The following is a 115,343-nucleotide window of genomic DNA, read 5'->3' on the forward strand; positions in this document are numbered from 1 at the left end:
TAGCGGTTTTTGACCAGCGTGGCCCGCCTACTTGGTATCTTGGCAGTAGCCAAAGTTCAATTCCCTGTAAAAAATAACTTTATGGGTAAGGGCAGGTGTGCCCAATCCCGAAACTTCGGGAAAGAATATCAGGATAAAATTAGCCTGATTTAAACACCAAAAAAAAAGAGGCTCACTTGCCTCTTGAAATTCCCTCTATTTTTTTAACGATAAGTGCATAGTTCCTGCCAATGTCCGGTTCCGTTCAACCGCGGGTTCATTGTTCGGCTTGCAGCCGCAACGAAACCCTAGCTGTTATGTGTAGTGCCTTAATTATCTTTAAAAATCTGACCATTGCATTGCGTTTTCTTCGACAGGTTTCCATATTACACAATTTGTAAATTTCTGTTTTTCAAAATTTACATTTAAACTAGGTAACTTATCAAAATATTTTACTGTTCCGATTTCAAATTTAAGAATATAATATGAAGATTTGAAAGCAACTTCATTATCAGAAGACCAAACTAAGTTTAATGTTGAAAAATGAATTTCGGGAATTTTTTTTAAAGTTTTCTTTGGAATATTAACTTCAACACCTTTATATGATATTTTTATTGATGTCCAATTTTTACCATCATATTTTGCATTAATAGTTTCTCCAGTTTTATAATTTAGTTGGGCTTCAATAATTTTTATTTTTCCACTAACTATATCATCACAGTACATTTTCAAATTTGAATCTGTTGAATTAAAGTTTACAACTTCATTGTTCAATAAAGTGAATTTAAAAGATTGCGGTCTTTCAATTCGGTCTTTGTTTGCATAAATGTTTGCAAAAGTTAGAACTAAAATAATTGTCAAAATTGATTTTATATTTCTCATTTCTCTAGATTTTCTGGGGCATTACACATAACGTTCCCTTGCTACAAGAGGTTTGGGACTAAATTAAGCCTTATTTTCGGATTTGCCTAAACTTCCCAAATACAAGACCATTTTCAAATTAAGCCAATTGCCCAAATCTCTTGTAGCAAGTGTTACTGGAGGCTTGTTTTTTGTCGAAATTATGAATCTAACCATAAACTTTCACGTTTTTGTTGGCAGATTTCAATTTTCAGCGCAACGCTTTTCAAGTTTCTGTTTTCACATTCCAACATTCCAGAGTTTTGCGCATTTTTATAAATCACTTGTGTTAAATCGATTATGAGAAAGCCCCTCTTCGGAAGTCATCGATCCTAAAAGATTTTTGACAGTATCTCTTTTAATTATAACAATATCGTATGCTTTGAATTGTAAAGGATTTTTCAATAAATTTTTGATTTTTCTCGCTACCTTTTTTTGAATAGTGACTAAAGAATCATTGTTTTTAGGTAAAATTTCCACATTTATCAGCTGAACAGTTAGAAAGATGTCCAAAGTATCATTTACACGAGTTTTGTATCCTTCTATAAAAAGGCTTTTTGTTTTTATTAATTTTTGTATTTCTAGATTAACAAATTGATTATTAACTTTAAATATAGGCTCAAACTTTGGACTAGACTCTGTCTCAAACTTTGGATTATTGCAAGCCAAGAATAAAAATGGGAAAAAAATTAATATTTTCGATTTATAAGTGAATTTCATAATTTGGGTATTTTGCGAGTTTTTCGGTTTAAATTGCTGGTAACTTTTGAGTTCTACTTAATATTTTCTGCGCAAAAAAAATGCATATTTTCTAATAATTTTCTTCAGCGTAATTTCGGCACAAGTCTCCAGTAACTCATATATACACGCTACTTCATAGCTATTATCTACCCAAATTTGGGTGTATAGGCGCTACTGCGTAGCGCTTTATTGACAAATATATAAATAATAATTTTATTACAATTCGCCAACTACCATTTAATTTATTTAATGCGTTTTGAAAATAGGTCCTGTCTTTTATCCTACTCTCGCATGAGGGAATGCAGTGGAAATCCTCCCGTTTTTACGGGAGATTGAGAACGTAATGCCCGACCCAGCTGTAACGCTAGTGAAAGCTGGGGCATGCCCAAAAAAAATCCCTCTTGAAAATATCAAAAGGGTTTCTGTTGCTCCAGTACCGCTGTTTTCGACTGCGCTCGAACTGACAGCTGTATACTCTATAAATTGAAAATTATTCGATTTCGTCCTCGTCTTTGTCCTCTTTCTCCACCGCGTCCTTATAATCTGGATATAAGAATTTATTGTACGGGAAACGGGTGATGTGAATGTGTCGAACGGCTTCGTACACGCGTTCTCTGAATTCCTCGAAATTTTCTTTGTTGGTAGCCGAAATGAACAACGCATTTAGTTCGCCTACTCGGCTCATCCAAGTCGATTTCCATTCTTCTAGCGTGTAATGTCTTGGCGTTTTTTCGGTCATTAAATCATCTTCATCAATTGTCAAATGCTTGTAAGCATCGATTTTATTAAACACCATAATTACCGGCTTATCATTGGCTTTAATATCCAACAACGTCTGGTTTACGGATGCGATATGATCTTCAAATTCTGGATGTGAAATATCAACAACATGCAATAACAGGTCGGCTTCACGAACCTCATCCAGCGTACTTTTGAAAGAATCAACTAATTGTGTTGGCAATTTCCTGATAAATCCTACCGTATCCGAAAGTAAGAAAGGCAAGTTCTTGATGACTACTTTTCGGACAGTGGTATCCAAAGTTGCAAAAAGTTTGTTCTCTACAAAAACATCACTTTTTCCAACGGCATTCATCAAGGTTGATTTCCCAACATTGGTATATCCTACTAAAGCCACACGAACCATAGCGCCACGATTCCCACGTTGCACACCCATTTGCTTGTCGATAGTTTTTATTTTGTCTTTCAATAAAGCGATTCGGTCACGAACAATACGCCTGTCGGTTTCAATCTCCGTTTCCCCTGGTCCGCGCATTCCAATTCCTCCTTTTTGACGTTCTAGGTGAGTCCACATTCCCGAAAGTCTTGGCAATAAATATTGGCATTGTGCCAGTTCTACTTGCGTTCTGGCATACGAAGTTTCGGCACGTTGCGCAAAAATATCCAGAATAAGGTGCGTTCTATCCAGAATTTTACATTCTGTTATGATTTTAGATATATTTTTTTGTTGGGATGGCGATAATTCATCATCAAATACCAACGTCGAAATCTCGTTCTCTTTTACAAACAGATGAATCTCTTCAATTTTTCCTGTTCCTACAAAAGTCTTAGGATTGGGACGTTCCATTTTTTGTGAAAAACGTTTCACTACTTGGCCTCCTGCGGTAAAAGTCAGAAACTCTAATTCGTCAAGATATTCATTCAGTTTCTCTTCGCTTTGGTTTTGAGTTACAATACCAACAATAGCCGTTTTTTCGAAATTTATTACTTCTTTTTCTAACATGTCTTTGAATAAGCTACAAATTTAATGATTTGTAAGGGACTTTTTGAGTTCTGGGTTTATAAAAAACTAGAAGCCGTGAATAATGATAGTTTATCATGTTAGCTGAAAAGTTTTACGGCAATTTAATCCACATCAAAATGTAGCACAGAGTATAAAAATTTTACCTCAATTTCCACAAATCTCCACAAATTTTCAGAATCATCAACATTTCTAACGATCTGCGTCAATCCGTTAAATCTGCGTGCCATTTTTTTAAATATTCGCCACAGATGAGCACAGATTAAACGGATTCTTTACCATTTAATATATTGGTCAGATTTAAAAGAAAAATTTTACCGCAAATTCCACAAGTTTCCACAAATTTTTAGAATCATCAACATTTCTAACGATCTGCGTCAATCCGTTAAATCTGCGTGCCATTTTTTTAAATATTCGCCACAGATGAGCACAGATTAAACGGATTCTTTACCATTTAATATTGGTCAGATTTAAAAGAAAAATTTTACCGCAAATTCCACAAATTATAAGAATCATCAATATTTCTCACGATCTGCGTCAATCCGTTTAATCCGTTTTATCCGTGTGCCATTTCTTTAAATATTCGCCACAGATGAGCACAGATTAAACGGATTTTCCACCATTTGATGTACCTCGAAATTTAAAAGAAAATTTTACCGCTAATTCCACAGATTAGCATAGAGGATAAGAATCATCAATATTTCTAACAATCAGTGAAAATCCGTTTTATCCGTGTGCCATTTCTTTAAAAAAATTACCGAAATTTCAGCAAATTAATCTTTGGCAATCTGTGAGATCTGTGGCAAAAAAATAGTTGTGAATTGGCGGTAATTTAAAACCTCAAGCTTTTGAATGACCTGTTTTACTAGATTTTTAATTATTTTTACACCAATTAAATTCCATTTGAATGAATCGCTTTTTGAAAATACTTATTGCATTCTTGGTTCCTGCTTTTCTTTTTGCCCAAAATAATTCTGATGCGCTATTGAAGGAATTAGATCAAACGGTAGCTGATTATGCTGTTTATTCGAATAAAAAGGAGCTAGAAATCAACAAACTAAAGAAACAGCTATTCCAAACCACAACCGATCTTCAAAAATATACCATTTACGGAAAATTATATGCGGAGTACAAGTCATATCAGTCCGACTCGGCATTGATGTATGCCCGAAAGAGTTTTCAAATAGCAGAAAAACTGAATGACATCCAAAAGCTAAATGACGCCCAATTAAATTTGGCTTCCATAATGGGAACTTTAGGAATGTACAAGGAAGCAACCGATATTCTTAATCGAATCAACATCAAGACCTCACCCGAACTAAAAGGTTATTATTTCACCGTAAACAGCGTCGTTTATGGCTATATGTCAGATTATGCTGCTTCGCTTCAGGAGAAAAAAAAGTATATTTTATTGACTCAGAAGTACCGTGATTCCTCCTTACAGTATTACAAACCGCAGTCCAGCGCTTACATTATGGCGAAGTCTAGTACACTTCTTGATGATGGGAAACACGATGAAACATTGGTTTTATTACTGAACTATTTCCCGAAGATTAATAATAATAGTCCTGATCGAGCGGTAATTGCCTATATTATTTCGCAGGCGTACCGCCAACAAAAGAACCTCGATCTGGAGCAAAAATGGTTGACTATTTCAGCTATTTCCGATTTACAGTTGGCCAAAAAAGAATATATTTCGTTGCGGTCTCTGGCTTTTTTGCACTATGAAAACGGAGACATTGACCGCGCCGCTACCTATATCAAACGCTCGCTTGAAGATGCCCTTTTTTGTAATGCACGCCTACGAACCTATGAAATATCGAAGATGCTGCCCATCATCAATGGGGCATACCAAAAGCAAAATGAAACCAATCGATTTCAGTTACTTCTGTTTTTAATTAGTGTGAGTATATTGTCCTTATTCTTGTTGGCACTGCTTTTTTTACTTTTTAAACAAATGAAAAAACTATCGAAAGCCAAGCAGGAAATTAGTTTAGCGAACAATGCGCTCTCCGAATTGAATCAAGAACTAAACACCTTTAATGAGAAGTTGAACGATACGAATTATACGTTGACCGAAGCCAACCTTTTAAAGGAAATATATATTGGTCGTTACATGGATCAGTGTTCCCATTACATAGGAAAATTAGATGAATACCGCCGCAAGTTGAATGTAATGGCGACGTCAGGCAAAATGAATGACCTGATTAGTGCCGTAAAATCAAAAGAATTTGTAGAAAATGAGCTTAAGGAATTCTATACCAATTTCGACAAAACATTCTTGCAACTATTCCCTAATTTCATAACAGAATTCAGCGCTTTGTTGATTGACGACGAAGCCATACAATTGAAGGAAAGCGAACTGCTGAATACGGAACTACGAATCTTTGCGCTGATTCGTTTGGGCATCAAAGACAGCGCAAAAATTTCGACTTTTCTTCGGTATTCCGTATCCACGATTTACAATTACCGTTCCCAACTCAAAAACAAAGCAGCTGGTGCAAGAGAAGATTTTGAAGCAAAAGTGATGCGAATAGGAACTAATTTAAAATAGAAAAAATCTACTTTTTATGGAGGTATTTGGAATTAAAACAACTTCAAAGACCACTTTTTTATTATAAATACACTACTTTTTTTAAGTAATGTATTTACGCAATAATCAGATATTCAGTATATTGCATTTAAAAAACAAAAAGTCAATCTACTTTTTTAGAAAGACAAAAATATACAGTCTATAAAGCGGTTACTTTTACCTTTTCGAAATTTGGAAAACTAAGGGTTTTTAAATAAATCGATTTCGTGAAAATCGCATGCTATTACCAAACCTGAACAATTAATTATTTAAATTCTATTTTAAAAAATGAAGCAATTTCTTTTCACAGCCCTTGTTTGGCTCGCGTTTTTTAGCCCTGCACAATCGCAGCAGTTAAAATCACCAAATGGAAAATTTGTAATGGAGTTCTCCTTACAAAACGACGGAAGACCTAGTTACAGTTTAAATTACAAAAATAAAGCAGTTGTAAAACCAAGTACATTAGGTCTTGAATTAAAAGATGACAAAAAATCGTTGTTGAATGATTTCACTGTGGTTGACTCGAAAACAACAACTTTTGATGAAAACTGGAAACCCGTTTGGGGAGAAGTAGCCTCCATTCGAAATCATTATAACGAATTGGCAGTAACCTTAAATCAAAAAGAAACTGAAAGACAAATTGTGATTCGGTTCCGTTTGTTTGATGATGGTCTAGGATTTCGTTATGAATTTCCTTCGCAAAAAAACCTTACTTATTTTGTAATTAAAGAGGAAAGAACCCAGTTTGCTATGACAGGCGATCACACCGCGTTTTGGATTCCGGGGGATTACGATACCCAAGAATACGACTATACGACGTCCAAATTATCAGAGATTAGAGGATTATCAGAGAAAGCTACTACTGCAAATGTTTCTCAAAAATCATTTTCTACAACAGGAGTTCAAACTTCTTTAATGCTAAAAACAGCGGATGGATTATACATCAATTTGCACGAAGCAGCATTAATTGACTATTCCTGTATGCATTTGAACTTAGATGATGCAACCATGGTTTTTGAATCTTGGTTAACGCCAGATGCAAAAGGAGACAAAGGATACATGCAAGCGCCACATCATTCGCCTTGGCGTACGATAATTGTCAGTGATGATGCAAGAGCAATTCTGGCTTCAAAAATGACATTGAATTTAAATGATCCTAGTAAAATTGACGATACTTCCTGGATCAAACCAGTAAAATATGTAGGTGTTTGGTGGGAAATGATTACTGGAAAAAGCTCTTGGGCGTATACGGATGAATTTCCAACGGTACAACTTGGCGTAACTGATTTTTCAAAAGCAAAACCCAATGGAAAACACGGAGCAAACAATGCGAATGTAAAAAAATACATTGATTTTGCAGCCAAACATGGTTTTGATGCCGTTTTAGTCGAAGGTTGGAATGAAGGTTGGGAAGACTGGTTTGGTCACTCCAAAGATTATGTTTTTGATTTTTTAACTCCTTATCCAGATTTTGATGTCAAAGGATTGCATGAGTATGCTAAAGCGAAAGGCGTTAAAATGATGATGCACCATGAAACTTCGGGTTCGGTGCGTAATTACGAACGTCATTTGGATAAAGCGTATCAGTTTATGAAAGACAACGGATACGATGCTGTAAAAAGCGGATATGTTGGTTCTATTATTGAAAACGGCGGAAATCATTACAACCAATTTATGAATAACCATTATCAATATGCGATTGAAAAAGCAGCTGATTATAAAATTATGGTGAATGCTCATGAGGCGGTTCGTCCTACAGGAATTGCCAGAACGTATCCAAATTTAATAGGAAATGAAGCCGCAAGAGGAACAGAATACCAATCTTTTGGTGGGTCAAAACCAAATCACGTAACCGTATTGCCATTTACCCGTTTGGTGGGCGGACCGATGGATTACACGCCGGGAATTTTTGAAATGGATTTGAGTAAAATGAATAAAGACAACAACTCCCATGTAAATAGTACCCTTGCAAATCAACTGGCATTGTATGTAACGATGTACAGTCCACTGCAAATGGCAGCCGATACTCCAGAAAATTATGATCGTTTCCTAGATGCTTTTCAGTTTATAAAAGATGTAGCGATAGATTGGTCTGACAGCAAATACTTAGAAGCGGAACCAGGTCAATACGTTACCGTGGCACGTCAAGCAAAAGGGACGAACAATTGGTTCGTTGGTAATGTAAATGGAGATACTTCTCGTACCTCAACCATCAAATTTGATTTCTTAGAAAAAGGAAAAAAATATGAGGCTACGATTTATGCTGATGCAAAAGAGGCACATTATAAAACCAATCCGCAAGCGTATACAATTCGTAAAATGACGGTAACCAACAAATCAAAACTGGCACAACTCTCAGCGCCAGGTGGTGGATATGCCATAAGCATTGTTGAAATCAAGAAATAATTAATCACAAAAGGCTGTCCATAAAGACAGCCTTTTATCATTTTATAATGACCTCAGATTAATTTACTTTGATCAGTTTGACATCAAAAATAAGTACCGAACCACCAGGAATGGGTCCACTACCATTGCTTCCATAACCCAAATGAGATGGAATTAGCAAGACTCCGTTTCCACCTTCTTTAAAATACGGAATTCCCTCTGTCCATCCTTTTATCACTTGGTTCAAACCAAATGAAATTCCTTCTGCTTTACTTTCGTCAAATACATTTCCATTCGTAAAATATCCTTTGTACGCCACGGTTACATTTGATGAAGCTGTTGGTTGAGTTCCAGTTCCCGCTTCTTTAACCACATAATACAAACCGGAATCGGTTTTTGTAGCGGTCAAATTATTTTTGGCAATGTAATCCACGATTTCTTTTTCGTTTTGAATCGTGTAATCAATAGGTTTAGATGCTTCGTTATCCGATAAACAAGAAACAAATAATAAAGAAACAAGTGCTAATAAAGTAGATTTCATGTTATATTTTTTTAAGAAGGGCAAATATAGTGAATTCAAATCTTGTCTTTTATAAAAATTATTTATCCCCAAAAACCTGGACATCATCTATTTGGAAAGCACCATCCAAAGCCAAATTTTTCCCCGATCCAGTGTACCTAAAAGCGATATTGATCTTGCCTTTATACGAAGATAAATCTATGGCGCCACTTCCTATAAATTGATACCAAGGTGTGGCCTGATTGGGTAAATTAACCACCAATGGAGTCCAAGTTGCAGTTGCAATATTCAATCCATCAAAATTAGTTGAAACATAAACGTCTAACGCATTTAATGGGGAGTCCACGTCTAAATGATGCTGGGCCGTTCTAAAGGTTAATACTTCTTTCGTGTGAACATCCATGTCAATTTTTGGCGAAATCAACCAAGCTACATTCGAAACAACTTTAGTTCCTGTGATGTTAAATTCGGCATAACCATTACCAGAATATACTGTCCCTTTCCAGAAAAGTGTTCCTTTTTGAACCAAATTAGCCCAACCGGGTAAACTCAATTTCGATTTATCTATTGCTGTTTCAAAATCTTCGTAGAAAAAAGGAACTGCTTGCTTTCCAGTCATCACCACATCTTTTTCGGAACGCGGCAATAATTGGTAATCACTTCCGTATTTTGTCAAAATTCCTCTTACTTTTCCGCTTCCATTAGGAACTATTTTAGTCGCAAAATCGGAAAAACTACTGGTTCTAAAATAGACTTGATTCCCTAATTTATCCACTAAACCCCAGTTGGTCGCACCACCTACATTATTAGTTTCCTCAAAATAATGACGCCCAATTGCCAAAGCTGAAAACTGAACATCAGACAACTCAACCAACGTATTCAAATTAGAATCGTTCAACAGTTCCGACAGGGTTAACGACCGAACCAAAGCTTCCTCTTTTATATTCGTACATGATGCGTTCAGCACTTTTTTATACTCATTTTGCGAAACTCGACCCACACCACCTTCATTGTAGGAATTCACAAAAATACTTCCAATACGCATTCCGCCAAACGAAATATCCGTGTATTGGTCTTTCAACTTGATGTATACTTTATTGCCCAATCTATAGTCAATATACAAGTTGGTAGCATCCACAGGAACGCTAAATCCTATGGCGGGTGTTGTGGCTGTTGCCAAAGTCTGAAAGGAAATCGACTTGAAAAAATTTCCCGATTCATCGCTAGAAACTACATACGCCTCAATGATATCATTGTATCTGTATTGCGTTACAATGGCATTTGCAACTGCATGAACTTCGCTCACTGTTTTATTTATAACTAAATCTGGTTGGGTACATAGGAGTTTTGGCGCGGGAATATCATCTGTCACGCAATTACTGAATGTAAAAGGCATCAATAAAAATAAAAAGATGCTGGAAAATGTTGATTTCATATATTTTAATTTAAAGATTGATATATAGATTCACAAAGTACGTTCGACCGTATCCGTAGAAGTATTTGGGTCCAAAAGAAGGCGTACCGCTGGAAACATCTTGGTCTCTTTCCCTGAAATTGGCATTTCGGGCTTGTTCGTATCCGCCCGTTTTATAGGTAACATCGAGCACATTGTTGATGCTGGCAAAAATTCCAACATTCTTTCCATAGATTCGCCACGATTTTCCGCCCACAAGATTGAGCAACATGGTAGGATCAAACAGCTCTTGTTTTAGTAATACTGCGGCTCGTTCCTCAGTGGCTTCTGGAAAATTGAAACCACTTGCGGGATTTTTATAAAATATTTCGGTTCTGGAAATGGGCGAAATATCGATATAACTGTTGGTGAGGTAATTTACATTGGCGCTAATCCACCAATATTTTGGATCTCGATATTCAATTCCCAAAGAATAGGCGCGTTGTGGCATTCCTGCTTGCTTGTAATTTTTGAGGGAGGCCGTTCCAAAATCAAAAACCGGACTCGTGTTTTCTGGAGTTGCTTCGGCATCATTTGTCAACGTCACTTTTGGATTACTGTCATACGTATATTCACCAAAAGCTGCCGAAAAAGTGGTTTTAAATGTTTGTGTCAATTGGTATTCCAAACTGAATTCGGCACCGACATTCTTTTTATTTAATTGCGTTAAGGTTTGGCTCACAAAAGCATCTGTGTTTAAATACCCCGCGCCGTCATCAAAAATTCCTTCGGCATAAAAGAACGAAATTTGAGTCGCGTTTCTAATTAGGGAATAATAGGCCGTTAGTCTGGCTTTCAGTTTTGGGGAACGATAGACATAACTGGCATCCAAACTGCTGATATTCTCACTTTCGAGTCCGTCTACAATAGAATTATTCAATCGGGAATTCGCAAAAGTATTTTTTAAAGAAGGTGCTTTGGTCAAATGTGCCGCATTGAAAGTCACCAACTGTTTTCCAGAAATTTTCAAATTGAATCCGGCTTTGAAGCCAAAGTTTTCAAACATCGCTTTCTCGCTTTTCCCGAAAGAATTGGTTTCGTAAATTCCGTTTTTGTATAAACCTTCCCTTTGATAAGTAGCACTTGAAAAATTTTGTGCCAGATAAAAATCTACTTTATTGTACGTGAATTTGAATTGCGTAAATGCTTCTAAAGTAGTAGCAAAAAAATTATAACTGTATCCATAGGTATCGCCAACAACAACTTGTCGGTCTGGATTATTGAGATCAGACTGCGATTGATTTCCGCTATAAAAAGCATCGATATCTTCAAAATAAGAACCGCCAAGCAAGTCTAAAAGCTGTTGAGAATTATGCGATTTTAGTTTTTTGAATGATGCTCCAGCATTCATAAAAATATTTTCCGAGAGTTGTGTACTCAAATTTGTGGTGGCGACTGCCGTTTGATCTTCTACTTGGTCTTCATATAAAACATATTTACTTTTTGTAGGTTGGTATCCCGTAATGGTTCCATTAGCATCCAAAATTGGATTTTGATTCGCTTGGTATATTGCCATCCAATTAATTTGAGGATTGGCTAAAAATTCCGCTTTGCTTTTTTCCGCATTTTCATAATCCGGAGTGAATGCTCCCGAAAATTCTCCGTTATCCCGCGCATAGAGCGAGCTGTAATAGCTAGGCATTTTTCTGTAGTACGCAGGATCTGGACTATTCGCATTTTGAAAATCGATGTTGCTGTTGGCAATTGTTCCAAATTGATACATCACACTCGAATTCAGATTGGCTTTGTCGCTGATTTTGAAATAATGATTTAGCATAATCGTGGGTTCCTCTATCGTTTTTATGCGGGCATTTCTCTTTTCACCATCTTGAAAACCCCAATATGAATTGTATTTCACATTAGTCAATTGTGTTACTTCGGCGGTGTTTGGTGAATTTTTAGCTCTGGAATTGGGCGTGTACAGTGCGGTTAGATTCAACGAATGTTTCTCGCTTACTTTTTTTTCGAGGCTTATAAAAAAAGAATTTGCATCATAACTGGTCCCTTCAAAATAGCCTTCCTGTGCCCAGCGTTTTCCTGCTGAAACTACAAAAGCCCAACCACGAGAATTCATACCGGAAGCATGGGTTGCCATCGTGCGCCAACTGTAATTGGTATTGGTCCCTGAAAATGTAATTCGGGAACCCGGCCTGTAAATAGAAGCGCGGGTATTGATTTCCTGTGTTCCCAAAATACCGCCGAACGTATAATCCGATGGGGCAGTCCCGAGTGTAAATTCTTGGTTGCGAAGCGCGTCATTCAATCCGCCCCATTCGCCCCATTGTGGTCGTCCATCATAAATTTTATTCATAGCAACGCCATTAATCATCATTGTAGAATGTTCGCTGTCTAATCCGCGAACTCTAAAACGGGCTTGTCCCCAATTGAAGGCGGCGGCTTGCAAGAAAGCATCTCGGGATGATTGCAGGAGTCCGGAAGTACTTTCGGAACTGCTGTTGTTCTCGCCGAAATCACTTTCGATAAGTGTGATGATACTGCTTTGTTGTTCTATTGATTGATCTTCTTCGAGCGCAATCATTCCTAAATCCAGCATTTGTCCTTCGATAATTTCAATGGGATACAAGCCATCTTGGAATCCCTGACTGTGTACTAGCAACAAGATATTTCCTGTGGGAACAGCATCAAAACTAAAATTACCATCTTCTTTTGTGAGTTGCATTACTGTAGAATTTTGAATGCTGACGACGACAAATCCCAATGGGTTTTGGGTCTTTGAATCCACTACTTTTCCAAAAAAACCTGTTTTGTTTTGTGCCGTAATGCATCCCAGTTGAATGATAAAAAAGAAAGCAACGTAAAATTTATTCATAGATGCAACGGATGATGGTTTATATTTCTTTAAAAGTAAAAATTCAATAAGAAGTTCAACCGTTAGAATGAATGGCAACGGTTGAACTAAAAACATTGAAAACGTCATCCGAAATAGGATAACGTTAAATAATTAAAATTGAATTTTGGAAAAAGTGGTATAAACCTTAAATGCGATACTGCTGACTAGGTGGTATTTTACAGGCAGTATTGAATGAAAATAATCTATGAAAGAATTATAATGTTAAATGTATTAAAAAAATACTAACATATTGATTTTCAATGCAACTATTTTTATCGAATCTGTTTTTGGGGAAAGTTCTTAGATAATGGGAACGAATTCAGTAGCCCCGATGGCAGCAAGTATCCCACGCTTTTGGGCGTGGATACTGCGAACAGCGGGACAATTTGTTTTTATGGAAACGAAATATAGTGCTCCCAAAAATTTACAGTTACTCGATTGCTTTGATTCGGGATACCATTAACGCAATTAAAACTCCAAAAATACCGATGAATGCAAACGAAAATCTGAGGCTTGACAGCTCCGCGATGTAACCGATGATGGGCGGACCCATTAAAAAACCTAGAAAACTAACGCTCGAAACTGTGGTTAAAGCTACGCTGGGCGATACATTTGGGGTTTTTCCGGCTACACTATAAACCGTAGGAACGATGGTGGAAACTCCTAAACCAACAAACATAAACGCGATGGTGGCAGGAATGACAAATGGGAAAAATACAGCTGTAAAAAGTCCAGCTGATATCATGATGCCGCTGATTTGCAAGACGTTTTTTCGACCAAATTTACGAATCATACCGTCACCTAAGAAACGTCCGCCGGCCATCATAATCATAAAAGAAGTGTACCCTAGAATGACTAATGGTCCGGGCGCTTTGATGACATCTTTGAAATAAACGCCACTCCAGTCGAACATCACGCCTTCGCTGGCCATGCAACAAAACCCGATTATTCCCAACCAAATCAGCGCACTATCCGGTTTTGAAAATAATTTTTTCTTCTCGGTTTGGATCGTTTCTTTGGCTTTTATTAAAAATTTATAGTTGAACGCCATCATCAAAAATACGATTCCGGCCACAATGAGAAAGTGAGTATAAGGCGAGAGCTCAAAAGCTAACATTGCAAGTCCAACTAATGCACCCATGAATCCTGCAAAACTCCACATCCCGTGAAAAGAGGACATAATGGTTTTTTTGAACAGTACTTCGGTGTAAACGCCTTGTGTGTTTACGGCGATATTAGATAGATTTCCGAAGATTCCAAATACGAATAATCCTAATGACAATTGCCAAGCCGCTGTAGCCAAACCTAAATTGGTCATGCTAAAAACGTATAATAAAAGGGAGAATATCAAGATTCTGTGACTTCCAAAGCGGGTAACTAATTGTCCTGAAAAAGGCATAATTACTAATTGTCCTAATGGTAAAGCGAATAGAATACTTCCTAAATCTCCTTCGCTCAATTGCAATGCCGTTTTAATATCTGGAATGCGGCTGGCCCAGGTGGCAAAACACAAACCCATCCCAAAATAAAACATGGAAACTGCCCAACGGATTCGGTTTAGATAAGAAACCTTTGCGTCCTTGTAGGTTTTCTTGAATTTGGCTTTCGTTTTTGACCTTCCTAAAAAGTTTAAATTTATCAAAGTGATTTATTTTAGCATTTAATGGGTCAAAATTACAAAAAGCAATCATTGGATGTGTCAAAACAACACATTTGAGGAAAAATACAACGTTATTGTTTATAAAAAAAACAAAGTAATCCTATAAAAAATTAATCACCGCGAATTCGCAAATTTCAAAAAAAAAAATAAAATTTGCGAATTTGCGGTTGGTTTTACAAATCAATTACCTTTTTCTGAGCGCTGCTTTGAATTGCAGCTTCAATAATTTGCATCACATGCACGCCATCTTGTGACGATACCGGTTCTATAGCGTCATTTATAATCGAATAATAAACCCCGTCAAAAAAATCATAATGATTACCGCGAATTCGCTAATTTATAAAAAAGTATAGAAAATTTGCGAATTTGCGGTTGGTTTTACAAATCAATTACCTTTTTCTGAGCGCTGCTTTGAATTGCAGCTTCAATAATTTGCATCACATGCACGCCATCTTGTGACGATACCAGTTCTATAGCGTCATTTATAATCGAATGATAAACTCCGTCAAAAAAATCATAATAATTCCCTTGAAGTGTGGGTATAATTTCCTGAACAATTTCTCCATTAATTTCAGTGTGCAACAATCCTCGCTTTTCGATGGATTCTGTTCCCCACGTTTCTAAATTTGGTTTATTTCCTAGTTTTAATTCGTCTTCCTGAACATCACCACGCGGTTTCAGGAACGAACCCTTCTTGCCATGAATAATAAAAGCCGGAATTGCTTCGCGTACAAAAAAACCAGCTTTTAATCGGACGCGGAAATTGGAATAGTACAGTAAAATATCAATGTAATCATCTACCAACGAATGTTCCCTTGTAATCCGAATATCGGCAAAAACGGATTGCGGCAATCCAAACAAACACAGTGCCTGATCAATTAAATGTGGTCCTAAATCCTTCAGAATTCCGGCTCCAGAATTAGCAGTTTCCTTGTGTTGTTTTGGACTCAAAAGTGGATTGTAGCGATCAAAATGGAATTCGGCTTCCACGATATCACCTAATACTTTATCCGAAATAATTTTCTGTACGGTTTTGAAATCACTGTCCCATCTTCTGTTTTGGAACACGGCTAGTTTTACTCCTTTTTCTTTGGCGATAGCCGCTAATTCCTGCGCTTGGGCAACGGTTGTGGTAAATGCTTTTTCGACAATGGCGTGTTTTCCGGCCAAAAGAACTTGTTTTGCATAGTCATAATGGGTCTCGACTGGCGTATTTACAATGACTAAATCTACGTCATCTTCTAATAATTCTTCTATTGACACATAGCTTTTCACCTCTGGAAAATCGTGATGAATCAGCTTTTTATTGCGTTCCCAAGAACCAAGAAGTTCAAATCCAGGGTGAAAGGCGAGGAACGGAGCGTGAAATACTTTACCAGACATTCCGTAGGAGAGTAAAGCTGTTTTTATTTTATCCATGAAGTTCGTGTTATTGTACATTTTATTTTTTGAAACATATAAGTCATATAAGTTTTAACAAAAAGCTTGACTGAACCATAAAGCTAAACCTTAACTTTCTTAATGGTTTAAAAAGCGAAAAGATTTTTTTTGAACCATATAAGGCTTTTAAGTTCATATAAGAAAAGCTCAATGAAATTGAAAAGCCAAACCTTAACTTTCTTAATGCCTTAATGGTTTAATTTTTTTTTGGTATAAACATATAAGTCATTTAAGTTTTAACAAAAAGCTTGACAGAACCATAAAGCCAAATCTTAACTTTCTTAATTCCTTAATGGTTTAAAAAGCGAAAAGATTTTTTTTTTGAACCATATAAGGCTTTTAAGTTCATATAAGAAAAGCTCAATGAAATTGAAAAGCCAAACCTTAACTTTCTTAATGCCTTAATGGTTTAATTTTTTTTTGGGTATAAACATATAAGTCATTTAAGTTTTAACAAAAAGCTTGACAGAACCATAAAGCCAAATCTTAACTTTCTTAATTCCTTAATGGTTTAAAAACCGAAGAGATGTTTTTTCGAACCATATACGGCATTTAAGTTCATATAAGAACTGGATGTTTTTTTCCAGTTCTAAAAGTAAAACTTACATGACTTATATGTTTGAAAATTATAATCTTATTTTTTAGCTCTTTCGTATTGCTTTGGCCATTCGATTTCCGCTTCTAAATCATGGGCAAATGTCAATCCAAGATAAGGATTTCTAAGAGATTCTCTGGCAAATAATACTAAATCTGCTTTTCCAGAGGCAATGATTTCCTCGGCTTGAGCCGCCTCGGTGATTAAACCAACTGCGCCTGTTAGGATTCCGGTTTCTTTTTTTATGCTTTCGGCAAAAGGGACTTGGTAATTTGGTCCTAACGGAATTTGTTGGTGTGAAACCGCTCCACCCGAGGAAACATCGATTAAGTCGACTCCTTTTTCTTTTAGTATTTTCGAAAGCTGTACGGATTCTTCGATATTCCAACCACCTTCTGCCCAGTCTGTAGCCGAAATTCTAACGAATAAAGGCATGTTTTCCGGCCATTCTGACTTAACTGCTGCTACAACATCAAGTGTCAAACGGATTCGGTTTTCAAAACTTCCACCGTATTCGTCGGTTCTAAAATTAGATAGTGGCGACAAAAACTGATGAATCAAATACCCGTGCGCCGCATGAATTTCCATTACCTGAAAACCCGCTTGCACCGCTCTTTTTGTAGCCGATTTAAAATCAGCAACTACTTTTTGAATTCCGTTTTGATCTAAAGCAATAGGAGCGTTTTCAGTGTGATGATACGCCACAGCACTTGGCGCTACGGTATCCCAACCGCCTTGTTCAACGGCTACTTTCCTACCACCATTCCATGGTGATGCTGCACTGGCTTTTCGACCGGCATGCGCCAATTGGATTCCGGGAACCGAGTTTTGACTGACAATAAAACGATTAATTTGCTGCAACTTTTCGATTTGTTCGTCTTTCCAAAGCCCTAAATCTTCTGGTGAAATCCGGCCTTCGGGAGAAACTGAAGTCGCTTCCTGAATGATTAATCCTGCGCCACCACTAGCACGACTGCCTAAATGTACAAGATGCCAATCATTGGCAAAGCCATCAGTAGCTGAATATTGGCACATCGGAGAAATAGCAATTCTATTTTTAAGGGTAATACTTTTTATTTGAAGAGGAGAAAATAATTTTGAAGACATACAATTGATTTTAAAGTGAAGAAAACGAGAAATATTCGTTTCAAAAAAGTAAAGTTAAGAGACTCGTTCGAAAGTAAAAATTGAAATTCGATTAATTAACAAACATTTAAAATCTTCTGGAACAATTATTGTAAAATAAACAAATAGAAAACCTTACTTTTGTGAGTTATAAATTTAAATTAATAAGAGGATTAGATTTCTTCGTTCCTCGCAATGACAAATAAATGGACATAGTTATCAAGCTTTCTCAATTTTTATTGAGCTTATCATTACTTATAATACTTCACGAATTAGGACATTTCATTCCTGCTAAACTGTTTAAAACCAGAGTCGAAAAATTCTACTTATTTTTTGACGTTAAATATTCCCTTATCAAAAAGAAAATTGGCGAAACCGAATACGGAATTGGTTGGTTGCCTCTAGGTGGTTACGTAAAAATATCTGGAATGATTGACGAAAGTATGGACAAGGAACAAATGGCCTTGCCACCTCAACCATGGGAGTTTCGTTCAAAACCGGCTTGGCAACGTTTAATTATCATGTTGGGTGGTGTAACTGTCAATTTTATTTTGGCTTTCATAATTTATATCGGAATGGCTTTTGCTTATGGCGATACCTATATTGCAACTGAAGATTTGAAGGATGGCATCTGGGTGACCAATCCTGCGATCGAGAATGCTGGAATTCAAACTGGTGATAAAATTATTTCTGTAAATGGAAATAAAATCGAACGGTTTGATGACATTTCTAAAAACTTGTACATGGCTTCAGAAGTAACTTTAGAACGAAAAAATGAAATTAAAACTATAAAATTCCCAATAAATATTATCAATCAGATCAGTAATTCTGGTGTCAAACGTACTTTGGTAGAAATGAGAATTCCATTTATAGTTAGTGTAGTAGAAAAAAACTCACTTAATTATCAAAGTTTAAAATCTTCAGATATCATAACTCACTTTAATGGAGTTCCTGTAAAATATGCCGATGAAGCAATAGCTAAGTTTAAAAATTTTAGTGGTAAAACTGTTCCCATAACTCTAAAAAGAGGTGATAAAATTGTTCAAACCACTGTGAAAATCAATGACGAATCCAAATTACAAATAGCTTATGCTACACGATTACCGTATTCAAATATTGAAAAATTGAATCTTTACAAAATAAATCGAGAAGAATATAGTTTTACTGAATCTATTCCTATTGGACTTACTACTGGTGTTGATGGCTTAATTGATTACGGAAATCAACTTAAAAAAATATTTAATCCAAAAACAGAGGCTTATAAAGAAGTCGGTGGCTTTGCTGCAATTTTTAATATTTTTCCTAACACATGGAGTTGGGAGTCATTTTGGTCAATCACTGCTTTATTATCGATTATGCTTGGTGTAATGAACTTATTGCCTATTCCAGCACTTGATGGTGGTCACGTGATGTTTTTATTATATGAAATCATCAGCGGTAAAAAACCAAGCGATAAATTCCTAGAAAATGCGCAAATGGTTGGTTTCGTATTACTTATAACACTGTTACTATTTGCTAACGGAAATGACATTTACAAGGCAATTGTAGGGAAGTAAAAAAAATTAAAAAAAGTTTGATTTTTATTTGCACAAACCAAATGATAGCCTATCTTTGCACCGCTTTACAACTGAAACGAACATCACAATAAAGCAGCAAAAACGTTCATTCATTATTAGAATAAAAATATACAGTTTCCTTCTTAGCTCAGTTGGTTAGAGCATCTGACTGTTAATCAGAGGGTCCTTGGTTCGAGCCCAAGAGAGGGAGCTTTTTAAAACCTGATACGAAAGTATCGGGTTTTTTTGTGGATTATTGTGGCGAGAAGTTTATCCCGAATTTATTTCGGGAAGCCCAAGAGCCGGAGCTTTTTAAAACCTGATACGAAAGTATCGGGTTTTTTTGTGGATTATTGTCGCGAGAAGTTTATCCCGAATTTATTTCGGGAAGCCCGAGAGCCGGAGCTTTTTAAAACCTGATACGGAAGTATCGTGTTTTTTTTGTGGATTATTGTCGCGAGAAGTTTATCCCGAATTTATTTCGGGAAGCCCAAGAGCGGGAGCTTTTTAAAACCTGATACGAAAGTATCGGGTTTTTTTGTGGATTATTGTCGCGAGAAGTTTATCCCGAATTTATTTCGGGAAGCCCAAGAGCCGGAGCTTTTTAAAACCTGATACGAAAGTATCGGTTTTTTTTGTGGATTATTGTGGTGAGAAGTTTATCCCGAATTTATTTCGGGAAGCCCAAGAGCCGGAGCTTTTTAAAACCTGATACGAAAGTATCGGGTTTTTTTGTGGACTATTGTGGCGAGAAGTTTATCCCGAATTTATTTCGGGAAGCCCAAGAGAGGGAGCTTTTTAAAACCTGATACGAAAGTATCGGGTTTTTTTGTGGATTATTGTCGCGAGAAGTTTATCCCGAATTTATTTCGGGAAGCCCAAGAGCCGGAGCTTTTTAAAACCTGATACGAAAGTATCGGGTTTTTTTGTGGACTATTGTGGCGAGAAGTTTATCCCGAAATTATTTCGGGAAGCCCAAGAGCCGGAGCTTTTTTAAAAGACTTTACAGTGATGTAAGGTCTTTTTTGTTTTAAGGCGGTAGTGAAAGCAGGACTTCACGGTGGTTCAGTAGAGAAGAGAAAATTTTTGAGTTCTGCCAACTTGACAACTTATTTTGCAAAAAAAGGTTCCCATAGAGGTTCCCATTTAAAATCTCGAGGTTCCCATTTAAAATTCCGAATTGTTATGCCAATTGTTTAACTCAAAATCAATTGGAAACATGCACCAAGAAAAAACTACAATTCTATTTGTAATCAGTCCGACTAAAATCAATCAAAAGGGATTATGCCCTCTTAATTGTAGAATCACTCTCAACAAAGAACGCAAACAATTTACTACAGGGCTTTTTGTAAACCCAAACTATTGGGAAAATAAACTTCAAAAGGTCAACAGTCGAGATGCTAACTACAAATTTATTAATGCTCAAATTGAGCAAATTCAAATCAAGATAAATAACATTGCTTTGGTACTCCAACTTCAAGATGAAAATTGTACTCTTGATAATATCTACAATAAATACATCGGAGTAGAAATCAAAAAGAAGGAATTTGTACTTTCCTACTACAAACAGTATCTAGCCAGAATCAATAAATTGGTAGGACTAGAGTTAAAAGATAGTATCTAGGGGAATTGGGTAAGTTATTCGAAGAAGTAACTAAAATTTAATTCTTTAGTTTATTTGTATAACATACCCGTTAGTTAGAATTAGTTTTTGATGGTAATTCTTCGTCAGTTCGAATATTTTTCGATAGAAAAATGTATCGAGAACAAGAAAAATTTCATTAAAAACGGTTTTCGATACACGTTAATTCGAGTAGCGGAGCGTATCGAGAATTTTTGTTCCGTTTTACTTCACAAAAAACACTCGAACAGACGCTTTGAATAATTGCATCCAACAGGTTTCTTTAGTTTATTTGTTTAACCTATACTATTTTAAATAAGATTTTTAAAATAGTACTGTTTGATAAGGAAATAGATGCTTTTTTGCTGTCTTTCACGAACTAATTAAATAACCTATTTTGTACTATCAATTTCTTCAGTTTCTTTGATGAAAACAAGAATGTGAAAATGATTTTTCATTAAACACCAAGCGTAAGTTTCTGCCATCGGTTCAATGTATTTCTAGTATCACCTCAAAAAATGTTTACAGTTCTCATTGCCTCTATTATATATAGGATAGTATTTACCGTTCTCAAGAGGAATTGGATTTATATTGTTTAATAACGTATTTCCTTTTAATGCTTCTAGCCTTCAAAAGCCCGGAAGGTTTGTAGATGTACCGAATTTTCTAATTCTTCAAATCCTTAATTACTTTAAAGGCCACATCCACTTGTTCTTCACTCACTAAAATAGTAAACTCGTTTGAAGTCGAAATTACTTCATTGATAATAATTCCTTCCCAAGCAAGACGCTGGAAAATAAAATAGTAAATCCCAGGAACGACAATATTTTCTTTAGGTAATTTTACCGTAATCGAAGCAAGATTATCTAGTTTTTGAATCAATTTTTCAGTGGCAAAATGCTTGTCCACTAAGTGATTGATACTGTTACTAACTACAATATTAGTTTCATTTACACCTCTGGATGAAGTGTAAAAAATATCAGGTAACGTATTGATATCTGTAATTAAATCCGCTTGTTTATTCAAAACGGTGTCGGATGCAGCAAAAGTATAATCCGTCAAGGCAGAACGAACGGTGATTTCCCCGATGTTTTTGATGACTTTATTGATCTTGTGGTTTAATCTGAAATCCAGTTCTTCTGTTAGTCTTTTTAAAGCCATAACAACAGCTCCTTGTTTTACTTCCTTACCAAATTCACTTTCTAATTCGGTCATTATATTTCTGGATAATGAGGTCAAGTTAATGATGCCTAATGATAATGCATTCAGCAAAAAAGGTTTTGTTTTGATGTAGTTTTCAACAATAGAAGAAACAGTTTTCATAATTTAATTTTTTATTGGTTGTTATTGTACGCGTAGTTAGTGTGTAAATAGGACGCAAATATAAATAAAAAACAATTTGTTACAAATATAACATCAATAAAAAACAATTAAAAGTGATAAAACGCATCGATAAGATGCTCAATTACAAAAGATTTCTCTTCTTTATGGATCGCAATAATGTCAAAACGGACTTCAATATCTAAATCTCTTTCGTTGACAAACGCATCAACGGCCTTCACAAGAAGCTGGATTTTTTTTGGTTTTACAAAATCTTGCGGTAAGCCAAATTCTAATGAAGAACGGGTTTTGACTTCAACTATAGCAAGTGTGTTTTCTTTTCGCGCGATAATGTCTATTTCGGCTTTTTGGAAGGTCCAGTTGGTTTGCAAAATAGTATAGCCGTCTTTCCGTAGAAATTCAACTGCCATTTCTTCTCCTAATTTTCCAAGTTCGTTGTGTTCCGCCATAAAAAAGTTTTCAGTCGCAGTATTCAGTTAATAAACCTATGAAATTAATTCCTACAATTCAGAACGATAATTTATAATCAAAAATCCAAAACGATATTCAGTAGTACAAACAATTATCCTGAGTCTATTTCCGTTTAGTCTCTCCCTCCTTCGGAGGGAGCCGGAGGGAGGATTTTTTTACTCAAAAACCAGCGTACTACATTTTTCATTGACATTGATAGTCACATTATTTCCTAAAATCAAAGCTCTGTTGTCTTGAATATGTCCTGCAGGAAAATTGTACAGGATAGGAATATTGTATTTTTTGGTAACATCTTCAATGATTTCAATGGCATTTTTTCCCCACGGAATATCATTATCTTTCATTTTTGTCATGGAACCCACAACAATTCCTTTGATACTTTCTAGACAACCATTTCGTTTTAAATTCATCATCATGCGGTCAATATGATACAAATATTCGTCTAAATCTTCTATAAACAAGATTTTATCAGAGCAATCAATTGCTGATGGAGAACCAAACAAACTATACAGAATAGATAAATTCCCACCCACTAATTCTCCGGTAGCTTTACCCATTTTGTTTTTTGTAAAAGGAGCAACAGTATAGGATATTTTTTCGCCAAATAGAGCTAGTCGCAGTGTTTCGATAGCTTGAGGTGTGGCTCGTGGAGCTGTTATTGGCATAATACCATGAATAGATTTAAAACCCATGGTATTTAAATGATTGTGTAAAACGGTTACATCACTGAAACCAACAATCCATTTCGGATTTTTTTTGAACGCAGTAAAATCCAATAAATCAATCATTCGTACAGTTCCGTATCCACCTTTTACGCACCAGATGGCTTTGATATTTGGATTGTCCAATTGCTGCTGAAAATCGGCGGCACGCTGTTCGTCAGTTCCTGCCAGTTGATTGTTGTCTAAACCTATTGTACTGCCAATGACTACTTCTAAACCCCAACTTTTCAATAAAGCAATAGCAGGTTTTAAGTTGTCATCTGTGTTTTTTCTGGCTGTTGCCAAAATTGCTACGGTATCTCCTTTTTGTAAATTGGGCGGTGTAATCATGTTGTATTGGGCTTGACTGTTGAAAGATTGTAAAACAAAAATAAGCAATAGAAATTGATATAATATAGGTCGGCGAGGTGTAAAAGTAAATCGGTTTTTGATCATGCTTGAATGCTTTTCTGAAAAAATTCTAGAGGGAATGTGTTTAAATGATAAAAACAAAGATAGACAATTAGAAAATAATTCTAAGTTCAGGTTCAAATGACTATTTTTACAATAACCAGATTCAAAGAGGAATCTAATCACCGACTGGAAATAAATAATATTTATGAGAATTACGCATTGGATTCCTATTCTTTTTTTATTTTTTCCAACACCAAAATCTAATGCACAACAGAAAAAATACGTCATTCATACCGTTGCATTTTACAATTTCGAAAACCTTTTTGATACGATAAATGATCCAGATACTTTTGATGAAGAATGGACGCCAACAGGTTTGCAGCGCTGGACATTTGATAAATACGAAAAGAAATTAACCAACTTAGCCCGCGTTTTATCGGAGATAGGTTCTGCTGAAAATACCGATTCACCCACATTTATTGGCGGTTGCGAAATAGAAAACAGAGGCGTTTTAGAAGATTTAGTCAAGCAACCCAAACTAATCGAGAAAGACTACGGAATCATCCATTTTGATTCGCCAGACAAAAGAGGAATCGATGTGGCGTTGTTGTACCAGAAAAAGAAATTCCAGCCCACGAGTTACAATAATATCCCGTTGTACATTTATAAAGAAGGAACTGTTACGCAGGAAAGTTCTAAAGCCAGTTCAGATGAAAAAACAGATGACGAATTGCAAATCAGCACCAAAAATTATCGGGTTTATACACGAGATCAGCTTTTAGTCACGGGATTTCTCGATGGTGAGGAAATCAATATCATCGTCAATCATTGGCCGTCGCGTTCTGGCGGCGAGAAAAAATCTAGTCCGTTCCGCGAAGCAGCCGGCGCTTTAAACCGAAAAATAATTGATTCGCTACAACGTAATAATCCAAATGCAAAAGTGATTACTATGGGTGATCTGAATGATGGACCGTATAATAAAAGTGTCAAATTTGGGCTTGGCGCCAAAGCAAAAAAAGCGGAGGTTCAGCCATTTGGAATTTACAATCCATTCGAAGAAATGGCCAAAAAAGGATTTGGAACCATTGCATTTCGGGATGCATGGGATGTTTTTGACCAAATAATGGTTTCCGAAACCTTACTGCAATCCGACTATTCAAGTTTTAAATATTGGAAAGCGGGAATTTATAACAAGTCATTTTTGATACAAACGAGCGGACAATACAAAGGCTATCCATTAAGGCATTCCACCACCGAAATAGGATTTAGTGATCATTTTCCCGTCTATATTTATTTGATTAAAGAAAAACGAAACTAAAGTGCCAGTGCTTTTAGGAGAATTTAGTAGGTTCTATAATTTAAAATGTTAGTACCTTAGTACCTTATAAACTTTGAACTTCAGAAAAAATGGCAATTGCAAAACCTTTTAACCTTAATAAATGGATTGACGAAAACCGTCATCTGCTCAAACCGCCCGTTGGCAACAAAAATTTATACACAGAATCTGGGGATTATATCGTGATGGTTGTTGCCGGTCCAAACGCTAGGAAAGACTATCATTACAACGAAACCGAAGAGTTGTTTTACCAATTGGAAGGCTCCATAAAAGTAATCATTCAAGATGAGGGTGTGAGAAAAGAAATGGAATTGCATGCTGGCGATATGTACCTTCATCCCGCCAAAACGCCACATTCACCAGTGCGTTCCGAAGGTTCAATAGGACTTGTAATCGAACGGAAAAGAGCCGGAAAAGGATTTACGGACGGATTGCTTTGGTTTTGCGATACTTGTAATAATAAATTACATGAAGTCTATTTTGAACTGCATGATATCGAGAAAGATTTTCTACCTCATTTCGAACATTTCTATAGTTCTGAACACTTGAGAACCTGTGAAAAATGTGGAACTATAATGGAAACGGACCCTAGATTTGTTTCCACAAAATAATTCAAGGTTGAATTTGTATTGGTTTTAGGAGCTATTCCCGCTATCCGTTCTATCTTTTGTGGTCTCGTAAAAAAACGAGACCACAAAAGGATGCCACTTCTATCGGGGCTAAAAAGCATAAAATAAAAGTAGCGATGTTTGTTTTTCACGTTAAATCAATATATTTGTAAAAAAATATAACAATTTTTAATAAAAAAGTTACAATGATAACAATAGCAGATCAATTCGGAATAAAAGATGCCCTTAAGCAATTAGGGATTGAAGCCATAAATGAAGGAACATCAACTGGAGCAGCTAATTTTGCCAACGGAAAAATCATCGAAAGTTATTCACCAGCAGATGGGACTTTAATTGGAAAAGTAAAAACGTCTTCTAAAGAGGATTATGAAAAAGCGATGCAAAAAGCGTCAGAAGCTTTCCTAGAATGGCGCATGGTTCCAGCTCCTAAAAGAGGTGATATCGTACGTCAAATGGGAGATGAATTAAGAAAATTCAAAGAGCCTCTTGGAAAATTGGTTTCGTATGAAATGGGAAAAAGTCTTCAAGAAGGATATGGTGAAGTTCAGGAAATGATTGATATCTGTGATTTTGCAGTGGGTTTATCCCGTCAATTGTATGGATTAACCATGCATTCTGAAAGACCTTTGCACAGAATGTATGAGCAATACCATCCAATAGGAACAGTTGGAATTATTTCGGCTTTTAACTTTCCAGTAGCGGTTTGGAGTTGGAACGCCATGATTGCATGGGTTTGTGGTGATGTTGCGATTTGGAAACCAAGTTCAAAAGTACCTTTATGTGGAATTGCTTGCCAGAATATTATCAAAACAGTTTTAAAAAGAAATAATGTTCCTGAAGGAGTGAGTTGCTTAGTAACAGGAAACGAATCAGGGGACTTAATCAATAACGACAAAAGAATCTCATTGGTTTCTTTTACAGGATCAACAAGAATAGGACGTCACGTTTCAAAAACCGTTGCAGAACGTTTTGGAAACACCATCCTTGAACTAGGAGGCAACAATGCGATCATCGTTTCGGAACATGCGGATATCAGTATGGTATTGGTTGGAGCTGTTTTTGGAGCAGTTGGAACAGCGGGACAACGGTGTACATCAACCAGACGTTTAATCATTCACGAAAGTGTCTATGACAAAACCATCAGCGTGTTGAAAAATGCGTATGGTCAACTGCAAATTGGAAATCCATTGGACGAAAACAACCATGTTGGACCGCTTATCGATAAAGGAGCTGTTCAGGATTATTTGAATGCGATTGAAAGTGCTAAAAAAGAAGGCGGAAAAATAATCGTTGAAGGTGGTTTGATGGAAGGTGCTGGATATGAAAGCGGTTGTTATGTAAAGCCTTGTATCATTGAAGCTGAGAATCACTTAGAGATTGTTCAAACAGAAACTTTTGCCCCAATTTTATATGTAATGAAATACAATACAATTGAAGAAGCGATTGCATTGCAAAACGGAGTTCCACAAGGACTTTCTTCTTCTATTTTTACAAACAGCATGAGAGAAATGGAATTGTTCCTTTCTCAATCGGGTTCTGATTGTGGAATTGCCAATGTAAATATTGGAACTTCTGGAGCAGAAATTGGTGGCGCTTTTGGCGGTGAAAAAGAAACGGGTGGTGGACGTGAATCTGGTTCAGATGCTTGGAAAGCCTATATGAGAAGACAAACCAATACGATCAATTATGGAACCCAATTGCCATTGGCACAAGGAATCAAATTTGATTTGTAGAACTAAAATATAATAAACTAAAAAAGGCAATTTGAAATATTCAAATTGCCTTTTTTTAGTTCAAATTACTTCAAAAATTGTTGTGAAAAGTATTTTACAAATTAAACGAAGCACCAATGTTAAACGTGAATTGGTTGTTTAATTTATCAAAACCTATTGGATTTGTTTTGTAACTGGCAATTGGAATTCCTGCTTCAGTGAAAAATCCAAAACCTTCCGTAAAGAAATATCGGAATCCTAAATGCGCACCAAAATTACGCAATCCTAAATCCAATCCCGGGTATAAATCCATTTTTGGATCTAATTTAAAAACATTTCCCAAGTTGGCATTAAACCGTCCTTTTATGTCCACTCTATCACCAAAATCAGGTTTGTTTCCCAAATCATCGTTGGAGACAGATAATAAGTACGAAGAGGCAAATCCAAATGACATATTTTCTCCCAAACCAAAATCAGAAGAAACACGGATTCCAGATCCTCCGTTTTGAAAGTTTGCTCCTATGTCAAATTTCACATCGCCTTTTCCTTTGAATGCTTGTGCATTGATTAAACCGACTGATAATAATACGAGTAATGTAGTAATCTTTTTCATGCTTTAATTTTTTAAACGGCAGCAAAAGTAGTTCAATAAATCTAATTTCTTCCTCTCTCGTCAAAATACAATTGATCTAAGGGTTCACTTTGCCAAAATTCCTTGGTGTCAACATCCATAATAGTTAAGGGACCTTTGAAAGCGGCTCCAGTATCCACATTCCAAACATTTGCTTTTTGTATAGGCGTTGTTTCTCCTATTCGAGTAACGGGTGTGTGACCAATATAGATTTCGTCATACAAGGTAAAACGCTTTGGATAAAACGGGTGATTGGTTTTCATCGTTGTATCTAATGCCAAAGCCGTTTCCCATAAAGTTCTGTCCCAATAGAAAAGACCTGGAAAATATTCGAAATCAACCCCATTCATATTGGTAAAACCAGCATGAACAAACAAACGACGTTGATCATCCAGATAAAAATTATCTAAAGATTTTAGGAAATTGATATGCTGCTGCTTGGTTTCTATAGTTACGGACTCGTAAGCAAGTACAGTCGCTTCCCCGCCATGTTTGTACCACAATAAGTTGTCTTTACTTTCATCAAGCCATTCGAGTAAGAGATCATCGTGATTCCCACGGATACAAATACAGTTCTGCTTGGATTTTAAATCAATTATAAAGTCAAGTACCTGAGGGGATTGACTCCATCCGTCAACATAATCTCCTAGAAAAACCAGGGTGTCGCTTTTAGTAACTTTGGCTCTTTCCATAATTTGGTGCAATGCTCGCAAACCACCGTGGATATCGCCTATAACAAGTGTTCTCATGTACAAATTATTCTTTTTATTAATGCAAAAATAGCAGAAAATAAGGACTATTTTTCAATTTATAAAATTAAGTAAAAGAGCGATCAACCAAGCTTTTTTAGTTTATTTTTTTTAAAAAAAATAAAGAATTCTTGTTTTAACGTGAATTTGAAATATCACTGTTTTAGGTGATTGTTTTATTTAATTTTTCGGATTAATTTTACAAAAAATTAAACTGTTTTCAAATGAGTGCACTTGTTACGTTAGCGTTGCTGTTGGCTAAGATGATTTGTCAGGTTTTAAAAGAGATATTGGCTTTTATTTAGGAGTTATGAAAATTAAAATAGTCTATTGTTGCCGATTTTTAATTTGCATCCTGTATCTATTTTTTTCAATTGAAGTCGGATAATAATTTGACCGAATTATTAGAAAATGATATTGGTTCGAATCCAATAAAAAAAAATTTCAGAATCACTGCACGTCATATTTCATTTTTCTCAAAATTCGCAACGCTTCTTTAAAAGATAGATACACTTGGTTGAATGGCTTTAATAACGCTTTGGCATCAATCAATCTTTGTTTTGCCTCATCAAAACCGTTGAGGTAACAAATCATAAAAGTGGAAGGTAAATTCTCTAAATCTTTATGTTCCCGCTCGGATAATGAAACTCCTCTTTCTAGCTTTTTTAACAAAGCTACATTAGCATTGTAAATATGAAATAACATTTTTTTGTTGAATTCTGGCGGTTGAAAAAGCATTTCACGCTCTATTTTATAATAGCCATTATCATGAAAATGAATCGTTTGTTTTTCTAAAGGATAGTAGCTCGTTTTGTCATTCAAACCTAAGGGTACGTATTCAATTATAGTAAAAGTGTCTTCGTCAAAAGTAATTTCGACCACATCCTGCGCCGAGTAAAATAGCTTGATTTGTTCGTTTATTAACTCAATATCTACACGCGATAAATAGGTTTTGTCACGGGATTTTTTGGCAATTCCTGCCCAGCAAATCACAAATAATTCTTTGAATACTTTATACTTTGGCGCCATATCCTTGTGCCGAAAATTCAAGAAATCAATCACGCCATCGAGTGTGTATTCGATGCTGTTTCGGGAATTGTTTTCGATGCCAATTACAGTCTCCGTATTCTGGTAATTTTTTTCTATTTCGCCTTCCATTGGCATTGTATTGCTGCCGCGTCGGATAAAAACACTGTTGGCTGGAATCGTGTGAATCCCTTTTTTAAAATGGGACGTTTTACTTTTTGGCTTGACCGTAACTAATCCTATAACTTTATCTTTTGGTAAATTTGGGAATGGGACATTTTCGTATTGAATTTTTGGGGGATTTTCTAGATAGGCATTTACTAAATTCTGAATCCTACTGTCGTCAAAAAAGTCATCACCCACAATAGTATTGTCTTGATCCTCAACACCCACTACGATATAGGAATTGTTAGAAGGATTTGAATTAGAGAGCGCGCAAATGTGTTTTAAAAATTTGGCTTTGCCTTCCCGAGTGTGCAAATTCAACTGTCGCTTTTTATCATAAAAACTGCTCTCATCATTGTGAGCAAGGAGGTTCTTGATAAGAATGCGTTTGTTGATCATTGTTATTTATTTTTTTATTGTCATTCAGGAAGTAATCCTATTTCGATTCTTTTTTAAAATAATTTACCGCAGATTCGCAGATTTAAAATTAATTAAAAATCTGCGAATTTGCGGTAAATTATTTATCCATTAAAATTCCTTATTATTTTCATTTTAAAAACAAATTGTAATTCGCAATTTTCAAAAATTTATAAATAATTAATAGAAATAAATAATAATTTAATCTCTTTTTAAAATTGTCGCAGCGGCTTGTGCAGTTGGCAACACCATCAAATCGGCAATATTGACGTGATAGGGTCTGGAAACTACAAAGTGAATAATGTCAGCGATGTCCTCTGGGTGCAATGGCTCAAAACCTTTGTAGACATTGGCCGCTTTGTCTGTGTCTCCTTTGAAACGCACTTCGCTAAACTCTGTTTCTACGGCTCCAGGGTGAATGGCACCCACGCGAATTCCATATGGATTCAAGTCCATTCGCATCGCTTGGTTCAAAGCATCAACAGCGTGTTTAGAGGCGCAATACACATTTCCGTTTGGATATACTTCTTTTCCGGCGATGGAGCCAATGTTGATAATATGTCCCGATTTTCGTTCGATCATTTGCGGAATTACAGCTTTCGAAACATATAAAAGCCCTTTTACATTGATGTCAATCATGGCATCCCAATCGTCTAAATCCCCGTTTTGAATTGGGTCTAAACCATGTGCGTTTCCGGCATTGTTAACCAAAACATCAATTGTGGAAAAGGCCTCTGGTAAAGAATTGATGCTTTCAAAAACCGCTTTTTTATCGCGTACATCAAAGGATAAGGTGTGTACTTCAGTGAATGCTGAAAGTTCATTTTTTAGTTCCAGCAAGCGATCGTCACGGCGTCCGCAAAGGATAATTTTATAGTTATTTTTAGCTAATATTTGTGCTGTTGCTTTACCAATTCCGCTGGTGGCTCCAGTCACTAAGGCTGTTTTAGTCATGAGTTTTTCTGTTTTTTCTAAATTTATTATATTGGATATTAATATTTAGGCTACATCACTGCCCATGCTCGCGGACCAAATGGCAAACCAATCTTCTTGGTCTAATTCTAATTCGACGGCTTTCATCAAGGATTGAATTCGGGCCACATTTACCGTTCCTGCAATAGGAATAACTTGCGCCGGATGTTTTAAAATCCAAGAAAGCAAAATGGTATCAGAACCAAAATGGTATTTTGAAACTAAGGTCGCCAGTAATTTTTTCAAGCGTCTGGTTTGTGGAATATCTTCTCTAAAAACGGATCCTAGCGGATTCCATGACATTGGACGAATGGTATTGGCTTGCATGTAATCAAAACTTCCGTCCACCATTGGTTCAAAATTCGTTGCCGAAAACTGCACCTGATTGTACAAAACTTCTGTTTTTTGACGAATCAATTCTGTTTGTGAAGACGTGAAATTAGAAAGCCCAAAATCGATGATTTTTCCGTCTGATTTTAATTTTAAAACGGCCTCTGCAATTTCATCTGCTTGCATTAAAGGACTTGGTCTGTGGAGTAACAGCACATCCAGATAATCCGTCTGTAAATTTTTTAACGAGTTCTCGACAGACCAGACAATATAATCTTTGGAATACTCATAATGTTTTATGCCGTTTTTGCGGTTTTCGGTAACCATTTGGATGCCACATTTCGAAATTAATTGCACCTTTTCCCTTGCAATTTTGCTGGAAGCGAGTGCTTTTCCAAAATCAGTTTCAGTGGTGTAATCTCCATATATATCGGCATGATCAAAGGTGCTGATTTTGTTTTCTAAACACACATTAATCATGTTTTCCATTTCTTTGGTGTTGAGATTTTTATCCCAAATTCCCCAATTCATTACACCCGCTACAATGGGCGATAATTTTGTTTTGCTCATGGTTTTTATTTTTTATTGAAATGCGTAAATCTTGTAATTCAAAGTATATTTTTCAAAGTTCTTAAAAATATAAAAATTGTATCACAATTAGTCCTTAAAATTAGGGCTTTTGTCGAAGTTTTAACCATTTATTAACATCTTACTTCTAAAAAAAAATTCAATTTGCACCTTCAAAACGAAGGCATTAAATTCAAGGTTTTAAAAATAATAAAATGGAAGAAAATACGGCGACTTTAGACATCAGAGCAATTAATGAAAAAATTGAAAGAGAGAGTGCATTTATAGACCTTCTCACGATGGAAATGAACAAGGTTATTGTGGGTCAAAAGCACATGGTCGAGCGTTTATTAATTGGGCTTTTGGGTCAGGGACATATTTTATTAGAAGGTGTGCCCGGATTAGCAAAAACTTTAGCGATAAATACTCTTTCGCAGGCCATTCAGGGATCTTTCAGTAGAATTCAATTTACGCCGGATTTATTGCCAGCCGATGTAGTGGGAACAATGATTTACAACATTAAGTCAAATGAATTTTCGATAAAAAAAGGACCAATTTTCGCTAATTTCGTCCTTGCCGATGAGATTAACCGTGCGCCAGCTAAAGTGCAATCGGCATTATTGGAAGCCATGCAGGAAAAGCAAGTAACTATTGGGGATACTACTTTCAAGTTAGATAGACCATTCTTGGTTTTGGCGACGCAAAATCCAATTGAGCAAGAAGGAACGTATCAATTACCTGAAGCGCAAGTCGATCGTTTCATGTTGAAAACGGTTATCGATTATCCAAAAATGGAAGACGAACGTTTAGTGATTCGTCAAAACCTAAAAGGAAGTTACGAAAAAGTAAATGCTGTTGTTTCAGTGGAACAAATTTTGCGTGCTCAAGAAGCAGTCCGTGAGGTATATATGGATGAAAAAATAGAAAAATACATCCTTGATATCATTTTTGCCACGCGTTATCCAGAGAAATATAAATTGGCTGATTTGAAACCATTAATCAGTTTTGGAGCGTCACCACGTGGAAGTATCAATTTGGCGACTGCCGCAAAATGTTACGCTTTTATCAAACGTCGTGGTTATGTAATTCCAGAGGATGTTCGTGCTGTAGTGCATGATGTATTGCGTCACAGAATTGGAGTTACCTATGAAGCGGAAGCCGAAAATATAACTTCAGTAGACATCATCAACAAAATCGTAAACGAAGTAGAAGTACCCTAAAAGTGAATAGTAATAAGTGAATAGTAATTAGCCTTGGTTGGTTACTATTCACTATTCACTAATTACTAATTACTAAAGAAATGGATACAAAAGACCTCTTAAAAAAAGTACGAAAAATAGAAATTAAAACCCGAAGATTGAGCGATCACATCTTTTCGGGAGAGTATCATACGTCTTTCAAAGGGCGTGGAATGACGTTCAGTGAAGTGCGTCAATACCAGTACGGCGATGATATTCGTGCGATTGATTGGAATGTAACTGCACGATACAATGAAGCGCACGTAAAAGTTTTTGAGGAAGAGCGTGAATTGACCATGATGTTAATGGTTGATATTTCAGGTTCAGAAAGTTTTGGTTCGAAGAATCAATTCAAGAAAGATATTGTAACGGAGATTGCTGCAACAATGGCTTTTTCAGCAACTCAAAACAATGATAAAATTGGTTTGATTTTGTTTTCAGATGAAATCGAATTATACATTCCGCCAAAAAAAGGAAGATCTCACGTGTTGCGTATCATTCGGGAATTGATAGAATTTCAGCCTAAAAGCCGAAAAACAGATATTGGGCAAGCTTTGAAATTTTTATCGGGAACCCAAAAAAAGAAAGCAATTGTGTTTGTAATTTCTGATTTCATGTCGGAAGATTACGAGCATACATTAAAAATTGCTGCAAAAAAACACGACATAACGGGGATTCGCGTGTACGACATTCGAGAAGAAAAAATGCCGGATTTAGGTATGGTTTCTATGCTTGACGCTGAAACCGGAGCAATCGAATTGATAAATACAGGTTCGAAAGCAGTGCGAATGAATTATGAAAAACAGTACCACGATAAAGTAAACTATTTCAAAGAAACATTCAGTAAATCAGGCTCGGGAGTAGTAAACACTAGAGTTGACGAAAGTTATGTGACGAAATTATTAAGTTACTTTAAATCGAGATAATGATTTCAGATTTTTGATTAACGATTTTTGATTTCAGATTTTGTAAAAGTGGAAAATGGATTTTAAATTGGTAAAATAAAAATATAAACTTAATAAGTGAACAAGCAAGAATTAGAAAATAGATTGATAGATTTTGCAGCAACAATAATAATCGTTGCAAGCAAATTTGAAAAAAACTATGCTGGAAATCATCTTGCTGGGCAAATAATTAGATCTGGAACTTCTCCTGCTTTAAATTATGGAGAGGCACAAAGTGCAGAAAGCAGTAAAGATTTTATTCATAAAATGGGCATTTGTTTAAAAGAGTTAAGAGAAAGCTTTGTTTGTTTAAAAATTATTGAAAAATCAAGTTTAACGTCCGATTTAACAAATCTAACTATTGCAAAAACTGAGGCTAATGAGCTAATTTCTATTTTCGTATCAAGTATTAAAACAGCTAAAACAAATCTGAAATAAATTTAGATTTTTGATGAAAAACGAATCGAAGTTTCTGGGTCAAATCTGAAATCAAAAATCGTTAATCCTCAATCAAAAATCAAAAAGGGTTCAATAATAAAAGATGAAAAAACAATTATACCTACTACTATTGCTGCTTTCGACTGCAGTTTTTGCACAACAAAAGCAAGTAGTCACAAGTATTGACACGACTAAAAATAAAATTGGCGCCGAATTTAAACTGTCTATAAAAACTACTGTTGATACTTCGGCTAAAGTGATTTTCCCTAGACTAAAAAACTTGGGGGCTTTAGAGGTAATTCAGTCCTATCCTATTGATACTGTCAAAATGGACGGGCGTTACGAATTAATCAAAAAATACGGTTTAACCCAATTTGATTCAGGTAGATACGTGGTTCCCAGTATCAAGATTTTCATCAACAGCAAACCGTTTCTTACGGATTCACTTTTGGTTGAAGTGGCGAATGTTCAAGTAGATACTTTGAAACAAAAAATGTTCGACATCAAGGATATTGCGCCAGCGGATAACCCAATTGGAAACTGGTGGAAATACCTATTGATCATTGCGTTGATCATAGGTATTGGAGCCTTTATTTATTGGTTTATTAAAAAACGCCAGGAAAAGAAACTACAGGAAGAAATTTATAAAACGCCAATCGAGAAAGCGACTACTTTGCTGGATACTTTGGAGAAAAAGGAACTTTGGCAAAAAGGAGAAGTCAAAGCGTATTATAGCGAATTGACTGATATCGCCAGAAACTATATTGAAGAAGCGATAGAAATTCCGGCAATGGAAAGTACAACTTCGGAGCTGATTCAAGGACTTAGAGCAGCTTCTGTCAAAAAGAAAATGACGCTTTCTCAGGAAATTATCGAAAATTTGGAACGTGTTTTAAAACAAGCCGATTTAGTGAAATTTGCGAAATCAAAACCATTGGATTTTGAAATTACCGAAGACCGCAATAAAATTCAAAAAGTAATTTTGACCTTAGATAATTCAATTCCTGTGGAAATTCCTGTGGAGGAAGACATGTTGTTGAATGAGGCGCAAAGACAAAAACAAATCCAAATTCAGTTGCGCAAACAAAGGAACAAACGCATCGTGACTGCGGTGGCTTCGGTTGTTTTTTTATTGGCAGCGACCACCACTTTTTTCATTGTTACCAAAGGGTTTGACTATGTAAAAGACAATATTATTGGTCATCCTACAAAAGAATTATTGGAAGGTGAATGGGTAAAAAGCGAGTACGGAAATCCAGGAATTATCATAGAAACACCAAAAGTGCTTAAGAGAGTAGATTTGACAAAAACGCTCCCTAAAAACGGAATGGCTTTGATTAAAGAAATGCAATCCTTTGCGTATGGAAGTGTTTTAGACCGTTTTTATGTGATGGTTTCTACGTTAAAATTCAAAGCGGAAACACAAATTGATTTGGCAAAATCTATGGATGGCGCGTTGCAATCACTGGAAGCGCAAGGAGCTCAAAACATGATTGTAAAACAAGAAGATTTTGAAACTAATGAAGGAGTCAAAGGATTGAAAGCCTACGGGACTTTTTCTCAAGTTGATGGTGAAAATAAGACCACTGCAAAAATGTATTATGAAGCGATATTGTTCAGTCAAGAAGGCGGATTGCAACAAATTTTACTTTTTCATGAAGAAGGAGACAAGTATGGTAACGAAATTTCAGAACGCGTTTTGAATGCTGTCGAATTAAAACAAGCAAGTAAATAATGGAGAAAATAACTTTTTTAAACCCAGAATTTTTTTGGTTGTTTCTGCTGATTCCAGTTGTAATTGTCTGGTTCATGCGAAAAAAGAACCATCAATCAGCCACGTTAAAGATAAGCTCGTTAGAAGGATTTAAAGGAACAGGATCGTATTTGACTAAGTTAAAACCAATGTTGAATGTGCTTCGGGTTTTGGCTTTATGCTCTCTGATAATTGCAATGGCAAGACCAAGAACGGTAGATATTAGTAATAAAACAAAAACTACGAAAGGTATTGATATTGTTATGGCAATTGACGTTTCCGGAAGTATGCTGGCCAAAGATTTGAAACCGAACAGAATGGAAGCGCTGAAACGAGTGGCCGCTGATTTTGTTGAAGAACGACCAAATGACAGGATTGGACTTGTGGTTTATGCCTCTGAAGCATACACAAAAACCCCGGTAACCAGCGATAAAGCAGTTATTCTGGATGCGATTAACAGTATTAAATATGATAATGTTTTGCAGGATGGAACCGGAATAGGAATGGGATTAGCGACAGCTGTGAATAGATTGAAAGACAGTCAGGCCAAGAGCAAGGTGATTATTCTTTTGACTGATGGAGTGAATAATGCCGGATTTATTGAGCCAGAAACAGCATCGGATATTGCCAAACAATACGGAATCAAAGTGTATACTGTTGGTATTGGAACCAATGGAATGGCCATGTTTCCTTATGCTATTGCGCCAAACGGAAAGTTTTTGTTCCAAATGATGAAAGTGGAAATTGACGAGCAGCTGATGAAAAATATCGCCAGAAAAACAGATGGGAAATATTTTAGAGCAACAAGCAACAGCAAATTAGCGGAGATTTATGCTTCCATCAATAAACTGGAAACGACTGAAATTGAAGAATTAAAATTCTATGATTATGATGAAAAATTCAGACCATTTATTTGGTTTGCCGGGTTTTTATTGTTGCTGGAAATAGGATTAAGGAATACAGTTTTTAAAAGCTTTATATAAAATCCCCACCCCAGCCCTCCCCGAAGGGAAGGGAGTTGAAACTGGAATTAGAATGACCAAGTTTAGAATTTTGATTTAGAGTAAAAATCTAAGATCAAAGTTCATAAATCTAAAATTAAAAATGGAATTAGACGAAAAAAAATATTTATACCTTCTCTTTATACTGCCACTTTTGGTGCTTCTTTTTCTGTATAATTTATATTGGAAAAGAAAAAAACAACGCGAGTTTGGGGATTTAGAAATGGTTAAAAAACTGAGTCCTGAAAGTTCAGTTTTTAAACCCGTTTTGAAAGTATCAGTACTGATTTTGGCTTTGCTTGGACTGATTCTTGGTTTGGTAAATCCGAAGATTGGTACCAAAATGGAAACCGTAAAACGAGAAGGAATTGACATCGTTTTTGCAATGGATGTCTCCAAAAGTATGTTGGCCGAAGATGTAGCGCCAAATCGATTGGATAAAAGCAAGCAGATTGTTTCCCAAATCATTAATCAGTTAGGAAGTGATCGTATAGGAATTGTGGCGTATGCAGGAAGCGCTTTTCCAGTATTGCCTATCACCACAGATTATGGAGTGGCCAAAATGTTTTTGCAAAGCATGAACACGGGTATGGTTTCCTCTCAGGGAACGTCGCTAGATGAAGCTATAAAATTATCGTCCACCTATTTTGATGATAAAAGTAAAACCAGTAAATTATTGATTCTGATTTCGGATGGTGAAGATCATTCGGAAGGAGCCGAAAGCGCTGCCGAAGAAGCCAATAAACTGGGAATGAAAATTATCACCATAGGAATTGGAACTGAAAAAGGAGGGACAATTCCCTTAAAAAGGAACGGAGTTGTAGAGAGTTTTCAAAAAGACAATAACAATGAAGTGGTAATAACTAAATTGAATAAAGCCAGTTTAGAAGTGATTGCAAAAACGACTAAAGGGGGATATATAAGCGGGAATAATACCAAAGAAGTGATGGAATACATCAAGAATGCTTTGGATAACATTCAAAAAACAGAATTTGAAGCGACGGAAATGGCTGATTTTCAATCCCAATTTCAATGGTTCTTAGGGTTTGCTTTTTTACTCTTGTTTGTGGATGTTTTTCTGTTGGAAAGAAAAACGAGTTGGGTTAAAAAATTAGATTTATTTAACGAGAATAAATAATTATTTCTAAAAGGCTTCGAAACTTTTTGGATTTATAGATACAATAAATGAAAAGATTTAAAATTATTATAATTGCCTTTTTAATCGTTGCTTTCTCTGGGACAGCTGGATTGTATGCGCAACAAAAAGACCGAATTTTACCCAAAGCAAATAAAGATTATGCGGACAATAAATTTGTAGAAGCCGAAGCCAATTACCGAATTTCGGATTCAAAATTCCCTAATAAAGCCGCTGCTCCTTTTAATCTTGGAAATAGTATTTACAAGCAAAAACAATCTTCGGAAGCTAAGTTTGCGTATGCCAAGGCTTTGAAAAATTCAAAAACAAGACCTCAGAAACACCGTGCTTTTCATAATTTAGGTAATGTGTTCATGAATGAAAAAGATTATGCACAAGCAGTAGAAGCGTATAAAAATGCTTTGCGTAATGATCCGACGGATGAAGAGACGCGTTATAATTATGCTTTGGCCAAAAAAATGCTGAAAGATAATCCTCCAAAAGACGACAAGAAAAAAGACGAGAAAAAAGATCAAGAAAAGAAGGAAGATAAAAAAGACAGCGAAAAAGATAAAAAGGACGAAAAAGATAAAAAAGACGACAAAGGCGATCAGGACAAACAAAATAAAGATCCGAAACCCAATGACAAGGGAGAACCAAAACCAGCGCCAGGAGGAATTTCTAAGGAACGTCTAGAAAATCTTTTAAATGCCGTAAATAAAGAGGAGAAGAAAGTTCAGGATAAAGTGAATGCCCAAAAAGTACAAGGAAAACCAGTTAAAACCGAGAAGGATTGGTAATTCAATTAGACAGTTTGAAAATGAAAAATTATATAGTGGCAATTGTTTTATTGGTGTGCAGCACACTCGGTGCTCAGGTTCAGTTTGAGGCCAGAGTGAGTAAAAGTATGCTGGGCTTGAATGAAAGATTGCGTATTGATTTTATGATGAATGTAGATGGTGATAATTTTGTGCAGCCCTCTTTTGATGGTTTCCGAATTGTTGCTGGACCCAGTCAGCAGGTAAGTCAATCGTGGGTAAACGGAAGAAGTTCCTTTGAAAAAGCCTATTCTTATATTCTTTTGCCAAATAAAAAAGGTACATTAGTGATCAAGTCGGCAGCTATAGAATACAATGGTCAAATTTACAAAACGGCGCCTGTAAAAATCAATGTTACTGACGCACAAGAACAGCCACGAGACCCTAACGATACGCAAATAACTGCCGATGAAAACCTGTATCTAGTTGCTGATGTCTCTAAAGCTAATCCTTATGTCAACGAACCAACAACAGTAGTCTATAAATTGTATTTTGCGAACATTGGAATCTCAAATTTTAGAGAATTAAGTAAACCAAAATACAATGATTTTTGGAGTCAAAATATAGAAATAAAACAACTTGTAGCAGAGGAAGGGCTGTTTAAAGGCCAGAATTACAGGTATATAGTACTAAAGAAGGTAGTGCTGTATCCACAAAAATCGGGAAGACTTAAAATAGAACCGTTATCCTTAGAAATTGATGTGCAATTGCCAACGAATCGCAGGGATATGTTTGGTAGAATGGTGCTTACTGAAACCAGCAAAAGAGTTTCAGCAGGAGGAAAGACTATAAATGTTAAACCTCTGCCAGAAGCAGGAAAACCAGAAAATTTTAATGGTGCAGTTGGAAACTTTGACTTTAAAGTTACACCATCAAAGACTAATTTGAAACACGGTGAAAGTCTAGATTTGGTTGTAAGTGTAACCGGAAAAGGGAATTTAAAATTGTTCACTTTGCCAAAACCTGTAGTGCCAAATGCACTGGAAATGTATGATGCTGTTCACAGCGAAGATATCAGTACACCACTTTCTGGAATGGCTGGAAAATCGTCGGATAGTTACACTATAATTCCACAATACAGAGGCAATTATCCGGTTAAACCAATGCAGTTTTCTTATTTTGACCTGAGTTCTAGAACCTACAAAACAATAAAATCTCCGGAGGTGATGATCAATGTTTTAGATGGACCTACACCGGCTGATTCCACTACAACAGATGGAAATAAAAATAAAATTGTTGTAGAGGAATTTAAAACCATCAAATCAAAAACTAATCTTGTTATCATAGACAAAGAGGGTTTCTTTGGATCAAATTTCTTTATTGGATTGTTATTGCTTCCTTTTTTATTGGTTCCAATAATTGTTTTATTCAAAAAGAAGAAAGAGGCCATGGATGGGGATGTCTCTGGAAACAGAATCCGAATGAATAACAAATTGGCCAAGAAATATTTATCAGAAGCGAAGAAACAAATCAAAAACAAAGAACTGTTTTACATTGCGCTGGAAAAAGCGATGCATAATTTCCTGAAAGCGAAATTACACATTGAAACTTCAGAAATGAGCAAGGATAATATTCAGGAATTATTGTTATCTCGAAATGCAAAACCAGAAGCAGTAAATGATTTTATTGCGCTTACTGAAAATTGTGAAGTGGCACGTTATGCGCCTTCGTCAAGTGTTACAATACAGCAGGATTTTGATAAAGCGGTATTTATAATCTCGGAATTAGAAAAACAGATTGCTTAATAAAAGTATTAAAATTAATTTTTGAGTAAATAGACTTTGCGACTTCGTGGCAAAAAAACATAATAATGAAAAATATACTATACCTACTTTTACTTTCAACCCAGATTTTCTTTGCCCAAAATGGCTTCGAAAAAGGGAATGCGTACTATGCAAAAGGACAGTACACCGCAGCTATAGCAGCTTATGAAAGTGTTTTGAAAGACAATAAGCACTCCTCTGAAGTGTATTTTAATTTAGGAAATGCCTATTATAAATTGAATGAAGTAGCACCTTCAATTTATAATTATGAAAAAGCATTGGTTCTAAATCCCAATAATAATGATGCGATTAACAACTTGAAATTCGCTCAAAAACGAACGATTGATGAAATAAAAGTAATTCCAAAAGTGGGTTTTGCAAAGTTGATTCGGGATTTTACGGGAGTGTATCATTATAACACTTGGGCTTGGATTTCGGTTGGACTTGCTGTTGGGTTTTTACTTTTTTTTATAGGGTACTATTTTTTACAAAGTACAGTTTCAAAGCGAATTTTCTTTTTTGGAATGTTCGTAGTTGTTTTTTTGATCCTGATCAGTGTTTCATCCGCTATTTTTGAAAAAAGCCATTTTGACACGGAGAAACCTGCCATAGTTTTTGCCGAAATGACCGATGTTAAAAGTGAACCTAGAAATGGGGGTAAACCACTTTTTGTGCTCCATGAAGGTACTAAGGTATTTGTTTTTGAAAGCATAGGAGAATGGAAAAAAATCCAACTAACGGATGGAACTGAAGGTTGGATTGAAAGCAGTGCGATTAAGGAAGTGAAATAATAGTTTTTAATTGCAAATATTCAGTGCAAATTGTTTATTTGTCCTTCAAACTGCCATACCATTCCTTTAATGAAGGATACATATATCCCGCTGTTTTTTGAATTGGATTGTAAAAAAGTGAATTGTCTAACGTTTCTTTTTTGGTTAAAAAGTGGTTGTAATTTATTTTTTCGAAAACTGCAAAGACAATACTGATAATCAAAATTGTTTTTAATACCCTGAAGAAGCCACCACCAATCGTATTCAACCAGCCTAGAAAAGCAAAATCGGCGACTCCAGTCAGGAACTTTCCTAAAAGGGTGACTACCATAACCACAGCGATAAACGTGAGAATAAAAGCAACAACTTGAATTGTATTGGGATTCCACTTCACATATCCTACTAAAATATCTCGCATAAAGGAGGAAAATTTCACGGCAAAATATATTCCCGCCAAAAGTGAAACTAACGAAGCTAGTTCGACAAAAAGACCATTTCTGATTCCTTTATAAAAAGCGAAAGCCAGTAGTACTCCCAAAATAATATCTAAAAATCCCATAAATAAAAAATAAAGACAAAAGAACAAAGATAAAAGAATATTCTAAAGTCAAAAACGGAGTGCCTATCTTTGCCAAAATAATTTGATTATTCTATTTGAAAATCTGCGATACAAATCTGCATTCAAAAATCGTTAATCTACAATCAAAAATTAAAATGTCAAGAGACACACAACTTAAAGAACGCTGGGAACAGCTTGTAAATATACTTTCCAATCAATTTTCACAAGGAGAAGACTTAGATCTAGACGCCATTATTTATTTAATTGGAGTTCAGGAACTCGGGAAAGTACACAGTGAATACAAGAAAGACGAAAAATTAAACCTAATGCACATTGCCATTTGCAGATTATTAGAGCCTTACGGTTTCTATGAATTTGAGTTTTTTGATGAAGATGGATGGCCACATTACAGAGTAAAAGAGGAGTTGCCTCCACTAAAAGCTGGGGAACAATCTGTTTTAATGAAAGAAGCTATTGTAAACTATTTCTTAGAACGCGAAGTGATAGAATAGCGTATCAAAGGGAACTTCGTTAGATAAAAGTCTAATGGAATAAACTTGAAACATTAAACTTGAAACTCGGAACAAATTTCTTAAATTTGCACTCTCAATTATTGAATGAAAATGATAGACAAGATAAAAGAATATATTGGTGAAGCACAAGCTTTCTCAACTCAAAATACTGCTGATTTAGAAACATTCCGAATCAAATTTTTAGGAAGCAAAGGACTTTTGAAAGAGCTTTTTGCCGAATTTAAAAATGTTCCTAATGACCAAAAAAAGGAATTTGGACAGGTAATTAACCTGCTTAAAACTTCTGCTGAGGAAAAAGTAAAAACCATTCAGGAAGCTTTAGAAAATAAAGAAGAAAGTAAAGGATTTTACGGGGATTTGACCCGTTCTGCTGAACCAATGATTATTGGCTCTCGTCACCCTATTTCATTGGTAAAAAATCAAATTATAGATATCTTTTCAAACATCGGTTTCAATGTTTCTGAAGGTCCAGAAATCGAAGACGATTGGCATAATTTTACCGCCTTAAACTTACCGGAATACCATCCGGCACGTGATATGCAAGACACTTTTTTCATTCAAACGAATCCTGATATTTTGTTGCGCACGCACACTTCATCAGTACAAGTGCGTTACATGGAGAACAACAAACCGCCTATAAGAACGATTTCTCCAGGAAGAGTTTTCCGAAATGAAGCTGTTTCGTCCCGTTCTCATTGTATTTTCCACCAAGTGGAAGGATTGTATATCGATAAAGACGTTTCTTTTGCTGATTTAAAACAAACGCTTTTGTATTTCACCAAAGAGATGTTCGGAAAATCAAAAATACGCCTGAGACCTTCTTATTTTCCATTTACGGAACCAAGTGCCGAAGTTGATATTTATTGGGGTTTAAAAACAGAAACTGATTATAGAATCACCAAAGGAACCGGCTGGTTAGAAATCATGGGTTGCGGAATGGTAGATCCAAATGTTTTGAAAAATTGCGGGATCAATCCTGATGAATATAACGGTTTTGCATTCGGAATGGGAATCGAAAGAATTGCCATGTTACTCTATCAAATTGGCGATATCCGCATGTTCTACGAGAACGACGTTCGTTTCTTGGAGCAATTCAAATCAAGTATATAAAGAGTTATAAATTATATTTTTAGGAGCTATTTCCAGCTATCCGTTGCAATCTTTTTTGAGGCAAAAAGCCTCAAAAAAGGATTTTCACTGCTATCTGGGCTAGGGATTTCGGTTGACAAGAAAATTAAGTTTTTGAATAATAAATAGTAATTAATGAGTGAAGAGATTGCTTCATTCTACACAACGATATGAAAAAAGACATCATCATCCCCGAAGTAGAAAACGTTTTCCTAGCTGCCGTTCAAGAATGGAGCGACGATTTTATGGAAAAAGTATGGTACGCGTATTTGATAAATGACAGTGATTTTCTAATTGAAAGTGTTATGGTGGTTTCAAAAGCTTTTGGAACAATTGAGGGCGAAATGAAAAAAACATCGCTGTTGCGCCATGCTTTTGTAGAATTACCACCCGTATCGCTCGTGAAAATCGAAATGATTGAAAAAAGTGTTTTGGCGCTCAACAATGAGTTCATGCTTACCTTTTTCATGGATGGAAAACTGTACGATAAAAAGTTTACTTTCAAAGCAAATTCAATCAATGAAACTAACGTTGAAGAGGTGCCAATTTTATTCGTTGATGGTGTAATGGTAAAATAGCAAATTTGATACTACAAATAAAAGGCATTTTCTGATTGATTAGAAAATGCCTTTTTTATTTATAAACCTTTCATTCTTATTATTTGTCACGCTGGAAGCGTCCTAGTTAAGTTGCTTTTTCTAGTAGAGACGCCGCCTTTTTTAATCTGAAATTGCCATCTTTCGCTCCTAATAATTTATTTGGTTTCTCTTTTTATTTTGGACTTCCAAGAAGAGTACCCCAAAACAAATATTCCTAACAGGATATAAGCAACTGCTTTAAAATAAAAAAAAGGTTTGCTAACTTGATCCATAAAAGAGACCTCTTTAATTTCAAATAAAATCATAAAAACAGTCATAAAAATTCCCCATGGCAAACCTGTTTTAATCTGATATTTCCATCTTTCGCTCATAATAGTATTGGTATGGGTTTAAAATTAGCTTTTTTCCTTAATTTAATCCAGCTGATCCGTTAGTTTCTTAAAAACAGTTTTAGCATCTTTTCCTTCATATAGAATTGTATAAACAGCATCAATAATAGGAGTTTTGGCACCATACGCCTGATTGAGTTTATAAGCGCTTTTCACTGCGTAGTATCCTTCGGCAACCATGCTCATTTCCATCATTGCTGATTTAACGGTATAGCCTTTTCCTATCATATTCCCAAACATTCTGTTTCTAGAAAAAATAGAATAACCCGTCACCAATAAATCGCCTAAATAGGCTGAGTCATTAATGTTGCGTTTCATTTTATGCACTTTCTTGATGAATTTTTTCATCTCCCGAATCCCATTACTCATCAAAACCGACTGGAAGTTATCCCCATAGCCTAATCCATGTGCCATCCCTGCGGCAATAGCGTAAATGTTTTTTAACATGGCAGCATATTCCGTTCCAATAATGTCATCTGTAATTTTGGTCTTAATATAATTCCCAGATAAATTTTTAGCAACAACCTTAGCTTTATCCGGATCACCACAAGCAATCGTAAGGTAGGAAAGACGCTCCATCGCAACTTCTTCAGCGTGGCAAGGGCCAGTAATGACACCAATATTATAATAAGGAATATCATACTTTACATGAAAATGTTCCCCTACAATCAAACTTGTTTCGGGAACGATACCCTTTATTGCTGAAAAAATAATTTTATCTTGTAGCGAAACAGTTAGTTTTTCTAGTTCGGCATCTAAAAAAGCGGATGGAATAGCAAAAATGATGTAATCAGCATATGCTACAGCTTCATTGATATCGTTAGTCAGTTTTAGTTTTGTGGTATCAAATTCAACTGAACTTAAGTAATTTGGATTGTGTTTAAAGGTTTTAATGTGCTCTATTGCAGCTTCGTTGCGCATGTACCATGAAATTTCGGTAAGGTTCACACATAACATTTTTGCTATCGCTGTCGCCCAACTTCCACCACCAATTACTGCAAATTTTATATTTTCGGCCATTTTTTTATTGAATTTAATCAAAAGTACTTAAAAAACTATTAATCGGACAAATTAAATTAAAACGTGAAACCTAGTGCCAGCAAGCTTTAGAAATAAAATACGCAATTATTTTGAATTTAAAATAATTATTTTTGATTTTATATGCAATATAAGGATCAGTATTTCGTTCTATTGAAATATAATTTATTTTTTTAACAAAACCTCGAGAATTGATTTAGTTAGTTATATTTTAGAATTTTAAAAGGCGTCTCCTTTGATTGGAAGACGCCTTTTTATTTGATGCTAATATGAGCATTGGTAGTTCTAAAGTTAGTAACTCATTTCCACAATTGATTTTACCTTTTCTAAAGTGATATTTTGTTTTTCGCCCAATCCTAACCAACCTCTTTCTTTAAAACGATCCACAATGAAATCTGCTGTTTTATCAAAGTCTTTGGTGTAATCGGATAATTTAGTGTCCATTCCCATCGTATGGAAAAACGCAACGGTTTTGCTGATGGCTTCATTTGCGATTTCGTCCTCAGTTCCAGATAAATTGAAAATACGTTTTCCGTATTGTGCCAATTTTCCTTTTTTGGTTTCAAACATTACGCGGTATAAATTTGGACCAACAACCGCCAATGTTCTGGCGTGATCGATTCCGTACAAAGCCGTTAATTCATGCCCAATCATGTGCGTTGCCCAATCTGAAGGAACTCCTTTTTGGATTAATCCATTCAAGGCCATCGTGCAACTCCACATAAAGTTAGAAGCTAGAGCATAATCTTTAGGATTATCAACTACTTCTGGACCCACTTGGATTAAAGTTTGCAGAATGCTTTCGGCAATTCTATCTTGAAGATATCCTTCGTGCGGATACGTTAAATATTGTTCCAAAACATGAGTGTAGGCGTCTACAACTCCGTTTTGTAATTGTCTTTTTGGTAAAGATTCAATTACTGTGGGATCACAGATAGAAAATTTTGGAAACAAAGCAGATCCACCAAAAGCCAATTTCTCCTGAGTAGCTTCAATAGTTACTACGGCTCCTGAATTCATTTCGCTTCCAGTTGCTGGCAAAGTCAATACAGTGCCAAAAGGAATTACTTTAGACAAATCTTTTATTAGTAATCTCTTTTGAAGAATTTCCATTGGATTTCCTTCAAAGTGTACTGCAGCCGAAATAAATTTTACGCCATCAATTACAGAACCTCCTCCTACGGCAAGGATAAAATCGATGTTTTGTTCCTTGATTACATCAACCGCTTTCATCAAGGTTTCAAAATGTGGATTTGGTTCAATTCCTCCAAATTCTACGATTTCAAAACCTTTTAGATTGTTGATTACTTGTTCATGGATTCCATTTTTGAAAATACTTCCACCGCCATACGCCAAAAGGATTTTTGCTCCTTGAGGCACTAAGGTGGATAATTTTTCAATTTGTCCTTTTCCAAAAACTAAATTGGTAGGATTGTATAATTCGAAATTTAACATCTTTTTATTTTTTTGAATTCAATTGGTTTAATAATTTTTCCGCAACGAGTTTAGACGAAGCTGGGTTTTGACCTGTTATCAATAAACCATCTTCTACTGCGTACGGTTGCCAATCTCCAATTTTAGAATAGATCGCGCCATTAGCTTGTAAAGCATCTTCTAATAAAAAGGGTACGACATTCGTTAATTGTACCGCTTCTTCTTCGGTATTTGAAAATCCAGTTACTTTCTTACCTTTTACTAAAAATTCTCCGTTTACTTTTACGTTTTTAAGTGCTCCAGGGGAATGACATACAAAAGCGACTGGTTTTTTATTGGTATAAAAAGCTTCAATTAATTCAATTGAGTTTTTATCATTTGCTAAATCCCACAATGGTCCATGACCTCCAGGATAAAAAACAGCGTCATAATCCGCTTGTTGAACATCAGCTAGTTTGTGTGTTTTACTAAGTTTAGCTTGTAATTCAGTGTCTTTGTCAAATCTTTTAGTGTCTTCAGTAGCTGCAGATGGATCTGAACTTTTTGGATCAATCGGTGGCTGTCCTCCTAGGGGCGATGCAATATCAATGATCACTCCTTTATCAGCTAACTCATAATAAGGAGCAGCAAATTCTTCAATCCAAAATCCTGTTTTTTCTCCTGTGTTCCCTAATTCTGAATGACTAGTTAGAACAAATAATACTTTTTTCATACCTTTTTTATTTTGTGCAGTTGCTGTAATACAACTTACGGTTAATGCTATAATGGCAAATAATGCTATTTTCTTCATTTCTAATTTTGTTTATGCAAATTTAAGGCGAATATGTTATTAGTAAAAATAATTTAAATTATGTTTGTGATAAATATATTTATATCATGGTTAATCTCGAATGGTATCGAACGTTTAAATCGGTTTATAAAAACGGTAATTTTTCTTTGGCTGCCAAAGAATTATTCATCAGTCAACCTGCTGTTAGTCAGCAAATAGCAATGTTGGAAGCGCATGTTGGATATAAACTTTTCAATCGAAAGTCGAAAGGAGTCGAACCAACGGAATACGCTAAGTTACTCAATAATTTAATTATAGAAGCGCTAGACCGACTGGAAAATGTGGAAAATGGTTTTCGTGCCAAAGCGTTCAATGCCAATCGATTAATTTCTATTGGAATCTCAAAGCATTTGATGCGAAGTTTGGGAGGTGCTTTGGTTTCCAAATTTGATTTTATCGATTTTAGCTTTCATGAAAATGATGCGCTTTTTGAATTGGTTGATTCTAAAAAACTTGATTTTGCAATTGTCACCAAACAATATGACACGTTTGACACGATTCAAAAAAAGGTTGGAGAAATTAAGCAAGTGATTGTAGGTTCAAACACTATTGATGCTTCTGAGTTGAAATCTAGTATTAAAACAAAGGATTTCTCTGCTATCGAAAATTGGTTAAACGATCAAAAATGGTTCAGTCACAATGCGCAAATTCCACATATCAAATTATTCTGGTTGCATGTTTTTAACAAAAAAAGACCGTCGATGATTCCCAATTACATCATTCCGTCCGAATATGAAATGCTAGAAATAATTTCGAAAAACTCAGGTATAGCTGTCGTTTGGGATTGCAATGCTAAAAGTTTAATCGAGGAAAATAAAATCCAATTGTTGTGGAATAGCAAGCAAATGCCAAGTACAGAAGTGTTTGTATTATCTGGTAAAAACGATAATTTGAGTACTATTTTTGAGAATATTCAACAGGAATTGAAAAGAGTTTTGGAGTAATTATTTTTTATAAAAGTTATTATGATCGATATATTCCCAAACTTTTGCAGGCAATAAAGGCTGCACATTTTTCCCTTTTTTAATATTATCCCGAATAAATGTTGATGATATTTCTACAACCGGAGCGTCAATCATGTGGATTTTTGAACCGAATTTTTGTGAAATTTTCAAATCCAAATTGTCCGTATTGGTTGAATTTTTTTCTTCAGCTGAACCTTTGGTCTCGAGCCTTGGATACACATAAATAGTATGGTTTTCTAGAATCACTTCGTAGTTTTTCCATTTGTGCAAAGATCTTAAATTGTCTTCGCCCATGATTAAGGAGAACTCGTAATTTGGATATTTTTCCTGTAAGTGAACTAAAGTATTTACCGTATAATTGGGTTGCGATAATTTAAACTCAATATCTGAAGGTTTGATTTTTGGAAAATCTTCGGTGGCAAGATGCACCATTTGTAAGCGATGGTAATCATCAAGTAGAGTGCTTTTTTTCTTCAAAGGATTGTGCGGTGTAACCACCATCCAAATTTGGTCTAAATCCGCATGCTCCGCCATATGATTGGCAATGATGAGATGCCCAACATGAATGGGATTAAACGTTCCGAAATAGAGTCCGATTTTCATTGTATTAGTAACTAGTAATTAGTGACAAGTCATTAGTTTTTCAGCGTTTTCGAAAAAGAATTAATCATCTTTGATTCTTCTTCAATTTGCCCTATAATTTCTTTGTACAAAGTTTAATTTGTTATAAAACCAAGTTCATTAGCGATTAGTAATTGAGTTTCAATCTCGTATAATGAACCTCTCGAAATATCTAAAAAATGACTAAATGATTTTTCTGTATTTCTTCCATAACCTTCGGCAATATTAGACGGAATAGATACCGAAGCTCTTTTTAATTGACTTGTGAGCGCATATAACTCTTCTTTGGGAAATGATTTTACTAACTGATAAACTAAACAGACAATTTTAATTCCTTTTTGCCAGATCAGTAGATCTTTATACGATTTAATTTCTCCCATTTTTAAGCTAATTACTCGTTACTCTTTACTAATCACTATTTTTCACCTACAAAATTCTTTACCAATTGATACGCTTCTTCCAGAGCAACCGGTAAATCATAATTTTTGATTATCTCATCAAATTGTGGTGCTGTTGCCAGTTCTACAGAAGCTTTTGCAATACGCATATTGATTTTGTCATCACTTTCGGTAGAGCGTTCCTTTAATCTTCTTTTGAGTTCATCCACGCTTGGTGGTTTCACGAAAACAGCTAAAGTTTCTTCAGGGAATTTATGCTTGATGCGCAATCCACCAGAAACATCAATATCAAAAATCACATTTTTTCCTTTGGCCCAAATACGTTCCACTTCAGTTTTTAGGGTTCCGTAGAAATTATCGCGGTACACTTCTTCCCATTCCAGAAAGTCTTCGTTTTTAATGTGTTTTTTAAATTCTTCGGTAGACATGAAATAATAATCCTTTCCGTTTACTTCCTCTCCTCTTGGCTCACGAGAAGCTGCCGAAATAGAAAATTCCAAATTCAAATCTTCTTTGCTCAATAAATGCCTAACGATGGTCGTTTTTCCTGATCCGGATGGTGCCGAAAAAACAATTAATTTTCCTCCTGTGCTCATTTTATGCTGAATTTATTTCAGTATCTGTTTATCTTTTCCTGCAAGGTTTCTAAAACCTTGTAGGTATGTTATAAAATTAAGTAACCTGCAAGGTTATATAACTTTGCAGGTTAATAATTACAATACGTTTAATACTTGTTCCTTGATTTTTTCTAATTCGTCTTTCATTTGAACGACTAATTTTTGCATTTGTGCGTGATTGGATTTAGAACCCATCGTGTTGATTTCACGTCCCATTTCTTGGGTGATGAAACCTAATTTTCTTCCGTTAGCTTCCGTTCCGTTGATGGTTTCTAGGAAATAATCCAAGTGATTCGTCAAACGTACTTTTTCTTCGGTGATGTCTAATTTCTCTAGATAATAAATCAATTCCTGCTCGAAACGATTTTCATCTACATTCACTTTCAATTCTGAAATGGCAGTTTGTAAACGGTCTTTTATTGCTTGAACGCGTTCTGGATCAAGTGCCAAAGCTTCGGTCATGTATTGACGAATATTCCCAATGCGCAATTGAAATTCTTTTTCAAGAGACATTCCTTCATCTTTTCTAAAGTTCAGGATGTTTTGTAGCGCTTCTTCGATAACGGTTTGGATTTGTACCCAGTCGTTTTCATCGATTTCGTCGCGTTCTATTTTCATGGTATCCGGCATGCGAACCGCCATTTTCATTAGCTCGGTTTCATCAGCATCAGCATACACTTCTCTCAATTGGTTGATATAGGCTTTTACAATCGGCACATTTACTTTCGTAGAAGTTTGTTCCGCGGTACTTTCGATAAAAATAGAAAAATCTACTTTTCCTCTTTCCAGTTTCAGTGCAATTTGGTTGCGTAAACCCAATTCCATTTCGCGGTACAGCGAAGGCATTCTCACATTCAAATCCAAACCTTTACTGTTTAAAGATTTTACTTCTACCGTGATTTTTTTGGTTGGTAATTGCAAAGTTGCTTTCCCAAAACCCGTCATTGATTGTATCATATAATTTTCTAAAAGAGGTCAAAGATAATAAAAAAGTGGTCAGTACTCAGTTTTCAGTCACAGTCACAGTTTTCAGCGACAAAATTTGTAGTACTATTGCAAACTGCAAACTAATTTTTTAGATTTTTTTCCAATATTGTGAACTGCGACTGAACACTGCAAACTAATTTTTTTTCTGTGTTACCAAATAAACCCCAACAAATATCAAAACTGCAGAACCAATTTTCACCAAACTCAATTCGTCTTTGCCCAAGCTTATCGCAAAAATAGTGGCGAAAAGCGGTTGTAAATAAATAAAAACGGCAACCGTTGTTGGTTTTAATTCTTTCATCGAAAGCAAATTCAGCAAATAGGTCAGGAAAGTCGAAAAAACTACGACAAATCCTATTTTCCAGCAAATATCCATTGGAACCAAATTCCATTCAACAGCTTGAAATTGGCTCCAGCCAAAAGGCAAAACCATAATAAAACCGAATAGATAAATCCATTTTACAAACGTAAAAGCATTGTATTTATCCATTAATTTCTTGACGATAATCAGGTAAAATCCATAGGAAATGGCGTTGACCAAAACTAGAAAATTTCCTAATCCGGCGTTTGTGGCGCTGCCAATGGATTTTCCGTACAGAATAAGAAAAGCAGTACCAATAAGTCCAAGTACGATCCCAAAAACCATTCGTTTTTGCATGCGTTCCTTCATAATAATGGCTGAAAGCGTCAAAACAATCATTGGTGTAGAAACCATGATTACCGCTGCGCTAATAGGAGAAGTAAGGCTCAGTCCTTTGAAAAACGTAAGCATATTAAACGCCACGCCAAAGAAAGCTGCCGCAATAATGCGAGGAAAATCATTGAACGCAATTTTCTCTTTTGGCATAAAAAGCCAAATCAGCCAAAACAAAACTACCGAACCACCTACGCGCAAAAGAATAAAACCATAAGCGTCTATGAACAAAGGCATGACATCTTTGGCAATGGTAAACGTGACGCCATAAATTATAGAGACAATTGTGGCACCAATAAGTGCGAGATTTCTTTTGGACATTATGCCAACGCTTTCATTACCTGCAACATGTTTTGTTGGGTATTGCCGATGTAAATTTTGTCTTTGATAATAAAAACGGGACGACTCAAAAACGTGTAATGTTCCAAAATGTATTTTTTATAATCGTCTTCCGTCAACGATTTATTCTTTAAATCCATCGATTTGTATAACTGTGCTTTTTTGCTGAAAAGCGCTTCGTAACTTCCTGAAAGCTCACGCATTTTTTCTAATTCGGCAACAGTAATTGGGTCTTGTTTGATGTCATGAAATTTAAAATCATGTTCTTTCGGTAATGATTTTATGATTTTTCTGCAGGTGTCGCAAGAAGCGAGGTAGTATATTATGTCCATGTAAATAGCGATTTCTTTGTGCAAAGAAAATTCATTTGACACGGAAAATGATTATTTTTATCAAAAAAATATAAAAATGAATCAATTATTCGACGTCAGCACTACAAGCAGAAATATGGTTTCAAAATTTCTATCAGGATATACTCTTGAGCAACTCAACACGATTCCGGAAGGATTCAGCAATAATTTGATTTGGAACATCGGTCATATAATTGTGTCACAACAACTATTGGTTTACAAACTTTCTGGTTTGCCGATGATGGTTTCAGATGAATTAGTGGAAAAATACAAAAAGGGAACCAAGCCGGAACATATCGTAACCCAAGCCGAAGTGGACGAAATCAAATCCTTATTGTTTGAAACTATTCAGCAAACCAAAGTAGATTATGACAATCAACTTTTCAAAACCTACATGGAATATACCACATCAACTGGCGATCACGTTTTAAGAAATGCTGAGGATGCCATGGCTTTCAGTAATTTCCATGAAGGAATTCACATTGGGAATATGATGAGTATCCGTAAGTTTATATAGGATTTATTAATGAATATCGGGAGCTATTTCCAGCCATCCGTTGCAATCTCTTGATCAAAACGCTTTTTTTCTACGTCATAAAAGGAGCTTCCTGCGGTCGCTCTTTTCTGCCAAGAAAAAATAGCGCTTTGATCAAGAGGATTTTCACTGCTGTCTGGGCTAGGGAATATTTTTAATAAGACGATTTTAGTAAAAAATACTGAAGAGTGATTACTTTTATTTACTATTAAATGACCAATGGAATGAATTAGAATCATTACTCTGTTTAGTCGGTATATTTTATTTCCTTATATCTTTTAAAATACCAAAAAGTTCCAACTGTCAATATAACTATACTAGCCAACCAAATAAAATAACCATTTTTCACTGATAAAATTTTTCCAGATGTGCCACTTTCTGCCGCTAGAATAGAATTCCAAGAATAAAATGACATGGCTAAAATTACTGCTGCGATATTAATTTTTTGCGCTATTGGTTTATCCATTATTAGACAAAAAATAGAGATCAAGCACAGAGGATTAGCAAGCCATACTATCCATTCTAAAAGTCCACCTCCTAAAATTGCAGTGCTCCCCATTAAAAAACAAGATATTGACGACATAGTTTTAACACCTTGATAATCATACGTAAATGCATTTAATGTCAGCGATATAAAAAATATTGATAAACTTAATATAATTAGTAGTGTCTTAAAAATACTTTTCTCCATGTTTTTCTTTTTTATTCAAATATTTTTTCAGTTTTCGATAATGTGCTTGATTAACTTTTAACATGTAAAATAAATTTATTTAACCACCAAATAATCATTCACTTCAGTGTACGACAATAATAGTTCTTTAGGTCCGTCAGCATACGAAGCCGCTTCATAGGAATTGTAATAAAGCAGCAATCCTTTATCCGTATAAAAAATATTTTGGGGCAATTGGAATTTCTCTTTTTCGAACATTAATCTGGTCGAATTGATGGATTTGTTTGTAGGGATTTTATATTTTGACCTGAATTTTTTCTCGGCGAAAGCCTTGAAAGCAGCTTTGTCATTGAATAATTCGTCATTAGAGATTGACTTGCCTGTACTAGGATCAAACAGCAAAGAGCGCAAACCTTGGTATCCGTGTGCGCCTCCGGTGTAAGTGTAATGTTTGATTTCGATATTTAGTAAGGCATCGGATTGGTATTTTACGTCTCCTTCAATATTAGCTTCCCAACCAAATTTGTCGTTGGGAAATTCTTTTTGAAGTTTCTCGTAGGAATCGATAAACGAAGCCAATAAGCTATTGTAATTGGTTGCTGAATAGGGTTTTTCACCAAAATAAATAATCTCTTTCAATACCGAAAACACTTTTTTATTGATGCTGTCCGCCACAACCGGAACGGCATTTGCAACAGGTATTTTTACACTAATTGAAGGGCAATCTTCTTTACAAGGCAAACTTGTCGTTTTTTGAAAAGATTCCTCTTCAAAAACCAATTCGTTGGAACATTGAGCTACCGAAAAAAGCAATAAAGTGTAAATTATGATGTGTTTCATCTCGAAATTGTTAATTAAATACAAAGGTATCACTTGTGGCTTGGTTAAAATAAATTAAAGGGTAAATTTGTAGAACAATTTTTTAGTTGAAAATTCAATCTATGAAATTGCTAATATTAATTTTGCGGAATCGAACCCCTTTAAACAAAAGGGCGATTCGATAAATCACCGCTAAAAATAAATTTTACCTTTATGAAATTCAATACTAAAGTTATTCATGGTGGACAGCATCATGATCCAAGCACCGGAGCGGTTATGCCACCTGTATATCAAACATCAACATTTGTACAAACTAGTCCGGGCCAACCGATAAATCCCGATTATGAATACAGTAGAGCAGCAAATCCAACGAGAACTGCCCTTGAAAATGCTTTGGCGAGTATTGAAAACGGAACGCGCGGATTGGCTTTTTCATCAGGATTAGCAGCCACAGATTGTGTTTTGCGTTCTTTTAAAGCAGGGGACGAAATCATTGCGATGGATGATTTATACGGTGGAACTTACAGAATGTTTACGCGTATTTATAAAGATTCTGGAATAAAATTCCATTTTGTGGATATGAACAACTTGGAGAAATTCAAGTCTTTAATCAACGAAAATACAAAATTGGTTTGGGTAGAAACACCAACAAACCCTTTGATGAAATTAGCCGATATTCAAGAAGTTGCAAAAATCACCAAGGAAAACAAAATCCTTTTTGCGGTTGATAATACTTTTGCAACGCCTTATTTACAAAAACCATTAGACTTAGGAGCTGATATTGTAATGCATTCGGCGACTAAGTATTTGGGAGGTCATTCTGATGTAATAGCGGGAGCTTTAATTGTAAAAGACGAAGCACTTGGAGAACAATTGCATTTTCAACAATTTGCAACGGGAGCTACATTGGGACCCATGGATAGTTTCTTAGTGCTTAGAGGAATTAAAACCTTGCATTTGCGCGTGGAAAGACATTGCGAAAATGGAGGAAAAGTGGTGGAGTTTCTAAACAACCATCCAAAAGTCAAAACAGTATACTATCCGGGATTACCAAGCCATCCGTATCATGAAATTGCCAAAAAACAAATGAGTGGTTATGGAGGAATGGTGTCATTTACTTTTGTTTCAGGCAAAAAAGAAGACGCAATTGATTTTCTGGAAAAACTAAAAGTTTTCACATTGGCTGAATCTTTAGGCGGAGTAGAATCCTTAGCAAATCATCCGGCTTTGATGACACATGCTTCCATTCCGGAAGACAAAAGAAAAGAAATTGGAATTACAGACGACCTTGTTCGATTAAGCGTAGGGATTGAAGATGCTACTGATTTAATCGAAGATTTGAAACAAGCATTAGCATAACCGAATATCTTTTTAAACAAAAGCTCCAATTCTATCCCGAAGTGTCGGGAAATAATTGGAGCTTTTGTTTTTATATCAATTATGGGAATGTTATTGTAAGTAATAAATATAACCTACATTGAACCAAACCAACCAGTCGTTTGCTTTGTTTTCTTTATAAATCTCCGGATTTGGATTTAAACCATCAACCCAGTTCGAAAAGAAATATTGAAATCTTAAGTCGACCATTAAATCTGATAATGGGGCTAACTTATAACGGGTTCCTACACTGGAAACAATGGACCAAACGGTCCCGCTCTCCGAAGAAAACCCATAGGGACGGCCATCTGTTGGTGTTAAATATTTAGGAAACGTTGTCAAAGGAGTTCCTAACGGACCCAGCGTAGAGGACGCTTCTGCATTGTAATAGCTAAATTGCCCACCAAGACTTATAAATGGACCTAAACTGCCTGTTCTGGCTGTGAAATCACGAATACTCCACGGGAAAAATTCCAGTTGCATACCAAGATTAGTTACTGCTGTACTCCCGCTCATTGCTTTCAATTGCTCTTTTCCTAGCGAAGGTTTTCCTTCAACGTATTGGCCAAAATGGTGCAATTCAGTTTTGTTATAAGATAGTTCCGATCTTAATTTGAAATGATCATTGAAATAAGTTTCAGGCGTATAGCAATTGCATTCTGCTTTATAGGAAAAGTTTAAATAATGTATAAGTCCAATACCTACTCCGGTATTTCCGGCGTTTGTTGACAAGTCATAACGCTCTCCATAATCAGATTGAAAAGCAACCGGTCCAGCAATAATTCCAATTTCATGCGAAAACCCGCCGAACTGAGCATGTGAACTAGTAGAAAACCCAATAAAGATTAGTAAAAGTGGTATTATCTGTTTGATCATTAGGGTGTAAAATTTTCAAATCCCGACAAATATATAAAAACCTCATGCATTTATTTAATAAAATAAAAATTAAAAATAAGCAGACAAAATCTTATTTGCTTACGAAAGTGTTAGTAATTAGCTTTAAAAGGGTATATCTTAAACAGAATTGTTTGTGAATGGGTAATAAAAAGATAATTCTATTGATAAATAAAAAAAACTGGGGCTGAATATTTTTATAAAATGTATCTTTGTACAGTATAACGAAATCGTTTTCTTAATTAATAATTTATAATCTATGTTACTAAAAGTAAATGATTTTATGGCTCAAGTTGAAGCCAAGAATCCAAATGAACCTGAATTTATTCAAGCTGTTAGGGAATTTGCAGAAACTGTAATTCCATTTATTGCAGAGCAAAAAAAATACGACGGAAAAAACTTACTCTTAAGAATAGCTGAGCCAGAACGTTCAATCATATTTCGTGTTCCGTGGGTAGACGATTTGGGTGAAATCCAGGTCAATAGAGGTTTCAGAATTCAAATGAACTCAGCAATTGGACCGTATAAAGGTGGAATCCGTTTTCATCATAGCGTAAACTTATCGGTACTTAAGTTTTTAGCATTCGAACAAGTGTTCAAAAATAGTTTGACTACTTTGCCAATGGGCGGAGGGAAAGGCGGATCTGATTTTGATCCACAAGGAAAATCGGATGGTGAAGTAATGCGTTTCTGTCAGTCTTTCATGACAGAATTGTGTAGACATATTGGACCACAATTAGACGTTCCCGCAGGAGATATTGGAGTTGGAGCTAGAGAAATTGGTTATTTATTTGGTCAATACAAAAGAATAAAAAACGAATTTACTGGAGTTCTAACAGGTAAAGGATTAGCTTATGGAGGTTCATTGATCAGACCGGAAGCTACAGGTTACGGAGTTGTTTATTTTGCAGAACAGATGTTAAAAACTATTGGTCAAAGCATTCAAGGTAAAACCGTTGCCATTTCTGGATTTGGAAATGTGGCTTGGGGAGTAGCGTTGAAAGTGAATGATCTTGGAGGAAAAGTAGTTACTATTTCAGGGCCTGATGGTTATATTTATGACGAAGAAGGGATTTCTGGTGATAAAATTGATTTCATGCTTGAAATGAGAGCAAGAGGTGATAATAGAGCGGAAGCTTATTTAGAAAAATATCCAAAAGCAGTTTTCCATAGAGGCAAAAGCGTTTGGGAAGTTAAAGTAGATATTGCAATTCCTTGTGCGACTCAAAATGAGTTAAACGAAGAAGATGCTATAAACTTAATTGCAAATGGTGTTATTTGTGTAACTGAAGCTGCAAATATGCCTTGTACGTTAGAAGCTATCAAACAATTCTTGAATGCTAAAGTGCTTTTTGCACCAGGTAAAGCAGCAAATGCTGGTGGTGTAGCGGCTTCAGGATTAGAGATGACCCAAAACTCGATTCGTTTGAACTGGACCAGCGAAGAAGTAGATGGTAGATTAAAAGAAATCATGGTTGGAATCCACAATCAATGTAAAAAATACGGAACCGACGAGGAAGGATATGTAAACTATGTAAAAGGAGCGAACATTGCTGGATTTGTAAAAGTGGCTGATGCTATGTTAGCGCAAGGAGTGGTGTAAATCAACAATATTTATAATTTAGAATGCCTTCAACCAATGTTATTGGTAGAGGGCATTTTTTTTATGTAACAAAATGCTAAGACCTCCGTTTGTTCTATATTTGTAAATCACTATTCACGCAAATAATGAAAAAGAATGTATTCTATTTTTTGCTTCTACTCTCTACGCAAATAGGGTTTTCCCAAAATAATTTGTTGTGGCAGGGTTATTTCTCTTATAACGAAATCAAAGATATCTCAGAATCTGCGACGGTAGTTTTTGCTGCGTCTGAAAATGCATTATTCTCTAAAAACACAACTACAAGCGAGATTAAAACGACCAATACTATAGATGGACTTTCAGGGCAAACCATTTCGGCGGTATACCACAGCATGAAATTCAATAAAACAATTGTGGGTTATGAAAATGGATTGATAATAGTTATTAATGAATTGGATGGTAGCCTGCTGAATGTAGTAGATATTATCAGCAAGCAACTTCCATCAGATATAAAAAAAATCAATCATTTTACGGAGTTTGAAGGTATTGCTTATATTTCTTGTGACTTTGGGATTGTTCAATTCAATCTGAATACATTGCAATTTGGAGATACTTATTTTATAGGAGATAATGGTGCCGAAATAATAGTAAATCAAACTACAGTATTTAATGGGTTTATTTATGCGGCTACTAACCAGGGAATAAGGAGAGCGTCTATTACCAATGTAAATTTAATCGATTTTAAGCAGTGGACAACCATTGCTACAGGAAGTTGGTCTAGCGCAACCAGTTTTGGTACTGATTTGTATGCCATAAATAATTTTGGATTTATTCATAGATTTAATTCGGTTTCTAATACCTTCAATGGAATTATCCAGCTCTCTCAGCCTGCAGTAGACCTGAGAGCAACAGCAGGATATCTGATTGTAACAACTTTGAATAGTATCTATATTTACAACAGTCAAATGGCTTTAGTGCGCCAGATAAATACAGGCCAAATTTCGGAAAGTAATGTGGCATTCACTTGTGCCACCACAGTAGGGGATGCTATTTTTATTGGGACAAAAGAAAACGGATTGATTACAGCTTCACTTTCTTTAGCTTCAAGTTTTGAGAACATAACGCCTATTGGTCCTTCGAGAAACAACATATTTGCTCTTCAAGCTACACCTAACGTTCTTTGGGCAGTATATGGAGATTATTCAGCTGATTATAATCCCTATCCTTTGAATAGTTATGGAGTGAGTAAGTTGAATGAAAGCGGATGGTTGAATATTCCGTATGAAAAAGTTTTTGGTGCGCAATCGATTACCAGAATTACAATAAATCCAAGTGATGAAAACCAAGTGTACGCTAGCTCTTTTTTTTCGGGATTATTAAAAATTGAAAACGATGAACCCAAAATTTTGTATAACCAAACGAATAGCGGTTTAGAGTCTTTGACGTTTGTAGGTCCCAATTATATTGATATAAGAGTCAATGGAACCGTGTTTGATAAATCTGGAAATCTCTGGGTTACTACCAGCCGAATAAAAAATGGACTGAAAGTATTGAAAACAAATGGACAATGGCAAAGCTATGCAATGGACGTTATTCTAGAATCAGCCATAGATAATAATTTTGGGACAATCGCCATCGATAAAAATGGAACAAAATGGCTCTCTACTAGTGGAGATGGTGTTATTGGTTTTAATGAAAGTACGTCTAAATTCAAGAAAATAACAACAGGTCCAGATGCTGGAAATTTGCCAATTTCTGATGTCAGAACAGTTGCGGTAGATGCCAGAAACCAACTTTGGATAGGGACTACAAAAGGGTTACGTGTTTTGCCAAATGTAGGGAGTTTTCAATTGGAAGATCAAATGACCGCTAATCCAATCATTATTTTAGATGATAATCTGGCTCAAGAATTATTATATGAACAGTTCATTACTGATATTGCTGTAGATGGAGCCAATAACAAATGGATAGGTACCGCTGATTCGGGGTTGTTTTTAGTTTCACCAAACGGACAGGAAACCAAATACCATTTTACGATAAACAATTCTCCTTTGCCTAGTAATGTTATCAATGATATTGATATCAACAGTACCACTGGAGAAGTTTTTATTGCAACTGCTAAAGGTTTGGTTTCCTTTAAAGGCACTGCAACTTCGGCAAATGATGATTTAAGTAAGGCGTATGTGTATCCAAATCCAGTAAGGCCCGAGTATACAGGAACCGTTAAGATTGCAGGTTTAATAGATAGAGCGAATGTTAAGATTACGGATATTGGAGGAAATTTGGTTTATGAAACTACTTCGCAAGGAGGTACAATAGAATGGGATACCACCGCTTTTGGCAAATATAAAGTAGCCTCTGGTGTGTATATGATTTTTATTTCGGCGCAAGACGGTGTAGAAACCAAAGTAAAAAAAGTAATGATAATCAGGTAATTGACAAGGATGGACTTATTTTTTCAACCTTTAAATTTTTCAATCTTTAAATTAAAATTGTGCAAGTCAAAACAAAAGCGATAGTTCTCTCCTCCTTAAAATTTCAGGAAAAAAGCCTGATTGTAAAATGTTTTACGCTATCTCATGGGTTGAAATCGTACTTTGTTCGGGATGCTTTTTCGAGCCGAAAAGCCAATCAAAAAATCGCTTACTTCCAGCCACTCACGATTCTTGAAATAGAAGCCGTTCATAAAAACAAAGGCACTTTGGAAAATTTCAAGGAAATAAAAATCGCTTCGGCTTTTCATTCCATTCACTCGGATATTTATAAAAGTACGATCGTGATGTTTATCTCCGAAATGCTGCACCATTCCATTCACGAAGAAGAGACAAATGAGGCACTTTTTAATTTTCTTGAGGCCGCTTTAAATTGGTTAGACAACCATGACGAAATTGCTAATTTTCATTTAATTTTATTGTTAGAAACCACAAAATATTTAGGTTTTTATCCGGACACTTCAGATATGGATATGCCTTTTTTCGAAATGAATGAAGGTGTTTTCACGCCTTTTCATGCAATCAGTTCGCTCACAGAACACGAAAGTAATTTGTTTAAAAAACTGATTGACTTAAAATTCGATAACAATCAAAAAACATTTCATGTCCTCGAAAGACAAATTGTTTTACGAATTCTTATTGATTATTATAGTTTTCATTTGGATGGTTTCAAAAAACCAAAATCTTTGGATGTTTTGAAGGAAGTTTTTTCTTGAAGGTAAATAGTAATTAAAATTTATTTTTTTATTTCAAAAAGTAAAGTATATTTGTCTTTTAATCTAGTTTGTTGTTCTTTATGGAAAGCAAGCTTTAACTAATTAACTTTATGGAACCAAAAGCAAAACAAGAAGGAGATATTGAAAAAATAGATAAGTTTACAGGTTATCAATTACCTAATAAATTTAAAATTGTTGGGTTAGTATTGTTTATTATTTCATTTATCTCAGTTCCTGTTATCTCTATCTATTTAGAAAATAATAAATACCAAGATTTATACCAGAGGATAGGTTCGACGATAGCTATTTTAAGTTTGCTCACGATAGCAATTTCTAAGGAAAAAGTAGAGGACGAATTAATCGCCAAAATACGCATGCAATCGTATCATTACGCTGTCATTGCAACTGTTCTTACGTATCTAACTATCCCATTTATTAATTTTATAATCATTTCAGTTTTTTCCTCAACATTAAAAATGGAAGGGAGTGAAGATATTCCAATATTGGGATTTTTACTTACGATTCAAATTCTAACTTTCAGGAAGTTAAAAAAGGCTTATTATGAAGAATAGACTTAAAATAGAACGTGCCATTTTGAATGTAACGCAAGAAGAATTAGCAGAAAGAATAGGCGTTTCTCGACAAACTATTAATTCTATCGAAACCAATCGGTTTGTGCCTTCAACAGTTTTGGCTTTGAAATTGTCAAAATTGTTTGGTAAATCAGTGAATGATTTTTTCGAATTAGAAGGGGATGAATAAAAGTATTTTTTGTCTCTTTATTAAGAAAGAAATAAATCGATTTTGCCTTAAAGCGTAACTTTCGACCTACGACTTTCGACTTTCGATTTTAATTTATTACTTTCGCACTTCGATTAAAGAAAAGGATAAAATGAGCACAAAATTTACTGAATACAAAGGACTTGACTTACCAACAGTAGCATCAGAAGTACTAGATTTTTGGAAGAAAGAAAATATATTTGAAAAGAGTGTAACCACACGCGAAGGCAATCAACCGTTTGTGTTTTTTGAAGGTCCGCCTTCGGCAAATGGATTACCGGGAATTCACCACGTAATGGCACGCGCCATTAAAGATATTTTTTGCCGTTATAAAACGCAAAAAGGGTTTCAAGTAAAACGTAAAGCCGGCTGGGATACGCATGGTTTGCCAGTTGAACTTGGAACAGAAAAAGAACTTGGAATTACCAAAGAAGATATTGGGAAAACTATTTCTATCGAGGAATATAACGAAGCGTGTAAAAAAACCGTAATGCGTTATACGGATGTATGGAATGATTTGACCGAAAAAATGGGCTATTGGGTGGATATGGAAGATCCGTATGTGACTTACAAATCCAAATACATGGAAACGGTTTGGTGGATTTTGAAACAAATCTATAATAAAGATTTGATGTACAAAGGCTATACGATTCAGCCGTACTCTCCAAAAGCAGGAACAGGATTGTCTTCTCACGAAGTGAATCAACCAGGAAGTTACCGTGATGTAACGGATACGACTGTTGTGGCACAATTTAAAAGCCCCCTAACCCCCGAAGGGGGAACAGGAAATTCGATAGCAAAAGCTTTCGGATTAGGGTCAATTGCTTTGGAGGAGATGGGGGAAGCTTTTTTCTTAGCTTGGACGACAACCCCTTGGACTTTGCCAAGTAACACCGCACTTACTGTAGGACCAAAAATTGATTATGTTTTAGTAGAAACCTTCAATCAATATACATTTCGTCCTACGAAAGTGATTCTGGCTAAGAATTTAGTTGGAAAACAATTCGGGAAAGGGTTCTTCGAAAGTACGGAACCTGCAGATTTTGAAAATTTCAAAGAAGGCGACAAAAAAATCCCTTATCAAGTTTTAGCAGAATGCAAAGGAGCGGATTTAGTGGATATTCGTTACGAACAATTAATGCCATTGGTACTTCCGTATCAAAATGCGGCAAATGCGTTTCGAGTGATTGCGGGTGATTTTGTTACTACCGAAGACGGGACAGGAATTGTACATACGTCACCAACTTTTGGTGCTGATGATGCAAAAGTAGCTAAAGAAGCGACACCAGAAATCCCACCAATGTTAGTTTTAGACGAAAATGGAACTCCGGTTCCGTTAGTAGATTTGCAAGGAAAATTTGTTCAAGGACTTGGGAATTTTTCGGGAAAATATGTAAAAAATGAGTATTATAATGAAGGCGAAGCACCGGAACGTTCGGTAGATGTTGAGATTGCTATTCAGTTAAAAGAAGAAAACAAGGCGTTCAAAGTAGAAAAATACGTGCACAGTTACCCACATTGCTGGAGAACAGACAAGCCTATTTTATATTATCCATTAGATTCTTGGTTCATAAAAATCTCTGAAGTTAAAGACAGAATGTTCGACTTGAACGAAACGATCAACTGGAAGCCAAAAGCAACCGGAGAAGGACGTTTTGGGAATTGGTTGAAAAATGCCAATGACTGGAATTTATCGCGTTCCAGATTCTGGGGAATTCCATTGCCAATTTGGAGAACCGAAGACAAACAAGAAGAAATCTTGATTGGTTCAGTTGAAGAATTATACAACGAAATCGAAAAATCGATCGCAGCTGGTTTTCAAAAGGAAAATCCTTTTAAAGGTTTTGAAATTGGAAATATGGCCGAAACGAATTACGATTTAGTTGATTTACATAAAAATGTAGTGGATGAAATCACTTTGGTTTCTGCTTCTGGCAAACCAATGACGCGTGAAGCGGACTTGATTGATGTTTGGTTCGATTCAGGTTCCATGCCGTATGCGCAGTGGCATTATCCTTTTGAAAACAAAGAAAAAATAGATCAAAACCAAGATTTTCCTGCTGATTTTATTGCAGAAGGAGTGGATCAAACACGTGGTTGGTTTTATACCTTGCATGCTATTGGAACATTAGTTTTTGATAAAGTAGCATACAAAAATGTAGTTTCTAACGGATTGGTTTTAGATAAAAACGGACAAAAAATGTCCAAACGTTTAGGCAATGCTGCAGATCCATTTGAAACATTAAAAGAATATGGTCCTGATGCGACGCGTTGGTACATGATTTCAAATGCAAATCCTTGGGACAATTTGAAATTTGATTTAGAGGGAATCGCTGAGGTCCGCAGAAAATTCTTTGGCACTTTATACAATACGTATTCGTTCTTTAGTTTATACGCAAATATTGATGGTTTTAAATATGATGAAGCGGAGATTCCCGTAAACGAAAGACCGGAAATTGACCAGTGGGTCATCTCTGAGTTGAATACTTTGATCAAAGAAGTTGATGGTTTTTATGCGGATTATGAGCCAACAAAAGCAGCTCGTGCCATCTCTGAATTTGTTCAGGAAAACCTAAGTAATTGGTACGTTCGTTTGTGTAGAAGGCGCTTCTGGAAAGGGGAATATGCACAAGATAAAATTGCGGCTTATCAAACTTTATACACCTGTTTGTTGACCATAAGTAAACTAGGCGCACCTATTGCTCCGTTCTTTATGGATAAACTTTACAGAGATTTAACTTTAGCAACACAGTCGGAAAAGTACGACAGTGTACATTTGGCGGAGTTTCCAATTTCGGTTGACAACTATGTTAATAAAATGTTAGAAAGCAAAATGCAAAAAGCACAGACGATCTCATCACTCGTTTTATCGCTCCGAAAAAAGGAAATGATAAAGGTGCGTCAACCGTTGCAAAAGGTAATGATTCCGGTGCTTGACGACAATCAAAGAGCTGAAATTGAAGCTATTTCTGACCTTATAAAAGCAGAGGTAAACGTGAAAGAAATCGTACTTTTGGACGATGCTTCCGGTGTTTTGGTAAAACAGATTAAACCTAATTTTAAAGCGCTCGGACCCCGTTTCGGAAAAGATATGGGCTTGATTTCTAAGGAAATACAAGGTTTTTCGAAAGAGCAAATTGCTCAATTAGATAAGGAAGGAAGTCTGGATATTGTTATTGCAGGAAATAACGTAACTTTAACCGTAGAAGATGTAGAAATTACGTCACAGGATATTGAAGGTTGGCTCGTCGCCAACTCAAATGGAATAACGGTTGCGCTTGACATTACAATTTCAGAAGTCTTGAAGCAAGAAGGAATTGCTAGAGAATTAGTAAACAGAATTCAGAATATCCGTAAAGATTCTGGATTTGAAGTTACGGATAAAATCAAGGTTCAATTGAAAAGAAATGGACTCTTAGAAGAAGCGATTCTTAAAAATGAAGACTATATTAAATCGGAAACATTAACGAGTGATTTAGTTTTTGTTGATGATTTGGAATTGGGTACAGAAATAGAATTTGACGATATAAAAACAATGCTATTAATTTCTAAATAATATAAAATGGTAGATGAAGCTACACGATACTCTGATGCTGACTTAGCGGAGTTTAAAGTGATAATAATTAATAAAATACAAAAAGCACAATCCGATTTAGATTTGATTAAAAGTGCTTACATGAACGATCTGAATAATGGTACAGATGATACGTCTCCAACATTCAAAGCATTTGAAGAAGGAAGTGAAACAATGTCTAAGGAAGCAAACTCACAACTGGCGATTCGTCAGGAAAAGTTTATTCGTGATTTGAAAAATGCACTCTTCCGTGTTGAAAATAAAACGTACGGAGTTTGTAAAGTTACCGGTAAACTAATTGGAAAAGAAAGATTAAAAATCGTTCCACATGCAACTATGAGTATTGAAGCAAAGAACTTGCAACGATAAACCTGCTGTTAAACAAGATTTAACGCTCCATTAGGAGCGTTTTTTTTGATTAAATTGCTATTTTTGCCCCATTAAAATTTATAAAATGTCATTACGAAAAGCATATCTCCTTATTTTTATCATATTACTTGTTGATCAAGTTTCTAAAATTTACATTAAAACTAACTTTATTTTAGGAGAAGAAGTGGAAGTCTTCAGATGGTTCAAAATTCTATTCATTGAAAATGAGGGAATGGCCTGGGGAACAAAAATCCCGGGAACTTATGGTAAATTGTTCCTGACGCTTTTTAGATTGGTTGCCGTAGGTGGGATTGGGTATTGGTTATGGGATTCTGTGGAGAAAAAGCACAGCTCAAATTACTTAATTGTTGCAATCGCTTTAATTTTTGCGGGTGCTTTTGGTAATATTATCGATTCTGTTTTTTACGGTGTTATTTTTGATGATAGTCAACAGCAATTGGCAACTTTGTTCTCAGATCAACCGTATGGAACTTGGTTTCACGGTCAAGTAGTAGATATGTTTTACTTCCCTTTTTGGCACGGAATTTTGCCAAGTTGGTTGCCAATTTGGGGCGGAAAAGAATTTACTTTTTTCAACGCCATCTTCAATATTGCCGATATGGCAATTTCTACTGGAGTTGGAATTTTAATTTTTTTCAACAAAAAAGCATTTCATCATAATTAGATTCAACGCTTTTCACAACATACAAAAAAGACCTGTTCAAATCATGAACAGGTCTTTTTGGTTAATTTTTATTATGTCCCGGAGCGTAACGTTTTGCGCTTTTTCCACCGTATATTTTTTTAGCTTGACCTGGTGGAAGCCTTTTAGCTTTGTAGGTAGATCTGCTCGTTCCAGTGTGAATGCTGCAGTTTGAAAAGGAAACTGCAAAAAGAAGTACCATGATGCTTACCGCTACTCTTGAATTTTTAAATGTTCTCATAACTTGATTAAATTTTATCTGCTGCGAAAGTACAGATTAAAAGTTAAAACGAGTGAATTGAATTTGGCGTCACACAATAATTCAGTTGTATATCACCTTCAAAAACATCGGTAATTAGTTCTTCGGGTTCGAAGAAAGAAAGGCCAATCTTGATGGTATCTGGTTTGCATTCGGATAGAAATTTATCATAAAATCCTTTTCCATAACCCACGCGATGTCCTTTTTTATCGAAAGCCAAAAGCGGAACAAAAACGATATCAATCTTATTGGAGGGAACTTCAATACCATCTACAGGTTCTGGAATATTGTATTGGTTTTTCTTTATTTTAGTATTGTCTGTCAGAAGAAAATGTCTCATGTTTCTCGTCAAAAAATCACTTTTAGAAATAATAATGTCCTTGTCTTTTCCAGATAGCAAGTGTAAAATAAATTCGGTGTTGACTTCTTTGTGTTCGGAAATGGGCAGGAAAATATGAAAATAGGTTTTCTCCCAAATCGGAATGGTAAGCAGTTTATTGGCTATAGCCAAACTCATTTCTTCCACTTCATCTTCCGAAAGGTTTTGTCGAAGATTTTTGTATTTTATTCTTAATTCTTTTTTAGTGCTTTGCATTTAAAATGGTCTTTGAAATATGATAAATGGCATCGCCTTGATACACAATTGGAGCTTGATTTCCGTTAATGATAAACCCGTCATTTGGAGCTTTTATTTTGCGTTCAAATTTTCCAAATGGATCTGTTATTGTTGCTAAAATAGTGCCTTTTGCTACAAATAGACCTATAAAGCCGTTGTCGTGCAGTAAGCCTGAACATTTTGCACGGACCCAGGCTGATTTTTGAATGTAAATGGTCTTTTTTTCTGGACTCTTGAGAACATGATGCTCAGCTAACATGTTAAGATGTGACAGAATGCGTTTAGCACCTTCAACCCCAGCATGGGCTACTGGATAATCGATATTTAGTGATTTTCCACCTTCAAAAAGGAGCATTTTTACATCTAGCTTTTGACTGGCATTTCTAAAACTTCCAGCAATATTATTGGAAAACAAAGTGAAGGGAGCATTAAAGACATCGGCTAAATCTTTAAGCGCTTCGTTATTTGGAGCTAACCTGATTTGCGGAGCATTAAATCGACTGGCGCCACCAGCATGAAAATCAACTGCATAATCTATAAGTGGCATTATTTCAGTTAGAATGTGATAGGCAAATCGACTCGCTAAAGAACCTTTTTTGCTTCCTGGAAAGACTCTATTTAAGTCTCTGCCGTCAGGAAATTCCCTAGATTGATTTACAAAACCAAACATATTGATTACGGGAATACAGATGATAGTGCCTATCTTTGGTTTGTTTATCTTTTTTGTAATTAACTGCCTTACAATTTCAACTCCATTTATTTCATCACCATGAATTCCTGCTGAAAACAGTATGGTAGGTCCTTCAATTTTTGACCGTTGAACAACTATAGGGATTTTGAGTTTTGTAGCGTTGTGAAGTTTCGCAATTTCCATGTAAATAGTTTTACTTTGTCCAGGCAAAATAGTTTCTCCTAATATACTTATGGTTTTTGAGTTTTTCATATTGAATTAAAAGCTAAAAATAGAAATAATTATTTTGAATTCGTAAATTTGAAACGAAATAAGTAAAGGTTTGTAAAAGTAACAACCTTGCTAGAGAAAGTGGCATAAAACGACCCTTTTTTTGAAATAAATAAACCATGCAAAACCCAACTCTTGAACTTCAAATCCAAACTTTACCAGACAATCCCGGCGTATATCAATATTACGATAAGGAAGGTAAAATCCTGTATGTGGGCAAAGCCAAAAATCTAAAAAAAAGAGTCTCTTCTTATTTCAATAAAATTCATGACACGGCCAAAACTAATGTGCTCGTAAAGAAAATTGTAACCATCAGACACATTGTTGTTCCTACGGAAACCGATGCGCTGTTGCTAGAAAATAACCTTATAAAAACGCTGCAGCCACGCTATAACGTATTGCTGCGAGATGACAAAAGTTATCCTTGGTTGTGTATTAAGAAAGAACCTTTTTCCCGAATTTTTGCCACCAGAAGAATGGTCAAAGATGGGTCGGAATATTTTGGGCCGTATACCAGTTTCAAAACCGTAAGTACTATTCTGGATCTGATTAAAGAATTGTATCCGCTTCGAACTTGTAATTATGATTTGAGTAAAAGCAATATTGAAAGCGGGAAATTCAAGGTGTGTCTCGAATATCATATTGGTAATTGCATGGGTCCTTGTGAAGGTCATGAAACGCTTGAAAATTATCAAAAACAAGTAGATGCGATTCGGGAAATCTTGAAAGGGAACTTCAAGGAAAGCATGAAGGATTTTAAGCGAGTCATGACGAATCTGGCAGCCGACATGCATTTTGAAGAAGCACAAAAAATTAAGGAAAAAATAGAAATTCTGGAGAATTACCAATCGCGATCCACGATTGTTAATCCAAAAATTACCAACATCGATGTGTTTTCGATTGTTTCAGATGAAAGTGCGGCGTATGTGAATTTTTTGCAAATTTCACATGGTTCGATTATTCGTTCGCACACAATGGAAATCAAAAAGAAATTAGACGAGCCAGATGAAGAATTACTAGAATTGGCGATTATTGAATTGAGAGAGCGTTTTCAATTGTTGTCTCGAGAAGTGGTTGTCCCTTTTCATGTGGATTTGGGGGAGAATATAAAAATAACAGTTCCACAATTGGGAGACAAAAAGCAAATTCTGGATTTGTCGATTCGGAATGCTAAGTTCTACCGAATTGAACAACTCAAACAACTACAAATTGTAGATCCTGATCGCCATACCAAGAGAATTATGGCGCAAATGCAAAAAGACTTGAGGTTGCCGGTGGAGCCCAGACACATCGAATGTTTTGACAATTCGAATATTCAGGGAACCAATCCTGTGGCGGCTTGTGTAGTTTTTAAAGATGGAAAACCTAGCAAGAAGGATTACCGTCATTTTAATATAAAAACAGTCGAAGGACCGGATGATTTTGCTTCGATGACCGAAGTAGTTTACAGAAGATACAAACGATTATTGGACGAAAATCAACCATTGCCCAATTTAATAATTATTGATGGGGGAAAAGGACAATTGTCATCGGCGTTGAAAAGTATTGATGAATTGGGTTTGAGAGGAAAAATAACTATTATTGGTATTGCCAAAAGACTGGAAGAACTATTTTATCCAGGAGATTCTATTCCGCTGTATTTGGATAAAAGATCGGAAACCTTAAAAATAATTCAGCAATTGCGAAACGAGGCGCACCGTTTTGGGATTACGCATCACCGCGATAAAAGGAGTAAAGCGGCATTAAATTCCTCGATAGAATCCATTCCTGGCATTGGAGAAAAAACAATGCTGACTTTGATTCAACACTTTAAAAGTGTTAAAAGATTGAAATTAGCAACAGAAAAAGAAATTTCCGACGTTATAGGTGTATCAAAAGCCAAAAAAATTTCCGAATTTTACAAAGCAACAAACGAAAATTAACACCATCAGATTCTTTTACGGAACAAATTGCTGCTTATGAAGAAAATCACACTATTATTCATCGTTTTTATAAGTTTGGCTGTGTTTTCTCAAGAACAAAAAAGACCTAAAATAGGTTTGGTTTTAAGTGGTGGTGGTGCAAAAGGTTTTGCTCATATTGGAGTTTTGAAAGTATTGGAAGAAGCAGGTGTCAAGATCGATTACATTGGCGGAACTAGTATGGGTGCAGTTATTGGCGGTCTTTATGCCTCGGGATATAACGCATCCCAAATAGATTCTATTTTTCAAGCAACAGATTTCAATGAGTTAATCAACGATTTTATTCCCAGATCATCCAAGAATTTTTACGAAAGAAGAAACGACGAATTGTATGCGCTGGTTTTGCCCTTTAATAAAATGAAGATTGGAATTCCAGAAGCCTTGTCTAAAGGCATGTATAATTATAATTTATTGAGCAGAATAACCAGAAACGTAAGACACATCAAGGATTTTAACCAACTTCCCATTCCTTTTTTATGTATTGGAACCAATATTGAAACCGGCGAAGAAGTATTATTAAATAAAGGAAATTTAGCTCAGGCAATGATTGCAAGCTCTGCATTTCCCTCTTTGTTTTCTCCTGTAGAAATAGATGGAAAAATTTTAGTAGACGGTGGCGTTGTAAATAATTATCCAATTGAGGAAGTACGAAAATTGGGCGCTGATATCATTATTGGTGTCGATGTGCAAAATGATTTATTGGACCGGACTCAACTTAAGGATGCTACTAAGATTTTGGTACAAATCACTAATCTTCAGTCGATAGAGCGAATGAAAAAAAATGTAACCAACACGGATATTTATATTAAACCCGATATTACACAATACGGTGTAATCTCTTTTGATAAGGGAAGTGAAATTATAAGAAAGGGAGAGGAAGCCGCATTTGCTGTTTATGAACAAATAGAACGAATTGTTGAATTATCCAATCCGTACAGGAAGCCAAAGTTGGAGTTGCATTCAGACAGTCTGCAGATAAGAGCTATAAATAGTAATGAATTAGATAATTACACGAAAGAGTATGTCATTGGAAAATTAAGATTTAAGCCTGGTGCAAAAACGGGTTATGATGATTTGTTAAAAGGTATTAATAACATCAATGCGACTAAAAATTTTAGTGCTATATCGTATTCCTTAGAACCAAACAAAAACGATGTGGATTTGAATATTAATTTAAAAGAGAATCCAACAAAAACATATTTGAAATTTGGATTGCATTATGATAATTTGTTCAAAAGTGGTGTTTTAGTGAATTTGACACGTAAAAAAACACTTTTTAAAAATGATATTGCTTCTCTGGATATTGTTTTAGGCGATAATATCAGGTATAATTTAGATTATTATATCGAAAATGGATTTAATCTGAGTTTTGGGTTTAAATCGAATTACAATCAATTCAATAGAAATGTAGCGAAGGAAATAAGTAGTGCGACTTTTAATAATCCGGATATCAATTCTTTGAATATAGATTTTACAGACCTGACCAATCAGGCGTATTTCCAGTCTTTATTTGTTCAGAAATTTTTAATTGGAGGCGGAGTCGAGCTCAAATATTTAAAAATAAAATCGGAGACACTTGCTAATGTAGATCCCATAATTGACAATAGTAATTATCTGAGTCTTTTTGGATACATGAAATACGATTCTTTCGATAATAAATATTTTCCTAAAAAAGGATGGTATTTTTCAGGGGATATTCAATCCTATTTGCTGTCTTCAAATTATACCGGTGATTTTAAGCCGTACTCCATTGCCAAAGGAGATTTTGGAGTAGCGGCTACTCTATTTAAAAATGCTACCATCAAATTACAAACCGATGCCGGATTTTCTTTCGGTCAGGAAAGTGTGGCCTTTTTTAATTTTATTTTAGGGGGCTACGGATATAATCCATTGAATAATTTCAAATATTTATATGGATATGATTATTTGAGCATTGCAGCCAATAGTTATATAAAGTCAACTGGAACCATAGATTATGAGTTTTACAAAAAGAATCACGTCAATTTTTCGGCAAATTTTGCTAATATTGGAGATCGGATTTTTGAATCGGTAGATTGGATTTCAATACCAAAATATTCTGGTTATGCTGTTGGATATGGATTAGAAACGGTCATTGGGCCCATCGAAATAAAATATTCTTGGTCCCCGGAACAGCCCAAAGGATTTACATGGTTTAGCATTGGGTTTTTGTTTTAATTGTAATTTATTTCAATAATAATTCCGATATTTGTTATAATGAAAACAAAATGGCTAGGTTTATTAGAATATCTTCAATTCCTTATCAAGAGAAATCCGGAATAAGTACCCTTTTTTTGATTTATCATAGCACATTATAAAGTAATCTTAACTTTAATTTGTTACACTTTTAAACAAAAAAATCATGCCTTTATATCATAAATTAGGGAGTTTTCCCCAAAAAAGACACACGCAATTCGAAAAACCAAACGGCGGTTTGTACTACGAACAACTCTTTGGAACAGAAGGTTTTCATGGTCATTCGTCATTGCTATATCACGTTCACAGGCCTACGCAAGTCAAGGAAATTCTAAAATCTTATTCGGTTGAACCTAAAATCGCCATTGGAAAAAACATTAAATCATTACTGTTAAAAGGATTTGAGTTAAAACCAGAAGATGATTTTCTAGACAGTCGGAAAGCGATGTTGGTCAACAAGGATTGTACGATAGGATTAGCCGCTCCAAGACAATCGTTGCGCAACTATTTCTATAAAAATGCTGATGCCGATGAAATGATTTTCATTCACAAAGGAAAAGGGAAACTGCGTACCATGATGGGAAATATTCCTTTTGAATATGGCGATTACTTGATTATTCCTCGCGGAATGATTTACCAAATTGACTTTGAAACTTCGGAAAACAGATTGTTCTACGTCGAATCCTTTGCGCCTTTTTACACACCTAAACGCTATAAAAACGAATCAGGGCAACATTTAGAGCATTCGCCATTTTGCGAACGCGACTTTATTTTGCCAAACGAGTTAGAGACCCACGATGAAAAAGGCGATTTTCTCATCAAAATCAAAAAAGAAGGTATGATGCATGAAGTGGTTTATGCCACGCATCCTTTTGACGTTGTGGGTTGGGACGGATATAATTTCCCTTACGGATTCAGCATTCACAATTTTGAGCCTATAACGGGGCGCGTTCATCAGCCGCCACCGGTGCATCAAACCTTCGAAACGGCAACTTTTGTGGTTTGTTCTTTTGTTCCAAGGTTGTACGATTACCATCCAAAATCTATTCCAGCGCCTTACAATCATAGCAATATCGACAGTGATGAGGTTTTGTATTATGTAGATGGCGATTTCATGAGTCGTAATAATATTGAGCAAGGTCACATTACATTGCACCCAAAAGGGATTCCGCACGGACCAGCGCCAGGAGCTATGGAACGCAGTATTGGTCATACAGAAACACACGAACTGGCAGTTATGGTCGATACATTTCGCCCGTTGATGGTCACCGAAGAAGCCATGGGTCTAGACGATGGTCAGTACTATAAATCTTGGGTGGAATAGTCATTGCGAGGAACGAAGCAATTACATTACAATTGTCAGCCTGAGCGTAGTGGAAGTAAGGAGCTGTTTCCTGCTGTACGTTATATCTTTTCCTGGCTAAAGAAGCCAGAAAAAGGATGCCACTTCCATCAGGGCTAGGATGTAGAATAATCAACAACATTTTTTTAAATTCATAAATCCGTGTACATCAGTTTAATCCGCGTCATCCGCTTTCCAAAACTGTACGTACCGAATCAAAAAATAAATATCATGTCAAAAGAAGTAAAATCAGTAGAATACGGACTAGAAAAAATATTTGAAGGAGCGCAAGATTTTCTTCCTTTACTAGGAACCGATTATGTAGAATTCTACGTAGGAAATGCAAAACAATCGGCACATTATTACAAAACGGCTTTTGGTTATCAGTCATTGGCGTACGCCGGATTAGAAACCGGAGTTCGAGACAGAACATCGTATGTGTTAAAACAAGATAAGATTCGTATTGTTTTAACGACGCCTTTAACACAGGATTCTCCTATTCACGAACATTTGCAAAAGCATGGTGATGGAGTGAAAGTGGCGGCGCTGTGGGTTGAAGACGCGACAAGTGCTTACGAAGAAACAATGAAACGTGGCGCGCGCTCTTTTATGGAGCCAACGGTTGAGAAAGATGAATTTGGAGAAGTAGTACGTTCCGGAATTTATACCTACGGGGAAACGGTGCATATTTTTGTGGAGCGTAAAAATTATACGGGTGTTTTCCTTCCGGGCTACAAGGAATGGAAATCCGATTACAATCCAGAACCAACAGGATTAAAATACATCGATCACATGGTAGGAAATGTAGGTTGGAACGAAATGAATACTTGGGTGAAGTTCTATGAAGACGTGATGGGATTTGTGAATTTCCTTTCTTTTGATGACAAACAAATCAATACGGAATATTCGGCGTTGATGAGTAAAGTAATGTCTAATGGAAACGGAAGAATTAAATTTCCAATCAACGAACCTGCTGAAGGAAAGAAGAAATCACAAATTGAGGAATATTTAGATTTTTATGGCGGACCTGGAATTCAGCATATCGCTATTGCTACGGATGATATTATCAAAACGGTATCGCAACTCAAGGCAAGAGGAATCGAATTCTTATCTGCTCCGCCGCATACGTATTATGAAGCTATACCAGAGCGATTGGGTGATCACATGAAAATGATGAAAGAAGACCTGAATGAAATCGAGAAACTGGCAATCATGGTTGATGCAGATGAAGAAGGATATTTATTGCAAATTTTTACAAAACCGGTGCAAGACAGGCCTACCTTGTTTTTTGAGATTATTCAAAGAATGGGAGCCAAAGGGTTTGGTGCAGGGAACTTTAAAGCACTATTTGAATCAATTGAGCGTGAACAACAATTGCGAGGAACGTTATAGAAACGCATTATTTTTACATATTGTGAAAAAATAACCGATGAACAGCACGTTTTTTTATAAATGTTGTGTTAAACTTTATTTTTTGCAAAAATAACTGAATTTGTTAGCTACCTTTGCACTCGCAAAAAGGGAAGGGGTGGTTTCCTTCCTAATTTCATATAAATTTCATAGTTTATAGTTTTTTGGTTAGTTAATAGCATAAAAACTCAGTCATTATTTGACTGAGTTTTTTTGTTTTAATATATTTGGAACAAATTTTGCTAATACATTCAATAAATTGACAAAATAAGTAATGAAAAAACTAATCTTATTCTTCATATTGATTGTAACAGTAAGCTTTGATTCTCCTCAGGAAGATGCTTACGGTGTGGGAGAATATTTCAAATTCAGAATCCATTACGGAATAGTGAATGCTGGATATGCCACTTTAGAAGTGAAAGATGCCACGCTAAATAGCAAAAAAACGTTTCATGTTGTTGGTAGAGGATACACCACGGGAATGTCACGATTTTTCTTCAAAGTAGATGATTTATACGAAAGTTATATCGACAAGGAAACTAGAAATCCATATCAATTTGTTCGGAAAATTGATGAAGGTGGTTATACCAAAAATCAAGAAGGTTTTTTCAATCAATCCAGTAATAGGGTGGTGGTGAAGGATTATAAACATAAAACGGAAAAAACGCTTTATATTCCAAAAAACACTCAAGATATATTATCAACTTTTTATTATTTAAGGAATCATCCTAATATTGATAAGTTAAAAATAGGCGAAGCCGTTGCTATTGACATGTTTTTTGATGATGAAACTACAAAATTTAAGCTAAAGTTTATAGGACGAGAAAATATTACCACTAAATTTGGCGTTGTTCCAGCTATGATTTTTAGACCTTTAGTACAATCAGGACGTGTTTTTAAAGAACAAGAAAGTCTAACCGTTTGGATTTCGGATGATGATAATAAAGTGCCGCTCAGGATAAAAGCTAGTTTAGCTGTAGGTTCAATTAAGGCAGATATTGATGCATACAAAGGATTAAAGACTCCTTTCAAAAAAAAATAAAAATGAATAACAATGAGAATTCAGAAGCTATCTTAAAAGAAATTGAGCTTAAATACAATGCGATAAATCAAAAAACAGAGACGCAGTTAGAAGGATTGCTTTGGTCTAAACCTATTACGTATTGGGATTACATTCAAACAGATGCTTTGTTGAATCTGCAAATTCAAAGAACGACGCTTCCTGATGAAATGGTTTTTATTATGTATCACCAAGTAAATGAATTAATATTTAAAATGATTCTTTGGGAAATGCAGCAAATTGCGTATTGTAAGGACATCAATACAGTTTTTTTTACAGAAAGATTGATGCGAATTAGTCGTTATTTTGATATGTTAACTACCTCCTTCAGTATTATGGGAGATGGAATGGAAGTGGAACAATACATGAAATTTAGAAATACATTGACGCCTGCTAGTGGTTTTCAGAGCGCGCAGTACCGCTTAATAGAATTTTCTTCCACTGACCTAATAAACCTGATTGACCACCGTTATAGAGACACCATCGACAGAAATACTCCGTATGAGTTTGCATTGGAGCATTTGTATTGGCAAGCAGCTGGTAAAGATTATCAAACTGGAAAAAAATCTTTCCTATTGGAGGAATTTGAAAAAAAATACAAAAAGGAATTCCTAGCGTACATGGAGGAATACAACACCATAAATATTTGGCAAAAATTCAAGCAATTACCTGAATTAGATCAAAAAAATCCTGAATTAGTTCAAGCGATGCGTCATTATGATCATACGGTCAATATCACTTGGGTAATGCAACATTTGAATACAGCAAAAAAATACATTGATCAAAGCGGAAAAGGAGATGGCGAAGCTACTGGTGGAAGTGACTGGAAAAAATACATGCATCCTAAATACCAAAGAAGAATTTTCTTCCCGGAATTATGGAGTAGCCATGAACTAGAAAATTGGGGAGTAGAAAAGTAAGTTGAATTAAAAAACACGGTTTGAAAAAAATATTTATAGTTATAATAGCACTATTTTCTTTAGTATCATGTAAAAAAACGGAGGAAATAGTTCCGGAAAAAGTAGTACAACTTGTTCCTAAAAAAAGCGAATTTGGATTTGTTCTTTCTGATTTTAATATAGTTAATGACACAATCGAAAGAGGGGATACTTTTGGGACTCTTTTAGAAGAACAAAATATAGGAGATCGGCAAGTATATGATATTATTGCAAAAGTCCGTGATTCATTTGATGTGCGAAGTATTAGAATCAACCGACCTTTTACATTGTTGAGATCCAAAGACAAAAAACATAATTTAGAGGTTTTTATCTATCAGCCTGACAACTTAAGTTATTATGTAATTGATTTTCGAGATACAGCGGTGGCTGTATTCAAAAAAACAAAACCCATTACAATTAAACGCCGAACCATTGGTGGAGTATTAAAAGAATCATTGTCTGAAACCTTAGGCAATGCCAAGATAGAAGGAGCGCTAGCTAGCAAAATTGCTAAAATTTATGCCTATTCTATTGATTTTATGAAGCTCAAAAAAGGAGATCGCTTTGCAATAACTTTTACTGAGCGTTTTATAAATGACTCCATTTATGATGGAGTAGAAGAACTCGAAGCTTCTTTTTTTGAATACCGAGGAAAAATTATTTATGCATTTCCTTTTGCTCAAAATTCCAATTCAGATAAAAAAGAATACTACGACGAGCAAGGAAAAACACTGAAAAATTTCTTTCTAAAATCGCCTATAAAATTCAGCAGAATTTCGTCCCGATTTTCGTCCAGTCGCTTTCATCCGGTTCAACACCGATGGAAAGCGCACAAAGGAACAGATTATGCAGCGCCACGCGGAACTCCTATTACCGTTACAGCTGGAGGTGTTGTAGAGCAAAGTGGATTTACGGCCGGAAATGGAAATTTTGTAAAAGTAAAACACAATGGAACTTATTCTACGCAATACCTGCACATGTCAAAAATTTTAGTAAGACGAGGTCAGCGTGTCAGTCAAGGTCAAGTTATTGGTTTGGTTGGAAGTACAGGTCTTGCAACTGGACCACATGTGTGTTATCGTTTTTGGAAAAATGGAAAACAAGTGGATGCGCTCAGGCTTAAATTACCTACTGGTGAACCTATGACCGGAAGCAATAAAAGCCGTTTTCTAGCACAAATAAGTCCGTTGAAGTTTGAATTAGACAGTGTAGCTAATTTGTAATTGGACAGTTTATTCAGGTAAAGAAATCCTAAAGAAACAGATTTAGCTTAATTGGATTCTACAATAGCGCAATTCAATGGTTTTAACGCTAAATTGTTATATAAATCAAAACCCATTTTTCATTAAAACAAATTTGAGTATTTTTGTCCCAATTTTAACAATACTACAACTCCTTTATAATGGCTTTAAATACTAAAAACCCAACAGAAACAAACGCTTGGAAGAAACTGGAATTGCATTACAGCGAAATGCAAAAGGCTTCTATGCAAGAATTATTTCAATTGGATTCTTCGAGAGCGAACACTTTTAACTTACAATGGAATGATTTTTTAATCGATTATTCTAAAAACATTATCAATACAGAGACGATTCAGCTGTTGTTAGAGTTGGCTGATGAAGTTGGACTTAAAAGCGCCATTGCTGACTATTTTGAAGGTGAAGTAATCAATCAAACTGAAAATAGAGCGGTGCTTCATACTGCGCTACGTGCTACTGATTCCGCAGTTGTTAAAGTGGAAGGAATTGATGTGATTCCTGAAATTTATGAAGTAAAAGAGAAAATAAAAGCATTTACAAATGAAGTAACTTCGGGTGAGAGAACTGGTTTTACGGGCAAAGCATTTACAGATATTGTAAATATTGGTATTGGAGGATCTGATTTAGGGCCTGCAATGGTTGTTGAGGCCTTACAATTCTATAAAAATCATCTTAATATCCATTTTGTTTCAAATGTGGACGGGGATCATGTTAATGAGATTATCAAAAAACTGAATCCGGAAACTACACTGTTTGTAATCGTTTCCAAGACATTTACCACACAAGAAACATTGACTAATTCTGAAACAATCAGAAAATGGTTTTTATCAAAAGACTTTGGTACAACTCAAGAAGATGTTGCTAAACATTTTGTGGCGGTTTCCACCAATATTGATAAGGTAACTGAGTTTGGTATAAATGCAGCTAATGTTTTTCCGATGTGGGATTGGGTTGGCGGACGATTCTCTTTGTGGAGTGCTGTTGGACTTACGATAAGTTTAGCTGTAGGGTACGATAATTTTGATGAATTGTTACAAGGAGCCAATGAAATGGACGAGCATTTCAAGATGGAAGATTTTGATAAAAACATGCCCGTTATCTTGGCGTTATTGAGTGTCTGGTACAATAATTTTTTTGGTGCCGAAAGTGAAGCCTTGATTCCATACACACAATACTTGCAAAAATTAGCGCCTTATTTGCAGCAAGGAACGATGGAAAGCAATGGTAAGAGTGTTGGTCGTGACGGAAAGCCAGTGAATTATCAAACGGGAACTATAATCTGGGGAGAACCGGGAACCAATGCGCAACATGCTTTTTTTCAGTTAATTCATCAGGGAACAAAATTGATTCCTGCAGATTTTATTGGTTTCATAACTCCTTTATACGGAGACAATGATCATCATGATAAATTGATGTCTAACTTTTTTGCCCAAACGGAAGCCTTAATGCATGGAAAATCAGGAGTGCAAGTTCAAGCAGAATTTGACAAACAAGGCATTTCAGAAGAAAAAGCTAAATTTCTTTTGCCTTTTAAAATATTCTCAGGTAACAAACCAACGAATACTATTTTAATTCAAAGGCTGACACCAAAAACTTTAGGTTCTTTGATTGCTCTGTATGAGCACAAAATTTTTGTTCAAGGTATCATTTGGAATATTTTCAGTTTTGATCAATGGGGAGTGGAGTTAGGTAAACAATTGGCAAACTCTATATTAGCGGAAATTGATACGGAAAAAGTGCAAAGTCATGATAGTTCTACAGCATTTTTATTGAATCATTTTTTAAGGAATAAAAAGAATTAAAAAATTTATATTCTTAATAAATTTTGATATAATTTGAACTCAACGCTCTTTTTAGAGTTATTAATATAGTTTTCAAGGCCCTGATTGGAGTGAAATCAGGGCTTTTTTATGGCTAAGTATCTCTGTTTTAATAGTTTTTTTAAGATTATTAAGTTTTTTTTCATCTTAAAAATTTGTCAATAAATGAATATAATTCAATAAAAGTAGTTTTCTATTGATAAAAAATCTATTTTTTATAAAAAAAACAATTAAAATTAATTTTAATTGTTTTTTGGTTTTTTTTTAAATGGCAATTCTTAACGTTGTGTTAACTTATTAAACTAAAAATGTTATAATTTTGCCAAATATTTTTAAACTAAACAAAAAACAAAAATGAAAAGAATTATTTTTATTTTGATTATTTTTTTATCAGTTGTAGGTCATTCGCAGGTTACTAGTTCTGCTATGTCTGGTACTGTTAAATCAAATGCTGGAGAAACTCTTCCGGGAGCTTCGGTTGAGGTTGTTCATAAGCCAACAGGAACTAAGTACTATTCTACTACGGATGGTAATGGACGGTATGCAGTTCAAGGAATTAGACCAGGAGGACCTTATACCATTAAGGTGACTTACGTTGGTTATAAAACAACAGAGATTACAGATATTACTGCTCCTTTAGGTAATAACTTAACTGTAAATGTTGTTGTTGAAGAAGAGTCAAATGCTTTAAGTGAAGTAATTGTTTCTACAAAATCAAAAGGTAATTTCAATAAAGGAAGAACCGGAGCTTCTCAACAATTTTCTAATAGAGAAATAACTGCGGTGCCAGTAACAGGTGCGCGTTCAATAAATTCAATCACAAAGTACAATGCCAATGCAGGTAGTAATGGTACTTTTGGAGGACAGGATTCAAGATTAAATAACTTTACTATTGATGGTTCTGTATTTAATAATGGTTTTGGTTTAGGTAGTGATTCACAAGCAGGGGGTAGAACAGGGTCTACAGCAATCTCTTTAGATGCAATTGAACAACTACAAGTAAGTATTGCTCCTTATGATGTACGTCAATCTGGATTTTTAGGATCCGGAATAAATGCCGTTACAAAAAGTGGAACAAATGAAGTAGAGGGATCAGTTTATAATTCATTCCGTAGCAATAAAAAAGATTTTATTGGTACTAAAGCGGGAGAAACAGTTGTTGTTCCAGGAAAATTTGAAGAAAAAATCTGGGGTGCTAGAATTGGAATGCCTATCATAAAAGATAAATTGTTTTTCTTTGGAAATTTTGAAACTATAGAAAATTTAAGCCCAGCTACAACTTGGACTTCTACAGGTTCACCACAGCCAAGTGGTCAGGTTTCGGCTCCTACTTTTGCACAAATGGAAACACTTTCTAATTTCTTGCAAGAGAAATTTAATTATACTACTGGACCATGGGAGAATTACGATTCTGAGAGAATTTCTAAAAAGTTCCTTGCTAGAATTGACTGGAATATCAATGCCAATCATCAATTAACAGCACGTTATGTGCATCACGATTCTAATTCTGATGAGTTAACGTCAAACTCTTTTTCATTAGGGAATGGTAATAGGAGAACAAGTCCGCTTGCAATGTCATTCAAAAATAGTGGTTATGTCATACAAGATAATACGAGATCAGCTGTTTTGGAATTGAATAGTAAATTAAGCAATTCTTGGTACAATAACTTCATCGCAGGTTATGACAAACAAATAGAAGATAGAGCTTTACAAGGTGGTGGTTTATTCCCAACAATTGACATCTTAAACGGATCGAATACATTTATTTCGGCTGGTTTAGACCCTTTTACACAAGGTAATAAATTGTCTTATTCTACATTGCACTTCACAAATAATTTAACTAAAACGGTAGGGAAACATTCTTTATTGTTTGGTACTAACTTTGAATATTTTAAATCAAGTAACTTGTTTTTCTCTGGATCAAACGGTGTTTACGTTTTTAACTCTTTAACTGATTTTTACGCTGCGGCAAATCAATCAGCTAATACTGGAGGATTGCCATCTACAACTGCACTTCCTTCACGTTTCCAATTTAGATACTCTGCTTTGCCGGGTGCTCAAGAGCCATTGCAAATATTTAAATCTAATAAATTCGATTTGTATACGCAAGATGAAATGAAATTGAGTGATAGATTCAAATTAACGGTAGGTATTCGTGCTACAGCAGTTTGGTTTGCTGATACCGCTCTTGAAAATCCTGCAGTTACGGCATTGACGTTTGCAGAAGGGCAAAAGTTCAATACAGGAGATATGCCTGATACACAATATTTATTTGAGCCTAGAGTTGGTTTCAACTTAGACTTAAATGGAGATGCATCTACTTTACTTCGTGGAGGTAGTGGTGTATTTACAGGTAGAGCACCATCAGTTTATTTGTCTAATGCTATTGGAAATAATGGTGTACTTACAGGTTTTGTAGACGTTAGTGGTGCTGCATTAGCAAATGGAGGATATGGTTTTACGCCTAATCCTAATGATTATTTTATTCCTGATACTCCAACTCTTCCTACTACATTTGAATTGGCTTTTTCAGATAAAAAATTTAAGTTTCCACAAGTTTGGAAAACAAACATAGCTGTTGATCAAAAACTTCCTTTTGGTTTTGTAGGTACAGTTGAGGGGATTTTTCAAAGAAACATTAATGCAATCAACTATTATAACGCAAACTTTGATGCTCCTGTTGGAACGTTTAGCGGACCAGATAACAGACCAAGATATGCACGTAATGATGCAGGTGTTCGTGTAAATGATAATGTTTCTAGTGCTGTTGTTTTAAGTAATACGGACAAAGGATATTTTTATTCTACAACTTTTAAATTAGAGTATCCTTATAAAAAAGGTCTTTGGGGATCTTTTGCATACACGCACTCAAGTGCTAACGATTTATTGTCTCCTGGTTCTATTGCTTCTGGTTCATGGACTGGAGCTAGATCTGTAAATGGAAATAATGATTTGCCATTAGCATTGTCTAATAACAATACACCACATAGATTAGTAGGTATTGTAGGTTATAAAATTGAATATGGTAAAAATGTAGGAGCAGCTACATCAATCAACTTAGGTTATATTGGTGAGCAATCAGGTCCGTTTTCATATTCTTATGGAGGTGACATGAATGGAGATAGAGTAAATAATAATGATTTGATTTATGTGCCAAATAGCGCTAGTGAAATTCGTTTCCAACCACTTTCAATAACAAATGGTACTGTTGTGACAGCTTACACAGAAGCACAACAGCAATTAGCTTATGATGCATACATCAACCAAGACAAATATCTTTCTACAAGAAGAGGGCAGTATGCTGAAAGAAATGGTGGGGTTTTACCAATGTTACATAGATTAGATTTATCTGCAACTCAAGATTTTTATATTACGATTGCTGGTAAAAAGAATAACTTCCAATTTAGAGCTGATATCTTAAACTTCACCAATTTTATCAATAAAGATTGGGGTGTAACGCAAAGAGTTACTAATGCGAATGTTTTAAATTACAGAACTACAACTTCTAATGTTCCTTTTTATCAATTAGCAACTCAAGTAGAAGCTGACGGAACTAGAGTTTTAATTAAAGATACTTTTCAAAAAAATGCATCAACATTTGATGTTTGGCAAGCACAATTTACTTTGAGATATATTTTTGGAAAATAATATTTTAAGATTTTGAATATTTTAAAAACCACGTTGAGAGACGTGGTTTTTTTATGCCTTTTTTTATTATATTTGTTAAAATAAAAATATTAAATATGTACGATTTTATTCAAAAATTCCATTCTGGCTGGGCTTATTTGGCTCTTTTAGTATTGGTGGTTGCGGTGGTAAATTCCTTAATTGGAATGTTTTCTAAAAAAGAATTTCTTTCCAAAGATCGAAAAATTGCCTTGTTTGCCTTGATAGCAATTCACATTCAATTTTTAGTGGGTATCATTTTATATTTTGTTTCTCCTAACGGATTAAATATGATAAAAGCGGTGGGAATGGGAGGCTTAACAACGGAAAGCCGATTGTTAGCACTTGAGCATCCATTAATCAATGTTATTGCTATTGCATTAATCACTATAGGTTGGTCTAAACATAAAAAATTGATGACTAGTGAGTCAAAATTTAAAACCTTCTCTATTTTATATGGTTTGGGATTATTACTTATATTGAGTAGAATTCCATGGAAAATATGGTTATAAAAAACCTAAAAAAAAGCTCTAGAAATAGAGCTTTTTTTTTCTAGGTATGGTTTTTGTAAAATAGATTTAACTAACACAAGATATATGAAAAAATCAATTACTTTATTTTTTTTACTGGTAATAAGTTGCGCAGTCTATAGTCAAAGTTCAGTAAGACAGAAAACCTTAGTTCAAAAAGATTCCATCAAAAAGAGTAAAATGGCAATTGAAATTGAGGAAAAAAAATTGGATTCTTTAGTAGCGGTATTAGGCGTTTTTAAGCCTTTCAAAAAAGCGGCTCATGCGTCATATTACGCAGATAAATTCAACGGAAGACGCACTACTAGTGGTACAAAATTTGACAATAACAAATATACTGCCGCACATAAAAAACTTCCTTTTGGTACAAAAGTTAGAGTCACCAATGAGAAAAATGGAAAATGGGTAGTTGTGGAAATCACCGATAGAGGGCCTTTTGTAAAGTCTAGAGAAATTGACCTTTCAAAACGAGCATTTATGGATATTACTTCCAATAGAGGCAGTGGGGGAATGCTGGTAACTATTGAAGTATTGAATAAATAATTACCATTTTTGGAAGGGAATTTTGCTTAAATAAGCATTGTAATAGCGTATGTCCCCGGTGACTTCAGTACCAAGCCATTCAGGTTTATCAAAAGAATCCGTCTCAGCGTTAAGTTCGATTTCTGCAACTATTAATCCTTCATTTTTACCATAAAACTCGTCTACTTCAAAAGTGTGATTCCCAGATTTTATTTCAAAACGGGTTTTCTCAATGACACCTTCTTCACATATTACTAGTAATGCTTTAGCCTCAGCAATAGGAATTTCTTTTTCCCATTCAAATCGGGACATCCCTGTTTTATTTGAATTTCCTTTTATAGTCAAAAATCCTTTGTCACCTTTGATGCGTATGCGAACCGTACGTTCAGGAACTGAACTCAAGTAGCCTTGCGCAATATGATTTTGAGCAAAAGCATCTGCTTTGAACGATTCGTTTTTAACCAAAAATTTTCTTTCTATTTCAATCATATTATTTTGATTTTTGTAATACTTGCGATTGTTTATTTGGTCAGCAATAGTAAGTTTATTTGCTGAAACAGACAATCTCTAATCTCCTTTTTTCTATTTAAAAAACAGTTTTAGTATTGGAAGGTCTTCTTTGTTATTGTTTCTAATCTCAGAATTCAAAGGTATTGAATATTTTTACTTTAGTCGGTTTCTATTTTTTTATAGCAAATGAAGTGCTACTTTAGTTTGTAGATGCGAAGTTGCGTTTCATTTCTTAGGTTGTGTAGCACTATAATTATAATCTCGAAAGCATAAAGGAAGCCAATTCAAAAAAGTAAGGGTGTTTATTTGCTTTTTTGCCCTTTTGAATCAATTTTTTATGAATTAGTTCGCTGAATTTGTTTGGCCTATTTGTATTTTTACAAAAATTGAACTAAAAGAATGAAGGTATTTTTCAAAGTTAAGCCTAAGGCCACTATTGCAGGACTTTTAACTGAATTTTTTGGTGAAGCACAATCTTGGCGCGAGACAAGCGACAGCTTGGAGCCTTTAGTTGAATTAATTCGTCTGATACGTCCTTTAAAAGTCAAAAAGGGACAAAAGGTGGATTTACAAGAAATTATTTCTTTTTTAAAAGTAAATTATGCTTGTAGAAAACAGTTTTCTATCTACCTCAAAGAGATTTTAAAAGACAGGAAATTTAATAAAATTCTTTCTGACGCCGCCATTTTGCAAGATGTAGATTTTCTCTTTGAAGTAAAAAAGAGAATCTTCGCTAAGTTCTTGCCTTATCAGCCACAAATAGATACTTTAGAATATATTCTGAATCAGGTTTTTTATCTTGCCAATGATGGGATTTGGATTAACCAAATACCATTAAACCAATTAGGAGAAGTGTACGATCTTTTGAGGTTCAAATCTATTTATGATACGGCGCAGCCCAATTCTATTCTGTCGGAGTTATTAGTTGCTATGCATTTGATTACGCAGCGCATCAGTGGTCGAGCAATGGAAACGGATGTAATCAAAATGGTGCCCGAATTTGATGATCTCGAAAGTCCATTTTCTGCTTTTGAAAAGGAATTGTTTTTAATGGAAGATCGAATTAGAATCTCCCACAGACACTACATTACCTCAGATGATTTATCGTATGCGCAGTTATTAGTTTTGCACAAGCAATGCGAAGAATTTGTGGAGAAGGCATTTCATAATAGTTCAAAATACGGCATTTCACTTCGGGTAAACCAGAATTTATTAAAAATTAGTCAGCAATTAGAGCGACTTAAATTTTTAATTTCGTTACTGATAGTAGATAGTGAGAAAGATAAAAAGAACAATGGGATCATATTAGCTTCGCGACTAATAAAGTTTAACTGCTACAAAAATAATGTTCGAAAATTTGTAGCAGAAAGCACCCAATTGATTTCCTACGAGATTACACAACATACCGCTAAAACGGGGGAGCAATACATTACAGAAGGTCGTAAGGAATATTTTAAAATGTTCAAAACAGCGCTAGGAGGTGGATTCATAGTAGGGATTTTGTGTGTTATAAAAGTGTTTCTTTCTAAGGCAGACACCAGTTTTTTTGGACATGCTTTTCTTTACAGTATGAATTATGCTTTTGGTTTTATAGCGATTTATCTTTTAGGCTTTACTTTAGCGACTAAGCAACCGGCAATGACTGCGGCGGCCTTGATTAAAGCACTTGAAGAGGGTGTATTGAAGCAGGGAAAAGATGCTGAAAAGTACAAAGCTTTTGCTATTCTATTTGCAAGGGTATTTCGTTCTCAGTTTATCGCTTTCGTGGGAAATGTAATTATGGCTTTTCCAGTTTCCTTATTGGGAATTTGGCTTATTGATTACATGATGCAGTACAATATTGCTGCAACTAAATGGGAAGGTTTACTTATTGATTTGAGTCCTATTCACTCTTTGGCTATTCTTCATGCAGCTATAGCTGGAGTTTTTCTGTTTTTATCGGGAATTATCTCGGGCAGTGTGGCCAATAGAGACAAGCACAATCAGGTCTATTTTAGAATTACAGAACATCCTTTCCTTAAAAGGAATTTAGGAAAAACAAAAACGGTAAAACTAGCAAAATTGTATGAAAAAAGATGGGCAGGAATTATTTCTAATTTCTGGTTTGGTATATTCATGGGTAGCACGGCGTCTATTGGATTGTTTTTAGGATTAAATCTTGACATTAGACACATTACTTTTGCCAGTGGGAACCTTGCTTTAGCATTGTATGGAGCTAATTATGAAGTTAGCGATTCGATGTTGTTTTGGGGTGTTTTCGGTATTGGAATTATAGGATTGGTTAACTTTATGGTAAGTTTCAGTCTCTCATTAGGCTTGGCATTCCGTTCACGAGCGATCTCACTATTTGAACTTCGATTCGTAACCGTGTCTATTTTCAATCATTTCAAATCAAGACCCTTTAGTTTCTTTTTTCCAACAGAAATTAAAAATAAATCAAGCGTGGCTGATAATTACTTACAGGTCAAAGAGGTCAAAGATTTGTAGTGTATAATAAGTCATTGAAAAAGCAGGATGGTTATTCAATTCTATTATGATGCATGATTTAAATCCAAATAGGAAAATTATACACGTTGACATGGATGCTTTCTATGCTTCGGTTGAGCAATTGGATAATCCGGATTTGCGCGGAAAACCCATTGCTGTTGGAGGTTCAGAAAGCCGAGGGGTAGTTGCTGCAGCAAGTTACGAGGCTAGGAAATTTGGTGTTCGTAGTGCCATCAGTGGTGTTATGGCTAAAAAAAATTGTCCAGAGCTTATTTTTGTGCCACCTCGGTTTGATCGGTACAAGGAAATATCCAGCAAAATTCAAAAAATATTTTATGAGTATACAGATCTTGTGGAGCCCCTTTCGCTTGATGAAGCGTACCTTGACGTTACGGTTAATAAAAAAGGGATCCCAAGCGCTACTTTATTAGCGCAGGAAATTAGGAAACGCATTTTTGATGAAGTTGGTTTAACCGCTTCAGCCGGAATATCAGTTAATAAGTTCGTAGCTAAAATCGCCAGTGATTACAATAAGCCGAACGGTCAGAAAACAGTTAATCCAGAGGAGGTTGTTTCTTTTTTAGAAGAACTAGCCATTCGGAAATTTCATGGTGTTGGGAAAGTCACAACAGAAAAAATGTACCAGCTGGGAATTTTTACAGGATTGGAGTTAAAAAATAAGTCCTTAGATTTTTTAGAGAAACACTTTGGTAAAGCAGGTAATTTTTATTACAATGTGGTGAGAGGGATTCATAATAGTGAAGTTAAATCAAATCGAATCACTAAATCGGTGGCTGCAGAGCATACTTTTGATGTTAATCTTTCTTCCGAAATTTTTATGATGGAGAAATTGGAGAACATAGCACATTCCCTAGAAAAAAGATTAAAAAAACACACTGTTGCCGGCAAAACAATAACTTTAAAAATAAAATACAGTGACTTTTCACAGCAAACCCGCAGCAAAACGATGCCTTATTTTATATCGGATAAAACTTTAATATTAGAAATTGTAAGCGAACTTTTGTATCAAGAACGAATGAAAGATTCTGTACGATTGCTTGGTATTTCAGTGAGTAATTTGAATACAGAGCAAAAGAAATTCGTGGTGGTGCAGTTAAAATTTGATTTCTAATGAATACTTAGTGCGTTCAACAAGGGTTAAAGTTTAAAAAGTATTATTTTATTATTATAAATAAAATTACATTTGAACTTTAAATCAATTTATCATGAGTGATTTTAGACAATATGAAGAGGCTATTTACTTGTATCACAATCGTTTAAGCGTTAAAACTGTGCCGGTATATTCGTGGGATTTCCACAATGATTTTTTACGCGCAATGAAGAGCTTTTTTTTGGATTTGGATAAACTGAATACAATTGCCTTGCAAAATAAATGGGCTCAAAACAATTGGGATCTTAAAAACAGCCTTAAAGAGGAGGTAATTGTTGTGACGGATGTCAAATTACAAATTGTTTTTGCATCACATAACATGATAGCAATGAACGGGTATACGGCAGCAGAAGTCTTAGGGAAAAGTCCAAAAATGTTTCAAGGTGAAGCGACAAACCAGATTACCTCAAATGAAATTCGTAAGGCAATATTAAAGCATGAGCCTTTTGAAAAAACAGTTATGAATTATAAAAAAAATGGTGAAGTTTATGTTTGTCTGATAAAAGGTTTCCCGGTTTTTAACAATAAGGGGGAATTAAGGCATTACATAGCTTTTGAAAAAGCCGCATAATATAAAAACCCTTTCTAAATCTATTCTAGAAAGGGTTTTTCTATTTTTAATTTTGTACGAGGGTCTTAATTTTTACTGTTCAGTTTAGAAAGCAGTCTTAAAAATTCAATATATAGCCAAACTAAGGTTATCATCAAACCCATAGCACTATACCATTCCATGTATTTTGGCATTTTTTGCTCAGCTCCTTTTTCAATTCGGTCAAAATCTAAGAATAAGTTCAAAGCAGCTATAACGATTACAAAAATACTGATTCCGATACTCATCAGTGAGTTCCCATAATGCACGGGTGTAAAACTGCTAAACATTGAAAAAACCCAAGAAATAAGGTAGTATGTTGCAATGGCAAGAGTTGCAGCCACAACAACTGATTTGAATTGTTCTGTTACTTTGACAATTTTATATTTATACAATACTAGGCAAACCATAAAAGTTACAAATGTAGCAGCAACAGCTTGAATTACAATTCCAGGATACTTTGCTTCAAATATTGCTGAAATTCCACCAATAAATAAACCTTCGAACAAAGCATAACCTGGAGCAAGGTAAGGAGAATAGTGTGGTTTGAAAGCAGCTATGAGAACTAAAACTAATCCCATGATGGCGCCTCCAATTGCTGGAGCTATTGGATTCATGCCATTAAACGCCATCCACCAAATTACGGTTGCAGAAGCTGTGAGTAGTAAGAATAAAATCAAACTTCTATTTATAGTTCCTGATAACGTCATCTCGTCATTATAATCGATAATAGTGGCTTGATGTACTTGGTCTTTTTTAGAAACTGCAGTCGAAAAAGTTTTATTATTTAAAAATGGATTTTTAGAACTAAAATTCATAATTGGAGTGATTTTTTGTTAGTCAAATATAAATTTTATTTTGCATAACCGTGTTTAATTGTTCTTAATTTTTTTGCCAAAGAATAGATTTTATGAAACCAAAAAAACCGTCTTACAGCATTAGCAAGACGGTTTTATGATGGCTTTCCATATACGGATTGCCTATTCTATTTCTGAAACTCTTAAGGTATTTACCATTCCTTTTTCCTTAATTGGCATTGCTGCTAAATTAATAAGAAAGTCTCCTTTTTTGACAAAACCTTTTTGTTTTACAATCTCGTTAACGTCAGTAACTGTATCATCTGTACTTTCATCCTTGTTGTAAATAAAGGATTTTACTCCCCATAGCAGATTAAGTTGGGTAAGGATTCTTTTATTTGAAGTAAAAACTAAAATATGTGCATTTGGTCTCCAAGCTGAAATTTGAAAAGCAGTATATCCACTGTTAGTCAATGTACAAATGGCTTTTGCCTTGATTACATTTGCCATAGTAGCTGCGTGATGACAAATCGTTTTAGTAATAAATCGTTTTGTTTTTATTTGTGGAGTGTTTTGTGGTACTTGAATAAGTGGAGAATCCTCAACTGCTTCTATAATTTGTGTCATTTTTTGAATTACTTGAACTGGATAATTTCCAGTAGCAGTTTCTCCAGAAAGCATTACTGCATCAGCACCATCCATAACGGAGTTGGCTACATCATTTACTTCGGCACGCGTTGGTGTCAAGCTAGTGATCATTGTTTCCATCATTTGCGTGGCGACAATTACAGGAATACGAGCAGTTTTAGCTCTGCGAATTAATTCTTTTTGAACTAAAGGTACTTCATGAGCAGGGAGTTCAACACCTAAATCCCCACGTGCTACCATTAAACCATCGCAGTAAGCAACAATTTTGTCTATATTTTCTAGTGCTTCTGGCATTTCGATTTTGGCAATGATTGGAATTTTATAGTCCGAATGTTTGGCTATTAATTCCTGTAAGTCTTGTAAGTCTTCTGGTGTTTTTACAAATGATAATGCAATCCAGTCTACATGTTGTTCAATAGCAAATATGGCATCTGCAATATCTTTCTCTGTCATCGCAGGAAGAGATATTTTAGTGTTTGGTAAATTAACTCCTTTTTTAGATTTCAATTCACCACCTTGTATTACTCTTGCAATAACTTCTGATTTTTTATCAGTCTCTACAATTTCAAAGATAAGTTTACCGTCATCCAGTAAGATTCTTTCGCCAGGATTTACATCATTAGGAAAGTTTTTATATTTCATGAAAACTTTTTTGGCTGTACCAAGGATGTCTTCAGCGGTAGTAAACGTAATTAAATCTCCGTCATGCACTACAACTCCTTCTTCCATTACTCCTACACGAAGTTTAGGACCTTGTAAATCGCCAAGGATAGCAGTGGTATAACCAAACTCTTCATTTAAACCTCGTATAAGGTTTATCTTTTCTTTTACATCTTCGTAGTCAGCATGTGAAAAATTTACTCTGAACACATTTACACCTGCGTCAATCATGTCTTTTATGATTTCTCTTGTACTACATGCGGGCCCAAGTGTGGCTACAATTTTAGTTTTTTTGTTTGTAAGCATTTGTATTAAAAAATTAAATTGTTTTTAGATTTTATTTGATTTGTTTCTACTTTGTAAACAGTGGATATGCTGTCTATGGTATTTAATAGTAGCTGTATTTTGGATATGTCCATAGTATCGTTGTCCTTTTCTATTTTCAAAAAATAATCTACTTTCTTAAACTCAGGAAGTAAAAAAACTTTTGTAGCCACTTCTAGTGTCACATTTGAAAATAGATTTTGAGTGTTTCCTTTTTTATATTGAATCACTTCATTTTTATTTTGAATTAAATTCCAGGAAATGGAACTTGTTTCATCATTATAGTAAAACCTAGAAAAATTGGTTTGTCCTTCTTTTATATTAATCTGAATTTCATTTTCACTTTTACTGAGATTTACCGGCAATTTTTGATTAATAAAAAAGGCCAATCGGTAGTCTTCTAACGAAGTATGAATTGCAAAAAGATAGTAATCTATTTCGTCAAATTCGTCAAGATCCAGTTTATGAATAGCCATTTCATGAAAAAATAAGATGTAAATATAGTATTTCTATCGAAGTATTAGTCTCTTGAGAGAGGATGTTTTTGTTAATTTATGAACGATAACGTTATAGTTTTGTGGAAATTGATATTATTTCCTATCCATTTTTTCTTGAAATGCAAAATAAGCACGTTGGGATGCTTTTTCTTCTGCCTTCTTTTTAGAAGTTGCTCTGGCTTTTGCAATTACTTTGTCATCGATGCTTAATTTTACACCAAACAAGCGTTGTCCATCGATCGCGTTGTCTTCGAAAATATCAAAATGAAATATTTTCTTCTCTTTTTGACACCATTCTATAATTAGACTTTTATAGCTGATTACTTTTCCTTCGAGTCTTGCAATATCTACATAAGGAATTATGACTCTCTTTTGAATAAATTTTTCGCAATACACGTAACCTCGATCTAGGTAGATTGCTCCAACTAATGATTCAAAGATATTGCCATGAATGTTTTCTCCAAAATGCTGCAGCGGCACTTTGCTTTCAATATATTGGACTAGATTTAAATCTTTTCCTAATTCGTTTAAATGTTCTCTACTTACAATTTTGGAACGCATTTTTGTAAGATACCCTTCGTCACCAGCAGGGGCTTTATTGAATAAATGAGCAGCAATGACAGAACTTAGCATTGCATCTCCTAAGAATTCTAAGCGTTCGTAATTGATCGGATTTCCTAAAATATCTAGGCGATTTGAAGAACGATGGGTAAATGCTTTTTTATAACAATCAAGATTTACAGGAGCAAATCCTAAGATTTTCTGAATAGAATCAAAAAAAATCCCGTCTTCTGTAGAACGGGATTTTGAAAATATTTTTCTGATTATACGCATCTATAATTAGATTTCTAATTTTTTTACTAAAACACAAGCATTGTGACCTCCAAAACCGAAAGTATTACTCATAACAACATTCATTTCTCTTTTCTGTGCTTTATTAAAGGTGAAGTTGAGTTTAGAATCGATGTTTTCATCATCTGTAAAATGATTAATTGTAGGAGGTATTATTCCATGTTTCAACGAAAGAATCGAAGAAATGGTCTCTACTGCTCCGGCTGCGCCAAGTAAATGACCGGTCATGGATTTAGTAGAATTTAGGTTCATCGTGTAGGCATGTTCACCAAAAACATGCAATATTGCTTTAGATTCTGCCATGTCACCAAGGGGAGTAGAAGTTCCGTGCATATTTACACCATCTACATCAGTGGCTTGCAAACCAGCATCTCTTAAACAATTTAGCATAACGTTCTTAGCGCCTAATCCATCAGGATGTGGAGCCGTAATGTGATAGGCATCAGCTGACATTCCGCCGCCGCCTATTTCACAATAAATTTTTGCACCACGTGCTATTGCATGTTCATACTCTTCCAGTACTAATGCTCCAGCTCCTTCTCCTAAAATAAAACCATCACGGTCTTTATCCATTGGTCTTGAAGCAGTTTTAGGATCATCGTTTCTGGTAGATAAAGCATGCATGGCATTAAAACCTCCCATCCCGGCTATTGTTACTGCTGCTTCAGATCCTCCAGTTATCATGGCATCTGCATGACCTAATCGGATGTAATTAAAGGCATCAATAATAGCATTTGTGGAAGATGCACAAGCTGAAACAGTGGTAAAGTTTGGACCTCTGAATCCATATTTTATAGAAATATGGCCACCGGCAATATCCGAAATCATTTTTGGTATAAAGAAAGGATTAAATTTTGGTGTACCATCGCCGGCTGCAAAGTTCAACATTTCAATTTGAAACGTTTCTAGTCCGCCAATCCCTGAACCCCAAATAACTCCAACTCTGTCTTTGTCTAATTTTTCGAAATTAAAACCAGCATCAAGCACCGCTTCATCAGATGAAACCATTGCGTATTGTGCATAGCGGTCCATTTTTCTGGCTTCTTTTCTGTCTAAAAAATCTTCAGCATTAAAATTTTTCAATTCGCAAGCAAATTGAGTTTTAAATTTTGAAGCGTCAAAATAAGTGATTGGTGCTGCTCCACTAACGCCGTTAATAAGTCCGTTCCAATATTCTTCAATGTTATTTCCAATGGGTGTAAGAGCGCCTAAACCTGTTACAACAACTCGTCTTAATACCATAAATTCTTTATTTTTGTTATCTTTAAACAAATAAAACCCATGCTTTCTTTACTGTATTACTATTACGAAAGAGCCATGGGTATTACAATAAATATAGTTTTTGATTGAAATTCAATCTCGAATTTAATTTTAAAAAAAATAATAACACCCGTTTGCAAGATTGCAAACGGGTGTGTACTTTATTATTTTTTAGCTTCCTCGATGTAAGAGATTGCTTGACCTACAGTAGCGATGTTTTCTGCTTGATCGTCTGGAATTTGAATGTCAAATTCTTTTTCGAATTCCATAATAAGCTCAACAGTGTCTAATGAGTCAGCTCCTAAATCATTAGTGAAGCTTGCTTCTGTTACAACTTCGTTTTCGTCAACGCCTAATTTGTCTACGATAATCGCTTTTACTCTTGATGCAATGTCTGACATAATCTTTAATTTTAGAATTTAATTTGTTGGCAAAAATAAAAAACTTTATTTTAAAACAACTATTTAGTTAATAAATGTGACATCTAATTTATGAAATTTATTTCAACAAAGGTATCTGAATGTTATTTATTTTCGATTTTTATGCCTTTTTTTGCGTAAATAAAATTTGATAGGTTATGAAAAAAATTGTGATTTTTGCTTCTGGATCGGGGACTAATGCTGAAAACATCATAAAATATTTTGCGAAAACACAAATTGGAACCGTCGAAGCGGTGTTTACAAATAACCAAAGTGCTCAAGTGATAGAAAGAGCAAAAAACTACGGAGTTCCATCTATAAATTTATCAAAAGGAGAGTTAAATGATGGAATTGTATTACAAAAAATAAATAAAATTCAACCAGATTTGATTGTTTTAGCCGGATTTTTATTAAAATTTCCTGAAAATATCATTACAGCCTATCCAGATAGGATAGTAAATATTCATCCAGCATTGTTGCCAAAGTATGGAGGAAAAGGAATGTATGGCATGAACATTCACAATGCAATTGTTGCCAATAATGAGAAGGAAACCGGAATTACCATTCATTTTGTAAATGAAAATTATGATGAAGGCAATATTATTTTTCAAAAAAGTGTTGCTTTAACGGGCGACGAAACACCGGAGGAAGTTGCTGCGAAAATACACGGATTAGAACAAGAATATTTTCCAACGGTAATTGAAGGAATCCTAAATCATAAAATTTAATTTATAGATGGATCACGACGTACACATATATACGGATGGCGCTGCCAAAGGTAATCCTGGAAACGGTGGTTATGGAGTAGTCATGGAATGGGTAGGAAAACCGTATAGGAAAGAATTCTATGAAGGGTTTCGGAGAACTACTAATAACAGAATGGAACTTTTAGCTGTTATTGTTGGTCTTGAGAAATTAAAAAATCCAAACACAAGAGTATTGGTTGTTTCTGATTCTAAATATGTAGTTGATTCGGTAGTTAAAAAATGGGTTTTAGGCTGGGAGAAAAAAGGTTTTGTGGATAGGAAAAATTCCGACTTGTGGAAACGTTTTTTAATAGTCTACAGAAAACACAAAGTAGACTTCAAATGGATCAAAGGGCATAACAATCATGTTCAAAACGAAAGGTGTGATGAATTAGCCGTTATGGCTTCGATGCAAAAGCAACTTTCTATCGATGCTTTCTATGAAAAAGAAGAGGCGAAGCTGTTGTAATTCAAGGATATAAATTGGCAAAACTTTACGCTTTAGACTCTTTGCAACTTTACAACTTATAAACTATCTTTGCGCCTTAATTCGAAACGTATATAATGAATAAATTATTGATTGTTGGAACAGTAGCTTTCGACGCAATTGAAACTCCATTTGGAAAAACAGACAAAATTTTAGGTGGTGCAGCAACTTATATTGGTCTATCTGCTTCTTTTTTTAATGTACAATCAGCGATAGTCTCTGTAGTTGGGGATGATTTTCCACAAGAATATTTAGATTTATTGACTGCAAGAAACATTGATATTTCTGGTCTTGAAGTGGTAAATGGTGGAAAAACCTTTTTCTGGAGTGGTCGTTACCACAATGACTTGAATTCTAGAGATACACTCGATACTCAATTAAACGTTTTGGCTGATTTTCAACCAAAAGTTCCTCAAGACTACAAAAATGCCGAAATAGTAATGTTAGGAAACTTACATCCACTAGTACAAAGCAGTGTTTTGGACCAAATGGAAACACAACCTAAATTGACAGTATTGGATACTATGAACTTTTGGATGGATTGTGCATTGCCGGAATTGATGGACGTAATAAAACGGGTAGATGTAATTACGATTAACGACGAGGAAGCAAGACAGCTTTCAGGAGAATATTCATTAGTGAAAGCAGCTGCAAAAATTCACACGATGGGACCTAAATATGTGGTCATAAAAAAAGGGGAACACGGAGCACTTATCTTTCATAATAAAGAAGTTTTCTTTGCACCAGCTTTACCACTGGAAGAAGTTTTTGATCCAACTGGAGCAGGAGATACTTTTGCAGGAGGATTTGCAGGATATTTAACGCAGAGCGAAAATATTTCTTTCGAAAACATGAAAAATGCAATTATTCAGGGATCTAATTTGGCTTCCTTCTGTGTGGAGAAATTTGGAACCGATAGAATGCTGGATTTAGATAAAACAGAAGTAGTGTCCAGATTACAACAATTCAAATCACTGACACAATTTGACATAGAATTATAATGTATTGAAACCTCGGAAACGGGGTTTTTTTGTCACCAAAAATTAGCAGGGAAATTCATCTGATTTATCATTTTTTTAATCAGGTCAAATTATTTTAGAATAACACAACAACACAAACAACCTTACAATGAGCGATGCTTTAAAACACGAGTGTGGTATAGCCTTAATTAGATTACTTAAACCGCTTGAATTTTACAAAGAGAAATACGGAACGGCATTCTACGGAATCCAGAAAATGTATCTTTTGATGGAAAAGCAACACAATCGAGGTCAAGATGGTGCTGGTTTTGCAAGCATAAAACTAGATGTGGAACCAGGAGAACGGTACATCAGTCGTGTACGTTCCAATCACGCACAACCCATTCAAGATGTTTTTGCTCAAATTAACGACAGAATCAATGAGGAAATGGCGGCTCATCCAGAGTACGCAGATGACGTCGCACTTCAAAAACACAAGATACCATATTTAGGCGAATTGTTTTTAGGACATGTGCGGTATGGAACTTTTGGAAAAAACAGTATAGAAAGCGTCCACCCTTTTTTACGTCAGAACAATTGGATGCATCGAAACCTAATTTTGGCTGGAAATTTCAACATGACCAATGTGAAAGAGCTTTTTCAAAGTTTGGTTGAACTAGGTCAGCATCCAAAAGAAATGGCAGATACCGTTACGGTAATGGAAAAAATAGGTCATTTTTTGGATGATGAAGTTACTGATTTATACCAAGAATGTAAAAATGAGGGTCTTACCAAAAGAGAAGCGTCGCCAGTAATTGCAGAGCGATTAGATGTAGCAAAAATTTTGACGCGAGCTTCAAAAAATTTAGATGGTGGTTACGCGATGGCAGGGCTTTTAGGTCACGGTGATTCCTTTGTTTTTAGAGATCCGGCTGGAATACGTCCCGCTTACTTTTATCAAGATGATGAGATCGTGGTAGTGGCTTCCGAAAGACCTGTTATTCAAACGGTATTTAATGTGCCTTTTGATAAAGTTCAGGAAATTGAGCCTGGAAATGCCTTAATAATTAAGAAGAACGGAACCATTTCAATGAAAGAAATTCTTCCACCAACGGTTAAAAAAGCATGTTCCTTTGAACGTATTTATTTTTCCAGAGGAAGTGATGCTGAAATATATCAAGAAAGAAAAACATTGGGAAGACTTATTCTTCCAGCAGTTTTAAAATCAATTGATCAAGATACAGACAATACGGTTTTCTCTTATATTCCAAATACGGCTGAAACTTCTTTCTACGGATTGGTAGAAGCAGCACAGGATTTCTTGAATCAAAGAAAGAACAATTATATTCTGCAAAACAGAAATACCTTAACAAAGGAATCACTGCAAGAATTATTGGCAGTAAAAATTCGTACCGAAAAAGTAGCCATTAAAGATGCAAAACTGAGAACCTTTATTACAGAAGATAGCAGTCGTGACGATTTAGTTGCCCACGTATATGATGTTACCTATGGCGTGATTAAACCAACAGATAATTTGGTTATTATTGATGATAGTATTGTTCGGGGAACTACCTTGAAAATGAGTATCATCAAAATGATGGATCGTTTGAATCCAAAGCGAATTGTTGTCGTGTCATCGGCACCGCAAATTAGATATCCGGATTGTTACGGAATTGACATGGCTAAACTAGAAGGTTTAGTGGCTTTCAAAGCAGCATTAGAATTGTTAAAGGAAAGAAACTTGTATCATATTGTTGATGAAGTGTATGCAAAATGTAAAGCACAGGAAAACTTTAAAGATAGTGAGGTCGTTAATTACGTGACGGCAATATACGCTCCTTTTGAACCACAAGAGGTTTCAGATAAGATCGCACAAATGTTAAGCTCCCCTGAAATCAAGGCTGAGGTGAAAATTATTTTTCAAACCGTGGAGGATTTACATGTCGCTTGTCCAAAGAATTTAGGCGATTGGTATTTTACCGGAGACTATCCTACGCCAGGAGGTAACCGAGTAGTAAACCGTGCCTTCATGAATTTTTATGAAGGAAAAGACGCAAGAGCATACTGATAATCTAGGGTTGTAAGTTTTTAATCGGTTTTCTAAGTTGTTCATCTAATTTATTTGGTGGCAACGAAGAACTATTATAATTTTGACTCACCATAATATTAGTAGGTTAAGTTTATGGTAGATTTGGGGCAAAAAAGGTGGAAGAGATTCCACCTTTTTTATTGGAATAAAGTCTGATAAAAAGAAAACAGAAGAAAGAGAATAGAAAAAGACGAATAAGCCAAGAGTTTATTCGTCTTTTTTGATACAAAATGTGGGCAATCTATGAGGCATAAAAAAAATAGACAAACTAACTTTTAAGCTATTTTGTCTATTCTCTTAAAAGATTATTTCTCTAAAGCATATCTTCTTGCTACTTCCGTCCAGTTAATTACATTGAAAAAAGCTTCGATATAATCTGGTCTTCTGTTTTGATAATGCAAATAGTAAGCATGTTCCCAAACGTCCATTGCTAAAATTGGAGTTCCGCCACAACCTACGCCTGGCATTAATGGATTGTCTTGGTTTGGAGTACCGCAAACATCCACTTTTCCACCTTTATGAACACAAAGCCAAGCCCAACCAGAACCAAATTGTGTTGCTCCAGCTTTGCTGAAACTTGCTTTAAATTCTTCAAAAGTTCCAAAAGCAGCTTCAATTGCAGCCAATAGATCACCTGTTGGAAGTCCGCCACCGTCTGGTGTCATAACCGTCCAAAACAAATTATGATTGTAAAAACCACCACCATTGTTACGAACTGGCATGTTTTTCATATCAAGATTAATCAAGATGTTTTCAATAGTTTTGCCTTCCATATCTGTTCCTGCAACAGCAGCATTCAAATTTGTAGTGTAGGCGTTGTGATGTTTCGAATGATGGATTTCCATTGTACGAGCATCAATATGAGGTTCTAATGCGTCATACGCATAAGGTAATTGTGGTAATTCAAAAGCCATAATATGATTGTTTAAATTAATTTATGTTATTATATTATTCAAATTTAAACATTAAACTTTGGAAACGGAAATTCTATTTCGTTATAATTTCATTAAATTAATTGATAGTATGCTTTTTGTAATTGTAACAGACTTGTTTTCAGGAGGCTTTACTCCGTCAGTTCGGTCCGCTCTTGTCTTGCTTGCTGCTACAAATCAAATGCACTGAACTCCTATGAGAATAAAAGTTATTGAAGTAATCAGGGCTCAATACGGTTGCGTTTTAAATCGTCGTTCTGTTTCTAAATACATGTTTCAAAACCAAAACTCTAACATTATGATTGCGCCATTGCCATACAAACAATACTGATTTTTGTGCCGGGAATTTTTAATAAAGCGCGGGAACAGGCTTCTAATGTTGATCCTGTAGTAATAACATCGTCAATTAAAAGAAAATGTTTATTGTGGTCTTTTTCAGTAAATACAACATCAAAAATAGTTTCGATTCCTTCCGTCCTGCCTAGTAAATTTTTCTTGGATTGTGTTTTTGAATACACATTACGAAGCAAGAGAGAATCGTTATAGGCTACATTTAAACTCGAAGAAAGTGCTTTTCCAAAAGTAGTTGCCTGATTGTACCCTCTTTCTTTGAGTTTTCTTCGATGCAAAGGAACCGGAATAATTTCATCAATAGATTCTAATGATTCGATATCTTTTAAATCTTCGGCGTACCATTCGCCAAAAATTGTTCCTATTTCTTCATGCCCTTTGTATTTCAAATTATGAATGAGTTCTTGGACAATGCCCTTTTTATGAAAATAAAATAATGCTGAGGTATGGATTACAGGAATTCGCCCATAAAACTTTTTGAAAGCTTCATTTTCTGGATGAAGATGATGATTCGTTAACGGAATATCATGTCTGCATACGGTACAAATCACATTTTCATTGGTCAATAAAAAAGAGCTGCAACCAGAACAGACTTTTGGGAAAAAGAGATTAATAAGGCTTTCAAACATGTAATCAGGGATTTATTTATAAAAATAGACAAATCAATGCTTCAATCTTTAACAATTTTCTTTTTTTTAAGTTCACTTTTTATATTTTTGCATCATTATGGCAAAACAAGAAGATTTATTTAAGAATGTAGTTTCGCACGCAAAAGAATACGGATTTATTTTTCCGTCAAGCGAAATATACGATGGTTTAAGTGCAGTCTATGATTATGCACAAAACGGAGTAGAATTAAAAAAGAACATACGTGAATATTGGTGGAAAGCGATGGTTCAAATGAACGATAACATTGTTGGCCTTGACGCGTCAATTTTGATGCATCCAACCACTTGGAAAGCATCAGGCCACGTAGATGCTTTCAACGATCCATTGATTGATAATAAAGATTCGAAAAGAAGATATAGAGCCGATGTTTTGATTGAAGATTATGCCGAAAAGCTAAATCAGAAAGCAATCAAAGAAATCGAAAAAGCAAGAGCTCGTTTTGGAGATGCGTTCAATGAGCAAGAATTTGTGACGACAAATGCTCGTGTTATGGAGTACAAGGCCAAAGAAAGAGAAATTCTAGAAAGAATGGCGCGTTCTCTTGGTAATGAAGATTTGGAAGATGTAAAAGCATTAATTGAAGAATTAGAAATTGCTTGTCCGGAATCAGGTTCACGAAATTGGACTGAAGTGCGTCAATTCAACTTGATGTTTGGAACAAAATTAGGCGCTTCAGCTGATTCAGCAATGGATTTATATTTGCGTCCAGAGACAGCTCAAGGTATTTTTGTCAATTTCTTGAATGTACAAAAGTCAGGGCGAATGAAAGTTCCTTTTGGAATTGCACAAACTGGAAAAGCGTTTAGAAATGAAATCGTTGCAAGACAATTTATTTTCCGTATGCGAGAATTTGAACAAATGGAAATGCAATTTTTTGTACGTCCAGGCGAAGAAATGAAGCATTACGAATTCTGGAAAGAAGCTCGTTTAAAATGGCATTTATCACTTGGTTTAGGAAGAGAAAATTACCGTTTCCACGATCATGAAAAACTAGCCCATTATGCAAATGCTGCGGCTGATATAGAATTTAATTTTCCTTTTGGATTCAAAGAATTAGAGGGAATTCACTCCAGAACTGATTTTGACTTGAAAGCACACGAACAGTTCTCCGGTAGAAAATTACAGTATTTTGATGCGGAATTAAATCAGAATTATGTTCCTTATGTGGTGGAAACTTCAGTAGGATTAGACAGAATGTTCTTGGCAGTTTTTGCCACTTCATTAAAAGAAGAAACATTAGAAGACGGTTCTACAAGAACAGTACTGAAACTACCATCCGTTTTAGCACCAACTAAAGCAGCTATTTTGCCATTGGTGAAGAAAGACGGATTACCAGAAATTGCACATAAAATCATTGATGATTTACGTTGGGATTTCAATGTTTCATATGATGAAAAAGATGCGGTAGGAAGACGTTATAGAAGACAAGATGCACTTGGAACTCCGTTTTGTATTACGGTAGATCACCAAACAATCGAGGATCAAACCGTAACGATTCGTCATAGAGATACCATGAAACAAGATCGTGTAGCGATTGCAGACTTGAAATCCATTATTGAGAATGAAGTTTCAATGAAAAACTGGTTGATGAAAATGTAATTGATTTTTGAAATGTATAAAAAAAGCTTCTCGATGGAGAAGCTTTTTTGTTTATTGTTTAGAATCGGTAGCCGAAAGTTATTCCACCGCGACCAACGATCTCATAATCGGTATCACTACTATTGAATAAATTTCTTCCAACGCCTGCATTTATTTCAAAAACAAAACCTTTACTAGTAATCCATTTAGAGCCTAAACCAAAACCAAGAGCAAAATCAGTTCTGTTTTCTATATTTGAATTATTAGTATTGCTATAAATGTAGCTTTCATAAGAGTTTAACATACCAAATCCTTCCGCAAAAAATCCTGCAGCGGGTTTTTTACCAAAAAAATAACGGTAGTAAGGTGTTAACTGAAAGTTTGGTTCAATGTCTTCAATTATTGGAACAAATACCGAAACTCCAAAAGCGGATTCTTCGTTTATTATTCTTTCAAAAGTACCTTCAAAAGCACCTGCAACTAAAAACGCAACATTTAGTTTGATCTCGTTTCTTTTGAAATCAATTGTTTCTTTTTCTTGGCTAAAACCAGATAAAAAAGAGGAGAAGCACAATACAATAAATAGTTTTTTCATAGGATTGGTTTTTTTGCGTAAAAGTAAGATAAATTTGTAAAATATGTATTTTTTGTGAAAATTTTTTACATGTTAATTCGGACAAGTTTTAATTAAGGTGTAAAATGCCACCACTAAGCGGTATTAGTATAAGAAATAATTGCTAGCAGATGCTTTTTTTATTGCTGACTCACAGTTTTTTAGGTAGGATTCACGCTAGGTGTCCGATTTTCAATTTCTTGCGAAACAGAAAAAATGCTCTTTATCGGATATATTTGCATTTCATCATAATGTATCAACATTTGTTAATAACATATTAACAACCTTTATTGAAAAATGGTTAAATGCTTATTTTTAGAATGTTAAATAAGAGTTTTTTAGCTAATATAACAAGTTTTTATTTAATAATTTCTTAAATCTATCCTATTAAGTTAATGTTTTGAAGTGAGTTTTGCTTCAGCTATTTAAGATAATGCCTAACAATTCCAGGAAAACCGTTGATGAATTATTCGTACATTATTATTGATGCTAATCAAGAAGATGTTTTGAAAACAAAAGGCATTGCTGATCGTTTTTCGGAGCTGGAATTTATAGCATCCGCAAATAATTATTCAGAGGCACTAAATCTTATATTGGAACATACCCCTGCACTAGTATTTCTTGAAATAGATCCTGTTGATACAGCTAGTAATTTGTCCTTGGCATTGATCAATGAACTGCACAGGTATTTAAAAGTCATCCCTAAAATTATTGTTACAACCAGCAAAAAAGACTTAGCCTTTGAGGCAATACAACACGGAGTCACGGATTATTTATTAAAACCGTTGCTGCGAATCGATTTGATAAAATTGACTTTAAAATTGAATAAGTCCCAAGCTGAAAAGGAAGAGGATGTAGATGAACCTGTTCTTGAGGATAATAAACCAGTATTTCTGCCCCAACAGGAGACAGTAAGTCAAGGACAATCATTGACTTTATGTATTAAGTCTTATGGAGATTATCGCTACATTGATGCAAAAGACATCTGTTACCTTCGGGCGGATAATAACTCAACGGACCTTCATTTGTACAATGGAGAAATGATAACCGCATTTAAGACCCTAAAACATTTTGAGGGTGTATTGTCCTATCCATTCATCAGAATCCATAACAGTTATATTGTTAATCGCAATTATATTTCAAGAATTCATAGTGGAAATTCAGTTTGTTATATTAAAAACAGTACTGTTAAACTTCCTTTTTCTAAGTCTTACAAGGTAAATATTGATCTTATTATCTCTGAATTTGCCAACGGGAATTATCTTGAAATCTAAAAAATAGTCATCTACTTTAATTTGGTGGTCATTCACTCTCAAACGACTACATTCTACCATAAACGCTTATTTTTAGAGGAAAAACTGATGTTGTCTGTGTAGTTTTACAAAAGAAATCGCCGCTGTGTGGTTCTAAAACAAACAAACAAATAACAAAAACATAAAATCCCCAAATTATGAAAAAAGCAATCTTAACAATCGGTTTATTCTCTTTAGTAATGGTATTGACTTCATTCACAACGCCAAAAACAGACCTTATAGTAGTAATTGATGCAAATGGCAATGTTGAAATTGTTGGAGCGGGATCTACTGGAGGAAATAAAAAAGTAGATATAGTTGGTGCTGGGTCAACGGGAGGAAATAAAAAAGTGGACATAGTTGGAGCTGGGTCAACGGGAGGAAATAAAAAAGTTGACGAATAAGAGCCGTTTTCTCTGAAAAAATTAATTAAAAGCTGTCAATTTTATTGACAGCTTTTTTTATGTCAATAGTTTTACTATTTTTGATGAAACTCAAAAGGGAACTATTGAAAAGTATTTATCCTATTTTCCTTCTTCTAGTATTTGTCTTTTTTGGATGTACCCAAAAAAATAAATTCAATACTGCAAATAATTCATCAGAGGATAGTCTAGCCTCTTATCTTTCTATGGCAAACGACTTCAATTTGTCGCCGGAAAAAAGAAAACAATTCAACCACAAAGCATTTTCGATTATCAGTAATCAACCTGATGATTCATTAAATAAAGCAAATTTATTCAAGGTAGCCAATCGCTATTACAATATGGACAATTGGGCCGATTTTAAAAAAACGGTTGATATTATTTTGGAGAAATCAATAATTAGTGAAGATACAATCAGTAAAACAAAAGCGTATACCTATTTGGGTGATTTTTATGTTTCACAAGCAATCTCGGATAGTGCTTTTATGTATTTTTCTAAAGCCGAAAAGATGTATTTGCAGCGCTCTGACAATTATAACTTAGCGAGAACTCGTCTGAATAAATCCATACTACAATTTAACGAAGGAGATTTTTTAGGGAGTGAGATTGCGGTTTTTAATGCTTTGCGTGTAATGAAGGGGGAGAAGGCGAGTGATGTTATCTATATTTCTTATAATCATTTGGGGTTAATACATAATGAATTGGGGAATTATGATCGAGCAATTGAATACAATTCCAAAGCGCTGGCTAGTATAAATGATAATACGATACCCACTGTTTTTCAATCCAAAGCTACTTCTTTAAATAATATGGGGTACGTGTATCAGAATATGAATCGGCACGATAAAGCGATAACTTATTTCCGAGAAGGATTAAAACAAGAAAATTTAAAAACAGACAAGCCATCTTTATATGCGATGTTAGTAGATAATTTTGCGTATTCTAAATTTAAAACGGGAGATGATAGCGGCTTGCCTGAACAGTTTTATCAATCGCTTGAACTTCGTGAGAGTTTGCAATTAACTGCAGGGATTCTTGTTAGTAAAATGCGATTGTCAGAATATTTTGCTTCTAAAAAAGATTCAATCAAATCGTTGAAATATGCAAGAGAATCGCTAGTTCTAGCGAAACAAATCAAAAACTATAAAAGTGTCTTGTTAGCATTAAAACAACTGTCAGCTATAGAACCCCAAAACGCTTCAAATTACACCAAACAATACATTCATATCAATGATAGTCTCCAAACGGCAGAGCGTAAAATGGGAGATAAGTTCACTCGTATTGAGTATGAAACAGATCAAATAAAGGACGAAAACACTGATTTAGTAGCACAAAATAGAAATTTAGTGTTTCTTTTTACTGGATTAGGAGTATTGGTACTGTTTATTTTTGTTATTAAAACCCAAAAGGCAAAAAACAGAGAGTTGCTGTTCAAACAGCAGCAGCAAATTGCGAATGCCGAAATCTACAATTTGATGATCTCACAACAGAATACGATTGAAACGGGCAGAATTGAAGAGAAGAAAAGAGTGGCAAGGGAGCTGCATGATGGTGTTTTGGGAAGAATGTTTGGTGTGCGAATGAACCTAGATGGATTAAACGGATTTCAAGATGAACTAGCAGTTAACCAGAGAACGAACTATTTGTCGGAATTGAAAAATATTGAGCAAGACATTCGTGAAATTTCGCATGATCTAAATAGAGAGAAGTCGGAATTAATTAATAACTTCGTCGCTATTGTTGATGGTTTATTCGAAGAGCAAAAAAAGACTTACAAATCAAAATTAATTTCAATTGTTGATTCTGGTATAAAATGGGAAGTCATAAGCAATTCTGTAAAAATTAATTTGTATCGGATTCTTCAAGAATCACTTCAAAATATCAATAAATATGCTCTGGCTAGTACTATTCACATCGAATTTAGAAAGGCTGAAGATCATCTCATTTTGAAAATGAGCGACGATGGAATAGGTTTTAATGTTAAAACTGCAAAGAAAGGAATAGGATTACAAAACATCCTTTTTCGTACAAATGAATGCGATGGTGTTGTCGATATAAAATCAAAAAAAGGCGAAGGAACAATCATAATAGTTACCTTGCCAATAGAATATAAAAAATAAACCGAGAAGATGATGATTGATTCTACTGAAAAAGAAATAATAACGAATAATATACTAATTGTTGATGACCATCCTTTTATTATTGAAGGATATAAAAATGCAATCACAAGATACAATCCTAAAGAATTTGAATTTGTTATAACACAAGCTAAAGATTGTCAATCAGCGTATGGCATTATTACAAATCCCGACATTTCTCATTTTGATATCGCTTTCCTAGACATTAGCATGCCTCCTTATGAAGAAAAAGGCATCTTTTCTGGAGAAGATTTAGCTAAATTGTTGTCTGAATACATGCCAAATTGCAAAATTATTTTGCTTACCATGTACACAGAGTTGCTGAAGATAAAAACGATTATTAATACCATAAACCCAAATGGGTTGGTTATTAAAAACGATTTAACTTTTGATGAATTGCTTTTTGCCTTTGATAAGGTTATAAAAAATGAAAAATATTATAGTGAATCGGTTCTTAAAATGTTGAATCAATCCGAAGCGGACGCTATAGAAATAGACCAATTTGACAAACAAATTTTATTTCACATTTCTAAAGGCACCACTTTAAAGGATATGACGCAGTACATTCCAATTTCACTTGGTGCAATAGAAAGAAGAAAAATAAATTTAAAAGAATTATTAAAAATAGAAGAGGGTAGTGATAGCGACTTAGTTCGAGTGGCCAAAAGCAAAGGTTTACTTTTCTAGTGGTTTATAAATCTAATGAAAAACAAAAACGACACTTTTTAGGTGTCGTTTTTTGTTGTTTCAATTGTTTTTTATTCGCTCAAAGCATCCCAACCACGAGCTTTTAAAGCAATTTTAGTATTGGCACGCGTAACTAAATGAATCCCTTCGCTTTCTTGTGTCATATGACCAATAATAGTGAAATTTGGATTTGCTTTGATTTTTTCAAAATCTTCCATGGCAATGGTAAAAAGTAATTCGTAGTCTTCACCGCCGTTTATGGCAACAGTTGTGCTGTCAATATTGAATTCTTCGCAAACATTAATAAATGTTGGATCGATAGGTAATTTATCTTCATATAAATTACAACCCACTTTGGACTGTTTGCACAAATGCATAATTTCCGATGACAATCCATCCGAAATGTCGATCATTGAAGTTGGTTTTATTTCTAAAGCATGCAATAAAGTACGTACATCTTTACGGGCTTCCGGCTTCAATTGACGTTCGATTAAATACGTATACGCATCTAAATCGGGTTGTGAATTTGGATTCACCTGAAAAACTTGCTTTTCGCGTTCCAAAACTTGTAATCCCATATACGCAGCACCAATATCTCCGGTGACCACTAATAAATCAGTTTCTTTGGCACCGTTTCTATAAACAATCTCCTCTGCATCTGCTTCACCAATAGCGGTAATACTGATAATTAATCCTTTTTGTGAGGAAGTCGTGTCGCCACCTATAACATCTACATTATATTCACGGGCTGCATGTGTAATTCCTTCAAATAATTCATCTAATGCTTCCAGTGGAAAACGATTGGAAACTGCAACAGAAACCGTGATTTGTGTTGGTTTGGCGTTCATCGCACAGATATCAGAAACATTGACTACCACAGCTTTATAGCCTAAATGTTTTAACGGCATATACGCCAAATCAAAATGTACTCCTTCGATCAGTAAATCTGTAGAAACAACTACTTTTTTATCTTTGAAATCCAAAACGGCAGCGTCATCTCCAATCCCTTTTAGAGTAGAAGGTTGATTGATTTCAAAGTTTTTTGTCAAATGGTCTATCAATCCAAATTCTCCTAATTGAGCAATACTTGTACGTTGTGGGCTTTTATCTTCGATCATTATTTTTATTGTTTTGAAGTTGCAAATATACAAAGAAATATTCGCCTCAAATTGTATCAATTTTCGCCATTTTTTCGCATCTTTAAATTATTAAATTCATCAACAATGGAATCATTTGATATCGTTACTATAACAGTCAACTCGGCTTTGGATAAGAGCACTCATTTTAAAGGATTAGTCCCAGAACAGAAAATACGATGTGAAGAACCTCGCTTTGATGCTGGTGGAGGAGGAATCAACGTATCTAAAGCAATCTCCCGTCTGGGCGGAACTTCATTAGCGGTTTTTACTTCTGGCGGACCAACAGGTAAAATGCTGGAAGATCTAGTTGCAAAAGAATTAATTCCTTTTAAAGCCGTTGCTGTTCAGAGTTGGACCAGAGAAAGTTTTGTTGCCGTGGATGATAACACGAATTCACAATACCGATTCGGGTTTACAGGCGGAAAAATTTCCGAAGAGGAAAGCAATAGAGTACTTGAGACAATAGCAGCTTTAAAGCCAAAATTCTTAGTAGCCAGTGGTAGTTTGAATGAAGGTTTGTCCGATGGTTTTTATTCGAAAATTGCAGAAATTTCAAAAAAATCAAAAGCTAAACTAATTGTGGACACTTCAGGCGAAGCATTAAAAAAAGCATTAGAAGTTGGGGTTTATATGATAAAACCTAATGTTGGTGAACTCGCAAAACTGATTGGCGTAGACCGATTGGAACTAGAAGAAGTAAACGAAGCCGCAAAACAAATCATCGCTAAAGGTGGAGCCGAAATCGTGGTCGTTTCTCTTGGGCCACAAGGTGCAGTTTTGGTAACGAAAGATGCTTACGAATTTGTTCCAGCTCCAAATGTTGCTAAAAAAAGTACCGTTGGTGCCGGTGACAGTATGGTGGGCGGAATGGTTTGGGCGCTTTCGCAAAATAAAAGTCTGAAAGAAGTCATTCGTTGGGGAGTTGCTTGTGGTAGTGCAGCAACGATGAATGAAGGAACCCAATTATTTAAAGGTGAAGATGCAAAACGATTATTTGAATGGTTGAAAAGTAAGTAAAACAAAAAAACCTGATAATTTTACATTATCAGGTTCTATCTTAATACTTTATACTTAAATCTTAATACTCAAAAAAATCTAATCATTCAATTTCAAAACAGCCATAAACGCTTCTTGTGGAATTTCAACATTACCAACCAATCTCATACGTTTCTTGCCTTTTTTCTGTTTTTCCAATAATTTACGTTTACGAGAAATATCTCCACCATAACATTTGGCAGTAACATCTTTACGCAACGCTTTTATCGTTTCGCGAGAAATTACTTTTACTCCAATCGCAGCTTGAACAGGAATATCAAATTGTTGTCTTGGAATCAATTCTTTCAACTTCTCACACATTTTTTTTCCTATTTGATAAGCATTATCGGCATGCATCAATGAGGACAAAGCATCAACAATGGTAGCATTTAATAAAATATCTACTTTAACCAGATTAGAAGTTCGCATTCCAATTGGGGTATAATCAAACGAAGCATAACCTTTAGAAACGGTTTTCAAACGGTCGTAAAAATCAAATACAATTTCAGCCAACGGCATATCAAAAGTCAACTCGACACGTTCCGTAGTCAAATACGTTTGGTTGGTAATCAGCCCACGTTTTTCGATACACAGACTCATTACATTTCCAACATAATCAGATTTGGTGATGATCGTAGCCTTGATAAAAGGTTCTTCAACATGATCTAAACGCGAAGGCTCCGGCAAGTCCGAAGGATTATTTACGATAAGTGGTGTTGTCGGATCTTTTTTGGTGTAAGCCAAATAGGAAACGTTGGGAACGGTAGTAATCACCGTCATGTTGAACTCTCTCTCTAAACGTTCTTGGATAATTTCCATGTGCAACATTCCTAAGAATCCACAACGGAAACCAAATCCCAAAGCGGCTGAACTTTCCGGCAAAAATACTAGCGAAGCATCATTCAACTGCAATTTTTCCATAGAGTTTCTCAACTCCTCATAATCTTCAGTATCTACAGGATAAATTCCAGCAAAAACCATTGGTTTTACATCTTCAAAACCTGTAATGATATTCGTTGTCGGTGTTTTTGCATCCGTCAACGTATCACCTACTTTGACTTCTTTGGCTTCCTTAATTCCTGAAATCAAATACCCAACATCACCTGCAGAAATGACTTGTTTTGGAACTTGATTTAGTTTTAATGTACCAATTTCGTCTGCAAAATATTCATTGCCGGTAGCCATGAATTTAATCTTCTGGCCTTTTTTAATTTGCCCGTTTTTTACACGGAAAATAACTTCAATTCCACGAAACGGATTGTAATGCGAGTCAAAAATCAATGCTTGTAATGGTTCATCCACATTTCCTGATGGAGGTGGAATTTTTTCGATAATCGCGGCTAATATATTTTCTACACCAAAACCAGTTTTACCCGAAGCATGAATAATATCTTCTAATTTACATCCCAATAAATCAATAATATCGTCACTAACTTCCTCTGGATTGGCACTCGGTAAATCCACTTTATTCAAAACCGGAATAATTTCCAAGTCATTTTCTAAAGCCAAATACAAATTCGAAATCGTTTGTGCCTGGATACTTTGCGCTGCATCTACAATCAAAAGCGCGCCTTCACAAGCCGCAATAGATCGAGAAACCTCATACGAAAAATCTACATGTCCCGGAGTATCAATCAAGTTCAGGATGTATTCCTGTCCTTTATACGTATATTCCATTTGAATTGCGTGACTCTTAATCGTAATACCACGTTCGCGCTCCAAGTCCATGTTATCTAACAATTGCGCCTTTTCTTCACGAGCCGTAACCGTTTGCGTAGCCCCAAGTAAACGGTCAGCCAATGTACTTTTCCCGTGGTCAATATGTGCAATAATGCAAAAATTCCTTATGTGTTTCATCTTCAATAAATATCAATAAATTTGCTTGTCCACTTGTGGGCGTGCCGGCAGAAAAAGCCGTCGGGCTATGCGCTATATCTTTTGTTCCGTTAGCACTTCACAAAAGGATGCCGCTGCTATCCCTCACGCAAAAACCCCTCAAACAGTCCATTAATCTGCAAATATAAGGTAAAAGTTTTGATTGAGGATTGAACAAAAGCTAATGTTAAGGAACTGAAATTTATTTTTATTAAAAGCATCATAATTAGGAACAGCTTGTTTTTGGGTAGTAGCCTAAAAATCATTTTCCTTGAGGATCAGTTACATACAAATACAAGAACAATACAGTCGCTTTGTAAGGCTGTTTTTGTATTTTTGATAAACGCTTTATAATACATTTTTGATCCATAAAAAAACGTTCCATGACTAAACAAGACTCATATTTTATTACCATCAATGCTACTAATTACAATTTGCAAGGCATTGAATCATTAGCATGGAAAAAATTAGTAAATGGATCCGTCAAGAAAAAAAATGGTTTTCGCACCATGTGCGTAGGAACGGTAGATGTCAATAACAGCGCTGCTTTGCGAATCGTAGTCAATAGAAAAGTAGACGAATCACAAAAAACAATTTATTTTTATACGGATAATCGTTCTAGAAAATTTTCCGATTTACAAAAAGACAATCGCATTACTCTCTTGTTTTACGATGCGCGCCAAAGAGTTCAAATTGTCGTAAAAGCAACTGCTGCAATTCACACCAGCAATACTGTTTCACACGAGCGTTGGAAAGCTACAAGTCCGCAAGCCCGATTGGGATATATGACGATTGAAGTTCCAAACACAAAGTCAGAGCAACCCACTTTAGGTTATGAAGAACGTTTTGCCATTACAAAACCAACAGATGCCGAAAGCGATCTGTTTCAAGAAAATTTCACGGTTATTGCTTGTTCCGTTTATGAACTGGAGTTTTTATACCTCGATTTTCACGGCAACCGCAAGGCTAATTTTCAGTATGAAAATGGGGTTTTGGTTCAAGGGCATTGGGCAGTTCCGTAATCACAAACTCATTTAAAATTATCTTTTGTTGAATGTAGCTTCATAAAAGGTGGTATCTGTTGCAGCAA

The 115,343-nt window shown here is 35.2% G+C and carries 104 protein-coding genes and 1 tRNA gene (1 of these 105 running past the window's edge); 56 read left to right on the forward strand and 49 right to left on the reverse strand.

The features are described from left to right. Positions 1–318 precede the first annotated feature (318 nt). The 3 genes from E0F91_RS09575 to hflX all read right to left on the reverse strand — a co-directional run bounded on the left by E0F91_RS09575 (position 319) and on the right by hflX (position 3,361). Positions 319–861: a hypothetical protein gene (locus tag E0F91_RS09575; RefSeq protein ID WP_132066294.1), complete on the reverse strand. Its 543-nt coding sequence runs from the start codon at positions 859–861 to the stop codon at positions 319–321. A 291-nt stretch (positions 862–1,152) separates the two neighbouring features. Continuing rightward, entirely contained in the window at positions 1,153–1,599 is a 447-nt protein-coding gene (locus tag E0F91_RS09580) for a hypothetical protein (protein ID WP_132066296.1), read from the reverse strand. A gap of 511 nt (positions 1,600–2,110) precedes the next feature. Continuing rightward, the gene (hflX, locus tag E0F91_RS09585) at positions 2,111–3,361 is read right to left on the reverse strand and encodes a GTPase HflX (protein WP_132066298.1); all 1,251 of its coding nucleotides are present in this window, start codon (positions 3,359–3,361) and stop codon (positions 2,111–2,113) included. 925 nt (positions 3,362–4,286) lie between these two features. Here hflX and E0F91_RS09590 point away from each other — a divergent pair. Together E0F91_RS09590 and E0F91_RS09595 are read left to right on the forward strand one after the other, a co-directional pair. Continuing rightward, entirely contained in the window at positions 4,287–5,933 is a 1,647-nt protein-coding gene (locus E0F91_RS09590; RefSeq protein WP_132066300.1) for a DUF6377 domain-containing protein, read from the forward strand. A 306-nt stretch (positions 5,934–6,239) separates the two neighbouring features. Then, a complete protein-coding gene (locus E0F91_RS09595; RefSeq protein ID WP_132066302.1) occupies positions 6,240–8,357 on the forward strand; it encodes a glycoside hydrolase family 97 protein in 2,118 nt (705 codons plus the stop codon). A 58-nt stretch (positions 8,358–8,415) separates the two neighbouring features. On the opposite strand, the gene E0F91_RS09600 is transcribed toward E0F91_RS09595, so the two are convergent. From E0F91_RS09600 to E0F91_RS09630, 7 genes are all read right to left on the reverse strand, one after another. After that, a complete protein-coding gene (locus E0F91_RS09600) occupies positions 8,416–8,877 on the reverse strand; it encodes an FKBP-type peptidyl-prolyl cis-trans isomerase (protein WP_132066304.1) in 462 nt (153 codons plus the stop codon). Between the two features lie 58 nt (positions 8,878–8,935). Next, positions 8,936–10,291, reverse strand: a complete 1,356-nt coding sequence (locus E0F91_RS09605) for a DUF5689 domain-containing protein (protein WP_132066306.1) — start codon at positions 10,289–10,291, stop codon at positions 8,936–8,938. Positions 10,292–10,301: 10 nt separating this feature from the next. Next, positions 10,302–13,235 (reverse strand): carboxypeptidase-like regulatory domain-containing protein, encoded by a 2,934-nt coding sequence (locus E0F91_RS09610; RefSeq protein ID WP_341825545.1) that lies wholly within the window; start codon positions 13,233–13,235, stop codon positions 10,302–10,304. Positions 13,236–13,590: 355 nt separating this feature from the next. Next, a complete protein-coding gene (locus tag E0F91_RS09615; protein ID WP_132066309.1) occupies positions 13,591–14,802 on the reverse strand; it encodes an MFS transporter in 1,212 nt (403 codons plus the stop codon). 191 nt (positions 14,803–14,993) lie between these two features. Continuing rightward, on the reverse strand, positions 14,994–15,149 hold the full coding sequence (locus E0F91_RS18135) for a Gfo/Idh/MocA family oxidoreductase (protein WP_341825550.1): 156 nt from the start codon (positions 15,147–15,149) through the stop codon (positions 14,994–14,996). Between the two features lie 49 nt (positions 15,150–15,198). Continuing rightward, a complete protein-coding gene (locus tag E0F91_RS09625) occupies positions 15,199–16,239 on the reverse strand; it encodes a Gfo/Idh/MocA family oxidoreductase (RefSeq protein WP_132066437.1) in 1,041 nt (346 codons plus the stop codon). A 655-nt stretch (positions 16,240–16,894) separates the two neighbouring features. After that, a complete protein-coding gene (locus E0F91_RS09630) occupies positions 16,895–17,962 on the reverse strand; it encodes an NADH:flavin oxidoreductase/NADH oxidase (RefSeq protein WP_132066311.1) in 1,068 nt (355 codons plus the stop codon). A 224-nt stretch (positions 17,963–18,186) separates the two neighbouring features. Here E0F91_RS09630 and rseP point away from each other — a divergent pair, with 224 nt between their 5' ends. From rseP to E0F91_RS09645, 3 genes are all read left to right on the forward strand, one after another. Continuing rightward, entirely contained in the window at positions 18,187–19,536 is a 1,350-nt protein-coding gene (gene rseP / locus E0F91_RS09635) for an RIP metalloprotease RseP (protein WP_132066313.1), read from the forward strand. Positions 19,537–19,673: 137 nt separating this feature from the next. After that, positions 19,674–19,747: transfer RNA gene (locus E0F91_RS09640), tRNA-Asn, on the forward strand. Between the two features lie 1,008 nt (positions 19,748–20,755). Then, positions 20,756–21,160: an Arm DNA-binding domain-containing protein gene (locus tag E0F91_RS09645; RefSeq protein ID WP_243698873.1), complete on the forward strand. Its 405-nt coding sequence runs from the start codon at positions 20,756–20,758 to the stop codon at positions 21,158–21,160. A gap of 663 nt (positions 21,161–21,823) precedes the next feature. On the opposite strand, the gene E0F91_RS09655 is transcribed toward E0F91_RS09645, so the two are convergent. The 3 genes from E0F91_RS09655 to E0F91_RS09665 form a co-directional block, all read right to left on the reverse strand. After that, on the reverse strand, positions 21,824–22,480 hold the full coding sequence (locus E0F91_RS09655) for an aspartate kinase (protein ID WP_073354429.1): 657 nt from the start codon (positions 22,478–22,480) through the stop codon (positions 21,824–21,826). A 107-nt stretch (positions 22,481–22,587) separates the two neighbouring features. Beyond that, positions 22,588–22,947, reverse strand: coding sequence for a YraN family protein (locus E0F91_RS09660; RefSeq protein ID WP_132066315.1), 360 nt, complete (start codon positions 22,945–22,947; stop codon positions 22,588–22,590). Between the two features lie 177 nt (positions 22,948–23,124). Continuing rightward, positions 23,125–24,021: a S66 peptidase family protein gene (locus E0F91_RS09665; RefSeq protein WP_165930118.1), complete on the reverse strand. Its 897-nt coding sequence runs from the start codon at positions 24,019–24,021 to the stop codon at positions 23,125–23,127. Between the two features lie 268 nt (positions 24,022–24,289). Here E0F91_RS09665 and E0F91_RS09670 point away from each other — a divergent pair, with 268 nt between their 5' ends. The 3 genes from E0F91_RS09670 to amaB all read left to right on the forward strand — a co-directional run bounded on the left by E0F91_RS09670 (position 24,290) and on the right by amaB (position 27,782). Beyond that, positions 24,290–25,402, forward strand: a complete 1,113-nt coding sequence (locus tag E0F91_RS09670; RefSeq protein WP_132066319.1) for an endonuclease/exonuclease/phosphatase family protein — start codon at positions 24,290–24,292, stop codon at positions 25,400–25,402. An 89-nt stretch (positions 25,403–25,491) separates the two neighbouring features. Further along, a complete protein-coding gene (locus E0F91_RS09675; protein WP_132066321.1) occupies positions 25,492–26,031 on the forward strand; it encodes a 3-hydroxyanthranilate 3,4-dioxygenase in 540 nt (179 codons plus the stop codon). Between the two features lie 203 nt (positions 26,032–26,234). Further along, a complete protein-coding gene (gene amaB, locus E0F91_RS09680) occupies positions 26,235–27,782 on the forward strand; it encodes an L-piperidine-6-carboxylate dehydrogenase (RefSeq protein ID WP_132066323.1) in 1,548 nt (515 codons plus the stop codon). Between the two features lie 94 nt (positions 27,783–27,876). Here the strand turns inward: amaB and E0F91_RS09685 are convergent, their stop codons facing one another. From E0F91_RS09685 to E0F91_RS09705, 5 genes are all read right to left on the reverse strand, one after another. Then, the gene (locus tag E0F91_RS09685; RefSeq protein WP_132066325.1) at positions 27,877–28,374 is read right to left on the reverse strand and encodes a DUF6646 family protein; all 498 of its coding nucleotides are present in this window, start codon (positions 28,372–28,374) and stop codon (positions 27,877–27,879) included. A gap of 41 nt (positions 28,375–28,415) precedes the next feature. Beyond that, on the reverse strand, positions 28,416–29,141 hold the full coding sequence (locus E0F91_RS09690; protein WP_132066327.1) for a metallophosphoesterase family protein: 726 nt from the start codon (positions 29,139–29,141) through the stop codon (positions 28,416–28,418). A gap of 450 nt (positions 29,142–29,591) precedes the next feature. Then, positions 29,592–30,731, reverse strand: coding sequence for an ATP-binding protein (locus E0F91_RS09695; RefSeq protein ID WP_132066329.1), 1,140 nt, complete (start codon positions 30,729–30,731; stop codon positions 29,592–29,594). 219 nt (positions 30,732–30,950) lie between these two features. After that, positions 30,951–31,703 (reverse strand): SDR family NAD(P)-dependent oxidoreductase, encoded by a 753-nt coding sequence (locus tag E0F91_RS09700; protein WP_132066331.1) that lies wholly within the window; start codon positions 31,701–31,703, stop codon positions 30,951–30,953. A gap of 45 nt (positions 31,704–31,748) precedes the next feature. After that, positions 31,749–32,621 carry an aldo/keto reductase gene (locus E0F91_RS09705; protein WP_132066333.1) on the reverse strand — a complete coding sequence of 291 codons (873 nt, stop codon included), beginning with the start codon at positions 32,619–32,621 and terminating at the stop codon, positions 31,749–31,751. 212 nt (positions 32,622–32,833) lie between these two features. Between E0F91_RS09705 and E0F91_RS09710 the strand changes: the two genes are divergently transcribed. The 9 genes from E0F91_RS09710 (at position 32,834) to E0F91_RS09750 (ending at position 42,499) form a co-directional block, all read left to right on the forward strand. After that, a complete protein-coding gene (locus tag E0F91_RS09710; RefSeq protein ID WP_073354459.1) occupies positions 32,834–33,838 on the forward strand; it encodes an AAA family ATPase in 1,005 nt (334 codons plus the stop codon). Positions 33,839–33,918: 80 nt separating this feature from the next. After that, the gene (locus tag E0F91_RS09715; RefSeq protein ID WP_132066334.1) at positions 33,919–34,782 is read left to right on the forward strand and encodes a DUF58 domain-containing protein; all 864 of its coding nucleotides are present in this window, start codon (positions 33,919–33,921) and stop codon (positions 34,780–34,782) included. A 96-nt stretch (positions 34,783–34,878) separates the two neighbouring features. Further along, entirely contained in the window at positions 34,879–35,238 is a 360-nt protein-coding gene (locus E0F91_RS09720; RefSeq protein ID WP_113636313.1) for a four helix bundle protein, read from the forward strand. Positions 35,239–35,341: 103 nt separating this feature from the next. Beyond that, positions 35,342–36,973: a hypothetical protein gene (locus E0F91_RS09725; protein ID WP_132066336.1), complete on the forward strand. Its 1,632-nt coding sequence runs from the start codon at positions 35,342–35,344 to the stop codon at positions 36,971–36,973. Then, complete coding sequence (locus tag E0F91_RS09730; protein WP_073354468.1) at positions 36,973–37,974, forward strand: vWA domain-containing protein; 1,002 nt, start codon at positions 36,973–36,975, stop codon at positions 37,972–37,974. Before E0F91_RS09725 ends, E0F91_RS09730 begins: the two co-directional genes overlap by 1 nt. Positions 37,975–38,095: 121 nt before the next feature. Next, positions 38,096–39,130: a VWA domain-containing protein gene (locus E0F91_RS09735; RefSeq protein ID WP_132066338.1), complete on the forward strand. Its 1,035-nt coding sequence runs from the start codon at positions 38,096–38,098 to the stop codon at positions 39,128–39,130. A gap of 47 nt (positions 39,131–39,177) precedes the next feature. Next, the gene (locus E0F91_RS09740; RefSeq protein WP_073354472.1) at positions 39,178–39,927 is read left to right on the forward strand and encodes a tetratricopeptide repeat protein; all 750 of its coding nucleotides are present in this window, start codon (positions 39,178–39,180) and stop codon (positions 39,925–39,927) included. Positions 39,928–39,947: 20 nt separating this feature from the next. Then, entirely contained in the window at positions 39,948–41,690 is a 1,743-nt protein-coding gene (locus E0F91_RS09745) for a BatD family protein (RefSeq protein WP_132066340.1), read from the forward strand. A 65-nt stretch (positions 41,691–41,755) separates the two neighbouring features. Continuing rightward, the gene (locus E0F91_RS09750; protein ID WP_132066342.1) at positions 41,756–42,499 is read left to right on the forward strand and encodes a tetratricopeptide repeat protein; all 744 of its coding nucleotides are present in this window, start codon (positions 41,756–41,758) and stop codon (positions 42,497–42,499) included. Positions 42,500–42,533: 34 nt separating this feature from the next. On the opposite strand, the gene E0F91_RS09755 is transcribed toward E0F91_RS09750, so the two are convergent. Next, positions 42,534–43,037 carry a CvpA family protein gene (locus E0F91_RS09755; protein WP_132066344.1) on the reverse strand — a complete coding sequence of 168 codons (504 nt, stop codon included), beginning with the start codon at positions 43,035–43,037 and terminating at the stop codon, positions 42,534–42,536. A 155-nt stretch (positions 43,038–43,192) separates the two neighbouring features. Between E0F91_RS09755 and E0F91_RS09760 the strand changes: the two genes are divergently transcribed. The 3 genes from E0F91_RS09760 (at position 43,193) to E0F91_RS09770 (ending at position 45,276) form a co-directional block, all read left to right on the forward strand. Continuing rightward, a complete protein-coding gene (locus E0F91_RS09760; protein WP_073354483.1) occupies positions 43,193–43,549 on the forward strand; it encodes a hypothetical protein in 357 nt (118 codons plus the stop codon). A gap of 111 nt (positions 43,550–43,660) precedes the next feature. Further along, positions 43,661–44,680 (forward strand): phenylalanine--tRNA ligase subunit alpha, encoded by a 1,020-nt coding sequence (pheS, locus tag E0F91_RS09765; RefSeq protein WP_132066346.1) that lies wholly within the window; start codon positions 43,661–43,663, stop codon positions 44,678–44,680. A gap of 188 nt (positions 44,681–44,868) precedes the next feature. Continuing rightward, a complete protein-coding gene (locus E0F91_RS09770) occupies positions 44,869–45,276 on the forward strand; it encodes a hypothetical protein (protein ID WP_132066348.1) in 408 nt (135 codons plus the stop codon). 176 nt (positions 45,277–45,452) lie between these two features. Here E0F91_RS09770 and E0F91_RS09775 read toward each other — a convergent pair whose 3' ends face one another. From E0F91_RS09775 to E0F91_RS09790, 4 genes are all read right to left on the reverse strand, one after another. Beyond that, complete coding sequence (locus E0F91_RS09775) at positions 45,453–45,668, reverse strand: hypothetical protein (RefSeq protein WP_132066350.1); 216 nt, start codon at positions 45,666–45,668, stop codon at positions 45,453–45,455. A gap of 42 nt (positions 45,669–45,710) precedes the next feature. Next, positions 45,711–46,706: an NAD(P)H-dependent glycerol-3-phosphate dehydrogenase gene (locus E0F91_RS09780; RefSeq protein WP_132066352.1), complete on the reverse strand. Its 996-nt coding sequence runs from the start codon at positions 46,704–46,706 to the stop codon at positions 45,711–45,713. A gap of 309 nt (positions 46,707–47,015) precedes the next feature. Then, a complete protein-coding gene (locus E0F91_RS09785; protein ID WP_132066354.1) occupies positions 47,016–48,179 on the reverse strand; it encodes an iron-containing alcohol dehydrogenase in 1,164 nt (387 codons plus the stop codon). A 4-nt stretch (positions 48,180–48,183) separates the two neighbouring features. Then, positions 48,184–48,948, reverse strand: coding sequence for a type 1 glutamine amidotransferase domain-containing protein (locus E0F91_RS09790; protein ID WP_165930115.1), 765 nt, complete (start codon positions 48,946–48,948; stop codon positions 48,184–48,186). Positions 48,949–49,034: 86 nt separating this feature from the next. On the opposite strand from E0F91_RS09790, the gene E0F91_RS09795 reads away from it, so the two are divergent. Next, on the forward strand, positions 49,035–49,931 hold the full coding sequence (locus E0F91_RS09795; RefSeq protein ID WP_132066356.1) for a LysR family transcriptional regulator: 897 nt from the start codon (positions 49,035–49,037) through the stop codon (positions 49,929–49,931). Here the strand turns inward: E0F91_RS09795 and nadD are convergent, their stop codons facing one another. The 6 genes from nadD to E0F91_RS09825 form a co-directional block, all read right to left on the reverse strand. After that, positions 49,932–50,555, reverse strand: coding sequence for a nicotinate (nicotinamide) nucleotide adenylyltransferase (nadD, locus tag E0F91_RS09800; RefSeq protein ID WP_132066358.1), 624 nt, complete (start codon positions 50,553–50,555; stop codon positions 49,932–49,934). A 113-nt stretch (positions 50,556–50,668) separates the two neighbouring features. Beyond that, positions 50,669–50,953 carry a four helix bundle protein gene (locus E0F91_RS09805; RefSeq protein WP_165930116.1) on the reverse strand — a complete coding sequence of 95 codons (285 nt, stop codon included), beginning with the start codon at positions 50,951–50,953 and terminating at the stop codon, positions 50,669–50,671. A 35-nt stretch (positions 50,954–50,988) separates the two neighbouring features. Beyond that, positions 50,989–51,567, reverse strand: a complete 579-nt coding sequence (gene gmk, locus E0F91_RS09810) for a guanylate kinase (protein ID WP_132066360.1) — start codon at positions 51,565–51,567, stop codon at positions 50,989–50,991. 117 nt (positions 51,568–51,684) lie between these two features. Next, on the reverse strand, positions 51,685–52,545 hold the full coding sequence (locus E0F91_RS09815; protein WP_132066362.1) for a YicC/YloC family endoribonuclease: 861 nt from the start codon (positions 52,543–52,545) through the stop codon (positions 51,685–51,687). Between the two features lie 163 nt (positions 52,546–52,708). Then, the gene (locus E0F91_RS09820) at positions 52,709–53,590 is read right to left on the reverse strand and encodes a DMT family transporter (RefSeq protein WP_132066364.1); all 882 of its coding nucleotides are present in this window, start codon (positions 53,588–53,590) and stop codon (positions 52,709–52,711) included. Continuing rightward, positions 53,590–53,940 carry an arsenate reductase family protein gene (locus E0F91_RS09825; RefSeq protein WP_073352902.1) on the reverse strand — a complete coding sequence of 117 codons (351 nt, stop codon included), beginning with the start codon at positions 53,938–53,940 and terminating at the stop codon, positions 53,590–53,592. Before E0F91_RS09825 ends, E0F91_RS09820 begins: the two co-directional genes overlap by 1 nt. 76 nt (positions 53,941–54,016) lie before the next feature. On the opposite strand from E0F91_RS09825, the gene E0F91_RS09830 reads away from it, so the two are divergent. Continuing rightward, positions 54,017–54,475: a DinB family protein gene (locus tag E0F91_RS09830; protein ID WP_132066366.1), complete on the forward strand. Its 459-nt coding sequence runs from the start codon at positions 54,017–54,019 to the stop codon at positions 54,473–54,475. A gap of 23 nt (positions 54,476–54,498) precedes the next feature. Here E0F91_RS09830 and E0F91_RS09835 read toward each other — a convergent pair whose 3' ends face one another. The 3 genes from E0F91_RS09835 to E0F91_RS09845 form a co-directional block, all read right to left on the reverse strand. Next, the gene (locus E0F91_RS09835) at positions 54,499–54,732 is read right to left on the reverse strand and encodes a hypothetical protein (RefSeq protein ID WP_132066368.1); all 234 of its coding nucleotides are present in this window, start codon (positions 54,730–54,732) and stop codon (positions 54,499–54,501) included. Positions 54,733–54,740: 8 nt separating this feature from the next. Continuing rightward, positions 54,741–55,184 carry a hypothetical protein gene (locus E0F91_RS09840; protein ID WP_132066370.1) on the reverse strand — a complete coding sequence of 148 codons (444 nt, stop codon included), beginning with the start codon at positions 55,182–55,184 and terminating at the stop codon, positions 54,741–54,743. Between the two features lie 75 nt (positions 55,185–55,259). Then, on the reverse strand, positions 55,260–56,003 hold the full coding sequence (locus E0F91_RS09845) for a DUF3298 and DUF4163 domain-containing protein (protein ID WP_132066372.1): 744 nt from the start codon (positions 56,001–56,003) through the stop codon (positions 55,260–55,262). Between the two features lie 192 nt (positions 56,004–56,195). On the opposite strand from E0F91_RS09845, the gene E0F91_RS09850 reads away from it, so the two are divergent. Further along, positions 56,196–57,341: a cystathionine gamma-synthase gene (locus tag E0F91_RS09850; protein WP_132066374.1), complete on the forward strand. Its 1,146-nt coding sequence runs from the start codon at positions 56,196–56,198 to the stop codon at positions 57,339–57,341. 90 nt (positions 57,342–57,431) lie between these two features. On the opposite strand, the gene E0F91_RS09855 is transcribed toward E0F91_RS09850, so the two are convergent. Next, positions 57,432–58,235 carry a THC0290_0291 family protein gene (locus E0F91_RS09855; protein WP_132066376.1) on the reverse strand — a complete coding sequence of 268 codons (804 nt, stop codon included), beginning with the start codon at positions 58,233–58,235 and terminating at the stop codon, positions 57,432–57,434. Positions 58,236–58,512: 277 nt separating this feature from the next. Between E0F91_RS09855 and gdhA the strand changes: the two genes are divergently transcribed. The 8 genes from gdhA (at position 58,513) to E0F91_RS09895 (ending at position 68,451) form a co-directional block, all read left to right on the forward strand. Beyond that, entirely contained in the window at positions 58,513–59,856 is a 1,344-nt protein-coding gene (gene gdhA / locus E0F91_RS09860; protein WP_132066377.1) for an NADP-specific glutamate dehydrogenase, read from the forward strand. A gap of 125 nt (positions 59,857–59,981) precedes the next feature. Further along, positions 59,982–62,270: a type IX secretion system anionic LPS delivery protein PorZ gene (porZ, locus tag E0F91_RS09865; RefSeq protein ID WP_132066379.1), complete on the forward strand. Its 2,289-nt coding sequence runs from the start codon at positions 59,982–59,984 to the stop codon at positions 62,268–62,270. A gap of 59 nt (positions 62,271–62,329) precedes the next feature. Continuing rightward, positions 62,330–63,043, forward strand: coding sequence for a DNA repair protein RecO (gene recO, locus E0F91_RS09870; protein ID WP_132066380.1), 714 nt, complete (start codon positions 62,330–62,332; stop codon positions 63,041–63,043). Positions 63,044–63,153: 110 nt separating this feature from the next. Further along, positions 63,154–63,615 carry a hypothetical protein gene (locus E0F91_RS09875; RefSeq protein ID WP_132066381.1) on the forward strand — a complete coding sequence of 154 codons (462 nt, stop codon included), beginning with the start codon at positions 63,154–63,156 and terminating at the stop codon, positions 63,613–63,615. Next, the gene (locus E0F91_RS09880; protein ID WP_132066382.1) at positions 63,605–63,805 is read left to right on the forward strand and encodes a helix-turn-helix transcriptional regulator; all 201 of its coding nucleotides are present in this window, start codon (positions 63,605–63,607) and stop codon (positions 63,803–63,805) included. The genes E0F91_RS09875 and E0F91_RS09880 overlap by 11 nt, the downstream gene beginning before the upstream one ends. Before the next feature lie 130 nt (positions 63,806–63,935). After that, positions 63,936–67,379 (forward strand): isoleucine--tRNA ligase, encoded by a 3,444-nt coding sequence (gene ileS, locus E0F91_RS09885; protein WP_132066383.1) that lies wholly within the window; start codon positions 63,936–63,938, stop codon positions 67,377–67,379. Positions 67,380–67,385: 6 nt separating this feature from the next. Beyond that, positions 67,386–67,766 carry a TraR/DksA family transcriptional regulator gene (locus E0F91_RS09890; RefSeq protein ID WP_132066384.1) on the forward strand — a complete coding sequence of 127 codons (381 nt, stop codon included), beginning with the start codon at positions 67,386–67,388 and terminating at the stop codon, positions 67,764–67,766. A gap of 85 nt (positions 67,767–67,851) precedes the next feature. Further along, a complete protein-coding gene (locus E0F91_RS09895; protein WP_132066385.1) occupies positions 67,852–68,451 on the forward strand; it encodes a lipoprotein signal peptidase in 600 nt (199 codons plus the stop codon). A gap of 61 nt (positions 68,452–68,512) precedes the next feature. On the opposite strand, the gene E0F91_RS09900 is transcribed toward E0F91_RS09895, so the two are convergent. From E0F91_RS09900 to E0F91_RS09910, 3 genes are read right to left on the reverse strand one after another with little or no spacing between them, the layout of a single operon-like run. Then, entirely contained in the window at positions 68,513–68,710 is a 198-nt protein-coding gene (locus E0F91_RS09900; RefSeq protein ID WP_073352846.1) for a hypothetical protein, read from the reverse strand. A 43-nt stretch (positions 68,711–68,753) separates the two neighbouring features. Beyond that, a complete protein-coding gene (locus E0F91_RS09905; protein ID WP_132066386.1) occupies positions 68,754–69,323 on the reverse strand; it encodes a 5-formyltetrahydrofolate cyclo-ligase in 570 nt (189 codons plus the stop codon). Continuing rightward, positions 69,310–70,287: a succinylglutamate desuccinylase/aspartoacylase family protein gene (locus tag E0F91_RS09910; RefSeq protein ID WP_132066387.1), complete on the reverse strand. Its 978-nt coding sequence runs from the start codon at positions 70,285–70,287 to the stop codon at positions 69,310–69,312. Before E0F91_RS09910 ends, E0F91_RS09905 begins: the two co-directional genes overlap by 14 nt. Before the next feature lie 137 nt (positions 70,288–70,424). Between E0F91_RS09910 and uvrC the strand changes: the two genes are divergently transcribed. The 11 genes from uvrC (at position 70,425) to E0F91_RS09965 (ending at position 87,048) form a co-directional block, all read left to right on the forward strand. Beyond that, the gene (gene uvrC / locus E0F91_RS09915; protein WP_132066388.1) at positions 70,425–72,227 is read left to right on the forward strand and encodes an excinuclease ABC subunit UvrC; all 1,803 of its coding nucleotides are present in this window, start codon (positions 70,425–70,427) and stop codon (positions 72,225–72,227) included. A 36-nt stretch (positions 72,228–72,263) separates the two neighbouring features. Next, positions 72,264–74,462: a patatin-like phospholipase family protein gene (locus E0F91_RS09920; RefSeq protein WP_132066389.1), complete on the forward strand. Its 2,199-nt coding sequence runs from the start codon at positions 72,264–72,266 to the stop codon at positions 74,460–74,462. Positions 74,463–74,646: 184 nt separating this feature from the next. Next, entirely contained in the window at positions 74,647–75,804 is a 1,158-nt protein-coding gene (locus tag E0F91_RS09925; protein WP_132066390.1) for a homogentisate 1,2-dioxygenase, read from the forward strand. A gap of 249 nt (positions 75,805–76,053) precedes the next feature. Continuing rightward, positions 76,054–77,214 (forward strand): 4-hydroxyphenylpyruvate dioxygenase, encoded by a 1,161-nt coding sequence (hppD, locus tag E0F91_RS09930; protein ID WP_132066391.1) that lies wholly within the window; start codon positions 76,054–76,056, stop codon positions 77,212–77,214. 292 nt (positions 77,215–77,506) lie between these two features. After that, positions 77,507–78,274: a DUF3108 domain-containing protein gene (locus E0F91_RS09935; protein WP_132066392.1), complete on the forward strand. Its 768-nt coding sequence runs from the start codon at positions 77,507–77,509 to the stop codon at positions 78,272–78,274. A gap of 2 nt (positions 78,275–78,276) precedes the next feature. Continuing rightward, complete coding sequence (locus tag E0F91_RS09940) at positions 78,277–79,212, forward strand: tryptophan 2,3-dioxygenase family protein (protein WP_132066393.1); 936 nt, start codon at positions 78,277–78,279, stop codon at positions 79,210–79,212. 20 nt (positions 79,213–79,232) lie between these two features. Further along, a complete protein-coding gene (locus E0F91_RS09945; protein ID WP_132066394.1) occupies positions 79,233–80,453 on the forward strand; it encodes a M23 family metallopeptidase in 1,221 nt (406 codons plus the stop codon). A 179-nt stretch (positions 80,454–80,632) separates the two neighbouring features. Then, positions 80,633–82,291, forward strand: a complete 1,659-nt coding sequence (gene pgi, locus E0F91_RS09950; RefSeq protein WP_132066395.1) for a glucose-6-phosphate isomerase — start codon at positions 80,633–80,635, stop codon at positions 82,289–82,291. A gap of 372 nt (positions 82,292–82,663) precedes the next feature. Beyond that, the gene (locus E0F91_RS09955) at positions 82,664–85,957 is read left to right on the forward strand and encodes a TonB-dependent receptor (protein WP_132066396.1); all 3,294 of its coding nucleotides are present in this window, start codon (positions 82,664–82,666) and stop codon (positions 85,955–85,957) included. A gap of 95 nt (positions 85,958–86,052) precedes the next feature. After that, the gene (locus E0F91_RS09960) at positions 86,053–86,487 is read left to right on the forward strand and encodes a hypothetical protein (protein WP_132066397.1); all 435 of its coding nucleotides are present in this window, start codon (positions 86,053–86,055) and stop codon (positions 86,485–86,487) included. An 84-nt stretch (positions 86,488–86,571) separates the two neighbouring features. Continuing rightward, on the forward strand, positions 86,572–87,048 hold the full coding sequence (locus E0F91_RS09965) for a septal ring lytic transglycosylase RlpA family protein (RefSeq protein ID WP_132066398.1): 477 nt from the start codon (positions 86,572–86,574) through the stop codon (positions 87,046–87,048). On the opposite strand, the gene E0F91_RS09970 is transcribed toward E0F91_RS09965, so the two are convergent. Beyond that, positions 87,049–87,516, reverse strand: a complete 468-nt coding sequence (locus tag E0F91_RS09970) for a CYTH domain-containing protein (protein ID WP_132066399.1) — start codon at positions 87,514–87,516, stop codon at positions 87,049–87,051. 420 nt (positions 87,517–87,936) lie between these two features. Between E0F91_RS09970 and E0F91_RS09975 the strand changes: the two genes are divergently transcribed. The 3 genes from E0F91_RS09975 (at position 87,937) to E0F91_RS09985 (ending at position 91,766) form a co-directional block, all read left to right on the forward strand. Further along, the gene (locus E0F91_RS09975; protein ID WP_132066400.1) at positions 87,937–90,024 is read left to right on the forward strand and encodes a recombinase; all 2,088 of its coding nucleotides are present in this window, start codon (positions 87,937–87,939) and stop codon (positions 90,022–90,024) included. Positions 90,025–90,073: 49 nt separating this feature from the next. Further along, positions 90,074–91,156, forward strand: a complete 1,083-nt coding sequence (gene dinB, locus E0F91_RS09980) for a DNA polymerase IV (RefSeq protein ID WP_132066439.1) — start codon at positions 90,074–90,076, stop codon at positions 91,154–91,156. Between the two features lie 94 nt (positions 91,157–91,250). Further along, positions 91,251–91,766: a PAS domain-containing protein gene (locus E0F91_RS09985; RefSeq protein WP_132066401.1), complete on the forward strand. Its 516-nt coding sequence runs from the start codon at positions 91,251–91,253 to the stop codon at positions 91,764–91,766. Positions 91,767–91,831: 65 nt separating this feature from the next. Here E0F91_RS09985 and E0F91_RS09990 read toward each other — a convergent pair whose 3' ends face one another. The 6 genes from E0F91_RS09990 to E0F91_RS10015 form a co-directional block, all read right to left on the reverse strand. Then, complete coding sequence (locus tag E0F91_RS09990; RefSeq protein ID WP_132066402.1) at positions 91,832–92,602, reverse strand: Bax inhibitor-1/YccA family protein; 771 nt, start codon at positions 92,600–92,602, stop codon at positions 91,832–91,834. Positions 92,603–92,764: 162 nt separating this feature from the next. Then, positions 92,765–94,195, reverse strand: a complete 1,431-nt coding sequence (gene pyk, locus E0F91_RS09995) for a pyruvate kinase (protein WP_132066403.1) — start codon at positions 94,193–94,195, stop codon at positions 92,765–92,767. A 5-nt stretch (positions 94,196–94,200) separates the two neighbouring features. After that, positions 94,201–94,689 carry an IPExxxVDY family protein gene (locus E0F91_RS10000; RefSeq protein WP_132066404.1) on the reverse strand — a complete coding sequence of 163 codons (489 nt, stop codon included), beginning with the start codon at positions 94,687–94,689 and terminating at the stop codon, positions 94,201–94,203. Between the two features lie 114 nt (positions 94,690–94,803). Further along, positions 94,804–95,544, reverse strand: a complete 741-nt coding sequence (locus tag E0F91_RS10005; protein ID WP_132066405.1) for a ribonuclease III family protein — start codon at positions 95,542–95,544, stop codon at positions 94,804–94,806. Between the two features lie 6 nt (positions 95,545–95,550). Then, on the reverse strand, positions 95,551–96,804 hold the full coding sequence (gene fabF / locus E0F91_RS10010) for a beta-ketoacyl-ACP synthase II (RefSeq protein WP_132066406.1): 1,254 nt from the start codon (positions 96,802–96,804) through the stop codon (positions 95,551–95,553). Between the two features lie 182 nt (positions 96,805–96,986). Beyond that, positions 96,987–97,223 (reverse strand): acyl carrier protein, encoded by a 237-nt coding sequence (locus E0F91_RS10015; protein WP_007137004.1) that lies wholly within the window; start codon positions 97,221–97,223, stop codon positions 96,987–96,989. Between the two features lie 176 nt (positions 97,224–97,399). Between E0F91_RS10015 and purN the strand changes: the two genes are divergently transcribed. The 4 genes from purN (at position 97,400) to E0F91_RS10035 (ending at position 101,501) form a co-directional block, all read left to right on the forward strand. After that, positions 97,400–97,969 carry a phosphoribosylglycinamide formyltransferase gene (gene purN, locus E0F91_RS10020; protein ID WP_132066407.1) on the forward strand — a complete coding sequence of 190 codons (570 nt, stop codon included), beginning with the start codon at positions 97,400–97,402 and terminating at the stop codon, positions 97,967–97,969. A 7-nt stretch (positions 97,970–97,976) separates the two neighbouring features. Further along, entirely contained in the window at positions 97,977–98,456 is a 480-nt protein-coding gene (gene rnhA, locus E0F91_RS10025) for a ribonuclease HI (protein ID WP_132066408.1), read from the forward strand. 95 nt (positions 98,457–98,551) lie between these two features. Next, positions 98,552–99,475 (forward strand): PfkB family carbohydrate kinase, encoded by a 924-nt coding sequence (locus tag E0F91_RS10030; protein WP_132066409.1) that lies wholly within the window; start codon positions 98,552–98,554, stop codon positions 99,473–99,475. 127 nt (positions 99,476–99,602) lie between these two features. Next, positions 99,603–101,501 carry an amidophosphoribosyltransferase gene (locus E0F91_RS10035; protein ID WP_132066410.1) on the forward strand — a complete coding sequence of 633 codons (1,899 nt, stop codon included), beginning with the start codon at positions 99,603–99,605 and terminating at the stop codon, positions 101,499–101,501. 326 nt (positions 101,502–101,827) lie between these two features. Here the strand turns inward: E0F91_RS10035 and E0F91_RS10040 are convergent, their stop codons facing one another. Then, positions 101,828–102,436, reverse strand: coding sequence for a superoxide dismutase (locus E0F91_RS10040; protein ID WP_132066411.1), 609 nt, complete (start codon positions 102,434–102,436; stop codon positions 101,828–101,830). A 314-nt stretch (positions 102,437–102,750) separates the two neighbouring features. Beyond that, positions 102,751–103,434: a ComF family protein gene (locus E0F91_RS10045; RefSeq protein ID WP_132066412.1), complete on the reverse strand. Its 684-nt coding sequence runs from the start codon at positions 103,432–103,434 to the stop codon at positions 102,751–102,753. A 97-nt stretch (positions 103,435–103,531) separates the two neighbouring features. Here E0F91_RS10045 and E0F91_RS10050 point away from each other — a divergent pair, with 97 nt between their 5' ends. After that, a complete protein-coding gene (locus E0F91_RS10050) occupies positions 103,532–105,073 on the forward strand; it encodes a glycine--tRNA ligase (protein ID WP_091253664.1) in 1,542 nt (513 codons plus the stop codon). 58 nt (positions 105,074–105,131) lie between these two features. On the opposite strand, the gene E0F91_RS10055 is transcribed toward E0F91_RS10050, so the two are convergent. Further along, positions 105,132–105,647 (reverse strand): DUF3575 domain-containing protein, encoded by a 516-nt coding sequence (locus tag E0F91_RS10055; protein ID WP_132066413.1) that lies wholly within the window; start codon positions 105,645–105,647, stop codon positions 105,132–105,134. A gap of 479 nt (positions 105,648–106,126) precedes the next feature. Here E0F91_RS10055 and E0F91_RS10060 point away from each other — a divergent pair, with 479 nt between their 5' ends. The 4 genes from E0F91_RS10060 to E0F91_RS10075 all read left to right on the forward strand — a co-directional run bounded on the left by E0F91_RS10060 (position 106,127) and on the right by E0F91_RS10075 (position 110,204). Beyond that, on the forward strand, positions 106,127–106,939 hold the full coding sequence (locus E0F91_RS10060; protein ID WP_132066414.1) for a LytR/AlgR family response regulator transcription factor: 813 nt from the start codon (positions 106,127–106,129) through the stop codon (positions 106,937–106,939). A 176-nt stretch (positions 106,940–107,115) separates the two neighbouring features. Next, the gene (locus E0F91_RS10065; protein WP_132066415.1) at positions 107,116–107,361 is read left to right on the forward strand and encodes a 3-oxoacyl-ACP reductase; all 246 of its coding nucleotides are present in this window, start codon (positions 107,116–107,118) and stop codon (positions 107,359–107,361) included. A gap of 59 nt (positions 107,362–107,420) precedes the next feature. Continuing rightward, positions 107,421–109,499 carry a tetratricopeptide repeat-containing sensor histidine kinase gene (locus E0F91_RS10070; RefSeq protein ID WP_243698874.1) on the forward strand — a complete coding sequence of 693 codons (2,079 nt, stop codon included), beginning with the start codon at positions 107,421–107,423 and terminating at the stop codon, positions 109,497–109,499. A gap of 9 nt (positions 109,500–109,508) precedes the next feature. Beyond that, complete coding sequence (locus E0F91_RS10075) at positions 109,509–110,204, forward strand: response regulator (RefSeq protein ID WP_132066416.1); 696 nt, start codon at positions 109,509–109,511, stop codon at positions 110,202–110,204. Positions 110,205–110,275: 71 nt separating this feature from the next. Here the strand turns inward: E0F91_RS10075 and thiL are convergent, their stop codons facing one another. Continuing rightward, entirely contained in the window at positions 110,276–111,322 is a 1,047-nt protein-coding gene (gene thiL, locus E0F91_RS10080; RefSeq protein WP_132066417.1) for a thiamine-phosphate kinase, read from the reverse strand. Positions 111,323–111,427: 105 nt separating this feature from the next. On the opposite strand from thiL, the gene E0F91_RS10085 reads away from it, so the two are divergent. Further along, positions 111,428–112,360 carry a 1-phosphofructokinase family hexose kinase gene (locus E0F91_RS10085; RefSeq protein WP_132066418.1) on the forward strand — a complete coding sequence of 311 codons (933 nt, stop codon included), beginning with the start codon at positions 111,428–111,430 and terminating at the stop codon, positions 112,358–112,360. Positions 112,361–112,438: 78 nt separating this feature from the next. On the opposite strand, the gene lepA is transcribed toward E0F91_RS10085, so the two are convergent. Next, the gene (gene lepA, locus E0F91_RS10090) at positions 112,439–114,235 is read right to left on the reverse strand and encodes a translation elongation factor 4 (RefSeq protein ID WP_132066419.1); all 1,797 of its coding nucleotides are present in this window, start codon (positions 114,233–114,235) and stop codon (positions 112,439–112,441) included. A gap of 401 nt (positions 114,236–114,636) precedes the next feature. On the opposite strand from lepA, the gene E0F91_RS10095 reads away from it, so the two are divergent. Next, a complete protein-coding gene (locus E0F91_RS10095) occupies positions 114,637–115,275 on the forward strand; it encodes a pyridoxamine 5'-phosphate oxidase family protein (protein ID WP_132066420.1) in 639 nt (212 codons plus the stop codon). 18 nt (positions 115,276–115,293) lie between these two features. Here the strand turns inward: E0F91_RS10095 and E0F91_RS10100 are convergent, their stop codons facing one another. After that, on the reverse strand, positions 115,294–115,343 hold the final stretch of the coding sequence (locus E0F91_RS10100) for a hypothetical protein (RefSeq protein WP_132066421.1). 310 nt of this gene lie beyond the right edge of the window; 50 of the gene's 360 nt are visible here — the last part of the coding sequence; the start codon falls outside the window, past its right edge — the gene reads right to left on this strand; it ends in the stop codon at positions 115,294–115,296.

Origin of the sequence: Flavobacterium sandaracinum (genome assembly GCF_004349135.1) — a bacterium.
Lineage (GTDB): Bacteria > Bacteroidota > Bacteroidia > Flavobacteriales > Flavobacteriaceae > Flavobacterium > Flavobacterium sandaracinum.

Bases quoted from the DNA above. Each gene is read 5' to 3' on its own strand.
- E0F91_RS09605 (WP_132066306.1), bottom strand. From the start codon at position 10,291: ATGAAATCAACATTTTCCAGCATCTTTTTATTTTTATTGATGCCTTTT.
- E0F91_RS10075 (WP_132066416.1), top strand. From the start codon at position 109,509: ATGATGATTGATTCTACTGAAAAAGAAATAATAACGAATAATATACTA.
- E0F91_RS09975 (WP_132066400.1), top strand. From the start codon at position 87,937: ATGAAGGTATTTTTCAAAGTTAAGCCTAAGGCCACTATTGCAGGACTT.
- E0F91_RS09670 (WP_132066319.1), top strand. From the start codon at position 24,290: ATGAGAATTACGCATTGGATTCCTATTCTTTTTTTATTTTTTCCAACA.
- E0F91_RS09785 (WP_132066354.1), bottom strand. From the start codon at position 48,179: ATGTTAAATTTCGAATTATACAATCCTACCAATTTAGTTTTTGGAAAA.
- E0F91_RS10085 (WP_132066418.1), top strand. From the start codon at position 111,428: ATGGAATCATTTGATATCGTTACTATAACAGTCAACTCGGCTTTGGAT.
- E0F91_RS10050 (WP_091253664.1), top strand. From the start codon at position 103,532: ATGGCAAAACAAGAAGATTTATTTAAGAATGTAGTTTCGCACGCAAAA.
- rseP (WP_132066313.1), top strand. From the start codon at position 18,187: ATGGACATAGTTATCAAGCTTTCTCAATTTTTATTGAGCTTATCATTA.
- E0F91_RS10005 (WP_132066405.1), bottom strand. From the start codon at position 95,544: ATGCGTATAATCAGAAAAATATTTTCAAAATCCCGTTCTACAGAAGAC.
- E0F91_RS10045 (WP_132066412.1), bottom strand. From the start codon at position 103,434: ATGTTTGAAAGCCTTATTAATCTCTTTTTCCCAAAAGTCTGTTCTGGT.
- E0F91_RS09955 (WP_132066396.1), top strand. From the start codon at position 82,664: ATGAAAAGAATTATTTTTATTTTGATTATTTTTTTATCAGTTGTAGGT.
- E0F91_RS09740 (WP_073354472.1), top strand. From the start codon at position 39,178: ATGAAAAGATTTAAAATTATTATAATTGCCTTTTTAATCGTTGCTTTC.
- E0F91_RS09630 (WP_132066311.1), bottom strand. From the start codon at position 17,962: ATGTCTTCAAAATTATTTTCTCCTCTTCAAATAAAAAGTATTACCCTT.
- E0F91_RS09730 (WP_073354468.1), top strand. From the start codon at position 36,973: ATGGAGAAAATAACTTTTTTAAACCCAGAATTTTTTTGGTTGTTTCTG.
- E0F91_RS09970 (WP_132066399.1), bottom strand. From the start codon at position 87,516: ATGATTGAAATAGAAAGAAAATTTTTGGTTAAAAACGAATCGTTCAAA.
- E0F91_RS09700 (WP_132066331.1), bottom strand. From the start codon at position 31,703: ATGACTAAAACAGCCTTAGTGACTGGAGCCACCAGCGGAATTGGTAAA.
- E0F91_RS09760 (WP_073354483.1), top strand. From the start codon at position 43,193: ATGTCAAGAGACACACAACTTAAAGAACGCTGGGAACAGCTTGTAAAT.
- E0F91_RS09665 (WP_165930118.1), bottom strand. From the start codon at position 24,021: ATGATTACACCGCCCAATTTACAAAAAGGAGATACCGTAGCAATTTTG.
- E0F91_RS09705 (WP_132066333.1), bottom strand. From the start codon at position 32,621: ATGAGCAAAACAAAATTATCGCCCATTGTAGCGGGTGTAATGAATTGG.
- E0F91_RS09675 (WP_132066321.1), top strand. From the start codon at position 25,492: ATGGCAATTGCAAAACCTTTTAACCTTAATAAATGGATTGACGAAAAC.
- dinB (WP_132066439.1), top strand. From the start codon at position 90,074: ATGCATGATTTAAATCCAAATAGGAAAATTATACACGTTGACATGGAT.
- lepA (WP_132066419.1), bottom strand. From the start codon at position 114,235: ATGAAACACATAAGGAATTTTTGCATTATTGCACATATTGACCACGGG.
- E0F91_RS10015 (WP_007137004.1), bottom strand. From the start codon at position 97,223: ATGTCAGACATTGCATCAAGAGTAAAAGCGATTATCGTAGACAAATTA.
- E0F91_RS09775 (WP_132066350.1), bottom strand. From the start codon at position 45,668: ATGAGCGAAAGATGGAAATATCAGATTAAAACAGGTTTGCCATGGGGA.
- E0F91_RS09875 (WP_132066381.1), top strand. From the start codon at position 63,154: ATGGAACCAAAAGCAAAACAAGAAGGAGATATTGAAAAAATAGATAAG.
- E0F91_RS09625 (WP_132066437.1), bottom strand. From the start codon at position 16,239: ATGGATAAAATAAAAACAGCTTTACTCTCCTACGGAATGTCTGGTAAA.
- E0F91_RS09895 (WP_132066385.1), top strand. From the start codon at position 67,852: ATGTCATTACGAAAAGCATATCTCCTTATTTTTATCATATTACTTGTT.
- E0F91_RS10000 (WP_132066404.1), bottom strand. From the start codon at position 94,689: ATGGCTATTCATAAACTGGATCTTGACGAATTTGACGAAATAGATTAC.
- amaB (WP_132066323.1), top strand. From the start codon at position 26,235: ATGATAACAATAGCAGATCAATTCGGAATAAAAGATGCCCTTAAGCAA.
- E0F91_RS09715 (WP_132066334.1), top strand. From the start codon at position 33,919: ATGGATACAAAAGACCTCTTAAAAAAAGTACGAAAAATAGAAATTAAA.
- E0F91_RS09820 (WP_132066364.1), bottom strand. From the start codon at position 53,590: ATGTCCAAAAGAAATCTCGCACTTATTGGTGCCACAATTGTCTCTATA.
- E0F91_RS10035 (WP_132066410.1), top strand. From the start codon at position 99,603: ATGAGCGATGCTTTAAAACACGAGTGTGGTATAGCCTTAATTAGATTA.
- gmk (WP_132066360.1), bottom strand. From the start codon at position 51,567: ATGAGCACAGGAGGAAAATTAATTGTTTTTTCGGCACCATCCGGATCA.
- porZ (WP_132066379.1), top strand. From the start codon at position 59,982: ATGAAAAAGAATGTATTCTATTTTTTGCTTCTACTCTCTACGCAAATA.
- E0F91_RS09850 (WP_132066374.1), top strand. From the start codon at position 56,196: ATGAAATTCAATACTAAAGTTATTCATGGTGGACAGCATCATGATCCA.
- hppD (WP_132066391.1), top strand. From the start codon at position 76,054: ATGTCAAAAGAAGTAAAATCAGTAGAATACGGACTAGAAAAAATATTT.
- E0F91_RS09805 (WP_165930116.1), bottom strand. From the start codon at position 50,953: ATGGGAGAAATTAAATCGTATAAAGATCTACTGATCTGGCAAAAAGGA.
- E0F91_RS09790 (WP_165930115.1), bottom strand. From the start codon at position 48,948: ATGAAGAAAATAGCATTATTTGCCATTATAGCATTAACCGTAAGTTGT.
- E0F91_RS09960 (WP_132066397.1), top strand. From the start codon at position 86,053: ATGTACGATTTTATTCAAAAATTCCATTCTGGCTGGGCTTATTTGGCT.
- E0F91_RS09595 (WP_132066302.1), top strand. From the start codon at position 6,240: ATGAAGCAATTTCTTTTCACAGCCCTTGTTTGGCTCGCGTTTTTTAGC.
- pheS (WP_132066346.1), top strand. From the start codon at position 43,661: ATGATAGACAAGATAAAAGAATATATTGGTGAAGCACAAGCTTTCTCA.
- E0F91_RS09770 (WP_132066348.1), top strand. From the start codon at position 44,869: ATGAAAAAAGACATCATCATCCCCGAAGTAGAAAACGTTTTCCTAGCT.
- E0F91_RS09845 (WP_132066372.1), bottom strand. From the start codon at position 56,003: ATGAAACACATCATAATTTACACTTTATTGCTTTTTTCGGTAGCTCAA.
- E0F91_RS09835 (WP_132066368.1), bottom strand. From the start codon at position 54,732: ATGATTCTAATTCATTCCATTGGTCATTTAATAGTAAATAAAAGTAAT.
- E0F91_RS09710 (WP_073354459.1), top strand. From the start codon at position 32,834: ATGGAAGAAAATACGGCGACTTTAGACATCAGAGCAATTAATGAAAAA.
- E0F91_RS09645 (WP_243698873.1), top strand. From the start codon at position 20,756: ATGCACCAAGAAAAAACTACAATTCTATTTGTAATCAGTCCGACTAAA.
- hflX (WP_132066298.1), bottom strand. From the start codon at position 3,361: ATGTTAGAAAAAGAAGTAATAAATTTCGAAAAAACGGCTATTGTTGGT.
- E0F91_RS09575 (WP_132066294.1), bottom strand. From the start codon at position 861: ATGAGAAATATAAAATCAATTTTGACAATTATTTTAGTTCTAACTTTT.
- pyk (WP_132066403.1), bottom strand. From the start codon at position 94,195: ATGCTTACAAACAAAAAAACTAAAATTGTAGCCACACTTGGGCCCGCA.
- E0F91_RS09685 (WP_132066325.1), bottom strand. From the start codon at position 28,374: ATGAAAAAGATTACTACATTACTCGTATTATTATCAGTCGGTTTAATC.
- E0F91_RS09940 (WP_132066393.1), top strand. From the start codon at position 78,277: ATGAATAACAATGAGAATTCAGAAGCTATCTTAAAAGAAATTGAGCTT.
- E0F91_RS09600 (WP_132066304.1), bottom strand. From the start codon at position 8,877: ATGAAATCTACTTTATTAGCACTTGTTTCTTTATTATTTGTTTCTTGT.
- E0F91_RS09890 (WP_132066384.1), top strand. From the start codon at position 67,386: ATGGTAGATGAAGCTACACGATACTCTGATGCTGACTTAGCGGAGTTT.
- E0F91_RS09725 (WP_132066336.1), top strand. From the start codon at position 35,342: ATGAAAAAACAATTATACCTACTACTATTGCTGCTTTCGACTGCAGTT.
- fabF (WP_132066406.1), bottom strand. From the start codon at position 96,804: ATGGTATTAAGACGAGTTGTTGTAACAGGTTTAGGCGCTCTTACACCC.
- E0F91_RS09935 (WP_132066392.1), top strand. From the start codon at position 77,507: ATGAAAAAACTAATCTTATTCTTCATATTGATTGTAACAGTAAGCTTT.
- E0F91_RS09965 (WP_132066398.1), top strand. From the start codon at position 86,572: ATGAAAAAATCAATTACTTTATTTTTTTTACTGGTAATAAGTTGCGCA.
- gdhA (WP_132066377.1), top strand. From the start codon at position 58,513: ATGTTACTAAAAGTAAATGATTTTATGGCTCAAGTTGAAGCCAAGAAT.
- uvrC (WP_132066388.1), top strand. From the start codon at position 70,425: ATGCAAAACCCAACTCTTGAACTTCAAATCCAAACTTTACCAGACAAT.
- thiL (WP_132066417.1), bottom strand. From the start codon at position 111,322: ATGATCGAAGATAAAAGCCCACAACGTACAAGTATTGCTCAATTAGGA.
- E0F91_RS09580 (WP_132066296.1), bottom strand. From the start codon at position 1,599: ATGAAATTCACTTATAAATCGAAAATATTAATTTTTTTCCCATTTTTA.
- nadD (WP_132066358.1), bottom strand. From the start codon at position 50,555: ATGAAAATCGGACTCTATTTCGGAACGTTTAATCCCATTCATGTTGGG.
- E0F91_RS10030 (WP_132066409.1), top strand. From the start codon at position 98,552: ATGAATAAATTATTGATTGTTGGAACAGTAGCTTTCGACGCAATTGAA.
- E0F91_RS09655 (WP_073354429.1), bottom strand. From the start codon at position 22,480: ATGAAAACTGTTTCTTCTATTGTTGAAAACTACATCAAAACAAAACCT.
- E0F91_RS09590 (WP_132066300.1), top strand. From the start codon at position 4,287: ATGAATCGCTTTTTGAAAATACTTATTGCATTCTTGGTTCCTGCTTTT.
- E0F91_RS09925 (WP_132066390.1), top strand. From the start codon at position 74,647: ATGCCTTTATATCATAAATTAGGGAGTTTTCCCCAAAAAAGACACACG.
- E0F91_RS09690 (WP_132066327.1), bottom strand. From the start codon at position 29,141: ATGAGAACACTTGTTATAGGCGATATCCACGGTGGTTTGCGAGCATTG.
- E0F91_RS09830 (WP_132066366.1), top strand. From the start codon at position 54,017: ATGAATCAATTATTCGACGTCAGCACTACAAGCAGAAATATGGTTTCA.
- E0F91_RS10065 (WP_132066415.1), top strand. From the start codon at position 107,116: ATGAAAAAAGCAATCTTAACAATCGGTTTATTCTCTTTAGTAATGGTA.
- E0F91_RS09815 (WP_132066362.1), bottom strand. From the start codon at position 52,545: ATGATACAATCAATGACGGGTTTTGGGAAAGCAACTTTGCAATTACCA.
- E0F91_RS09755 (WP_132066344.1), bottom strand. From the start codon at position 43,037: ATGGGATTTTTAGATATTATTTTGGGAGTACTACTGGCTTTCGCTTTT.
- E0F91_RS09840 (WP_132066370.1), bottom strand. From the start codon at position 55,184: ATGGAGAAAAGTATTTTTAAGACACTACTAATTATATTAAGTTTATCA.
- rnhA (WP_132066408.1), top strand. From the start codon at position 97,977: ATGGATCACGACGTACACATATATACGGATGGCGCTGCCAAAGGTAAT.
- E0F91_RS10055 (WP_132066413.1), bottom strand. From the start codon at position 105,647: ATGAAAAAACTATTTATTGTATTGTGCTTCTCCTCTTTTTTATCTGGT.
- E0F91_RS09750 (WP_132066342.1), top strand. From the start codon at position 41,756: ATGAAAAATATACTATACCTACTTTTACTTTCAACCCAGATTTTCTTT.
- E0F91_RS09855 (WP_132066376.1), bottom strand. From the start codon at position 58,235: ATGATCAAACAGATAATACCACTTTTACTAATCTTTATTGGGTTTTCT.
- E0F91_RS09880 (WP_132066382.1), top strand. From the start codon at position 63,605: ATGAAGAATAGACTTAAAATAGAACGTGCCATTTTGAATGTAACGCAA.
- E0F91_RS09825 (WP_073352902.1), bottom strand. From the start codon at position 53,940: ATGGACATAATATACTACCTCGCTTCTTGCGACACCTGCAGAAAAATC.
- E0F91_RS10060 (WP_132066414.1), top strand. From the start codon at position 106,127: ATGAATTATTCGTACATTATTATTGATGCTAATCAAGAAGATGTTTTG.
- E0F91_RS09795 (WP_132066356.1), top strand. From the start codon at position 49,035: ATGGTTAATCTCGAATGGTATCGAACGTTTAAATCGGTTTATAAAAAC.
- E0F91_RS10095 (WP_132066420.1), top strand. From the start codon at position 114,637: ATGACTAAACAAGACTCATATTTTATTACCATCAATGCTACTAATTAC.
- E0F91_RS09900 (WP_073352846.1), bottom strand. From the start codon at position 68,710: ATGAGAACATTTAAAAATTCAAGAGTAGCGGTAAGCATCATGGTACTT.
- E0F91_RS09910 (WP_132066387.1), bottom strand. From the start codon at position 70,287: ATGAAAAACTCAAAAACCATAAGTATATTAGGAGAAACTATTTTGCCT.
- E0F91_RS10040 (WP_132066411.1), bottom strand. From the start codon at position 102,436: ATGGCTTTTGAATTACCACAATTACCTTATGCGTATGACGCATTAGAA.
- E0F91_RS09990 (WP_132066402.1), bottom strand. From the start codon at position 92,602: ATGAATTTTAGTTCTAAAAATCCATTTTTAAATAATAAAACTTTTTCG.
- E0F91_RS09695 (WP_132066329.1), bottom strand. From the start codon at position 30,731: ATGATCAACAAACGCATTCTTATCAAGAACCTCCTTGCTCACAATGAT.
- E0F91_RS09985 (WP_132066401.1), top strand. From the start codon at position 91,251: ATGAGTGATTTTAGACAATATGAAGAGGCTATTTACTTGTATCACAAT.
- E0F91_RS09610 (WP_341825545.1), bottom strand. From the start codon at position 13,235: ATGTTTTTAGTTCAACCGTTGCCATTCATTCTAACGGTTGAACTTCTT.
- E0F91_RS09920 (WP_132066389.1), top strand. From the start codon at position 72,264: ATGAAGAAAATCACACTATTATTCATCGTTTTTATAAGTTTGGCTGTG.
- purN (WP_132066407.1), top strand. From the start codon at position 97,400: ATGAAAAAAATTGTGATTTTTGCTTCTGGATCGGGGACTAATGCTGAA.
- pgi (WP_132066395.1), top strand. From the start codon at position 80,633: ATGGCTTTAAATACTAAAAACCCAACAGAAACAAACGCTTGGAAGAAA.
- E0F91_RS09780 (WP_132066352.1), bottom strand. From the start codon at position 46,706: ATGGCCGAAAATATAAAATTTGCAGTAATTGGTGGTGGAAGTTGGGCG.
- ileS (WP_132066383.1), top strand. From the start codon at position 63,936: ATGAGCACAAAATTTACTGAATACAAAGGACTTGACTTACCAACAGTA.
- E0F91_RS09660 (WP_132066315.1), bottom strand. From the start codon at position 22,947: ATGGCGGAACACAACGAACTTGGAAAATTAGGAGAAGAAATGGCAGTT.
- E0F91_RS09735 (WP_132066338.1), top strand. From the start codon at position 38,096: ATGGAATTAGACGAAAAAAAATATTTATACCTTCTCTTTATACTGCCA.
- E0F91_RS09905 (WP_132066386.1), bottom strand. From the start codon at position 69,323: ATGCAAAGCACTAAAAAAGAATTAAGAATAAAATACAAAAATCTTCGA.
- E0F91_RS09745 (WP_132066340.1), top strand. From the start codon at position 39,948: ATGAAAAATTATATAGTGGCAATTGTTTTATTGGTGTGCAGCACACTC.
- E0F91_RS10070 (WP_243698874.1), top strand. From the start codon at position 107,421: ATGTCAATAGTTTTACTATTTTTGATGAAACTCAAAAGGGAACTATTG.